We start from the raw sequence: 112,351 nt of genomic DNA on the forward strand, positions 1-112,351 counted from the left end.
TCGGCTGATTGACGATCACGTTTTCGGCATGGGCAATTTCAAGATTGATCGCACGCGCAAGACCGACGGCTTCTTCCAGCCGCGCTTCATTGGAGCGCTGGAACTGGGGTCTCTCGCCTTCTTCACTTGCAGTGCTTGTATTGTGCCGCTCTGGCAAAATTGGAACGATAACCGCCGCTCTTGTGGGTTCTGGTTCAGACACACCAAATCCCTTATTTTCATCGGCAGGCGATACGTTCTTACCCTTGAATTTCGACAAATAAACTTACTCCGGGATACGGAAACGAACTATCCAGCAGATAGGTCTCCGCACTTGCGGTTTCAAACAGAAGACGCCCCGGCTAATCAAATCATGATCCAAATGGCCCAAACCGGGCATGGATCGGAATCGAAAAAACTGGAGCGGTGTGACAGTTTCAAGAGATCACCACGCTCCAGCATAAAACTGGTCAGTTATAAACTGATAAGCGTCAGACTTCCTCACCCTCGAACATCTGTACCGGCTGGCTCGGCATGATGGTCGAAATTGCATGCTTGTAAACAAGCTGCGAATGACCATCGCGACGCAGCAATACGCAGAAATTGTCAAAGGACGTCACGATACCCGTGAGCTTCACGCCATTAATAAGGAAGATGGTCAGTGAAATTTTCTGCTTGCGTACAGAATTGAGGAAAAGGTCTTGAAGATTTTGCGATCGTTCAGCCATTGTTTTTATTCCTTTAATCGATCAGCAGTTTGTTCGTTTAATGTCAGACGAACACGCGCACACACATAAATCAAGCACCCGGATTGCGCAAAGCCTGGCACTGATCGCAATTGCTGTGGAAAGACAACTGCTTCGCTCTTTAGCTTCGGTTAACAGGATGGGAATCTTTGCGCAACCAGCAAATTCAAATGCAGGCAAGCAATTCTTTCTAGGCACCAACGGATGAGCACTGATTTTGCTCGAAAGAAAGTGGCTCACCAAGCAGCGGTCTCACGCGGTCAATCGCCCACATATAGAAGCTTCCCGGTTGCATCGAGACGACTTCCTTATGCTTCTTATGGATATGAAAGCCAATGAAATCAGGATGTTTGGTAGGTTCAATCCCATAAGCCGGATCGTAAATCCGCGTCGCTTCCTTACCGACCCAGTAATAGAAATTCTCCTGCGGAGCTGCATTTCTGAAGATGCCATACTTGCGCGCCAGCCGGGATATGCCGTCATTTCCAAAAATAGTGATTCCAATGGCGGCGGGCGTAACTTCCTTACCGATCACGCGATAATAAAGCGGGCGCAGCTTTCCACGTCGCAATCCAAGCCAACGCGGCAACGGATAGCTGGCAGCCACATAAGCTTCAAATTCGCGGATAATCGGATGGTCATGCGGCAGATAAAGCGCGGACACGCCAACACGGAATCGATTCTCGCGCGCGAGATATGGCTTTGACGGGTCGGGATGAAATTGCTTGAGCAGGTAAACATCCGTATCGAGCCACACACCCTGCTTATGCTTCATCAGCATTATACGGAAAATATCGCTGAACTGAACGATCGTTGTCCGGCTGTGGAAATTCGGATAGCCGGGATCAAGACGCTTAAACACCAGCTCAGGCAGAATGCTGCTGGCATCGTGTAGTTCGACGCCCGCTGGCACGTTCTCGATAGGCGCGTATGAAAACAGCTTCACACGCTGACCGGTCATCACCATCGATGCCAGACAGATGCGATCAACATCGCGCAGCCGCGGCCCATACCAGAAAGTGCAGATATCCATGAATGACACCGAGGAAGAAGAACTGCGGCATCATATAAAGATCAGCTAATAAAATAGATACATCAAATTGCTAGCTAGAAGAACTCGAGGCTTACGCGGAACATTTGCTCCACATGCTTGATAGCATCGGCGGTCGCAAAGATCACAACACGGTCTTTCGGCTTGATGCGAACATTGCCATTGGGCTGGATAACCTGACCGTCGCGATAGATTGCGCCGATTCGCAGGCCTTCCGGCAGATCGAGATCGCGCAGAGGCGCACCGACCAGCGACGACGTCTCAAGCGCTTCCGCCTCAATGATTTCCGCCATGTCCCGATAGACACTATAGACGGCACGGATACGACCACGCCGGACATGCTGCAATATCTTCGATACGGTAACGGCTTTCGGATTGATATAGGCGTCAATCCCCACCATGTGGGTGAAATCCTGATACGCAACCGTATTGATCAAAGCCATATTGGCCTTACAGCCAAGGCGCTTGGCCATGATACTGGAGAGGATATTGACCTGATCCTGATTGGTCAGCGCCACAAAAAGATCGGCGTCCTCGATATCGGCTTCCTGCAAAAGTGCCTGGTCAAGCGCACTGCCATGCAGAACCATGGTCCGGTTGAGCTGGTCGGCAATCGCGAAGGCGCGCTCGTGCTCGCTCTCGATCATCTTGATACGCGTCTGCCACTTACGCTCTTCAATAGCCTTGGCGACATAAAGCCCGATATTACCACCGCCGGCGATGACAATACGATGCGCTTCCGGCTTCTCATGCCCGAACAATGACAGCGTTCTGCGGACCTGCTCACGGGTCGTGACGACATAGGCAAGATCACCGGCATGTAGTTGATCGTTGGAGCGTGGAATAAACAGGCTACCATTGCGCACAACGCCCACGACTGTCGCAGCCAGTCCAGGAAAAAGGTCGGACAGCTGTTTCAGCGGCGTATTGATAACCGGGCATTCTTCCAGACATTCGATGGCGAGACCGATGATCTTATCATCGGCAAATCGCAGCACATCGGTCGCGCCCTGTAAGGCGATGCGCCGCAAAACCACTTCACCGACCTCAAGCTCCGGCGAGATAATCACATCAATGGGCAGGTTTTCGCGCAGGAACAGGTCCTGATATTCGGCCTTGAGATAAGACTGTGCGCGAATGCGCGCAATCTTGGTCGGCACATTGAAAACCGAATGCGCCACCTGACAGGCCACCATGTTGACTTCGTCAGACAGCGTCACCGCAATAATCATATCGGCTTCGTTGGCACCGGCGGCGGCGAGCACATCCGGTTGCGAGCCATGGCCGACGAAGCCACGCACATCCAGTGTGTCGCGGACAATCTCGATATGGCGCGCGGACGTATCAATGACGGAGACGTCATTTTCTTCGGCAGCAAGCCGCTCGGCAATACCATAGCCGACCTGCCCTGCTCCGCATACGATTACACGCATATCATCCCGCCTACTTGAATATTAAACGCCGAGCGACTTCAGCTTGCGATGCAATGCCGAGCGTTCCATGCCGACAAATTCAGCCGTACGCGAGATATTGCCACCAAAGCGATTGATCTGCGCGATGAGATACTCCTTCTCGAAACGCTCGCGCGCCTCACGCAACGGCAATGCCATGATGTGCTGATCGGATTCAGTCGGCGCGCGCGGCAGCGTGTCGCCAATTTCTGCAGGCAGAAGATCAGCGGTTACAGGTGCTTCCGGATCATCGCCACGCGCCAGAATCATCAGGCGTTCAACATTGTTACGCAGCTGGCGAATATTGCCCGGCCAGCTATGCGCCTGCAGAACTGCCATGGCGTCAGATCCGATTTTGCGCGGCTTGATACCGGCCTGCTCGGCAATCTGAGTCATGAAATACTCGACCAGCGATGGAATGTCTTCGCGGCGCGCTGCAAGCGGTGGCACATGCACAGGCACCACAGAAAGGCGATGGAAAAGGTCTTCGCGGAAAGTACCCTCGGCAATCATGCCTTCAAGGTTCTGTGCCGTAGAGGAAATGATGCGGACATCCACCTTCACGCGCTTGGTTCCGCCAACGCGTTCAAACTGCTGATCGACGAGAACGCGTAAAATCTTGTTCTGCGTTTCGCGCGGCATGTCGGCGACTTCATCGAGATAAAGAATGCCGCCATGCGCTTCTTCAAGCGCACCGACCTTGCGTTCACCACCATCCATTTCAGTGCCGAAAAGCTCGATTTCCATACGCTCCGGCGTAATGGTTGCAGCATTCACGGTAACAAACGGGCCATTGGCGCGGCTCGATTGCGCATGAATGGCGCGTGCCGCCAGCTCTTTACCAGCACCCGAAGGGCCAGTGATCATAATGCGGCTATTGGTTGGTGCAACGCGCTCTATGGTCTGGCGCAGCTGGTTGATCGCAAGTGACGCGCCAATCAGTTCCATACTGTTACCGCCGCGCTTGCGCAGATTGGAAACCTCACGCTTCAGCTTCGACGTTTCCAGCGCACGTTCAGCAACCAGAATAAGACGATCCGCCTTGAAAGGCTTTTCGATAAAATCATAAGCACCGCGGCGGATCGCAGACACAGCCGTTTCAATATTGCCGTGACCGGAAATCATCACCACTGGCAGATCGGGATGCTGCTTCTTGATTTCATCGAGCAGCGCAAGACCATCAAGGCGGCTGCCCTGCAACCAGATATCGAGAAACACCAACCGTGGCACGCGATCATCAATCGCCGCAAGCGCACTATCGGCATCAAAGGCTGTGCGGGTTTCATAGCCTTCGTCGCTGAGGATACCTGCAACGAGTTCCCGAATATCCGCTTCGTCATCAACTACAAGAATATCGGCTGCCATATCAGTTCACCTGTCCAATTATCTCGTTTCCGGGATTTCCCTCTTCCGCACCGGATGGACCGGCGGAAACCTCAGGAAAGATCATACGTATCATTGCGCCACGTCCTCCGTGGAAATCTGCTGGCGCATCATGCAATTCCAAATGTCCGCCGTGGTCTTCCACGATCTTGCGGACGATAGCGAGGCCAAGGCCCGTGCCTTTTTCTCGCGTCGTCATATAAGGCTCCAGAAGCTTCTGACGATCATCACCCGGCAGACCTTTGCCGTTATCGATGACATCGACGATCAGGTTCCCGTCCGCCTTCATTGAGCGCACAAGAATATGCCCCTCGCCGCGCTCTTCCTTGGGCACAGCATCAATTGCTTCACTGGCATTCTTGATGACGTTGCCAAATGCCTGACCGAGCAAGCGGCTATCAAACGAACCAATCAGCTTTTCAGAACCATATTCATTGGCGAACTGAATATCCTGACGGCTGACTTCAATGAGGAACGATGCTTCCCGCAGCGCCTCGCGCATATCCATGGCCTTCATTTCAGGCTTGGGCATACGCGCAAAAGCGGAGAATTCATCGACCATACGACCAATATCGCCAACCTGACGAATGATCGTGTCGGTGCATTGATCGAAGACTTCGCGATCCTCGGTAATCACCTTGCCATAACGACGACGAATGCGTTCAGCCGAAAGCTGGATCGGTGTGAGCGGGTTTTTGATCTCATGTGCAATGCGGCGCGCAACATCAGCCCATGCAGACGAACGCTGTGCTTGAACAAGATCGGTAATGTCATCAACGGTGACGACATAAGAGTGATCGTCGGATTCCGCATCCTCAACAGTTACCTGCACGTTGAAGGTACGCGCAACACCGCCACGAGTCATGCTGACCTGCTCGCGATGAACAGTACGACCCGTCGTGCGGGCAACTTCAAAAGCCTGTCCGATTTCAGGAGCAATGCTGCTTAGGCTCTTGCCGATTGCATCCTCTGAGCTGACCCCGAACATATGCTCCGCAGAGCGATTGAGGATCGAAATCGAGCCATCCGTTTCGATGCCGATAACACCGGCTGTAACGCCCGAAAGCACGGCTTCGGAGAAGCGACGGCGTTCATCGATCTGGTCTTTCGCCGACAGAAGTTCGTTACGCTGGCTCTTAAGCTCGGCGACCATGTTGTTGAAGGTGCCCGAAAGCGCACCAACGTCACCATCCGACGAGCGTACCGGCACAGAAATATCGAGATTGCCAGCAGCCACATCATCAGCAGCGCCAATCAGCAGCCTGATCGGGCGCACCAGACGGTCAGCAACGGCAATACCGGTCCAAATAGCCGACAACAGAACAATGAGAGTCAGACCAAAATAGAGAAGCGCAAAAGCGATCTGGGTCGGAATGCGCGTAGCGTCCATCTCCTGATAGCGTTCTGTATTGGCTTTCATCAGACGCATTGCGTCCAATATCTGCTGATCGATAGCCCGAACCGTGTAAAGATACAGATCCGGTATTTCGCGCATCTTGATAACCGCGCCGACAAAGTTCAGGTCGCCCGGGGGAATGATAACCGGCTTACCGTCAGAGGCTGTTTGCAGAGCATCTTCGGTAGGAGGTGGAAGTCGTGTTTCCACACCAGTTTCGCTTTTAACGATAACGGTGCCGTCTTCACGAACCAGAAATGCACCAAGCAGCCCGCGGCCACCGGCTTGCAGCGTCATATAGCGGATGAACCCGCCCCTATCGAGACTGTAAAGCGTGCGTTGAGCATCAAGCTCCTGCAGCATCGAAAAAGAGGTGCTCTGCAAGTTAAGTGCCGTGTCGCGGAGATAGGAATCGGCCAAACTCTGCGACGAACTCACGATATCGCGTGTATTCGTATCAAACCACCGATCAAGTCCGAGATTAAGCGTCACGGAAGCGACAATTGCCACCACGATTGCCGGAACAGCCGCAATCAATGAGAACAGCGCGACAATGCGGACATGCAGACGAGAAGCTGCTTTTCCCGATCTGCGAGCCGATACGATACGGAAAATCTCGCGGCAAATCAGCAGGATAAGAAAAACAATCAGCGCAACATTGACGATAACCAACGCAATCGTCACGTTGCGATCAGGCGTGATTGGCGTGATACCGATGAGGATGGCAAAAGAAATTGACGCTGTAACCAGCGCCAACACAACGGTAATGATACCGGGCAATGCAAGAAGCCTGCGCCCCTCACCGCCTTGCGATGATCGCCCCACCTTATCCATATCCGTCGTCAGATTCGCTGTATTCATGTTAACCATGTTACCCAATAGCGTTGCATCTATGCAACGCATTGTGGCGAAAATGCAACGATTGTTTACAGCTTAAATGAGACTTCGCGAAACTGTGAGCGGTCTTACTGCCCGGTTTTTACTGCTTTGTGCCCCGATAGATGTTCACGCCAAGCTCTCTGATCTTCTTACGCAACGTATTGCGATTAAGTCCAAGAATCTCTGCAGCCTTGATCTGATTACCCCGCGTTGCGGTCAGACAAGCAAGAATCAGCGGATACTCCAGTTCCGCCAGCACGCGATGATAAAGCCCTGGTGGGGGCAAATCAGCACCAAACGATGCGAAGTATCGCTGCATATTCTGCTCAACGACCTGCGATATGGTGATGTTTTCAATGTCGCCCGCAACCGCAATTGGAATATCAGGCTTTGAAAGCTCTGACTTCAGCTCGGTCTCGATGATTTCCGGTGAAATCTCATCCTGCGGATAAAGTGCTGAAAGCCTGCGCACGAGATTTTCGAGTTCGCGCACGTTACCCGGCCACGGATAGCGACGCATCATTTCAATGCCAGCGGGCGTAATGCGTTTCTCTGGCAGGCCTTCTTCGGCAGCGCGCTTGAAGAAATGACGAACCAGATCAGGCACATCTTCGCTGCGCTCACGAAGCGGCGGCAAGCGCAGTGGCACGACATTCAGACGATAATAAAGGTCTTCGCGAAACAGACCCTGTGCGATGAGCTGGCGCAAATCCTTGTTGGTTGCGGCCACGATGCGCACATCGGTCTTGATGGGCGTGCGGCCACCGACCGTCATATATTCGCCCTGCTGCAACACGCGCAGCAAGCGCGTCTGCGCTTCCATCGGCATGTCGCCGATTTCGTCAAGGAACAGCGTACCGCCATTGGCCTGTTCAAAACGTCCGCTTGAACGGTTCTGTGCGCCGGTAAAGGCACCTTTTTCATGGCCAAACAGTTCGGATTCGATCAGATCGCGTGGAATTGCAGCCATATTGATGGCAACAAACGGTCCTTTGCGACGGCGCCCATATTCATGCAACGCGCGCGCGACCAGTTCCTTGCCTGTGCCCGACTCACCTGTGACCATCATGGTCAGGTCGGTTTGCATCATGCGGGCCAAGACGCGATAGATTTCCTGCATGGCGGGCGAACGGCCAACGAGTGGCATATTTTCAGCCTGCTCATCCTGCAACACGGCAGCTGGTTTATGCTTTGGCTCTGAAAGCGCACGACCAACAATATTGATGAGCTCTGTCAGATCGAATGGCTTTGGCAGATATTCATAAGCTCCCGCTTCCGAAGCCCGGATCGCGGTCATGAATGTATTTTGCGCGCTCATCACCACAATCGGCAGATCGGGACGCATTTTCTTGATGCGCGGCAGCAGATCAAACGCATTTTCGTCTGGCATATTGACGTCGGTAATCACCAGATCGCCATCGCCAGCTGCCACCCAACGCCACAGCGAGGTCGCGTTGGATGTAACCCGAACATCGTAGCCAGCACGCGAAAGTGCCTGATTGAGCACTGTGCGAATTGCAGCATCGTCATCCGCAACGAGAATCGTACCTGTCGGACGTCCGGCAATCATGCGTTATCTCCTGTCTTTGCAGACATGCTTGGGCTCTTGGAGCCCGTGTTATCAGCAGAACTTTTCCATGCAGGCATGAGAATGCGGAACGTAGTGCGCAATGGATGACTATCGCACTCGATCACACCGCCATGATCTCCAATGATTTTGGCCACAAGCGCCAGTCCGAGACCTGACCCGTTGGTCTTGGTCGTCACAAACGGATCAAACAGGTGCGGCAGCATATCTTCCGGCACGCCCGGACCATTATCATGGACGCAGAACTCAAGCGGCAGCGCAACACGGTCACTGGCACCCGGCACTTGCAGGCGAATACCCGGACGATAAGCCGTCGAGAGCGTGATCTCGGCACCTTCACGGTCGCCAAGCGCCTCAGCAGCATTTTTCACCAGATTGAGAAAAACCTGCACAAGCTGATCGCGATTGGCATAAACCGGCGGCAGCGACGGGTCATATTCCTCGACAAAGCGGATATGCCGCGCGAAACCGTTTCGCGCCAACGTCTTCACATGATCCAGCACCGAATAGATATTGACCGCCGTGCGCTCGATAGGCCGCTCATCGGAAAACACTTCCATACGATCAACGAGCTTCACGATGCGATCGGTTTCATCGGTAATCAACCGTGCCAATGCGCGGTCTTCATCACCCACCACCTGTTCAAGCAGTTGAGCGGCCCCGCGAATGCCTGAAAGCGGGTTCTTGATCTCATGCGCCAGCATGGAAGCAAGCCCCGTCACCGAACGTGCGGCTCCGCGATGGGTCATCTGACGGTCGATCTTCTCCGCCATGGTCTTTTCTTTAAACAGAATAACCACAGCACCCGGCGTTTCGATGACCGGTGCCACGTAAAGATCGACAATGCGTTCGGCACCGAGTTTCGGCGATGAAATATCGACGCGATACTCGTTCACCGGAACCTGAGCGGTGCGAACCTGATCGACAAGAGCCAGCAATGGGCTTCCGAAAGGCAGAAAAGATTCAAGACGGTTACGCGCCAGAATGGACGAACCTGAGCGGAAAAACTGCTCCGCATCCATATTGGCATAAACAATACGATTGTCGGCGCTGACCATAATGACAGGCTGATTGATTGCATCCAGAATGATTGCTGGAATGCCGTTCGTTTCACCTCTAACGCCCATCACGCGACCTTTCTGTCTGCTTCACGCAGAAAAACGCGGGTCAATGCCGCGATAACCGCTTCCGGATCGATGAGCGTCATGATTTCAGCCTTGTCTGCGGGAGAAAATGCTTCGACTGCATGGCGATCCAGATACCAGCCAAGATGCTTTCTTGAATGGCGAATACCCGTCTTGCTGCCATAATGGTCGAGCATATCTTCGTAATGTCTTATAATATAAGAAAGAATGCCATCTTCCGACCGCGGTGCGAAATCGCTGCCTGCGATCAAGCCTGCAAGCCAGGGCTGACCATAGGACGCACGTCCGACCATCACGGCATCAGCGCCTGAGCGACGCAGCAATTCTTCCGCATCTTCGCGTGACGACACATCGCCATTGGCGATCAATGGAATCTTCACGACATCGCGCACCGCATGAATGGCGTCCCAGTCGGCTGTGCCTTCATAAAACTGGCAACGTGTGCGTCCATGAACCGTCACCATCGCAATACCCGCATCTTCGGCACGCTTTGCAAGCTCCGGTGCGTTGATACTGTTTTCGTCCCAGCCAAGACGCATTTTCAGCGTAACTGGCACTTTCACGGCATTAACGGTTGCTTCAACCAACGTCATGGCATGATCGAGATCTCGCATAAGGGCTGAACCGGAATAGCCGCCCGTCACTTTCTTGGCAGGGCAGCCCATATTGATGTCGATAATATCCGCGCCCTCGCCCTCGGCGATGATGGCTGCTTCGCCCATCCAGTGCGCTTCGCGGCCTGCAAGCTGCACGACATGCGTGCCAAGCCCTTCGCCGGATAAGCGCAACATGCTTTCCTTATGGCGATTGCAGAGTTCAGCACTTGCCACCATTTCCGAAACAACCATGCCCGCACCAGCCTCGGCGGCGCGCTTTCGGAACGGAAGATCGGAAACGCCCGACATGGGCGCGAGAAATACGCGATTTGGCAGTGTCACACCGCGTATATTCAGAGGTTGTTCAAGGGTAGTCACCAAGAAATGCCCATTTGATGTGCATGATGCAATTAGCACACACTTTAATCACTCAATGCATTGAACGCAAGGAAAAGCGCGTAGCTGCGATGATAAATCGATTGCCGTCTGGCAATTATTTGCGCAAGGCATTATTCCGCATGTAACTAGATGAATCTTTTGGCGAAGGCGACCGACATTTCACGGGCAGCAGCAGTCATCGTAGCCGCAGGACGCGGCGAACGGGCGGGACAAAGCACTGAAGGGCCGAAGCAATATCGGCGGATCGGCGGCGAAGCAGTGCTTTCGCGCACGCTGCGTGCTTTTGCGCATTGCGCTGAGATCGATCAGATCATCGTGGTCATCCATGCTGATGATGCGGCGCTTTATGAAAATGCCATCACCGAATATTATGAGAATGTGCGCGTTGTCACCGGTGGTCCGACGCGACAGGAATCCACGCGACTTGGATTGCTGGCGCTCAACAAGAACGCCCCTGACTATGTCCTCATCCATGATGGTGTGCGTCCATTCATTGAGCAGGATTTGCTTGCGCGCATATTCGACAATCTGACACCGCAGGAAGGCGTGCTGCCTGCCCTTGCCGTTTCGGACACGCTGAAGCAATCGGCCAGTGATGGCACTGTTAGAACGACTGTCCCTCGTGCTGGTCTTTTTGCAGCACAGACGCCGCAGGCCTTTCCATTTAACCCGATCCTGGACGCCCACGAAAAAGCTTATCTCAGCGGCCGCTCGGATTTTACCGACGATGCCTCGATTGCGGAAGCTTATGGACTTTCCGTGCGTATCATCGAGGGTTCGGCAGACAATACCAAACTCACATGGGCCAAAGATATTGAAATGGCCGACAAACGCTTGAGGCATGGCATGACTTCATTTCCAGATATCCGCACCGGCAATGGCTATGACGTTCACAGTTTCGAGCCGGGCGACCACGTCACGCTTTGCGGCGTGGCCATTCCGCACGACAGGAAACTGAACGGTCACTCGGATGCCGACGTGGCCCTCCACGCACTGACCGATGCCCTGCTTGCCACACGCGGCGCAGGCGATATTGGCACACATTTCCCGCCTTCCGATCCGCAGTGGAAGGGTGCTGCATCGCATATCTTTGTTGAACATGCGGTCAAGATCGTGCGTGAAGCCGGTGGTCGTATCGCCAACGCAGATGTGACGATCATCGCTGAAGAACCTAAGATTGGTCCGCATCGCCCGGCAATGATGGAAGCCATGGCCAATATGCTCGGCATTTCGCATGACCGTGTTTCCGTCAAAGCGACCACCAACGAGAAAATGGGCTTTGTTGGTCGCGGCGAAGGCATTGCTGCTATCGTTACGGCAACAGTCATCTATCCCGGTGAAGTTCCTGCCTATGAGGTTCCAGAATGACACTTGTTGCGGAAACCCAGGCCATCGACGTACTCAACGCTTGCCGCAAACACGGCATCATGATTGCGACAGCAGAATCCTGCACAGGCGGGCTTATCGCGGCAGCACTCACCGATATTGCAGGTTCATCCGATGTGGTGGATCGCGGCTTTGTAACCTACTCCAATGAAGCCAAGAATGAGATGATCGGTGTCCCGATGGAACTGATCAACCAGGTGGGTGCGGTTTCAAAAGACGTGGCAATAGCTATGGCAGAAGGCGCGCTGAACAATTCACGCGCTGGCATCAGCATTGCCGTTACCGGTATTGCCGGCCCCGGTGGCGGGTCAGCAGAAAAGCCGGTCGGTCTCGTGCACATTGCCAGCGCGCGCAAAGGTTTTGCCACGCTACACAAAGAATGCCGTTTTGGTGAAAAGTCACGCGAAGACATTCGGCATGAAACCGTGCTTTCTGCGCTGGCACTGGTCCTTGAGGCGCTGAACTCTAAAGCCTAAGCCAGACCGTAAATCGCGTCAGCACGCTTCTCAAAGGCTTCTGAGAACTTGCGGAAAGCCAGATCGAACATTGATCCCATCAGCAGCCCAAGCGTGCGACTTTTGAATTCATAATCGATGAAGAATTCGACGTCACATTCATAACCATCGCTAACCGGCTTAAATGTCCAGCGATTGTCGAGATAGCGGAACGGGCCATCGACATATTTCACGTCGATGACGTTTTCGTCCGGCTTCAGAAGCACCTGGCTGGTGAATGTCTCGCGGATCAGCTTATAGCCAACCGTCATGTCGGCGATCAAAAGCGTCTTGCCCTCCCGCTCCTTTCGGGAGCGAATTGAGAGTGCTTCGCACATCGGCAGGAATTGCGGATATTTTTCAACATCCGATACCAGGGCAAACATCTGGTCTGCCCTGTGATGAACGCGTCTGACATTCGTAAATTGCGGCATGCGAACTTAAGCCTGTGCTGCAACCTGCGCTTCGCGAGCAGCCTTGAGCTTTGCGAAATCGTCACCGGCATGGTGCGATGAACGCGTCAGCGGGCTGGACGCAACGAGCGCAAAGCCCTTGGTACGACCAATTGTCTCGAAAGACTTGAATTCGTCTGGCGTTACGAAACGGATCACCGGATGGTGCTTGCGGGTTGGCTGGAGATACTGACCGATGGTCATGAAATCTACCTCAGCAGAACGAAGGTCGTCCATCAGCTGAAGGATTTCGTTCCGCTCTTCGCCAAGACCAACCATGATGCCGGACTTCGTGAAGATTGTCGGGTCGAGTTCCTTCACGCGCTGCAACAGGCGGATCGAATGGAAATAACGAGCCCCCGGACGAACCTTGAGATATTTCGACGGAACCGTTTCCAGATTGTGATTGAACACGTCAGGGCGTGCCTTGACCACGACCTCAAGCGCGCCTTCCTTGCGAAGGAAGTCTGGCGTAAGGATTTCAATCGTCGTCTTCGGGGTCGCCGCGCGGATCGCGCGAATAACTTCGGCAAAATGCTGTGCGCCGCCATCGGCCAGATCGTCACGGTCAACAGAGGTAATAACGACGTGGGTAAGGCCCATCTGCTTGACAGCCTTAGCGACATTTTCCGGCTCATTTGGATCAAGAGCCGTTGGGATACCGGTCGATACGTTACAGAAAGCACAGGCGCGGGTGCAGATTTCGCCCATGATCATGAAGGTCGCGTGCTTCTTTTCCCAGCACTCGCCAATGTTCGGGCAACCTGCTTCTTCGCAAACGGTAACAAGCTTGTTCGAGCGGACGATCTCGCGCGTCTCGTTATAGCCGCGAGAAACCGGGGCCTTGACGCGGATCCAGTCCGGCTTCTTCAGAATTTCGGTGTCTGGACGGTGAGCCTTTTCAGGGTGCCGCTGACGTCTCTGGTTCACTGTATCGAGAACTGTAACCATGCTGTTTCCTGCCTATCTGAAACAAATGCCTGAGAGCTGATCTGTTCCAATAATGGGTAGACCCCTGACTTAACGCTTGCCCTAACAATTTGATACGCTGCAATGCAATGGCATTTGCTGCGGCTTACCGTCTCGCTGCCATACCTAATGCTCTGAAAACCAGCGCCCAGATGAGGCCAAACAGAAAGCCGCCTAATCCGAGAGCGAATGTCAGTATCCAGACGCCGTACCAGCCAGCGATAGCCATTCCGTTGACCGATATGGTGTTTCCGCCGAGCAAGCTCAAGCTTCCTGCCAGAAAGCCTAAAGCAAGACCGCCTGTCGTACACCATTTAATCATGGGCCAAGCGGCACGCCGCCATGGCCCTCCATTATCAATCAGCGGAATGAGTTCACTCCTTTAAGAGCGTTTCCTCGTGAATTGAATTCAAAGTTTGAAAACCGACATTTGCACAACACTTGTTGTGAAGAGGTGCAAATGTCGGAATCAGATCTCTGAATTACATATTCAGCGCGCGGCCATATGCATCCAGTACGCTTTCCTTCATCGTTTCGGAAATCGTTGGATGCGGGAAGACCGAGTGCATCAGTTCTTCTTCAGTGGTTTCAAGGTTCATCGCAACGACGAAGCCCTGAATAAGTTCGGTCACTTCGGCACCAACAAGATGCGCGCCCAGCAGCTGTCCGGTCTTCTTGTCGAAGATCGTCTTGACCAGTCCCTGATCTTCACCAAGTGCAATCGCTTTACCGTTTGCTACAAATGGGAAACGACCGACACGAATGTCGAGGCCTTTTTCCTTTGCCTTGGCTTCAGTCAAACCAACCGATGCAACCTGTGGGTTACAATAGGTGCAGCCTGGGACCATATTGCGGTCAAGCGGATGAACATTTGGCAGACCTGCAATCTTTTCAACGCAGATAACAGCTTCATGCTCAGCCTTGTGAGCCAGCATCGGCGGTCCAGCAACGTCACCAATCGCATAAATGCCGTCAACATTGGTCTTGCAATAAGCGTCGATGGCAATGCAGCCACGATCAGTCTTAACGCCAAGTGCTTCAAGACCGATATTCTCGATATTGCCCTGAACGCCAACAGCCGAAATCATGCGATCAACGGTGAGTGTCTGAACCTTACCATCCTTGGTTTCGATATGAGCGGTCACATTGTTTGCGCCCTTCTCAACTTTGGAAACCTTGGCTTCGGTGATGATCTTGAGACCGCGTTTTTCGAGCTGCTTGCGTGCGAAAGCCGAAATTTCCGCATCTTCAACAGGCATGATCTGCGACATCAGTTCAACGACGGTAACATCAACGCCCATGTCGTTATAGAACGAGGCAAACTCAATGCCGATTGCGCCCGAACCCATGACCAGCATGGTTTTCGGCAGTTCCTGCGGCACCATCGCTTCAAAGTAAGTCCAGATCAGCTTGCCATCTGGCTCAATGCCTGGAAGCGCACGCGGACGCGCACCTGTTGCAACGATGATGTGCTTAGCCTTGTAAGTGCCTTCGCCAAGCGTGTTCTTCGGCTGAGGTGCCTGTGGCAGCATCGGCGCCTTGGAAGTCTTGGAAACGACGATTTCACCCGGCTTGGAAAGCTTTGCTTCGCCCCAGATCACATCGATCTTGTTCTTCTTCATCAGGAAGCCGACGCCACCGTTCATGCGCTCGGCAATGCCGCGCGAACGGGAAACAACAGCCTTGATATCGGCAGTGATTGAACCTTCAAGCTTCAGACCATAATTTTTGGCATGATCAGCGAGGTGCTTCACTTCAGCCGAACGCAGAAGCGCTTTGGTCGGGATACAACCCCAGTTGGAGCAGATGCCAGCGAGATGTTCGCGCTCTACAACAGCCGTCTTGAGCCCGAGCTGTGCTGCGCGGATCGCCGCAACATAGCCTCCAGGACCGGATCCGATAACAATAACGTCGTAAGTGTCGGCCATATTGTTCCTGCCTTTGCTCAGTTCACATTCCGGGTAAGCAATACCCAGTCATGAACTTTGTCCTGCCCGATACGCTTCACAGCTTCGAGCCGTTCCATTTCTTCAAATCCATAACCGCGATAAAGCGAAAGCGCTACGCTATTATGGCTTTCTGTTATCAGGCTGAGACTGGCGTTCCCGCTCAGTTTTGCCTGCTCGATTTCATTTGCAACGAGTGCGCGACCGATGCTCTTGCCACGAAATTTCTGATAAACGGCAACGCTGTCTATAAAACGGCTGCCGATCACCTTGCATTGAAGTGCAATAATTTGAGCCAGAACCTCGTTCTGTGGCTTTAGCTCATGCAAGCTTTCGTCCAGAGTAAAACCGATGGATAATCCAGCTGTAACGCCATCCCACTCGGCGATGGTCGTTCCTTGCCAGCCCTCCATGCCAGCTTCCTGCATCTGACGTAAGCCCGCCTCCATCACGGTCTCAGCGTCGCAATCATGCATAACACTTTGCCACAACCAATGTGCGAAGCCATGAGAAGAGATATCGACCAAAATGGCTATCTCGGCAGCATCATGGCGTTCAGCCGGGCGAAGTTTAAGTAGTCCTGCCATTTTCAAAACCTCAAGCGCCGCATTCTGAGAATGCGGCGCATTTAAAGGCCATCCAATCAGACCAGCATACCCATCGGGTTTTCGATGTGACGCTTGAAGGCCTGTGCAAGTTCAGCGGCCAGAGCACCATCGACGGCACGGTGATCGGTGGAAAGGGTCACGGACATAACCGTCGCAACCTTGATTTCACCGTTCTTGACCACTGCGCGCTGTTCGCCCGCACCGATTGCGAAGATCGTCGCATGTGGTGGGTTGATGATTGCTGCAAAGTCCTTCACGCCGAACATGCCGAGGTTGGACACAGAGGTCGAACCACCCTGATATTCATCAGGCTTGAGCTTGCGATCACGCGCACGCTTGGCAAGATCCTTCATCTCGTTGGAGATGGCGGACAGCGTTTTGGATTCCGACTGACGCACGATTGGCGTAATCAGACCGCCAGGGATCGACACAGCAACGCCGACATCCGCACGCTTGTGCTTAATCATGCCGCCTTCAGTCCAGGAGACATTGGCTTCAGGAATGTCACGCAGCGCAAGAGCAACAGCCTTGATCACCAGATCGTTGACAGAAAGCTTGTAGGCCGGAACCTCACCCTTCTCCGTCTTGGTCAGCGGTGCAGCCGAATTGATCTGCGAACGGAGAGCCAGAAGCGCATCGAGTTCGCAATCGATCGTCAGATAGAAATGCGGAACAGTCTGCTTCGATTCAACCAGGCGGCGTGCAATGGTCTTGCGCATACCGTCGTGAGGAACGATTTCGTATGTACCTTCCTCAAAGAGCTTGAGGATGGCATCATCCGACTGAGGCTTCGGAGCCGATGCAGCTGCCTGCGGTGCAGCGGATGCTGCTTTCGCTCCGCCGGACTTAATTGCAGCTTCAACGTCACGCTGAACGACACGGCCATGAGGGCCAGTGCCTTTTACAGCGGAGACATCAACGCCTGCATCCTTGGCGATGCGACGAGCAAGCGGCGATGCGAAAACGCGGTCGCCCTTGTTCTCGGCACTCTTGGCTGCTGCCGGAGCAGCTGCTGGGGCTTCAGCCTTTGCAGGAGCCGCGGTTGCAACTTCCTTCTTTGGCTCTTCCTTAGCTGCTTCTGCCTTTGGTGCAGGAGCGGAATCGCCGCCTTTAGCTGCTTCTGCAACATCCTCGCCGTCTTCGGCGAGGATTGCGATCAGCGCGTTAACCTTGACGCCTTCGGTTCCAGCAGGAACGACGAGCTTGGCAACAACACCTTCATCGACAGCTTCGACTTCCATCGTCGCCTTGTCGGTTTCGATCTCAGCGATCACATCGCCGGACGTAACCTTGTCGCCTTCTTTGACCAGCCACTTGGAGAGATTGCCCTCTTCCATAGTTGGCGAAAGTGCTGGCATGGTGATTTTAATCGGCATGTCCAGTACCTCCTCAGGCGGTGTAGGTCACGGCTTTCACCGCTTCCACCACTTCTGCAACAGTTGGCAGAGCCAGCTTTTCGAGATTTGCCGCATAGGGCATCGGAACGTCCTTGCCAGCGATCGTCAGGATTGGCGCATCGAGATAGTCGAAAGCCTGCTGCATGACGCGGGTGGCAATTTCAGTACCAACGGAAGACTGTGGGTAGCCTTCTTCAACGGTAACGAGACGACCGGTCTTCTTTACCGATTCAACGACCGTTGGAATATCCATTGGGCGGATGGTGCGCAGATCGATGATTTCGACATCGATGCCCTGTGCAGCCAGCTCTTCAGCAGCCTTGACCGCATAGGTCATGCCGATACCGAACGAAACGATGGTCGCGTCCTTGCCCTGCTTGTGAATGCGGGCCTTGCCGATTGGCAGAACGAAATCGTCAAGCTTCGGCACATCGAAATGATGACCGTAGAGAATTTCGTTTTCAAGGAAGATGACCGGATTTGGATCGCGGATAGCAGCCTTGAGAAGACCCTTCGCATCAGCAGCCGAGTAAGGCATGACGACCTTCAGGCCCGGGATCTGGCTGTACCATGCTGCATAGCACTGGGAGTGCTGGGCGGCAACGCGGGCAGCAGCGCCCGAAGGACCGCGGAACACCATCGGTGCGCCCATCTGGCCACCCGACATATAAAGCGTCTTCGCAGCCGAATTGATGATCTGGTCAATCGCCTGCATGGCGAAGTTGAACGTCATGAATTCGACAATTGGCTTCAAGCCAGCCATTGCTGCACCAACGCCAACGCCGGCAAAACCATGCTCGGTGATCGGGGTATCGACAACGCGGCGTGCGCCGAATTCGTCGAGAAGGCCCTGTGTGATCTTGTAGGCGCCCTGATACTCGGCAACTTCTTCACCCATGATGAAGACGTTCTCGTCGCGGCGCATTTCTTCAGCCATGGCGTCGCGCAGTGCTTCACGCACAGTCATCGAAACCATTTCTGTACCGGCTGGAATGTCCGGATCGGAAGCAACTTCAACTTTTGGAGCAGCGGGCACGCTATCAGCCTTCTTTTCCTCAGTCTTTGGTGCTTCTTTTGCTTCTTCTTTCGGTGCTTCAGCTTTTGCAGCAGGAGCAGAACCGATGTCGGAGGCGCTTTCGCCATCGCCGAGCAGAACAGCAATTGGCGTGTTGACCTTCACGCCTTCGGTTCCTTCTGCGATGAGAATTTTACCGACGGTGCCTTCGTCAACAGCTTCGACTTCCATCGTCGCCTTATCGGTTTCGATTTCGGCGATCACGTCACCGGATGTGACCTTGTCGCCTTCTTTTTTCAGCCACTTGGACAGTTTGCCTTCTTCCATAGTCGGGGAAAGGGCAGGCATGAGAATTTCTACGGGCATGACAATACCTTTCCTGAATTAGAGCAGAATATCCGTGTAGAGCTCGGAAACATCCGGCTCTGGATCGTTTTGAGCGAAATCGGCCGAATCAGCGACGATGTCGCGGACTTCCTTGTCGATTTCCTTCAGCTCTTCTTCAGTGGCCCAGTTATTTTCAATCAGGCGCTGTTTGACCTGTTCAATCGGATCGTGCTCGGAGCGCATCTTCTGCACTTCGTCCTTCGAGCGATACTTCGCAGGATCGGACATCGAGTGACCGCGATAACGATAGGTTTCCATTTCGAGAATCAATGGACCCTTGCCAGCACGCGCCCATTCAGCAGCGGCTTCAGCAGCAGCTGCAACGGCGCGAACGTCCATGCCGTCAACCTTGATGCCCGGAACGTTGAACGAAACGCCGCGCTTGGAGAAATCTGTTTCAGCGGAAGAACGCGAAACCGACGTGCCCATTGCATAGCGGTTGTTTTCGATCACGTAGATCACCGGAAGCTTCCACAGCGATGCCATGTTGAAAGCTTCATAGACCTGACCCTGATTGGCTGCGCCATCACCGAAATAAGTGACGGAGATATTGTCATTGCCGCGATACTTGTTCGCAAAGGCAAGACCAGTGCCAAGAGGAACCTGAGCGCCGACGATACCATGACCGCCGTAAAAGCCCTTTTCCTTCGAGAACATGTGCATGGAGCCGCCCTTGCCCTTGGAGTAACCTCCACGGCGGCCGGTAAGCTCGGCCATAACGCCACGCGCTTCCATGCCGGTTGCCAGCATGTGACCATGGTCACGATAGGAAGTGATGATCTGATCACCTTCCTTGAGCGCACTCTGCATACCAACGACGACAGCTTCCTGACCGATATAAAGGTGACAGAAGCCACCGATAAAGCCCATACCATAAAGCTGTCCGGCCTTTTCTTCGAAACGGCGGATCAACAGCATTTCACGGTAAGCGTTCAGTTCCTGCTCTTTAGTGAAATCAGCTGGCGCTGGAGTCTTGGGAACATTCCCAAAAGACGCCTGCGATTTTCCAGCCGACGCCTTATTAGCCTTCGGTGCCATATCTCGCTCCCTACAGCATGCACCCAAAATCGGAATCGATTTTGAAAGCAACATGCGTCGATTCAAATTATCAGAGCACATTCACGCACACGAAGGACGCGCGGCGCTCTACGATTGTCGTTCTATTGTGACGTTATACGGGCAATTTACAAGATACAATATGCGCGTAGAGCATAGCTGCTATGCCGCCAAGCCCTTAAAAACATATCACAAAAAGACAATTAACCGGGATTTGGTTAATTCGATCGATCCTCCCGAGAAACGATAATTGTCATTTCATCGGGATGAGAGAGATTAAGCGCTCTGCGGGCCTGCTCGTCAAGCATGTCCTTTTCAATCGAACCATCACGTAAAAGCGTGACTCGCTTTTCAAGTGCTGCTCTGTCGGCAGTCACCTTATCGAGCTGCTGCGTCAGCAAGCTCTTCTGTTCTTCAAGCTGGATGCGGGAATAAAGACCGAATTCGCCATGATAGGCGTGAAAGCCGAAATAGCTAAGAAACGCAGCCGTCAGAATAGGCAGCACAAAACGGCCGCGGATAGATTTACGTTTCTGCTTGGTCCACATTTCGACTTCCTTCCCGGACATTCAGAGCGGCTTTGATTCTGAATTAAAGCGCACCCCGAAAAACGGGAACCAGTCTTCGGAACAAGTTGCGCATTAATAAAGATAGTCAGAGTGCCGATCCGTTAGAATCAGATCGCACGCGTTCTGACCACGTCAATCCGATTTCCACCATGAAGCATTATTTTGCTTAACAGAGCTTTACCGCAGAGTGATGACAGGGCAATTCCGGCGTAGAATTTTTACGACATATGACTCTCGCCTGAATCAGAAATGGCGGCCGAAGCCGCCATCTCATCAACGAATCCTGTGCAAATCACACATCAAGAATGGTTGAGAAGCCCCCCATGATCATGCGCTTGCCATCAAATGGCATGGTATCGCCCATGTCCTTCATGCGCGGATCGCTCATCATTTTTTCATTGGCAGCATCGCGCGTGGCTTTGTCCGGATATTCGAACCACGAGAAGACAACCTCTTCGTCGTCCTTGGCCTGTACCGCACGGCGGAAATCGGTAACTTTGCCATCAGGCACATCGTCGCCCCAGGCTTCCACCATCCGCGTCACACCGAATTCCTTGAACAAGGCCGAAGCCTTGGCTGCGTGTTTCTGGTAGGTTTCCTTGTTCGCCTTAGGAACTGCGACGACAAATCCTTCTATGTAAGCCATTTCTCTCTCCCATTTTGGCCCACCCATTTTTGATTAGATGCGTCTGCCCTCGGTCAGCATTCCCTAGAAATAGGACACCGAATGAAACTGGCAACCGCACTTATATTGATATCAATGTAATTTGTTTTGTCAAATCGACTATAACGGCTGCAAAGGCCATAAGAGGAATGGAAGACAGCTATAAGATAAGGCTCTGCCTGATTTAGTTCGAATGGTTTGTGAGAAAGCTCAGCGCTGTGAAAGCACCGAATGCCACAAAGTCGGCTTCTGATCGTAGCCACCGCCCTGCCAACTCTCCAGTGACACAACATTCCAAGCTGCATTGTCGTTCCAGATGCGGGCGATCTCTTCAGCACTCATATAATTATAGTAACGTCCCAATGCGTCATGGCCCTCACCGGGGCCGTCTTTGAAACTGGCCCACAGCCAACCGCCGGGTTTTAATGCACGATGCATATGTTTCACGATATTTGGTAAATCGGCACGCTTTGCATGAAGAAGCGACGCCGAAGCATAAATGCCATCGTAGCGGTCAACTGCATCAAGCTCGTGAAAAAGCAGCTGCCTAACAGGACGCTGCAACAGCGCCGAGGCTTCCTGAGCAAGTTCGGGTGAACCGTCGGTCGGATCGACATCGAAGCCACGCGAAAGCATTGCCTTCGCATCCTGCCCGCTTCCCGTACCAAGTTCGAGAATGCGCCCAGTTGGACGAACTTGCTTGAGAAAGCTATCGAGTTTGCGATTAATGCTGGAACTCGCAGCATAAGTCGCGGCGTTATTGGCGTAAAAACCCAGCGTATCGTTCGACATGACTTTGCTCCCCGTTTGTAATCTTAGAGAACAAGCAAATGTGTCTGCACGAAGACACAAAGAAAAAGGCGAGCCGAAGCCCGCCTTTTAAATTCAAATATCAGTTCGATCTTAGAGGAACTTCAATGCGCTGCGGCCTGCATAGCGAGCCTGCTTGCCAAGTTCTTCTTCGATGCGGATGAGCTGGTTGTACTTTGCAGTACGGTCTGAACGAGCCAGCGAGCCGGTCTTGATCTGACCGCAGTTGGTTGCAACTGCGAGATCGGCAATGGTCGAATCTTCGGTTTCGCCTGAACGGTGCGACATGACCGAGGTGTAACCAGCCTTGTGTGCGGTTTCGACGGCATCCAACGTTTCGCTGAGCGAACCGATCTGGTTGACCTTGACGAGGATCGAGTTGGCAACGCCCATCTTGATACCATCGCGCAGACGAGCCGAGTTCGTTACGAACAGATCGTCGCCAACGAGCTGGCACTTCTTGCCAATCAGGTCGGTCAGATACTTCCAGCCTTCCCAATCGTCTTCAGCCATGCCGTCTTCAATCGAAACGATTGGGTAATCAGCAGCAAGCTTCGCGAGATACTCAGCCTGAGCCTTTGGATCCCGGGTCTTGTTCTCGCCTTCATAGACGTAGTTACCGTCCTTGAAGAACTCAGTCGCAGCGCAATCGAGACCGATAGCAATATCTTCGCCCGGCTTGAAGCCAGCCTTTTCGATCGATTCTACAACGAAATCGAGAGCAGCTTCTGCGCTCAGCAGGTTCGGAGCAAAACCGCCTTCATCACCAACATTGGTGTTGTGGCCAGCATCCTTGAGGCGCTTCTTGAGCGTGTGGAAAACTTCCGCACCATAACGAACAGCTTCGCGCAGCGATGGAGCACCAACTGGCAGGATCATGAATTCCTGGAAGTCGATTGGATTGTCGGCATGTGCGCCACCATTGATGATGTTCATCATTGGAACTGGCAGAACATGGGCGTTAGCACCGCCAACGTAACGATAAAGTGGCAGGCCGGTCGACTGTGCAGCAGCCTTGGCAACAGCAAGCGAAACGCCGAGAATTGCGTTTGCACCGAGATTGCCCTTGTTTGGCGTGCCATCAAGTTCAATCAGAGCCTGGTCAACGAGCAGCTGATTTTCAGCATCGATGCCAGCGATTGCGTCGAAAATCTTGCCATTGACTGCTTCAACAGCCTTTTCAACGCCCTTGCCGAGATAGCGGCTGCCGCCGTCACGAAGCTCAACAGCTTCATGTGCGCCAGTAGAAGCGCCCGATGGCACAGCTGCGCGGCCAAAAGAGCCGTCTTCGAGTACGACGTCGACTTCAACAGTCGGGTTACCGCGGCTGTCGAGAATTTCGCGACCAACGATGTCGATGATTGCAGTCATAGGGGCAAGTCCTTCCCTGTAGATAGCCCCGCTCCTGCCGCGAGGCACATTGAAGAAATCCGATGTGAGACTTCATTACAGAAATAAAAGGCGGAGGAACATCCCCCGCCTGTGAATTTCTAATGAAATTTTAAATCGATTTAGAAATCCTGTCGAAAGCCATGAGCTTTTCGAGAAGTGCAGGCATTTTATCAATCTGAACCATGTTTGGACCGTCAGATGGTGCATTATCCGGGTCTTCATGCGTTTCGATGAATACACCGGCTACACCCACAGCAACCGCAGCGCTTGCAAGCGTTTCAACGAATTCGCGCTGGCCACCGGACGAACCACCCTGCCCGCCAGGCTGCTGCACGGAATGGGTAGCATCGAAAATCACCGGAGAGCCGAAGCCTGCCATGATAGGCAGCGAACGCATGTCGGAAACAAGTGTGTTGTAACCGAACGACGCGCCGCGTTCGGTGGCCAGAACATTCGGATTGCCATTCTCAGTGATCTTGGCCAGCACGTTCTTCATGTCCCAGGGCGCCAAAAACTGGCCCTTCTTCACATTAACCGCACGGCCTGTCTTTGCAGCGGCGACCAAAAGGTCAGTCTGGCGGCAAAGGAACGCTGGAATCTGCAGAACATCGACAACTTCAGCAACAGTTGCGCATTGCTCTTCAGTATGGATGTCAGTGAGAACAGGAAAGCCGAACTCTTTCTTGAGATCGGCAAAAACTTCGAGCGCCTTATCCAGACCAATGCCGCGCTGTGCGCTAAGCGAGGTGCGGTTGGCCTTGTCGAAGCTCGACTTATAGACGAGGCCCATGTCGAGCTTGTTGGTGATCTCCACCAGACGTCCGGCCATGTCGAACGCATGTTCACGGCTTTCCATCTGGCAAGGCCCGGCAATCAAAGCCAGTGGCGCGCTGTTGGAGAACGTAACATTGCCGATTTTCACGGCAGAATTAGCGGTCGTCATGACTGTGAACCTTCAAATACAAACAATGTCCCCTGACCTGCGGCAGGATGGACGAGAACACGACCATCGCTCTTTGTAAAAGCGATTCCGTTACGAGTGAGGAGTTGCTCAACGGCATAAAGCGAAGCAACCGAGAAAACCAGTCCTGATAGCCGCAAGCCACGACCATGCAGTTCCGGCGACCAGCCGAAACAGCTATTAAACTGTGTCGGCGTCATGACCTCTATATTGGAATTTTTAACCGTGATTGCCAGGGAGCCATCTTCACGTCTCCGAGCAGCTGCATGAAATACGCCCTGCAAGAGATCGGAGAAGTCTTCCGGTTGCTCTTCGCACAGCAATATCTCGCGTAAGCCTGATACGCCATTTTCATGTGTGATCAGGTGCGAACGGTCAGTCTTGGGGTATGCCAAACGCTGACAGGTGAAGAAGAATGCGTCCGGCGCGCGCAAGTCCGCTGCAAAAGCCAGCCGGAAGCTGCCTTTCTCACGTTTTCCCTCAGACGAGATGAAGCTGCGCGAAAACTCGACCATGCGACCGCCGGAAATACCGCGCCGCTTGAATTCCGCATGATCGCCACGCGAATCGTCGGTCTTGAAGGCTATGCCGGAAAAACCATCATCACCGTTTCGAAAACGGTAAGATAAGTCACGCTGGATAAAGCTGTTGTTTCGCTGTGCGGCGGCTTCATAAAGCGGCGAACGGTCTACAGCCAACATTTCGAGATAAGTATCGTCTGCAAAGAAACTGCAGACATTAGCGGTGCCGAACGGATGTTGTGCGTCCGGCGCCACTGTAAATCCCAGAAGGGAAAGTCTCCTGCGCGCCTCACTCAGTTGAGAAACTGGAAGCACCAGATGGTCAACTGAACGAGCTTTGCGCGCAAGATCATTTGTCATGCATCAAACCAGTCTGCCCTGTTCCATCGCAGCCGCGATGAAGGAAGAGAATAGTGGGTGTGGTTCAAACGGACGCGACTTCAGTTCCGGATGGTACTGAACGCCGATGAACCAAGGATGGTCAGCATACTCAACCGTTTCCGGCAGAACGCCGTCGGGTGACATGCCCGAGAATACCAAGCCGCTTGCTTCAAGACGGTCCTTATAATCAACGTTCACTTCATAGCGGTGACGATGACGTTCAGAAATCTCGGTCGAACCGTAAATCTCGGCAATACGTGTTCCAGCCTTGAGCGTGGAATCATACGCACCAAGACGCATCGTGCCACCCAGATCACCCGACTTCGTACGCTTTTCGAGCATATTGCCCTTCAGCCACTCGGTCATCAGACCAACAACAGGTTCCTTGGTCGGGCCAAACTCGGTCGAAGAAGCATTTTCGATACCGGCGAGATTACGCGCGGCTTCGAGACATGCCATCTGCATACCGAAGCAGATGCCGAAATAAGGGACCTTATGTTCGCGTGCGAACTTGGCCGCAAGGATCTTGCCTTCCGCACCACGCTCACCAAAGCCGCCTGGCACCAGAATGCCGTGGACTTTTTCGAGATATGGCGACGGGTCTTCGCTTTCAAAGACTTCAGCTTCGATCCAGTCGAGATTGACCTTGACCTTGTTGGCAATGCCACCGTGCTGCAGCGCTTCGATCAGCGACTTATAAGCATCCTTCAGCTCGGTATATTTACCGACAACGGCAATGGTAACTTCGCCTTCAGGGTTGTGCAGAAGATGGGAAATACCTTCCCAGCGTTCCATACGTGGCTTCGGTGCCGGTTCGATACCAAATGCTGCAAGCACTTCGTTGTCGAGACCTTCCTTATGATAGGCAATCGGCACATCATAAATGGTCGAGACGTCGAGCGCCTGAATAACCGCACTTTCACGCACATTACAGAACAGCGACAGCTTGCGGCGTTCGGAAGCCGGAATCTCGCGATCCGCACGAACCAGAAGAATATCCGGAGCAATACCGATCGAACGCAGTTCCTTGACCGAATGCTGTGTCGGCTTGGTCTTGAGTTCACCTGCCGCTGGAATATACGGCATCAATGTCAGATGGATATAGACTGCGCTGTTGCGTGGCAGTTCGTTGCCGAGCTGACGAATAGCTTCGAGGAACGGCATGGCTTCGATATCGCCAACCGTACCGCCGATTTCGCACAGCACGAAATCATAATCGTCATTGCCTTCAAGAATGAAGTTCTTGATTTCATCCGTGACGTGAGGAATGACCTGAACCGTCGCACCGAGATAATCGCCGCGGCGTTCTTTTTCGATGATGTTGCGGTAGATGCGACCGGTGGTGATGTTATCCCGCTGATTTGCAGGACGACCGGTGAACCGCTCGTAATGGCCCAGATCAAGGTCTGTTTCGGCACCATCGTCAGTGACGAACACCTCACCGTGCTGGTAAGGCGACATCGTGCCGGGGTCGACGTTCAGATAAGGGTCGAGTTTACGGATACGCACGCGGTAACCGCGTGCCTGAAGGAGTGCAGCCAATGCTGCTGCGGCAATGCCTTTTCCAAGGGAAGAAACCACGCCGCCTGTGATGAATACATATCGCGCCATGGGCTTATGTCGTTAGACCCTTCTTGCTGATTCCGCCACTAAAAAAAGTGTGACCAGCGTTTTTTCCATCAGAATCACACCCGTTCAGCCTCCCATATGGGATAACCGGATGCTTCCACCAAGTTCAGTCCTGCTCGCAGCATGTAGCGTTATTTGTTACACGCGCACGAAAAAAGGCCGGGAAGATCCCGGCCTTTCGGGTATTTCTACAAAAAATTAGAGAACGACGACTTTTGCGCCCATGCCGACGCGATCATAGAGATCCAGAATGTCGTCATTGGTCATACGGAAGCAACCGTTCGAAGCCGGGCTGCCGATTGTCCATGGCTGAGTGGTACCGTGAATACGGATATACGTATCCTTGTTGCCCTGGAACAGATACATGGCGCGCGAACCAAGTGGATTGCCTGGACCGCCGTCCATACCGTTCTTGTAGCGACCATACTGAGCAGGATTGCGTTCAATCATTTCCTTGGTCGGAATCCAGCGTGGCCATTCGCGCTTTGCGCTGACAGTTGCTGTTCCCTTGAACTCAAGTCCGACTTTACCGACCGCAATGCCGTAACGGCGCGCAGTGGTCGAGCTTTCGACGAGATAAAGGAAATACTTCGCAGGATCGATGACGATCGTGCCAGCTTCGTAACCGGTGAAGGATACGGTCTGCGCCTGATAGCGTGGGTCGATATTGTAGCGGTTGAGGGCAACCTTCTTCGCAGCACCTGCGTTCGAAGCGCTCTTCTTTTTCTTCTTTGCAGGCTTTTCCTTGGCATCGTTTGCCATAGCGACCTGCTGAACACCCGTTGCCGCAGCCGTAAGTTCAGCTTCAGCACCAGCTGCAAAACTTGGGCCCGTAAGTCCAATGCAAAGGCTTGCAATGCCAGCCATCAAAATAAAACGTGAAGACATGATCTGTTCCCGAAAACCCAAGCAGTGCGGAAAACACCTGTCGCAGTATCGCGTTCAGGCTTTCGCTCTCCATACTGCAAAGGGCAGCACTACTCAATTATCCACAATAGCTATCCCTCACGATTCGAGAGGGGCTATTGCCCGTGTGCAACACTTTGCAATCTGATGCTTAACAAAAAGAAAACCGGCCCTTTCGAGCCGGTTTTCAAATTTTCTGCAATTACAAAGCTCTTATTGTGAGCTTGGAACCTGTGGAGCCTGTGGCTGAGTGCTGTCAGGCTGCGCTGGTGCAGTTGCTGGAGCTTCACCCGAAGCAGGTGTTTCAGCTTCATTGGTGCGCGAAGACTCACCACCCAGCTGATTGAGAATGCCACCGCCAGTACCGGTACCAGTTCCACCAGCAGGAGGATTCTGCGTGCTGCCAGCTGCAGGAATACGGTTCAGAATGTCCGTTGGCTTTTCGCCATAACGGGCCATGATGCCGAGAACGAGCGAAGTGGCGAAGAAGCCAATCGCAAGAATAGCTGTCGTGCGGGTCAGCGCGTTAGCCGCGCCGCGTGCCGTCATGAAGCCCGAACCACCGCCGATACCAAGGCCACCGCCTTCGGAACGCTGGATGAGCACAACGCCAACAAGCGCCAGAACGATCAACAAATGAATGACAATGACTATGGTCTGCATAGGTTACGGTCTTTATATCTCTGGACTAATGCATAACCGGGAAAAACCAAGCGATTTCCGCCCCGGATAGCGATGATACAAATAGATAGAGCGGCTCTTTACACGCTATTGCATGATAATCCAAGCCCTGCACCCGATATAGATTAAAGGACGCAGATGCTCATCACAGATTACGATAGGTTTCGCATATGGCGAGGAAGTCTGTTGCTTTCAAGCTGGCTCCGCCAACCAATGCGCCATCGACATCCGGCACGCTCAACAATTCAATGGCATTGGCTGGTTTGACCGAACCACCATAGAGAAGTCTCAGATGCGCGCCGCTGGTGCCAAAACGTTCGGTCAGCTTGTCACGCATGAATGCGTGGGCTGCGCGTACATCCTGAACAGTCGGCGTCAAACCAGTACCGATGGCCCAAACTGGCTCATAAGCAACAATCGTGTTTTCAGCCTTCACACCATCGGGAAGCGAAGCTGCAAGCTGGTCGCCAATCACATCAAGTGTGCGATCTGACTTGCGCTCATCAGCGGTTTCGCCAACGCAGACAATCGCAATAAGACCAGCAGCCCAGGCGGCTTCAGTCTTGCTGCGCACCAGCTCGCTGGCTTCGCGATGATCGGTACGACGTTCCGAGTGGCCGAGGATAACGTGACTTGCACCTGCTTCTTTCAGCATTTCGGCCGAAACATCGCCGGTATGTGCGCCAGACACTTTCTGGTGACAATCCTGACCGCCAAGCGCAACTGTTTCACCTTCAAGCGTTTCAGCAGCGCGCGACAACAATGTCGCCGGAACGCAGATCACGGCATCAAGCTTACGACCCAGATCGGAACTCAGGCCCGCAGAAATCGCGCGCAATTCCGTGAGGGATTCTCCTGTACCATTCATTTTCCAGTTGCCAGCAACCAGAGGACGGATTCCCGGAGTCATTTCATTCTCCTCGCCTTAAAGAACGCCGGACCGCATATTTTTGCGTGAGCGGCGCCAAATTTTGCCACTGACTAAGCGTATTCGTCACGCAATGCAACGTTCTTGGCAATGTTCTTGGTGGTCGACGCTCAATGAGAACTTGCATCATGGCCTAGCTTAAGGTTATCCCCTCACACGGGTTATCTTTATCGATAGCCGGGCTTTGTTTTGTTCTTAAAGGGTTTCCAATGCTCGACAGTATGCGTGATGCCGCCAAATCCTGGGTTGCTAAGCTTCTCCTCGGTCTGCTCGTTCTGAGTTTTGCAGTCTGGGGCATCGCTGATGCATTCCGAGGCGACATGTCTGGCAATGCAGCGCTGAGCGCTGGCAAGTCGGAAGTGAGCGCAACAGATTATCGCTTTGCTTACGAGCAGCAGCTGATGCGTCTGTCGCAGCAGTTCCGTCAGCGACTGACCCGCGAACAGGCACAACAGTTCGGCGTCGACAATCAGGTTCTTGCACAACTCGCAGCTGGCGTTGTTCTGGATGAAGAAGCACGCAACATGCAGCTTGGTCTTTCCAAGGATGGCATTGCGCGTCTGACCGGCGAAGACCCATCGTTCCAGGATGCCAGCGGCAATTTCAGCCGCGCGCAGTTCGATGCAGTTCTGCGCCAGTCAAACATTCGTGCGCAGGACTATCTCGATAACCGCGCGAAAGTTGCTCGTCGCCAGCAGATCGTTGAAGCAGCAACCGACGGCATGAAAATGCCAAACACCATGCTCAAGGCGCTTGCTCTTTATCAGGGTGAAAGCCGCAGCGCGGATTACATCACAATCCCGGCTGAAAAGGCCGATGCTGTTCCAGCGCCTTCCGATGACGCTCTCAAGGCTTACTTTGAAGAGCACAAGGATGAATATAAGGCTCCGGAATACCGCAAGATCACCTATGTGAAGCTTGAGCCGTCGGACATTGCCGATGCTGCTGCTGTCACGCAGGATGAGATCAAGGAATATTACGAAAAGAACCAGAGCCGTTTCAGCACCACTGAAACGCGCACCATCGAACAGCTGAACTTTGCTGATGAAGCAGCTGCTACGGCCGCACAGCAGAAAATCGCAGCAGGCACAAGCTTTGTCGATATCGGCAAAGAACAGGGCAAGAGCGAAGCTGATCTGGTTCTCGGAACCTTCGAAAAGACCGCTCTTCCAGATGCAATTATCGCAGAAGCAGCATTTGGCCTTAATGAAGGCGGCGTAAGTGACGTTGTTAAGGGCGCATTCGGCCCGGTCATTCTCCGCGTTACCAAAGTTAATCCGGCAAACACCAAGTCGCTGTCGGATGTTGAAGGCGAAATTCGCGATACCGTTGCCACCAACATTGCAATCAGCAGCATCAACGGCATTCACGATTCCTATGAACAGCAGCGTTCGGACGGCGCAAGCATGGCCGATGTTGCCAAGGGCCTCAGCCTCAAGACCGTAACCATTGACGCGGTCGATGCCGAAGGCAACGATCCGGCCGGCAAAGCGGTTGAACTGCCAAACTCCGAAGCGCTTCTCGCTGCCGCATTCCAGGCAGAACAGGGCTTCGACAACGACGCGCTCACCATGGGTAACACCGGTTATCTCTGGTACCAGATTGATGGCACCACCCCTGCTCGCGACCGCACCCTTGATGAAGTTAAGGACAAGGTCATTGCAGCATGGAAGGGCGAAGAAGCCGTCAAGCGTTTGAACCAGCGTCTGGAAGAGCTGAAGAAGCGCCTGGATGGCGGTGAGACGCTCGATGCGATTGCTGCTGAAGCTGGTCTAGAAAAGCAGACCAAGCGCGGCATCACCCGCAACACTAACGATGCGGATTTTGGCTCGGCTGCAACCGCTCAGGTATTCCGTGGCGCAAACGACCACACCGGTACAGCGGCTGCAGCATCTGACGATGCACAGATCTTGTTCAAGGTTGTTGAAGTCACCGAACCAACCGCTGCAGGTCCGGAAGCAATTCCTGAACAGCAGCAGACCTATCTGTCAACGACACTCACAGATGATGTTCTTGAGCAGATGGTCGGCGAACTGCAGAAGCAGTATCCGGTGCGGATCAACCAGACCGTAATCAACAATGCATTGGCCTTCTGATCAGCGGCGGACATGGAATAATGGCTGACTTAAAACCCTATATCGCCAAGGCTGCCTCCGGCAATCCGTTGTCGCTCGAGGATTCCAAGGCAGCTTTCGACATCATGATGTCCGGACAGGCTACGCCGTCACAGATCGGCGGTTTTCTGATGGCTCTGCGTGTTCGCGGTGAAACAGTGCCGGAAATAGCCGGTGCTGTATCATCTATGCGCTCACGAATGCTTCCAGTTTCCGCTCCGGCGGGCGCTGTAGATATTGTCGGCACTGGCGGAGATCAGTCCGGCTCCTACAACGTTTCCAGCTGTTCCGCCTTTGTCGTGGCCGGCGCAGGCGTTCCGGTTGCAAAGCATGGTAATCGCGCGCTCTCTTCCAAATCAGGTGCGGCAGATGCGCTGGCAGCTCTTGGTGTGAACATCGAAGCCGATGCAAACACGATTGGCCGCAGCATCAATGAAGCTGGTCTTGGCTTCATGTTTGCGCCGATGCACCATTCTGCGATGCGTCATGTCGGACCATCGCGCGTTGAACTCGGCACCCGAACGATTTTCAATCTGCTTGGTCCGCTTTCAAACCCGGCAAGCGTCAAGCGCCAGCTGGTTGGTGTGTTCTCGGCAGAATGGGTTGAGCCTCTGGCTCAGGTTCTCAAAGAACTGGGCTCCGAAACCGCCTGGGTGGTCTATGGTGATGGTCTCGATGAGATGACCACGGCAGGCACCACAAAGGTTGCAGCACTTGAAAACGGCACTATTCGTACTTTTGAGATTACACCGGAAGACGTTGGCCTTCGTCGCGTCGATATGTCGGAGCTCAAGGGCGGTGAAGCCGAAGTTAACGCAAAGGCGCTGCTTGGTGTTCTTGAAGGTGCACAGAACGCATATCGCGATATTGTGCTCTTGAACTCTGCCGCAGCACTGGTGATTTCCGGCAAGGCGAAAGACCTGAAGGACGGCATTGCCCTCGCAGCGCAGTCAATCGACAGCGGAGCAGCTTTAGCCGTTCTGCAAAAGGTCATTGCTGTGTCAAACGATAACCCGCTCTGACGGAGAGGATCAAACCATGTCCACCGACATTTTGCGGAAAATCGAAGCTTACAAGCGCGAGGAAATCGCTGCTGCCAAGGCTCGTCTTCCACTCGAAGAAGTGAAGGCGCAGGCCAAGGATCAGCCTGCAACACGCGGTTTTCTCAAGGCACTGGAAGCCAAGCGCGCAGCCAACAAGTTCGCGCTCATTGCTGAAATCAAGAAGGCGAGCCCTTCCAAAGGCCTTATCCGCCCTGATTTTGATCCGCCAGCGCTGGCCAAGGCTTATGAAGACGGCGGCGCGGCCTGCCTGTCCGTTCTCACGGATACGCCATCTTTTCAGGGCGCACCGGAATTTCTGACAGCGGCACGCAATGCCTGCTCGCTACCCGCCTTGCGCAAGGATTTCCTTTTCGACGCCTATCAAGTCTATGAAGCGCGCAGCTGGGGTGCAGATTGTATCCTCATCATTCTGGCAAGCGTCGATGATGATCTGGCCAAAGCGCTCGAAGAAACCGCTTTCGAACTCGGTATGGATGCTCTCATTGAAGTCCATGACGAAGAAGAAACCGAACGCGCGCTGAAGCTTTCATCGCGTCTCGTTGGCGTCAACAATCGCAATCTGCGCACGTTTGAAGTCGATCTTGCTGTTTCCGAACGCCTCGCAAAGATGGTGCCTTCGGACCGTCTTCTGGTTGGCGAAAGCGGCATCTTCACCCATGATGATTGCCTCCGTCTTGAAAAGTCGGATATCGGAACATTCCTCATCGGCGAAAGCCTGATGCGCCAGGATGACGTTGCTCAGGCGACCCGCGAACTTCTGACCGGCAAGGTGTAAGCCATGACAGCCAAACTCACCCATATCGACCAGACTGGCGCCGCCCATATGGTCGATGTCGGCGATAAGGCTGAGACTGAACGCCAGGCAACGGCTGAAGGTGCAGTCAAAATGAAGCCAGAAACTCTGGCCCTCATTCTGGAAGGCAATGCCGCAAAAGGCGACGTTATCGGTGCTGCCCGTTTGGCGGGCATTATGGCTGCGAAGAAGACTGCTGATCTCATTCCGCTTTGCCACCCATTGATGCTGACAAAGGTCTCGGTGGACATCGAACCGGATCAATCACTTCCCGGCCTGCGCGTCTCTGCGACTGCAAAGCTGAAAGGCCGCACGGGAGTTGAAATGGAAGCGCTGACTGCCGTATCAGTCACCTGCCTGACCATCTATGACATGGCAAAGGCCGTTGATCGCCACATGGAAATTACCGATATTCGTGTTTCCGCAAAAAGTGGTGGCAAATCAGGCGACTGGAAAGCCTGATTTTCAAACGAACTTGCGGCAAATCAATTCATGGCCGCAGTTAATCTGCTTTAAGCAGCGAAGCATTTCCGGCATGAGCATTTAGCAGCCTGTGTAAGATAATGCGCAGAACAAGCGAAATAACGAGATTATTTTCTACGAGAGGAAGCCAATGTCCCTTCTCCCGGTCGATGAAGCCCTTGCACGTATCCTGAGATCGGCAGAGCCACACGGTTCTGAGCAGGTTCCTTTGACTTCAGCCGGTGGACGCGTCGTTGCTGAACCTGTGAAGGCTCACCTTCTGCAACCTCCCTTTGATTGCTCTGCTATGGATGGCTATGCGCTGATCGCACCTGAAAACATCAGCTATCCGCTTGAACTCACCGTAATTGGCGAATCAGCAGCCGGTAAGCGTTTCGATGGGCAGCTGGGCGAAGGTCAGGCGGTCCGCATTTTCACCGGTGCACCAATACCAGCAGGTGCAGATAGCATCGTTATTCAGGAAGACACGGAGCGCTCCGGCGACAAGCTGACGATCCGGCAAGGCCTCGATAAAGGTCGGCACATTCGTCGCGCGGGCCTCGATTTTGCACCTGCCGATGTTGTTCTTCCAGTTGGAAAAGCACTCGACGCCCCGGCACTTTCCCTTGCTGCGGCCAGTGGCAACGCAGCCATCTCCGTTTTCAAACAGCCCCGCATTGCAATACTGGCGACTGGAGACGAGCTCGTCCCGCCCGGTACAGTTCCCGGCCCGGACCAGATTGTCGCCTCCAACAGCGTCGGCATCGCCGAAATCGTTCGCCGCGCAGGCGGCAGGCCTGAAGATATGGGCATTATTATCGACGATCCCGAAAAGATCGAATCCGCAATTAGTGCCGTTCTCGAAGATGGCATCGATGTTCTTGTGACGATTGGCGGCGCGTCGGTTGGAGATCGCGATTACGTTCACGGGGCTTTACAGAATTGCGGCGTCGATCTCGACTTCTGGAAGATCGCCATGCGCCCGGGTAAACCGCTGATGTATGGCCGCAAGACGGTTTCGGGTAAAACCGTGCATGTCATCGGTCTGCCGGGTAATCCGGTTTCAAGCCTTGTCTGCAGTCTCGTATTTCTGCGTCCATTGGTGGCAAAGCTATCAGGCACTGACTTAACTGCAGATATTCGTCCCGCGAAATTGGGTCAGTCAATGAATGCAAACGATCATCGTAGGGACTTTGTTCGTGCGACGGTAGAAAAGGCAATCGACGGCACATTGATTGTAAAGCCATTTCCAATTCAGGATTCTTCAATGCTTTCTGCACTTGTGCGTTCCAATGCACTATTGATCAGAGAAGAAAATGCGCCAGCTGCAACGCTTGGAGATGCTTGTACAATATTGATGCTGTAACGAACGGCATCAATTCCCGCCCTCATTAATCATTTTAAAACCATTGCAGAACAAGACTGGAACATATAGTGTTCGTTCTGGTTTTGTTTTTATTTGATTCTGGTCTGGAGGGTGTAGCGCATGTTGACCCGTAAGCAGCACGAGCTTCTGCTGTTCATTCATGAACGTCTTAAAGAGACGGGCATCCCTCCGTCTTTTGACGAGATGAAAGAGGCTCTCGATCTAGCCTCGAAATCGGGCATTCATCGCCTCATCACGGCATTGGAAGAACGTGGCTTTATCCGCAGACTTCCTAACAGAGCACGCGCTCTGGAAGTCCTGCGGTTGCCAGATTCGATAGCACCGGGCTTGAACTCGCAGAAGAAGTTCGCTCCGAGCGTCATCGAAGGAAGCCTTGGTAAAGCTCCCCCTCCTCCACCGGCGCGCCCTGCTCCGGTCATGGCGGACAATGATTCCTCAACAATGGTCTCTGTGCCTATGATGGGACGCATCGCTGCCGGTGTGCCGATCTCGGCAATCCAGAATCAGACACACTCACTGAGCCTTCCTCCGGAAATGCTGGGCGCCGGTGAACACTACGCTTTGGAAGTCAAAGGCGATTCGATGATCGACGCCGGTATTTTTGACGGCGACACAGTCATCATTAAACGCGGTGATACAGCCAATCCGGGTGAAATTGTCGTCGCACTGGTGGACGACGAAGAAGCGACATTGAAGCGTTTTCGCCGCAAAGGCGCTTCCATCGCCTTGGAAGCAGCAAACCCGGCTTACGAAACCCGCATCTTCGGACCTGACCGCGTGCGCGTTCAGGGCAAGCTGATCGGTCTGATCCGACGCTATTAAATCTCACACATAACCGCTGCGCTTCCTTGAGGTATGTGGCGGTTAATATTCATAGCATTTCCGGCAAAAGTGCGAAGCGTCTCCGCAGGGAAATCGGTTCGCCGGACTGATTTCTTTTCCTGCTGCGGTGCGTCGGATAATGCGTAAAAACAATCAGTTATAGAGGCTCCAACGATTCATTCCTAACTGGAACGGCTGTAAGTCTGCCAGAAGACCATGAACTAGAGCGACTCTGATTTGTCTGTAAAAGCTGGAGCCGCTTCGAGCTTAGGGTTCTTTTCAGAGCCAGCTTTCTTTTGATATTCGCGATCAGCTAGCCCCCGCGCTGCTCGCGAATAAAGACGATGAAGGTGCCAAGGCCTCGTAGGCGCATCAATGGCAAAGCTCAGATCATCTGCATAGCCGGCTAATTTACGAGGTTTTGCCGGTTCGAATCGGTAGATTTTATCTTCGTTGTCGACTTCGTGGACAGCCGAAACTGTTGCAGCTTCGCCTTTCGAGGACTCCTTCTGTTGCCCCAGCCTGAGTTCAAGCGTTCCCTTTAAGGCAAGCTCTTTTCGATCCACCACGAGCACATCAGGGCGCTCGCAGCTCAGATTTTTGCCTGCTATCGCAAGAACGACGATGTCGCCAATATTGCAGGCGATGTCCTTCATTTCCTCCTGCGCGGTATAAGCGAACATCCGCCCGTCCCGCAAAGGGATCGTACACAGTCCCTCTTCGCAGACAAACGCATCAGTGGCGGATACCAACTTCTGCTTTTTTACAATCTGCGGCGGAATAAACGTTTCGATCAAATAGGCAGTCTGCCAGTTTTGACCTGTGAATTTTGGCGGCCTGCTGCGATTGGCTGCGAAATTGCCATCGGGCAAGCGCACGGCCGCAAATTTTGCATCCTCGCTAACGAGAATATCCGGCAATGGCGTTCGTATAAAAACGACAAGCCCTGCAATGACAAAGGGTAAAGCCAGCCATCGCAACCGGGTCGTGGAAACAACCGCGATAACAAGCGCTACAGTCCAGAGGATAAGCGTGCTTGCTGGCATGACGCCCGGATTGCCGTCAGGAGAAAAGCTAGCGACCAAACTTGCAATATGCCTGACCAATAGGACACCAAATCCCATGATCTGTAGTGGTAGCCAATCAAGCTGCAATGGCATCAATACCAAGCTCAGCACTGCAAAGGGCATCACAAGGATCGAGATAACCGGCAGGGCCAATACGTTTCCGACCAGGCCTAAGGGTGCGGTGTTGTTGAAATGATAGGCGGCGAATATTCCGCTCGCTATACCGGCAACAATCGATGTTGCTCCTGTCGCCACCGCAGGAATGAGCATTTTTGATACGAACCCGCGTGGATTTGAACGTCGATTTTCATTGGCCGTTTGATTACGTGCTTTCCTGTCGCTCCACCATGCAAATGCAGCAATCAATCCCGCAGTCGCCGAAAAAGACATTTGAAAACTCGGACCCAGAATTTCATGCGGAGAAATTGCAATCATCGCGACAGACGCAATCGCAAGATTGCGCATACTGATGGCAGCACGGTCAGCCAGCAATGCGCAGAGCATCACGACAATCATGACGTAACTGCGCTGTGCTGCAACATCCGCACCCGACATGGCGAGATAAAATGTGCAGCTTAGAAGCGAGAGAAAAGCCGCAAACTTTTTGACCGGATATCGGGCGCTAAACCCCGGCATCAGAGCAAACAGAGACCTCAGCGACATCATCACAACGCCAGCGGCCAGCACCATATGCAGGCCGGAAATTGACAGGATATGCGCCAGACCTGCCTTGCGCAGATCCTCATTCGTTTCTTCGCTGATCCCTGCTCGCTCACCCGCTATGAGCGCTGCGGCAACACTGCCATCCTCACCAGAGAGCACTTCCGCAATACGTTCGGAAACATGCACGCGTAATTGAGCAATGAAACTCGCAATTTTTGCCGTCATGTCGGTCGGTCCTGGCACATCGGCAATCTTTGGTGTTCCAAGAAAGAAACCGTTGGCACCGATACCGCCGAAATAGGCATGGAAGGCAAAATCGTAATTCCCCGGCCGCACAGGTCCCGAAGGCACCCTCAGGCGCGCAAAGCCGGTTAGCCCGCTACCAATAGTCGTCTTGGCCGGTATGTCGCGTGCAGTAATGCGGATGCGGTGCGGTGCGTAGCGAAGTTTCGGCCTTTGCGTTTCAAGCAGATCAAGCGTCACACGCCAGCTGCCATTGTCGCGATATTCGAGACCAGCCACTCGGCCGGTAACGCGCGTTGCAACCTCTGAACCCAACAATTGCGTGCTTCGTCGTTCAGTCTCAAATTTCCCCGCTATCATGCCGAGCTGCAGAGCCACGACGAGCGTCAGCAATTGCGATAGCAAGAAGCGTTTGCGCACAAAAAAACGCAATATAAAGACCGTTGTCAGAGTCGAAAGGAGCGGCACCCAGTCAGGCTCGAAAGAAAGCGTAAAATAGACAACTGCTCCCACACCCATCATCACGGGAAACAGAAGGAAGAATATCCCGCGACCCACTTCCCGACTCAGCGCTCTGCTTAAGTTCAACCACGCGGCGTCTAGTAGAACGCGCGCGCGTTCAGAAGGCGCTAGAACTCGATCTGGCAGGGCGGCAGGATAAATTTCTTCGTGTTCATCCGGAGCCCACGGAGCGGGCATCAAAGCGCGAGCCAAACCATCGGGCATGTCTTTGACAAATGCCCGTTCGCTGATCTCCTGTGCTTCCCTTGTGCCCGTCATGCCCCCGCCTGACTGCAAAAGTGCTCCCCGCTAACCTAAAGAAGAATACCGGATCGGTGCGAAAGGGACGTCAAGCCCTTGCGCGCTGTGCTACCTATGCTACATGAACGCCAGCCAAAATCGAGAGGGTTCGCGTCGAGAGCCCCGATTGCCTGTAGAACACAATCAAACGGGCACTATATACTCTAATTCTGCCTCGCCCTCGGCGTCCTGCCGCAGTCCCACGAGGCTCTGACACAGTGGAGCTGTCATGTCGAAACCGGTCGTCACCCGTTTTGCCCCTTCGCCCACGGGTTATCTGCATATTGGCGGAGCTCGCACGGCTCTTTTTAACTGGCTTTACGCAAAGCACACCGGCGGCAAGATGCTGCTGCGCATCGAAGATACCGATCGCGAACGCTCCACCGATGCAGCCACAGCCGCAATTCTGGACGGCCTGAACTGGCTTGGTCTCGATTGGGATGGCGATGCAATTTCTCAGTTTGAGCGCGCTCCACGCCACCGTGAAGTGGCCGAAGAACTGGTTGCAGATGGCAAAGCCTATTATTGCTATGCAACGCCGGAAGAGCTCGAAGAAATGCGCGAAAAGGCACGCGCTGAAGGTCGTCCGCCGCGCTATGATGGCCGCTGGCGTGACCGCGATCCTTCGGAGGCACCTGCAGGCGTAAAGCCCGTTATTAGAATCAAGGCACCACGCGAAGGTGAAACCCTTGTACGCGATGCTGTTCAGGGCGATGTTCGCTTCCCGAACAAAGACCTTGATGATTTCATCATCCTGCGTTCCGACGGCACACCGACCTATATGCACGCGGTTGTCGTGGACGACCACGACATGGGCGTCACCCACATCATTCGTGGCGACGACCATCTGACCAATGCGGCACGCCAGACCGTGATCTACGATGCGATGGGCTGGGAAGTCCCTCAGATGTCGCATATTCCGCTTATTCATGGTGCAGACGGAGCTAAGCTCTCCAAGCGTCATGGTGCGCTGGGCGTCGATGCCTATCGCGCCATGGGTTATCTGCCGGAAGCGCTTCGCAACTATCTCGTCCGTCTTGGCTGGAGCCATGGCGACGACGAAATCATGTCGACCGAACAAATGATCGAGTGGTTTGACGTCACCGACATCAACAAAGGTGCTGCGCGCTTTGACTTCCAGAAGCTCGAAGCCATCAACGGCCTTTACATGCGCGCAAGCGACGACAAGGCTCTGTTTGATGCGCTGATTGCCGTATTGCCGGAAATCGAAGGCGGCAAAGAACTGGAAGCCTCCCTTGATGAAAAGGGTCGCGCTCAGCTTCTCACCGCAATGCCGGGCCTTAAAGATCGCGCAAAGACACTGGTGGAGCTTGCTGATGGTGCGAAGTTTATCTTCGCAAAGCGCCCGCTTGCATTTGATGAGAAGGCCGCATCTCTGCTTAACGACGAAGGTCGCGAAGTTCTGAAAGCTGTCCTTCCGCATTTGGAATCAGTCAGCGATTGGACCGTAGACGCGCTCGATGCGGCTGTTCGGGCCCATGCAGAAACAGTAGGCCTCAAACTTGGCAAGGTAGCACAACCACTGCGCGCTGCCCTTACGGGTCGGGCTACATCTCCGGGTGTATTCGACGTACTGTTTGTGCTCGGCCGTGAAGAGTCACTTGCACGCATAAAAGATCAAATCGTTTGAACTGTTAGCATTCACGCTGACGTGACAAATCGGACTTAATTAGACCAAATTACGCATTGCATCGCAAAATCATTGGGATAGTTTGGCGGGCGAAATCGTTTGGATAATGCGTTGAAAATCCGTTCTTCTACGGGAACGGCTAACACATAAAAATAATGCGGTTTCCCGCGTTGGCGGGAAACACATAGATGTTACAAGAGACAAGTTATAACGACGATTAAAATTCAGCCGCCACACGGGCGGCAAAGTGGACACGAAAGGAAACACGATGTCAGATAAGACAGCTAGCTTTACCCTCGACGGCAAAACGTTCGACCTGCCTGTACGACAAGGCACTGTCGGGCCGGACGTCGTCGACATCGGTCCACTTTACAAGAACGCCCACGCTTTCACTTACGATCCAGGTTTCACTTCGACCGCTTCATGCGAATCCAAGATCACATATATCGATGGTGATGAAGGCGTGCTGCTGTATCGTGGCTATCCGATTGATCAGCTTGCTGAACATGGCGACTTCCTCGAAACCTGCTACCTGCTGCTCTACGGTGAACTGCCTACAGCAACCCAGAAGGCCGATTTCGATTACCGCGTGACCCGTCACACGATGATCCACGAGCAGATGACGAAGTTCTTCACCGGCTTCCGTCGTGACGCGCATCCAATGGCTGTCATCGTCGGCTGCGTCGGCGCAATGTCGGCATTCTATCACGACTCGACCGACATCACCGATCCGCATCAGCGCATGGTTGCGTCGATCCGTCTGATCGCCAAGCTGCCTACGCTCGCTGCAATGGCCTATAAGTACCACATCGGCCAGCCATTCATGTATCCGAAGAACGACCTCGATTTCGCGTCGAACTTCCTGCACATGTGCTTTGGCGTTCCTTGCGAAGATTACAAGGTCAATCCGGTTCTGGCACGCGCCATGGACCGCATCTTCATCCTGCACGCTGACCACGAACAGAACGCTTCGACATCGACCGTTCGTCTCGCTGGTTCGTCAGGCGCAAACCCATTTGCATGTATCGCTGCTGGCGTTGCCTGCCTCTGGGGTCCTGCACATGGCGGCGCAAATGAAGCAGCGCTCAACATGCTGGCTGAAATCGGTTCCGTCGACCGCATTCCGGAATTCATTGCACGCGCCAAGGACAAGAACGATCCGTTCCGTCTGATGGGCTTCGGCCATCGCGTTTACAAGAACTACGATCCGCGCGCCAAGATCATGCAGAAGACCTGCCATGAAGTTCTCGGCGAACTCGGCATCAAGGACGATCCGCTTCTCGACGTTGCTCTGGAACTCGAAAAGATCGCTCTTACCGATGAATATTTCATCGAAAAGAAGCTCTATCCAAACATCGACTTCTACTCCGGCATCACGCTGAAGGCTCTCGGCTTCCCAACCGAAATGTTTACGGTTCTGTTCGCCCTCGCCCGCACCGTCGGTTGGGTCGCTCAGTGGAAGGAAATGATCGAAGATCCACAGCAGAAGATCGGTCGTCCGCGCCAGCTCTATACTGGTGCTCCAGAACGCGATTACGTGCCAGTTGCAAAGCGCAAGTAATCCTATCCCAGAATGCAGAAAACCCCGGCAATTTGCCGGGGTTTTTGTTTGTTCTCAATTTGAGTTCAGCGTTTTCTGCCGTTCTCGGCCAGATCGAGCAAGACCTTTGCTCCGATCTCGCCGGAAGGTCGCTCCGTGGCCATTATTGATATCACTTTATCAAAGCCATCAAGTTGCGCCTGACGCGACGCACTTTTCTGCATAAGCTTATCGACATAACGGGCAAGATTACCCGGCCTTACCGATTCATTGAAAAACTCCGACACAACGGGTTCGTCAGCGATAATGTTCGGAAGAGCCGCACTCCAGATCGTGATCTTGGACAGCAGAAACTGGCGTGCAAACCAATCAGCCTTGTATGACAAAATGGTCGGGATGCGCGACAGTGCAAGCTCCAGCGAAACAGTACCCGACGCAGCCAGTGCTGCATCTGCACGCGCAAAGGCATCCCACTTGGCTTCATCGCCGGTAACGATAAGCGGCTTAACGGCCCAATCCTTAGAAAGCTCACGCACCATTTCCTCAATGCGCGGCAATGTAGGCAGAATGACCTCAAGCTTTTCGACACGCTTTGACAGCTCTTCTACAGCCTTGCCGAAGGGTTCCATAAGCGTTTGGATTTCGCCACGGCGCGATCCGGGAAGCAACAACAGGCAGCGTGAGCCATCAGGCCAGCGTTGCGCTTCAGCGGCGCGCTGCTCAGCCTGTACTTTCACAATCGGCGCGTAGCTGCTGAGACGATGTCCGACATAGGTTGATTGCGGGCCGTTAAGCCGCTTCATGACCTCAACTTCAAACGGTAATACCGTGAGCACATGGTCGACATAGGCACGCATCGCTTTGGCGCGCTGCGGACGCCAGGCCCAGACACTCGGAGCGATATATTTTACGATTGGAATTGAAGGGCTGGCCGCGCGGATTTTTTTCGCAACACGATGCGTGAATTCCGGGCTGTCGATGAGCAGAACACAATCAGGCTTTTCTGTAACGATCCGCTTTGCTGTCTGATTTATACGCAGAATAAGCCCAGGCAGATTCTTGAGAATAGCACCAAGCCCCATCAAGGCTATTTCATGCGGGTCAAAGAAGGTTTTCAATCCACGTTCAGCAAGATGGTCACCACCAACACCAACGATATCGACGAGCCGATCTGTCTGGCCGCGAAGAGCATCAACCAAATCAGCACCGAGGAGATCGCCGGATTCCTCTCCGGCCACGATCGCAATTTTCAATGGCCGGCTGGTTTTGCTCAACGTGCTAAGTCCCTTTGGTTTCGACTGATCGTCTCAATGAAAAGACCTTTTTCATTGGCCGCAGCCATGGTTTCACCAAGACCGAGAATGAAAGTGCGACCAGCTTCAATCGCAATACCGGACAAGCCAGCACGGGCTGCGTTCTCCACTGTCGATACGCCGATTGCCGGCAAATCTGCCCGCTCATCCTGTCTTGGCTTGGCCATTTTGACAAGTACGCCGCCACGCTTGGGAATACGACCTGCCTGACGAAGCGCGTAAACACGCTCGATCATCTGATCGGTGCCTTCTGCACCTTCAAGCGCCACAACACGGCCACCTGCAGCAATTGCACCCTGCCCGACATCCAATTCGCCAAGACGAAGCGCAGCTTCCATAGCGAGCAAAACGTTCCGGCGTTCGCGGGAATCGGGCGTCAGACGCGTGATCGCTCTCGGCGGTGTCGGTGAGAGAAGATCAGGAACAACTTCATGCGCTCCGACCATCTTGAAGCCATAGCGCTCAAGCAGGCGCATGAATGCACGCAGTAACGCATCATCGCCTTGACCGAGCGCGGTCAGAACATAGCGCACAGCCCTTATCGTCGGAAGATTGAGTTTGAGGTCACTCAGATGCGGACGGTTACGAAGGCCACCGGCAAGGACAACTTGAGTGACGCCAGCCGACCGCATGGCACGGATGAGCATACCAAAATCAATCGCTGCGATTTCCTGATGTTCATATTCATAGAGCGAGGCATCAGCCTCACCACGCAGTGGAAGCATAAAAGGCGGATTTCCATCCGCCTTCAGAGCTTCAGCCACTTTTATCGGCAAAAGGCCATTGCCAGCAATAATGGCTGTGCGTTGACGCTTTACCGCGCTATCAATCGTCGTCGCCGTCATCCATCGCTCCACCTACCGATGAGCCAAGCGGCGGCGTGCAATAAGCGCGCTTATTTTCCACCAGAATGAAGGAGATAAGATCAGCCACACCATCAGAATCAGGAATAGCCTTAAGCACATCCTGTGCACGCTCACGCACCGGCTTGGTGCGGTCAAAGAGCATGTGGACTGCATGACGCAGATTATGGATATCCTTGCGCTGCATACCGGAACGCTTCATTCCGATGATGTTCAGACCGCCGAGATAAGCATGGTTGCCGATCGCACTGCCGTAAGGAATGAGATCGTGGGCCAGTGCCGCCATACCGCCAACAAAAGCATGATGGCCAACACGCGTAAACTGGTGAACAGCAGAACCGCCGCCGAGAATGGCGTGATGACCGATTTCGACGTGGCCACCAATCATAACGTTGTTAGCAAATGTGACGTGATCGCCGACATCGCAATCATGCGCGACGTGTGCATAGGCGAGAAACTGGCAGTTATTGCCTACACTCGTGTAACCACGGCTACTGTCAGAACCGCGATGCATGGTGACACCTTCGCGGACAAGGCAGTTATCGCCAACAACTAGCGTCGTCGGGCCACCCTTGTGCTTACCGTTCTGTGGATCGCAACCCAAAACAGCGTGCGGATAAACCTTGGCATTGGCGCCAAGACGAACAGCATCGCTAATAACAACATGGCTCATCAGTTCAGAATTATCGCCGATGACGGCGCCGGACTGAACGTGACAAAAAGGACCGACGGAAACGCCCTGTCCAAGTTCCACACCCGGCTCCACGAGAGCGGTAGGGTGGATAAAAGTTTCCTTCATTGAAGTACTCATGCCTTCTCTTCGGCTACGCCAACCATTGCGGCGACTTCAGCTTCGGCAACCTTTACGCCATCAACTTCAGCCACGCACTCAAATTTAGAGATATTTCCGCGTTGTTTAACCTTCTTCACGTGAAGGTGAAGCTGATCACCAGGAACAACTGGACGGCGGAACTTGGCTTTGTCGATTGTCATGAAATAGACGAGGCTTGGCGCGTCAGAGCCCTGATTGAGAACAGTGATCGCGCCTGCCGTCTGCGCCATGGCCTCAATAATGAGAACACCTGGCATAATCGGCTTGTCGGGAAAATGACCCGTAAAATGCGGCTCATTGATCGTGACGTTCTTGATGCCAGTCGCAGACTCATCACCATTGATATTGATGATGCGATCAATCAGCAAAAATGGATAACGATGCGGGAGCGCACGCAGAACAGCCTGAATATCTGCAACTTCCAGCTTCTGATTAGTTTCACTCATCAGAGGATTGCTCCTTTTTTGGTTTCCCGATGCTCCGGATATTTGCGATATCCCTGAACCATTGTTTAATAGGACGAGCGGGGAAGCCCCCCCAACGCTCGCCATCGGGTATGTCATTCATCACACCGCTTGCTGCGGCAATCTGCACGCGCGAACCAATAACCAGATGATCCGCAAGGCCAACGCGGCCTCCAAGCATCGTCTGGTCACCGATCACGCAACTTCCCGAAATACCGCAATGCGCGGCAACGATACAAAACCGGCCAATACGCACATTGTGTGCGATTTGCACCAGATTATCGATCTTGGTGCCCTCACCGATAACAGTGTCGCTCAAAGCGCCACGGTCGATCGTGGTGTTCGCACCAATCTCAACGTCATCCTGAAGGATGACGCGGCCAAGTTGAGGAACTTTTTCAAGGCCTCTAGGACCGGGAACATAGCCGAATCCGTCCTGTCCTATACGGACACCCGGATGCAGGGATACGCGATTACCGATCATAGCGAACTGAACAGCAACGCCCGGCGCAATATAGCTATCGCGGCCGATCTGACAGCCTTCACCGACCACAGCTGTCGCCGCAATAAGCGTTCCTGTGCCTACGCTCACACCTTTGCCGATGACTGCGCCTGCTTCAATCGTAGCACCCGCCTCAATCGATGCAGTAGGATGCACATAAGCAGCTGGCGAAACGCCCGTTTCACCGAGCCAGCTTTCAGGCCGCACAGAAACAGGAAACAGCATTCGCCCAACGGACGAAAAATCGCGTTGTGGATTTCTGGTTACAAGCGTAGCAACATTGGAAGGCACGCTGTCAGCAACATCTTCAGAACACAAAACACCTGCGGCTTTTATGCCGGCAAGAGCCTGTGCGTTCTTCTTACCATCGACAAATACGAGGGCATCATCACTCGCGTCATTCAATGACGCCAGACGCGCAACAGAACGCGGTGCAAGCTTCGGGTTGCGAAGGCTTGCACCGGTAAAATCAGCAATATCGCCAATCGTGAGGTCACGAGAAGGCTTGAAGAAAATGGGATCTGCCATCAAAGCACTTTCTTGCCCGGGGCATGTCTGCCCCGGGAAAAGGCAAATCTATTAGAACTTGGTCGAAACACCAAAGTTGAAATTCTGAACCTTATCGGTGTCAGCCTTTGCAATCGGGAACGCATAGTCGAAGCGCAGCGGACCGAACGGCGAAGCCCACATCAAGCTCACACCAGCCGAAGCGCGGAGTTTCTTGTCATCGCCCAAGACGCCCGGGGTATCGTTTCCGTACAAGGTTGCAGCGTCTGCGAACAGAGCACCACGGATACCAAGGCTTTCTGGAACGAGCGGCATCGGGAACTGAACTTCAGCAGTACCGCTGAAGTAGGTGGTGCCACCCATCCAGTAACGGTTGCCGTTAGCAGCATCCTGATAAGGACCAATACCGTTGAACTTGAAGCCGCGGATAATGTCGGTGTTGTTCTTGAACAGATCGAAGATACGAACGCCGTCACTACCAAATTCGTGAATGTAACCACCGCCGACACCCAGCATACCGACAATGTCGGCTTCCTGCATAAGCGTGGTGTAGTAGTTACCCTTGAAAGTCGTCTTCAGATACTTCGCGTCGCCACCAAGACCTGCGAATTCCTGCGTGAACTTGGCATAAAGACCTTCATGTGGGTTCTTCATGTCGTCGATCGAGTTATACGTCAGCGAGTAGCTGATCGACGAACGCAGCCATGGGCTATGCTCAGCAGCTTCAATAAGTGCTGGAGCATAATAGTTAGGATCTGGATTGCCATTCTGGTCAGAAACGTACAGGTCGTACTTTTCCTGAACCAGGTTATAGGCCAGACCAGCCGAGAAGTTGTCAGTAATCGGCAGGCCGAAGCGGATCGTACCACCCGTCTGCTGAACGTCATAACGACCACCGTTGTCTACGCGGTACGAACGACGGAATACGTCAAAACCGGCCGACATGCGATAACCGAGGAAGTAAGGCTCAGTGAACGACAGTGCGTAGTTACGCATTTCGTCCTGACCTGCACCAGCACTGATTCGGATAAACTGACCACGGCCAAGGAAGTTACGCTCGGTAATCGCAGCTTCAACCTGCGCACCTGGCGATTCTCCGCCGGTCGTGTAACCACCACCGATCGAGAACTCACCGGTCGACTTTTCGACAACGTCAACCACCAGGATAACCTGATCTGGCTCGGAGCCTGGAGCAGTCGAGATATTGACGGTCTGGAAGAAGTCGAGAGCTTCAAGACGGCGCTTAGCGCGCTGAACCATGACCTGATTGAAGGCGTCGCCTTCGTTCATGTCGAATTCACGACGAATCACGTAGTCGCGCGTCTTGTCGTTGCCGCGGATTTCAATGCGCTGAACGTAAGCGCGTGGACCCTGATCAACGCTATAAACAACCGAGATTGTGTGATTGTCGAAGTCGCGGTCGCCGCGTGGCTCAACCTTGGCGAAAGCGTAACCGCTACCAGCAACGTTTTCGGTAACCGCAAGAACGGAGTCTTCGATTTCCTTGGCGCTGTAAGGCTTACCTTCGCGGGTCTTGACCAAATGACCGAGCGACTGCGTATCAACGCCATCAACGGTGCTTTCGACGCTGACATTACCAAAGGTATAGCGCTGACCTTCATCAACCGTAACGGTGATCTCGTATTCGTTGGTCGATGGATTCAGAACCGCATTCGATGACAGTACGCGGAAATCTGCATAACCGCGATTGTAGTAGAAGCGGCGTAGCGTTTCTTCGTCAGCCTGCAGACGGCCTTCATCGTAAACGTCATTACGGGTCAGCCACGAAAGCGGGTTCGAACGCTTTGTGGAGATCACGTCACGCAGACGACGGGCGCTGTATGCGCTGTTACCAACGAAATTGATGCTGGCGATCTTCGTGCGCGAACCTTCAGTGATTTCATAAACCACGTTCACGCGACCCTGACCGAGATCAACAGTGCGAGCGTTTACAGTCGCATCGCTGCGGCCGATATGAGCATATGCACCCTTGATGGCTTCCTTATCAGCTTCCATCGTTGCCGCATCAAACGGCGAACGGGCTTTAAGCTGAACAGCACGAGCCAGATCAGGATCTTTGACCTTCTTGTTGCCCTGGAAGAGAACATTGTTCACAACCTGGCGCTCGCTCACCTGAACGATCAGCGAACCACCCGACTGGTTGATGCGCACGTCCGAGAACAGCCCCATTGCGAACAAGCGCTTAACAGCAGCATCAATATCATTGCTGTTGAAAGCTTTGCCCGGGCGAATGTCGATGTTGTCACGGATTGTCTGAGCATCGACGCGCGTATTACCGCGAACTTCAATGCGATTGACGACCGCAGCCTCAGCAGCATTGATCGATGCCAGAGAGAGCGCAGCAGTACCCGAAGCTACAAGAGCCACCGACATGGCGAGCGCTGAAGCGGCGCCAAAGAATTTAGAACTTGCCGTCATAGGCTTTCCGAACCTTCGTTTCTTTCTGTCCCCGGGGCGAATTTCCCAGAAATGCACGTATAGATACAACCGTAATAGCCGGTTTTTCTATACAAGCAAGCGTCGCGGTTAAAAACTGTTTACTTAAACAACCGGCGTGGCATCCGCGCCACGCGATTTAACTGTTATGGTAAACAGATCACTACGCTTTTCCAGTCCTCACTCCCAATGTTCATTTCTGATTAACGCCTCCGTACGGCTTCCGCCACACGTTGCGCTCCTTACGGTGGAGAGTCTCGCCAATCAGCAGCGCGACCCGGCTCCCCGTTTGCCAGCCGGACAGTGATCTAGCAGGCAAACAGGTCGTTGAAAAGTACGAACCCCATGAATCCCATCACAACGAGGAACCCAACACGATAAAAAATTTCCTGTGCCCCAACAGACACTGGGCTGCCCTTGATTGCTTCCACAGCATAAAAAACCAAATGTCCGCCATCCAATGGTGGCAATGGAAACAGGTTCAAAAGCCCAATACCAATAGAAAGCATGGCTGTCAGCTGGATAAGCCAGTCGAATCCCTGACTTGCGGCTTTGCCCGCCATATTGGCAATTTTCACTGGACCGCCGAGTTGGCACTTATCTTCACGGCCAACGGCAAAGCGTTGAAAAAACTCACCAGTTCGGCTGATGATGTGACCGGTTTCGACTATCGCCTGCCCTACTGATTCGAGCGGACCATACTCAATGCGTCGAAAATTACCGACCGCCTGCGTAGTTTCCACGCCGATAGCACCCATCTTGACCTTGTTACCCAGCGGATCAGTACGTTCGACAAGGGCAGGTGTCGCTTTCAGATCGACCATCTTGCCGCCGCGTTCAACGGTAAAGTCCAACTCATCACCTGAGCGACCAGAAACTATCCGCTGAACATCGGAGAAAGTTGTGATTTTCTGTCCCTCAACACTGACAAAGCGGTCGCCCGGCTCAAAACCAGCTTCGGCAGCCGGGCTACCCGGCTGAACCCCAGCAACAAGCGGATCAGCGATCTGCCGACCATAAAGCGCAAAGAACACGCTGAAGATGACAACCGTAAGAATGATGTTGAAGGCGGGACCTGCAAAAACAGTCGCGGCACGTTTCCAGACAGGCTGGGTATGAAATGCCCTGCTCTGTTCTTCTGCACTGAGATTGGAGTTATCCACACCCACAGGTGAGCTTGTGGCGCTTTCATCACCCAAAAACTTCACGTAGCCGCCGAGCGGAATCGCAGAAAGCTTCCAACGCGTGCCATGCTTGTCGGTGAAACCGATCAGTTCGGGTCCGAAGCCGATGGAAAAGGCACTCGCACCGATGCCGCACCAGCGTCCAACGAGATAGTGGCCCATTTCATGCACAAAGACGACAACCGTCAGTACAAATAGAAATGGAATTATCGTTCCTACAAGCAGACTTTCGCTGCCGATAAAAAAGGCCAGAGCCTCCTGCAAATCACCACTCCTACGAATTCACACGCATCAGAAACTAAAGAAAATTGCAGACGGAACATCTGGCTCGGCAATAATCGCACCAAAGATGTACAAAAGTGCAGCAGCCGCAACAAGTCCGTCAACCCGATCCAGAACGCCGCCGTGTCCTGGCAGAAGGCGGCCAGAATCCTTTGCACCGAACTGACGCTTCACCCATGATTCTGCGAGATCGCCAATCTGCGAAACAATCGACAGCAGCAATGCCAGCAATGGCACAACCCAGCTTCCGGGAGGTGCAACGAGCGACGCAACCAGAATACCACCCGCAACTGCAGCAGCCGCGCCGCCCAAAGCCCCAGACCATGTCTTGTTTGGTGAAAAACGCGGCGCCAGTTTTGGTCCGCCCAGAGCGCGCCCATTGAAATAGGCTGCGATGTCGGTGGACCATACGACGGCAAAAAGAAAGCAGATAGCTGTGAAACCGAACGGCTCATCGCCTCGAAGCAGCGAAAGCGAAATTGCAGAAAAACCGGCGTAAAAGAGGCCAGCAGCGGGCCAACCACGTCCGGTCTTCCACTGTGTTACGAGAAGAACAATTGAACCTGCAAGCAGCGCCCCGATAGTCAGCAGCGCGCTACGATCAAGCACAAGAAGAATAAAGGTGAGAATAAGCCAAGCCCAGCCAAAGAGGCGGGAAAAGGACGTCTGCTTTGTCGCACTGAGTTCCGTCCACTCATAAAACATCGCCAAACCGATCGCGATGGAAAAGAGCGTGAACCCCAGTCCGCCTACCCAGGTCAGCCAGAGAGCTGCAGCGCCGAGAACGATGGCGGTCAGAATGCGAGTTTGCAGATTTGACATTGATACCTTTCGGCTAACCTAAACTGTTAGAGCGGCCTTTGTGCGCCCCACCGGCCGCACGGCACTCTATGCTGCCTGGCCGCATCAAACCGCTGCACCTTTTGCTGAAGTGCATTCGATTGCAGGTGAACACTCTTCGAGCTTGTCACGCACCTCTACACCACCAAAACGGCGCTCGCGCTGACGGAAGACCTCATAAGCCGCATCAAGATCGGCAGGCTTGAAGTCTGGCCAGTGGCCAGGAACGAACAGAAATTCTGCATAGGCTGCCTGCCAAAGCAGAAAATTAGACAGGCGCATTTCGCCACTGGTACGGATAATCAAATCCGGATCGGGAATACCGGCCGTGTCCAGATTGGCGGAGATCAGCTCCGCAGAAATCGATGATGGGTCAAGACGGCCAGCCGCCACATCACGCGCAAGGCTTTGCACCGCGCGGACGATTTCATCGCGAGAACCATAATTGAAAGCGATAATGAGGTTAAGGCCGCTATTATGGCGGGTCAGAGATTCCGCTTCGCCAAGCAGGCTGCAAATGTCTGCGGCCAGCCCTTCGCGCTCACCAATAATGCGCACGCGCACATTATTACGATGCAGTTCGGCAAGATCGCGGCGGATAAAAAGCTTCAGCAATCCCATGAGATCGCCGACTTCACCGCTTGGGCGCGACCAGTTTTCTGACGAGAATGCAAAGAGGGTAAGATAGCCAAGGCCGCGGTCGCCAGCGCCCCTCACCGTCTCACGCAAAGCTTCGACACCGGCCCTGTGACCGGCGCTGCGCGGCAAACCGCGTGCCTTCGCCCAACGGCCATTGCCATCCATAATAATGGCTATGTGGCGCGGATCGGACATGGCGAAGCTCTCCTCATTGGTAAATCATGCACAGCCAGTGCCTAACGTCATAAATCTGTAGCGCTTTGAAAAACACAATCAGAATTTCATAACTTACCAGACACTGGCAACAACTTGTTTCTAGTAGCCCATGCTTTCAAAGCCGCACTTTTCTAAAAAAAGAATTCGCGCGCTCCAAAATCAGGAAACTAGACCTGCATGATCTCGCCTTCCTTGACCGAAACGATCTTATCCATTTCAGCGATCGTATCATCGGTGAGCTTCTGAACCTTCTCAGAAAGACCACGGCTGTCATCCTGGCTGATATCGCCGTCTTTCTCGAGCTTCTTCAGCGTATCCATACCGTCACGACGAACGTGACGGACTGCAATACGACCCTGTTCCGCATACTGATGCGCAATCTTGACCAGTTCCTTGCGGCGCTGTTCGTTGAGCTCCGGCAAAGGAATACGCAACGTCATACCGTCAGTAATCGGATTAAGGCCTAGACCGGAATCACGAATCGCACGCTCTACAGCGCCAACCATGGTCTTATCCCATACGGAAACTGACAGCATACGCGATTCAGGTACCGTAATATTGGCAACCTGATTGATCGGCATTTCAGATCCGTAAGCCGTAATCGTAATTGGTTCGAGCAAGCTTGCAGAAGCGCGACCCGTACGCAGACCACCAAGGTCATGCTTCAGGGCATTAACTGCGCCTTCCATGCGTCGCTTCAGGTCGTTGATGTCAAAAACATCGCTCATGCATGTTCTCCTTCAGTGCGCGACAAGACAAACGATCAATACGCCGATCAATTATCGGAAACGATCGTGCAGCGTCCTTTGCCTTGTAGAATTTCGGCCAAGCCGCCGTTTTCATGGATGGAATAGACTATTATCGGAATGTTGTTCTCGCGTGCAAGGGCGACCGCCGTTGTATCCATGACGGCAAGCCCGCGATCAAGAACTTCCTTGTGCGTAAGCGCGTCAAATCGCGTTGCGGTTGGGTCTTTCTTCGGATCGGCGGAATAGATGCCGTCAACCTGAGTACCTTTAAGAAGCGCATCGGCGCCCACTTCAGCTGCACGCAGAGCTGCCGCAGAATCTGTCGTGAAGAAAGGATTGCCCGTGCCGCCTGCAAAGATCACAACCTTGCCCTCGTCCATATAAGCAGTTGCCTGTCGCTGCGAGAAACTCTCGCAAATTTCAGGCATTGCTATGGCGGAGAGAACAACCGCATCCACGCCGATCTTGTGAAGCGAAGTACGCAGCGCCAGCGAATTGATCACAGTGGCAAGCATCCCCATATGGTCGCCTGTCACGCGATCGCCGCCCTTGGATGCAACCGCTACGCCACGGAAAATATTTCCGCCACCAATAACGACGCCCACCTCAACACCAAGCTCCCGCGCTTGTTTGATATCATTGGCAATGCGGTCAGCAACCGAAACATCGATGCCAAAGCCCTGACTGCCCATCAATGCCTCGCCCGAGGCTTTCAAAAGAACGCGTTTATAGGCGGACTTAACGGACATGGAGTGTTCTCCGCAGATTGTGATCAACTGTTAGTATTGGGGTTCCGATACACGAAGGGCACCGCGTTGTCACGCGATGCCCTTCATAATCAAAAGCCTTTTCAGATGAAAAGACGAATTAGCCCTTGGCTGCAGCAGCAACTTCAGCAGCGAAGTCGCTTTCTTCCTTCTCGATGCCTTCACCGAGAGCGATACGTGCAAAGCCAGTGATCTTAGCAGGAGCGCCGATCGACTTTTCAGCTTCCTTGAGGGCAGCTTCAACAGTCAGATCAGGATTGATAACGAAAGCCTGCGAAAGAAGAACAACTTCTTCATAGAACTTGCGCATACGGCCTTCGATCATCTTTTCGATGATTGCATCTGGCTTGCCCGATTCACGAGCCTGCTCAATGAAGATCGCCTTTTCGCGTTCTGCAGCAGCTGGATCAACGTCAGCAGCGGTCAGAGCGAGTGGGTTGATAGCAGCAACGTGCATCGCAACCTGACGACCGAATGCGCTTGCAGCTTCTGCATTGCCTTCGGTTTCGATTGCAACGAGAACGCCGAGCTTGCCGAGGCCATCCGAAACACCGTTGTGGATGTAGGTAGCAACTGCACCCTTGGAAACTTCAAGAGCTGCCGAACGACGGAAGCTGATGTTTTCACCAATGGTCGCAACTGCGTCCTTAGCAACCTGCGTAACGGACTTGCCGTCGATGTTCGCTTCAGCAACAGCTTCAGACGAACCATCGGTCGAAAGAGCAGCCTGAGCGATCTTGCGGACGAGATCCTGGAAAGCGTCGTTACGAGCAACGAAGTCGGTTTCGGAGTTGACTTCAACGACAACAGCCTTGTTGCCGGAAGCAGCAACGCCAACCAGACCTTCAGCAGCCGTACGGCCAGCCTTCTTGTCAGCCTTAGCGATACCCTTGGCGCGCAGCCAATCAACAGCGGCTTCTACGTCGCCGTTGGTTTCAGCAAGCGCTGCCTTGCAGTCCATCATGCCTGCGCCGGTCAGTTCGCGGAGTTCTTTAACCTGTGATGCGGAAATGCTCATTGTGTCGCCTTTCACGAAAGCGAAGGCACACCGAATGGGTGTGCCAACTTTTAACCGACGCTCATTGCATCGGAACGAATGAAGTTATCCACCCGTCATGTGACGGATGGATGAAATTCATGAGCGCTGATTATGCGCCTTCAGCTGGAGCTTCGAGAGCTGGCTCGATAGGAGCTTCAGCCTGTGCGCCAACGTCGATGCCGAGAGCGCCCTGCTGACGTGCAATACCGTCGAGAGCAGCGCGAGCAACCAGATCGCAATAGAGCGAAATAGCGCGTGCAGCGTCGTCGTTGCCTGGGATTGGGAAATCGATCTGGTCTGGATCGCAGTTCGAATCGATAACCGCAACAACTGGAATACCAAGACGCTTGGCTTCCTGGATAGCAATTGCTTCCTTGTTGGTGTCAATGATGAACATCAGGTCAGGAACCGAACCCATGTCCTTGATGCCGCCGAGAGCGCGGTCAAGCTTTTCGCGTTCGCGTTCGAGGTTCAGGCGTTCCTTCTTCGAGTAACCCTGAGCGTCGCCAGCGAGAATTTCGTCGAGCTTGCGCAGACGCTGGATCGAGTTCGAGATCGTCTTCCAGTTGGTCATCATGCCGCCGAGCCAGCGTGCATTGACGTAGTACTGAGCCGAACGAGCTGCTGCGTCAGCGATGATGTCCGAAGCCTGGCGCTTCGTACCAACGAACAGAACGCGACCGCCGCGAGCAACGGTGTCCGAAACGATCTTCAGCGCGTTGTGCAGCAGAGGAACGGTCTGGGACAGATCAAGAATGTGGATGTTGTTGCGGTCGCCATAGATGTAAGGAGCCATCTTTGGGTTCCAGCGGTGGGTCTGGTGACCAAAGTGAACACCAGCTTCCAGAAGCTGACGCATGCTGAATTCAGGCAATGCCATCTGTATTTTCCTTTTCCGGTTGAACCTCCACGGACTGAGGCGATTGCTCGCCACCGGAGGCTGAGGCAGGATTTCTCCCTGCAAAAGCCCAATCCCGTGTGTGGAATAGGCGCGCTGTTAAACCAACACGCCAATAAATGCAAGCCTTGCGACCATTATAACGCCAAAGGCTGTGGCAAACGACCTATTTGCAATCCGCTTTGGGTGCTTTGTCATCATAGACATCAAGCTTAACCAGCTTTCCACGCATGGAGAAATCACCGTAATCCATAGTCAAGTCGCGGGTGATACCGTTTTTGTAAAGCTTGAAGTTGATGCGATAGATTGGAAGACCGTCCTGTTTTTCCTTGTCGTCGAAGTAGGAGATCGTCACCGGCCAGACATTGTCCTTCGTAAACTTGCCCATGGCTTTGGTTTCGTCGTTCTTGGCTTCCTGCTCCTTGCCAACGACAACCGTCGTCGAGACAACGCGGTCCGCATCTTCCGACGCATCATAAAGAGAAGTCTGATAAAATTTTTCACCAGCTGCCGCTTTGGCGATCAGCTCTTCCATATGCATCGTCGGAAACTGCGTCGCCCTGAGATCAAGCTTGTTTTCCTTCGGCTTGGTCAGTTCAACAAGAGTCTTGCCATCTGCAACCTTGGCATCGCCACGAACTTCCTTGACAAGTTCCTTGTCAACGAAGGTTTTGTTGACGAAACGGAAATCCTTGCCGTTGCCGCTTTCAAACGTTGTCGTCTGCTGATCGGTCACGCGTTGCGGCTGCTCATCCATATCGATGCGCGTCACAAAACGAAAATTCGTCGTATAGCCTTCGCAAGCCGAGCCATTGAACTCATAGACCATACGCCCCGTCAGGCCACTAATCCCGGATTTCTCATCGGCACGATCCAATGTGAGATCATACACTGCGCGATGCGGAACCAACGTTACCGTCGAAGCAGCATTGGCAATCGTTGCCGAACCACCCCAAACACAAACTGCCGCTCCAGTCGCCGCAAATGTCATTCTCAAAAAACGCATACATGAATCTCCCGATCTATTGAGGAGCATGATAAAAAAACTCGTGGCGGAAGCGAGGCAAAAAACGCACCCTCCCCAAAAGCTTCACCGATTCTATTTAATGTATCGGGTGCGAAAGGCATTAAGTTAGCAAGGATTAATGGAATGACCGACACAATCGACAGCCGTCTTAAAAATCTGGGTATATCTTTACCGGAAGCTGCAGCACCGGCTGCAAACTATGTGCCTTTCGCGCAAACCGGCCCTCTGTTGCTGACTTCGGGCCAGCTTCCACTGGAAAACGGCAAGCTCATTCACACTGGTCAGATCGGCGATGCGCTGACGGTTGCTCACGGCCAGGCCGCAGCACGCGCCTGCGCCGTCAATATTCTCGCACAGGCAAAGGCTGCTCTTGGCGATCTGAACAAGATCAAGCGCATCGTAAAGATCACCGTATTCGTTTCCTCGACAGCTGATTTCGTTGAACAGCATCTGGTTGCCAATGGCGCATCAGATCTTCTCGTCGCTGTCCTTGGCGATGCTGGCAAACACGCCCGCTCAGCTGTCGGCGTTGCAAGCCTGCCGCTGAATGCACCGGTTGAAATCGAAGCAATCATCGAGGTTGCATAATGTCATCTCCTGAATGGCTCAAGAAACAGCCAATTGCGCATCGTGGCCTCCACGATCTCAATAAAGAGCGGTGGGAAAACACACTCGCAGCCTTTGATGCAGCAGCGAAAGCTGGCTTTGCAATTGAATGCGACGTGCATCTGACCAAAGACGGCGGCGTCATCGTGTTTCATGATGATGACCTCAAGCGCCTTACCGGGCGCGAAGGCCGTATCAGCGATCTGACGCTCGCAGAGGCTACTGAGCTTCATATTGGCGGCACCGCTGATCGCGCGCCAACGCTCAAACAGATGCTTGATCTGATTGCTGGCCGCGTGCCTGTCGTGATTGAGCTGAAGGGCATTGAAGGCCGCGACGATGGTCTCGTGGCGGCTGTTGCAAAAGAACTCGCTTCTTATAAGGGCCAAGCTGCAATCATGTCTTTCGACCATCATCTGGTTCGACTGTTTGCAAGCGACGCTCCCGGCATCCCGGGAGGCCTGACCGCAGAAGGCACGCGTACAAAGGATTTCGAAGCACATTTCTCAATGCTCGCGCATCAGATTTCCTTCGTATCCTATAATGTGCATCACCTGCCGAACCCATTCGTCAGCTTCGTTCGTGAAAAGCTCGCCCTTCCGGTTATCAGCTGGACAGTACGCGATGCAGAAATGAAAAAGCATAGCGATCTCAACGTGGATCAGATCACCTTTGAAGGCTTCGATCCGCGCGCAATGGTCGCTTAACAGGACATTTCGCCATGAGTGACGACGAGAAGCAGACTGAGCAAAGCTTCGCTCTTCGCATCGTTGAAAGCGTTGGCGACTTTTCGGAAGACGAATGGAACCATCTTGCCGGAACTTCCCGGCAGGATGGCAATTATAACCCGTTTATTTCCCGCGCATTTCTTCTGGCGCTGGAACAATCAGGCTCCGTGTCACAACAGGCTGGCTGGTTGCCTCACTATCTCCGCCTCGAGGACGATCAGGGGTATCTTATCGGGGCAATTCCCAATTACCTGAAAGGCCATAGTCAGGGCGAATATGTATTCGACCACGGCTGGGCAGATGCTTTTGAACGCGCAGGCGGGCGTTACTACCCCAAGTTTCAGGCATCAGTTCCGTTCACACCCGCAACCGGCCCGCGCCTGCTTCACCATCGGGAGTTTGAATCAGAGGCCATCCAGGTTGCTCTCGCGACGGGGCTGCGGCAACTCACTGATCAGACAGGCGCTTCTTCTGCTCACGTTACATTCGCGCCTCAGACCGAGATTTCATCGCTCGAAGCAGCCGGTTTTCTGCATCGAACCGATCAGCAGTTTCATTTTATAAACAATGGCTTTTCCGATTATGATGATTTTCTAAATGAGCTTGTGTCGAGAAAACGCAAAGCTCTCAAAAAAGAACGCCGAGAGGCGCTTTCAGAAGGCATCGAAATCGACTGGCTGACCGGCAAGGAGTTGACGGAAGCGGTCTGGGATGACTTTTATGAATTCTATGTTGATACAGGCAGCCGCAAGTGGGGCCGCCCCTATCTCAACCGCAAGTTTTTCTCGCTGATTGGCGAAACGATGGCGCAGGATATCCTGCTGGTCATGGCGAAACGTAATGGTCGTTACATTGCCGGTGCGATCAATTTCATCGGCAGCGATACACTTTATGGACGTCACTGGGGCTGCATCGAGGATCACCCATACCTCCATTTTGAGGTTTGCTACCATCAGGCGATAGACTTCGCGATTGATCGCAAATTACGGGTTGTGGAAGCAGGTGCGCAGGGAGAGCACAAGCTTGCGCGTGGCTATGTGCCTGTTACGACCCATTCCGCGCACTATATTGCGCATGAAGGTTTCCGCCGCGCTGTCAGCGATTATCTGGAACGTGAACGGCGAGAAGTTGATCAGATACATGCAGCACTGGAAGAGCACACGCCCTTCAAGCAGGCATGACGATAACAACCGAATAAGAGACTGAACTGGAGAGAACAGCATGTCCGCCACCTATGATGACAACAACATCTTTGCAAAAATCCTGCGCGGCGAAATTCCGTCAACGCGCGTTTATGAAACGGATGATGTTGTGGCATTCATGGATGTCATGCCACAGGGAACCGGCCACACGCTGGTTGTTCCAAAAGCCCCTTCACGCAACCTGCTTGACGCAAAGCCGGAAGCGCTCGCCGAAGCCATCAAAGCCGTGCAGAAGATCGCAAATGCCGTGAAGAAGGCTTTTGACGCGGATGGCGTCACTGTCATTCAGTTTAACGAACCGGCAGCAGGCCAGACAGTTTATCACCTGCACTTCCATGTCATCCCGCGTTTTGAAGGTGTAGAACTGAAGCCTCATACCGGAAAAATGGAAGACGCGGCTGTTCTTGCAGCAAATGCTGAGAAAATCCGCGCAGCACTTTGATAAGAATCGTCTTTATAAGCTCAACAATCCGGCAATCAGCAGCGCTTCTGCCACCACAATACCGACAAGCAAGCGCTTACCCGCGATAAGATAAGCGACGAATCCGGCAGCTGCCGATCCAACACGAAGCCACATCGGGGAGTTTGCGAGCTCCCCGTTCGGATACAGAATAAGCTGTGCGATCACGCCTGCAACGAGTGCCGTCGCAACACAGCGCACAAACACCAGAACCTCCGAATCCTCACGTACCCGGCCACCGACAACCACTCCCATGACGCGGAAGATGTATGTTGGAAGTGCTCCTGCAAGCAGGATGAATACAAACGGCCACCACCAAGCGGAATAGCTGCCCCAATTCATTGCAGAGCCTCCTTGCTCGCCTTGCGCGAGCGGTGAAAGGCGAATGAAATCAGCCCGCCGAAAATACCAGTCAGAAGCAGATCATAGCCTGGTGCAAATTGGTGGAAGATCGGGAAAAGTACGATGCCCGAAACCATCGCAATCTGCCCTGCCCGTTCGCGCGCCGATCTCCAGAGAGACGTTAGAAAATACATCGGCGTGAGCATGAAAAGCGCTGCAAACACTACAGGTGGAAAAGATGCCGACAGCATATAAACCAAGGCGACCACAAGCGCATTCGTGCCGACAAGAACAGTGCCGATGCCTGCAAAATAGCTGGTCCGCATATTGCGCGGCACGTTACGCAGCTCTTCCATTGCCATGACCCAGGCCGTCACCGCCACAAAATGGCATAGGGCCGCAAGTGTCAGCTTGCGTGTCTTTGGGCCTTTCAATTCCGGTAAAAGCGCCACCACCATCGGCATAAGGCGAACAGAAGACAACCCGACAGCCAAGGCCGCTGCTGGGATTGATACCCCGGCGCTGATCGCACCAATGAGCACCACCTTTGCAGGCAGAGCCCAAATGGTCAGTGTCATAAACACCGCCTGCCCAGCTGTTATGCCGCTTTCAATTGCCAGCCCTGAAAAGCCAATAAAAGAACTCATCAGTAAAATGGCAGGCACGCTCACTATTCGGCGCGTACCGCGAAAAAACCAGCCAAGATGGCCAGATTGCTCTGCTGACTGTTGGTCGGAACTGGGGGAAAGACTCGAAGACATGCTTCAAACTAAAGCATTTCCAGCAAAAGTGCGAAGCGGTTTTTCAGCCGCAAATGCAGTCAATAAAAAAGGCCCTTCATGTGAAGGGCCTTTTTAAGTTCTTATTTCTTACGCGGCACTTTAGGAACCGACGATTTCGCCGTCGAAGCCTTGGTGGCAGGTTTTGGCGCGGCCTCATCCTTGCCAGCCAGAACCTTTTCCTTTTCAGCCTTCTTCGGTGCTGCCTTCTTGCGCACGGGCTGCTTCTTTTCAGCCGGAATATCCTTCTTCGGAGTAACCGGCTTGTCCGAAACAGTCTCAAGAGCAAGATCGGTCTTGCCGTCGTCCTTTGTCGTCACATCGACGCGAACTGTACCGCCATGCTTGAGCTTGCCAAACAGCACTTCATTGGCCAATGGCTTCTTGATGTGTTCCTGAATCACACGAGCCAGCGGACGCGCGCCCATGCGCTCGTCATAACCCTTGTCAGCAAGCCAAGCGATAGCAGGCTCGGTCAGTTCGAATGTCACGCCACGTTCTGCAAGTTGTGCCTCGAGCTGCAGCACGAACTTCTGAACGACCTGATGAATGACCGGAACCGGCAGCGGACCGAATGGAACGATTGCGTCGAGACGGTTGCGGAACTCCGGCGTGAACAGCCGGTTGATCGCTTCCATGTCGTCGCCTTCGCGCCGTGTCGAACCGAAACCAATCGCAGCCTTTGCCATATCGGCGGCACCGGCATTGGTGGTCATGATCAGAATCACGTTGCGGAAATCGATCTTCTTGCCGTTGTGATCGGTGAGCGAGCCATGATCCATAACCTGCAACAGAATGTTGTAGAGGTCTGGATGCGCCTTTTCGATTTCGTCGAGCAACAGCACGCAATGCGGATGCTGATCGACACCATCGGTCAGAAGGCCACCCTGATCGAAGCCGACATATCCTGGAGGGGCACCGATCAAACGCGATACGGTGTGACGCTCCATATATTCCGACATGTCGAAACGAAGCAGTTCGACGCCCAGCGAAGAAGCAAGCTGCTTGGCGACTTCCGTCTTACCGACACCTGTTGGGCCGGAGAACAGATAGGAGCCGATTGGCTTGTCTGCTTCCCGCAAACCTGCGCGGGCAAGTTTGATTGCAGAGGAAAGTGCTTCAATCGCCAGATCCTGACCATACACAACGCGCTTCAGTTCCGATTCAAGATGTGCGAGCACCTGCTCGTCATCCTTCGAAACAGATTTCGGCGGTATCCGCGCCATGGTGGCAATGGTTGCTTCGATTTCCTTGACGCCAATGGTCTTCTTGCGCTTGTTTTCCGGCAGAAGCATCTGGCTTGCACCAGTTTCATCGATCACGTCGATGGCTTTGTCGGGCAACTTGCGGTCGGAGATATAGCGTGCGGAAAGCTCCACAGCCGACTTGATAGCATCAACCGTATATTTGACTTTATGGAAGTCTTCAAAATACGGCTTCAGACCTTTCATGATCTCAATCGCATCCGGAATCGATGGCTCATTGACATCAATCTTCTGGAAACGACGCACCAGTGCGCGGTCCTTCTCGAAGAACTGACGATATTCTTTATATGTCGTCGAACCAATGCAACGGATTGCACCCGAAGAAAGCGCTGGCTTTAGCAGGTTCGATGCATCCATCGCACCGCCGGAAGTCGCGCCAGCACCGATGACAGTGTGAATTTCGTCGATGAACAGAACCGCACCCGGATATTCTTCGAGCTCCTTTACGACCTGCTTCAGACGCTCTTCGAAATCACCGCGATAACGTGTACCGGCAAGCAGCGTACCCATGTCGAGCGAGAAGATCGTGGCATCAGCAAGCGCTTCAGGCACATCGCCTTCCACGATTCGCTTTGCCAGACCTTCGGCGATTGCGGTTTTACCAACGCCCGGATCACCCACATAAAGCGGATTGTTCTTGGAGCGACGGCAGAGAACCTGAATGGTGCGGCTGATCTCGCTGTCACGACCGATCAGCGGATCGATACGACCGGACTTGGCTTTCTCGTTCAGATTGACGCAATAGGCAGTAAGCGCATCCTGCTTTTTCTTTGCGCCTTCTTCCGGCTCCACACTCGTACGTTCTTCGCTCGGGCTTTCAGCGCCACGCGGGGTACGCGTTTCGCTGCTCTGCGTGCGTTTTGAAATGCCGTGCGAAATATAATTGACGGCATCATAGCGCGTCATCTGCTGCTCCTGCAGGAAGTAGGCAGCATGGCTTTCGCGCTCTGCAAAGATGGCAACCAGCACATTCGCACCGGTAACCTCTTCGCGGTTGGAAGACTGGACGTGAATCACGGCGCGCTGGATCACGCGCTGGAAAGCTGCCGTCGGCTTGGAATCCTCGTCATAGCCGGTGACGAGATTGTCCAGCTCACGGTCGATATAATCGGTCACGATCCGTTTGAGATGCTCGAGATCGACGTTACAGGCGCGCATCACTGCGCCCGCATCCTGATCGTCGATCAGGGCAAGCAAGAGGTGTTCGAGCGTCGCATATTCGTGATGCCGCTCGTTCGCGATGGTAAGCGCTTGATGCAGCGCCCTTTCAAGGCTGGGAGAAAACGATGGCATATGACCTCACTTTTTCTCCATTACACATTGTAATGGATGCTGGTTTTGGCGGGCAAAATCCATGACCTGGCTAACCTTGGTTTCGGCAACTTCGTAAGTGAATACGCCGCACTCACCGACACCGTGGTTATGAACATGCAACATAATACGAGTTGCGTCGTCCATATTCTTTTGAAAAAACCGCTGCAGGACATGAATGACAAACTCCATAGGAGTGTAGTCATCATTGAGAAGCAGGACACGATAGAGGCTTGGCTTCTTGGTTTTAGGCTGCGTGCGCGTGACCACAACCGTACCGTTATCCGGTCCGTTCCCGCCGTTGGTCTTGCTCTGCATGACTGGATTAAAATGCCTCATTAAACCTAACACCCGAATGCCCAACTATCTGGCCTGCCTGCCCTCATATGTAGGGCGTCATGATCTGATTTTAAGCCCTTCATCGACACTTGCAACCGAGACTTATTGCAAGGTGCTGCATTGGCACAGTTATCTCAGTCACTTTTACGAGTAGGCAACCATCGAAAGATGTTCAAAATCAAAAATAGCTATCAATAAGACGAATGGGCACCCGAAACCGCTGGGCACATTTTTTGAAAATTTATGAATATTGTAGTTACCATAAACGGATTGGTAACGCTGATGACAGTAAGGTTACGGAATTAGACAGCTGTGTGCCCTTTGCGCCGCAGTTCAAAAAAACCGGAATACAGGCAGGTCAACATCGTGCGTACCGCATTCAGCAAAGTAGCATATGCCTTGAAAAGAGCGGCGCAAGCCACACTTCTTCTCGCTGTTGTAACAGGCTGCTCTACGGCCTCAACGACAGTTCCTGCTGTGGCAAATGACAGATATGCCGCTATTGTGATCGATGCGAACACCGGAAAAACGCTGTTTGCATCCAACGCAGACGCTAAACGCTATCCGGCATCGCTGACCAAGATGATGACCATGTACATGCTATTTGAAGGCATGAAGTCAGGTCGTATCAATAAAGATACCCGTATTCCTATCTCTTCTTATGCAGCAGCGCGTCCACCGACAAAGATTGGATTCAAGCCAGGTCAGACCATCCGTGTTGAAGATGCTATTCTCGCCATGGTGACCAAGTCAGCCAACGACGTTGCGACTGCTTCGGGCGAATTCCTTGGCGGCTCAGAAGAGCGTTTCGCACAGATGATGACGGCCAAAGCCCGTCGTCTGGGCATGGCCAACACCACTTTCCGCAACGCGTCGGGCCTCCCGAACATGTCGCAGGTTACGACTGCACGCGACATGGCAATCCTCAGCATTGCGCTTCGTCAGCACTTCCCGCAGGAGTTTTCATACTTCTCGCGTCGTAGCTTCGTGTTCCGTGGTCAGACAATCAATGGTCACAACCGCCTGCTCGGTCGTGTTGAAGGCGTTGACGGTATTAAAACCGGTTACACCAATGCATCGGGCTACAACCTCGCTTCATCGGTCAACTATGACGGTCGTCGTCTCGTTGCCGTTGTCATGGGCGGCAACACCGGCGCCAGCCGCGATGCACACATGACCCAGCTGATCCGCAAGTATCTTCCTGCAGCCACTCGTGGTCGCGTTTCGGAACCACTTGTTGCGATGCGTGGTGAAGTTCCACAGGTTGTCGCATCGGTTGATCTGCCAAAGGCACGTAATGCACCGGTTCCAGTTGCTCGTCAGACAACTGAAGTTGCTGATGTCATCAACAACGAAAGCGGCGAAGGCGATATTGACCAGCCACAGGTTCTGGCTCTCGCCGCGCCGACACAGCGCCCAGCTGCAATGGCAGCGCAGGCAGCTGTGCGCCCAACGCCAAAGGCCGCAGTTCCATCGGCTCCAGCACACGATATCGACCCTGTAACGACAGCATCAGCACCCGCTTCCGGTGGTTGGGCCATTCAGGTTGGCTCGCTGCCAAGCGAAGGCCAGGCACGCGATATGTTGACCAAGGTCTCTTCATCAGTCGGTGCGCCACTTCGTTCCGCATCGCCTTACACTGAAACATTCGTGAAGGGTAACTCCACTTTCTACCGTGCTCGCTTTGTAGGCTTCTCCTCGAAGCAGGCTGCATGGGATGCATGCGCATCGCTCAAGAAGAAGAACTTTGGCTGCTACGCAGTCGCCAATTAATCCGAGCGAGAGGGGAAGCTCTCTCGTAACCGCTTTAAACCCGAAAATAGTATTGCGTAGAGGGTTTCGAGATGTCGAATATGAATGAAACGATCGGACAATATGCTCTGAAGTCCAGCATATGGACTGAACAAGCGCCTCGCCCATCTGGACTTGGTTCACTGTTCTCCGTTCAGGCTCTTAAGCAGGCTGCGATTCGTCTTGCCGATGTGCGTCATGGAAAAGGTTTCCATACGCGTGATCTGGTTGGATTGCTGGTTGGCCACGCCGCTCGCAATCGCCGCATGGTGCAGCCGCGCACCATGATGCGTATGACCCTGCCGGTTACGTCCGATAAAGTGGCAGTACGCATCACGATTGAGAGCTGAAATATCTCACCTACAAAAAAGGCCCGTCATTTCGACGGGCCTTTTTTGTTTGTAAACTAAAGCAATCCCAGCGCTGCAAGTTCCTGCCGAAGCTCTGGCGGCAATGCTGCCCTGCCCGACTTACCAGCGGCTTCATCAAGCGGAACCTCGTTTTCACTGAGATAGCGCCAGCCCTGAAAAGCGCGACGTGGTTGCCACTGAGTCGGATGGATTTTCGGCTCCAGCACCAGATGGCAGCGATTGATGCCCTGCTCATCCGTAAACGGGCGAATATCGAGCAAGCGCTGGCGGCATTGAACATTGCCTTTGATCACCCAGTAAAGCGATCCGCCTTCAAGCAATTCATCAATACGTTTGGGAACCATGCGTGTCGTGTGAAACTGTTCCGGGACAAGCCCGGCAGCGCGCTGCTCCGCAAGCCTGAAATCGATCCAGGCTGCGAGATCTTCGATGCTATCGCAGCCGACGCAAAGTTTGACGAGATTAAGTGCCATGAGGCTGATTTAGCCAAGCTGAATGCAGGCTTCAAGTGATAAGAATGTTATCCTCAGCAGGCAACCACATTGACGGCCAGTCCGCCCTGACTGGTTTCCTTGTAGCGCTCGCTCATATCGTGACCCGTCTGACGCATGGTTTCGATACAGGCATCAAGCGGCACGAAATGCTGACCATCACCCTTCACAGCAAGCGATGCAGCCGTAACAGCCTTTACAGCGCCAAGCGCATTGCGTTCAATACATGGCACCTGCACGAGACCGGCTACCGGATCGCAGGTCATGCCCAGATGATGCTCAAGGGCTATTTCAGCTGCATTCTCAATCTGCTCAGGCGTGCCGCCCATAACAGCCGCAAGACCGGCAGCGGCCATAGCTGATGCAGAACCGACCTCACCCTGACAACCTACTTCTGCGCCTGAGATCGAAGCATTGTGCTTGATCACGCCACCAATTGCCGCGGACGTCAGCAAAAAGTCTCGAATGCCCTTTGCATCGGCGTCGTCGTGGAAATGAAGGTAATATCGCAGAACAGCAGGCACGACACCCGCCGCACCATTGGTCGGTGCGGTTACAACACGCCCACCCGAAGCATTCTCTTCGTTGACGGCCATAGCATAGACGGACAGCCAGTCATTTGCGAGCAGCGGATTGAGCTTGTTGTTGCGCCAATCGTCTTCCAGACGCTCAAATAGCTGACGCGCACGGCGACGGACCTTCAAGCCCCCCGGCATGATACCATCACGGCTCAGGCCACGTTCGATACAACCGCGCATCGCACCCCAGATGCGATCAAGACCTTCGTCGAGATCAAGGCACGACATATGGCACTCTTCATTGGCGCGCTTCATGTCAGCAATGGAAAGCCCACTTGAACGCGCCATAACGAGCATTTCAGCAGCATTATTGAAAGGATAAGGCACATTGGCCTTTTCCTCGCGCTTTCCACCACTGGTCTGCACGCGGCTCAATTCTTCCGCAGTCACAACAAAGCCGCCGCCAATCGAAAAGTACACACGGCGGAGCAGCAATCGGTCACTTTTGTCGTATGCCTCGAAAGCCATGCCATTCGCATGGCCGGGCAAAGGCGTCTTACGATCAAGAACCAAATCGGTCTTGGGATCAAACTGATATGCCGGATGCCCAGCGGGCTGAACCGTCCTGGCACGCGAAACCTTCTCGACTTCGCTATCCATAATATCCGGATCAATCGAATCAGGTGTGAAACCACAAAGGCCCAAAATCACAGCGCGATCCGTGGCGTGGCCGACGCCGGTATAGGCGAGTGAGCCATGCAGGCTCGCCCTCAATCGATAAACCTTGGCATTGGCGGGCTTCGGCCAATTGCCGCTGACCAGTTCATCGAGGAACATATGGGCAGCCGTCATCGGACCCATCGTGTGCGAACTCGAAGGCCCAATACCAATTTTATACAGATCGAATACCGACAGAAACATTCTACACCTATTTCGCCCCGCAAACGGGCAGCGCAATGTCACGCGCCAATGCGCAATAATATTACACCATTAACAGATAGTGTAGGAGAGGAACAACGCCAACAGAATGCCGAAATGCGGCATTAAATTTCCGGTTTACGCAACTCCATAGCACGTCGAACCTCAATTAAGATACGAACGCACGTTCTGTCCATTTTCAATGCAAAGCCGTATCCGAAAAGCCATTCAACTTTTCGGGACCTAATGCATCCGCATCAAGCGGAGAAAAGATAAGCCATGAGAATGATTGTAGCGAGGCCAACGACTGCCCAGAGCGTCACGCCCCAGCAGGATTTTTGAACGGTTTCGTCCATGGAGATTTTTTTACAACCTTGTTGTGCAACTCTTATAAGCAGCGTCCTTCACAACGCTGTTACCGGAGATATAATCCTGACGCAGATGAAACGCAACTGTGAAAAATGGCGGAAATGCGGCGCATTTCATCATCTCGCAACAGCACGATTCAAAAACTGATTTAGTATCAGAACCTTAACAACAGCTATGCTTAACAAAAGCTTTAAAGTCACGGCAGAAATGGGGCATCAGGGTTGAGGTAGCAGCATATCTGTCTTGCCGGTCATCCAATAGGCTGTAAGCCCCATCCATTCACGCGTTGCCACGCTAAAACGCGACAAGGCTTCGTTCGGCGATTCAAGATAGAGTGAAAGGCTCTGCTTTGCTGGTGTCTTATAATCGACAGGCCATGCAACAACGTCAAAGCCTGCTTTGCGGAAGCACCCGATAGACCGCGGCATATGATAGGCCGACGTCACCAGAAGCCATGTTTCACCGGGCTTTGGTTCAGCGAGCGCCTTGGAAAACTCCGCATTTTCTACTGTATTGCGGGACTTGTTCTCAAAAATGAAGCGATCACCTGAAAAGCCCAGATCAGACAACATTGTGCGTGTGCTGTCGGCTTCGGGCTTGGCGTCTTCAAAGAAAGCACCGTCCCCACCGGACACAATGACTTTCGCGTCGAGATAAAGTCGTGCAAGCCGCATCGTCTCAAAAATTCGATCGGCAGCGCTGTTCAATTCAAATCCGGGACGCCCTGCATTGATGTCACCATTCATATAACCGCCCAGAACCACAATGCCATCAACACGTTGCGGGAGCTCGGTCTGTTTTGCAAAGCGATCTTCCAGCGGCGCAAGCAACACGGTGCCAAGCGTTGTATAAGCGCTGATAAACAACACCAATACAGCGGCAATAAGCGTTGTAAGCCCGAGTTTTCTAAAGCCGGTCCAGATCAGCAAAAGTGCGATCAACAGAAATACGAGGATGATTGTCAGCGGCTGAAAAAACAGCCAGAAAAGCTTGGAAACACTGAAAAACAACGCGATCTCCACCGATAAGCTGCACGATATAACCCGAACGGAACGAATCCGGTCCTTTGACATAGTTCAATTCGGTGCATCGCGCTTTCCAAAAATCATTCTGATTTTCGTGCCAGTGCTATAGCCATGCAATCGCATGTGATAGGAATCGGCTCGACTCTTAGTGTCACAGCTCAGGAAATAACATGCAGAGCAATGCTGAAACGACTGTAACGCCCGCAAGCCGTCCGCGCCTGACGCGCATTGATATTGCGCGCGGAGTCGCGCTGATTGCGATGGCGATCTATCATTTCGGCTGGGATCTTGAGTTCTTCGGCTACATGGCACCGGCAACGACAGCACATGGCGGCTGGAAGCTCTTTGCGCGCTGCATCGCATCAAGCTTCCTGTTTCTGGTCGGTTTTAGTCTTGTTCTCGCGCATGGCAGAGCCATCCGCTGGGAAGCAATGGGAAAGCGTCTGTTGCAGATCGGAGCGGCAGCAGCGGCCATTTCCGCTGTGACATACTATATGTCGCCCGATAACTTCATTTTCTTCGGCATTCTGCATCAGATCGCACTGGCAAGCGTGCTGGGTCTACTGTTCTTGCGCCTGCCACCAGTTGTTACACTGATCGTGGCAGCTTTCGTCATAACCGCACCGTTTTATGCGCAGTCAAATATTTTCAACCAGATGTGGCTTGCATGGATCGGACTTTCGACGGTCCCGCCTCGCTCCAACGATTACGTGCCGCTGTTTCCATGGTTTGGCGCTGTGCTGATTGGTATAGCGGCGGCACGTATCTTCAAGCGCTTTAACTGGCTCCCGATCCTATCAGGCGGCATTAAGCCCGCCTTTCTGCAAAAGCCGCTCACCTTTATCGGTCGCCACAGTCTTGCATTCTATCTGATCCATCAGCCTGTGCTGATTGCGCTTGTCTATCTGTTCTCGCAGATCATGCCGCCAGCACAGCCAGCGCCACGCCAAGCCTTTACGCAATCCTGCGTCGCATCCTGCATTCAGAATGGAAGTGAAACGCTATGCACGCAGTTCTGCGGCTGTGTTGTGAGCGAACTCGACAAGGCAAAACTGTTCGACGACGTCTTTAATGGCAAGGCTGATCAGAACAATAACAGCACGGTTCAGCAGATCGCCGAGATGTGCTCACCAGTGCCGGATAATCAGCCTTAAATCAGGTAGAAACACCAAGTTCTGCAAGACGTTCAATGCAGGCTTCTTCAACCTGATCGAGTTCGGAAAGCGTTTCGTCAATGTCGCGACGCTTCTGGCGCAGATCCGCACGCTTTTCCTCAACGCGCTTCATCAAAAGCTTGAGCTGGCCGGTTTCGCCCGGCGGCTCGCGATACATCTGTACGATTTCGTGTATCTCGGCGATTGAAAAACCAAGACGCTTTCCACGCATAATCTGCTTCAGAAGATGCCGATCAGAAGGCCTGAACAAGCGTGTGCGACCACGCCTTACCGGCGAGATCAGCCCCTCATCCTCATAAAAACGCAATGTCCGGGTCGATATCCCGAATTCCCGCGTCAGTTCTGTGATCGTATAATATTCGCGCACCACAATATTCCAATCTTGCAATATGCAGGCGAATGTTGTGCAACCGCATTTACGTAAAAGTCAATATTAAACCGTCACAATCCCGCACATTGGCTAATACAAGCCACTACATTTAACGTATGACCTTGCCATCATAGTGCCACCCATGCGTTATGAAATGACAATAGGATCAATAACTGACGGCGATTCATGCGGCGCTCTATCAAATTTACCCTTATTGGACTGGTTATCGTTGCGCTTGCCGGGGCAACTCCCTTTGCCGTCGAACCAATCGTCCAGAAGATCGGCGAAGGCTCAATCCGTCAGCTGGCAAAAGATGGCAATTTCTGCACAACTGAGAATTGCGAAGAAGGAATAAACTATGCCATTGGCTTCCTCGAAACCAATTACGGCCTCTCACCGCAGAACGTAAAATGGTGCATGGGCGTCGATGTCATCGCTCATTATGAATTGCCATTTGCGAACGGGCTGAAAAAAGCAATAACTGATCGCATGTATCAGCGCTGCGGTGACCCTAGTCAGGATGAACCTGTCGGCAACTACACGGCAGAATAGAAGGCCTTTACTTAATGACGCGACTTTTGCGTATCGCTGCCTGGTCGATTCTGGTTTTAATCCTCGTGGTAACGATCAGCCCAATCCAGTTCCGTCCGATCACCGGCGAGCCTGCTGATCTGGAGCGTTTTGCTGCTTTTTTTCTGGTCGGTTTTCTCTTTGCACTGGCCTACCCCCGCCAATGGCTGGCAGTCCTGTTACTGACTATCGGTTGCGCAGGCATGTTTGAGCTGCTTCAGCGGTTGGCACCCGGACGGCACGGCGAATTTGCCGATTTCCTTTTCAAAGCGGTTGGTGCCCTTGCGGGCGTTTGTATAGGCCGAGGCTTGAGCCTCCTGCCTTTCTTTGAAAGCAAATTGAAGAGGTAAAATCTCTTTCCTCTAATGGAACCAATTGGTTGTCGGTACGTTTTATCCGCATCAATTCCAATGGAGGTTTCAAATGGCCGACAATAAGACTGCTAGCGACGTTCAACAGGCTCTGGAACAGCAGATTTCTGATCTTCGTGGTGAACTGAAGCGCCTGTCGAAATCCTTGGCATCTCGCTCAAGCGATCTGAGGGACTCTGCCGAAGATGCGTTTGATGATGCATCCGGACGTTTTCGCCACGCGGCACAGGTTGTTCGTGAGCGTGGTCAGGCTGTCGCGGAAACAGTCAAGGAAAACCCTGGTACGGCAACGACGCTTTTCGGCACCGCCGGTGTGCTCGGAATATTGATCGGCGTCGCAATTGGCTGCGTGATCTCCTCCGATCGCCGCTGATCAAAAAATTTCCTCCCGACTAACCCGCGCCCTCCCAGCGCGGGTTTTTCTATGGGCTTTACCTGCTTGTCCAAGACTGCTATTCGAAGCCATTGGCAATCTGCCACCGGTCGCAGCCTACCCGGTCAAAACAAGGACAAGCGCTTGATATGCAAGCGTGAAGACTGCACCGTGGCTTTTAAAAAGGCACGCAAATGTCTGAAAAGACAATATATTCCGATCTCAAACAACTCGGATCGAACAGCACGATACCGCAATCTCCGGAAGAGGCCGTTCTTGAAAGGGTCTCAAACCCGCAAGCAGGAACGCCGTACTGCGTTCGCTTCACAGCACCAGAATTCACCTCTTTATGTCCTATGACCGGACAGCCGGATTTCGCTCACCTGATGATCGATTACGTTCCGGGCAAGTGGCTGGTTGAAAGCAAGTCGCTCAAGCTTTTCCTGTTCTCATTCCGCAATCATGGCGCTTTCCATGAGGATTGCACAGTTACAATCGGCAAGCGACTTGTTGAACTGTTGGACCCGGAATGGCTGCGCATTGGCGGCTATTGGTATCCGCGTGGCGGCATCCCGATTGATGTGTTTTATCAGACGGGCGAAACACCAAAAAATGTCTGGATTCCTGAACAGTCTGTACCCAATTATCGCGGTCGCGGTTGATCACAAATCTCTGTAACTATTGCCGCTAGAAGTCACGATGCTTATTATTAAGTCCCGTGATTGGCATCATTTTGAAACCGGAAACACTCCAGATGAACAAAGTTGCCCTACTGATCTCGCTGGCTGTTCTTTCCGGCTGTGGTGCCGGAAAAGCGGCAATGGATGCAGGCAAAGGCTTTGATCGATTCGCTTGCATGTCTCGTAACATGAAGGGCGAGACGCCCTGCCCGCAGCCCGACAATCCAAACCAAAATCCATAACCTGAAAAGAGGCAGTAATGGACATTCAACCCCAAGACGTCCTCGATTTCTGGTTTTCTGCAAAGATGCGCGAAAACTGGTTCAACAAAAGCGATGGCATCGATGCGGAAATTCGCGAAAAATTTCTGGCGGCTTATGAAGATGCTCGCGCTGACAAGCTGGAAGACTGGAAACAGCAGCCGGAAAGTGCACTCGCGCTGACCATCCTGTTCGACCAATTCCCGCGTAATATGTTCCGCGGCTCTCCACGCTCATTTGAAAGCGACGGCCTTGCCCGTGATGTTGCAGCGCAGGCGCTTGATCATGACTTCGACCGCAAACTTTCAGCTGAGCAACGTCAGTTCTTCTACCTTCCATTCATGCATAGCGAGCATCTCAGTGATCAGAAACGCTGTGTCGATCTTTACGAAAAGCTGGGTGATGAGTTCTCTTTGGGCTTTGCCCGCCAGCATCACGATATTATCGAGCGTTTTGGTCGTTTCCCGCACCGTAACAAGGTCCTGGACCGCGAAACAACCAGCGAGGAAGCAGAATTCCTCAAGGAACATGCTGGTTTTTAATCGCTAAAGAAGCTTGTAAGGCAAGATACCACGGCGGTCGTGATCGACCGCCAGTCTGCTTTTCAAAGGCGGGACCGCACGCTGCACACATTCAGCTCGGTCGCAGATACGGCAGGAAACACCAATCGGATCAAATGCTGAGCGTGTCGCAATATCCAGCCCATCCGCATAGACAAAGTCCTGCGCGTGTGTGACTTCACATCCCAAAGCGATAGCATAACGACGCTGTGGTGCGTGAAACCCGCCCTCGCTCTTGGTTAGCTCGGTGGCAACGCAGAGATAGCGCGCACCATCCGGCGTTTCCGCAAGCTGCCGGATAATTCGCCCAGGCGTCTCGAATGCCTGATGAACATTCCACAACGGACATGCCGCGCCATATCGCGCAAATTGCAGCTTGGCCGCACTATGCCGCTTGGTGATGTTTCCGGCACGGTCGATTCGCGCAAAGAACACCGGAACGCCGCGTTGGCCTGAACGCTGCAATGTGCTCAGACGATGCGCAACCTGCTCAAGGCTTGCCCCAAAGCGCGAGGCGAGCAATTCCAGATCATGCCGCAGTTCTTTGGCGGCTGAAAGAAACGTCTGATAGGGCAAGACCAGCGCACCAGCGAAATAATTGCGTAAACCGATTTTGCAAATCTCGACCGCTTCTGCCGAACGGAAATCCGCACGCTTAGCAATTGCAGTCACAAGCTCTTCCATCTCCAGTTCGGCAATCTGAAACGCTATCTGGAAATTGCGAGTCGAAGCTGGCGAATAGGGATTAAGATAAAGGACGCGAGCAATTGGATCGAAGCGGCGCAGAATAGCTTCATCGGGATCAGCGCGTGCAACACGAACCCGATAGCGCTCCTCCATATATTGCGGCAGCGCAACACCGATATCGCGCGCCGGTATCTTCAGCTCATCGGCCAGCTTTTCCGCTGCAATATCAAGATCATGAACATAGTTATCGATAAAATGAAAGAAGTCGCGCACTTCTTCATAAGGTGCTGGCTCGGCGGCTGACGGCGCGCGCCCAAGCTGGTTATCGAGACTTGCAAGCTGCTCACTGTTGCGCCGATAGGCCTGATGACAAGCGATCAGTGCATGAGCCAAACCCGGCGCATTTTGCGTGATGAGTTTCAGCTCCTGCAAATTCGGCTTGTAATTATCGAACACCGGATCAGCCAGCGCTTCGGATACTGCCGATAACAGCCGATCATCATCGCCAAGCGAAATCGCACCGATATCGATCTGATAGTTTTCAGCCAAAGCCAGCAGCACAGCCGCCGAAACAGGACGCTGATTGTTCTCAATCTGGTTCAGATAACTCGTTGAAATACCTAAGCGTTCAGCAAAGCCCGACTGTGTCGTCTTATGCTGTTCACGTATTTCCCGGATCTTCCTGCCGACATAGAGTTTTTTGGGTGCCATTTTTGCAAATTCGCATTTCGCTATTTGCAAATTTATAAATTACACAATCGCACCTTTTCAAGCTTTCAGAATGCGGCATACTGGCTCTAAGCAATTAGACAAATTCATAGCTTTCAAGGTTATAGCGAATGCAGGAACTTCTCGAACAGCTTGAAGCCCGTCGCGCCGAAGCCCGTCTTGGCGGCGGACAAAAGCGTATCGATGCGCAACACGGCAAAGGCAAGCTCACCGCCCGCGAAAGAATCGAAGTGCTTCTCGACGAAGGTTCGTTCGAAGAGTTCGATATGTATGTCACGCATCGCTGTACCGACTTCGGCATGGAAAAGCAGAAAGTAGCAGGCGACGGCGTCGTGACCGGCTGGGGCACGATCAATGGCCGGCAAGTCTATGTCTTCAGTCAGGACTTCACTGTTCTTGGCGGCTCTCTGTCTGAGACGCACGCGCAGAAAATCTGCAAGATCATGGATATGGCCATGCAGAATGGTGCTCCTGTGATCGGCCTAAATGATTCCGGTGGCGCACGCATTCAGGAAGGCGTTGCTTCGCTTGCAGGCTATGCCGATGTTTTCAAACGCAATGCCGATGCGTCGGGTGTTATTCCGCAGATTTCCGTTATCATGGGGCCATGCGCCGGTGGCGCGGTCTATTCGCCCGCCATGACAGACTTCATCTTCATGGTGCGCGACAGCTCTTATATGTTCGTGACCGGCCCTGATGTGGTCAAAACAGTCACCAACGAAATCGTTACGGCGGAAGAACTCGGCGGTGCTTCGACCCATACGAAGAAATCTTCCGTTGCCGATGGCGCATTTGAAAACGACATCGAAGCGCTGGAACAGGTACGCATCCTGTTTGACTTTCTGCCGCTCAACAATCGCGAAAAGCCACCCACTCGCCCTGTCTTCGATGACCCCGCGCGTCTTGAAATGCGGCTGGATACACTGATCCCGGATAGCGCCAACAAGCCTTACGACATGAAGGAACTGATCCTGGCGTTGGCGGATGAAGGCGATTTCTTTGAAATTCAGGAAGCTTTCGCCAAAAACATCATCACCGGCTTTATCCGAATGGATGGCCAGACTATTGGCGTGGTCGCAAACCAGCCCATGGTATTGGCTGGCTGCCTTGATATTGATTCATCACGCAAGGCCGCACGGTTCGTGCGTTTCTGCGATGCTTTCAGCATTCCGATCCTCACGCTGGTCGATGTTCCTGGCTTCCTCCCCGGCACAAGCCAGGAATATGGTGGCGTGATCAAGCACGGCGCGAAGCTTCTCTTCGCCTATTCACAAGCGACCGTCCCAATGGTCACGCTCATTACCCGCAAGGCCTATGGTGGCGCATATGATGTGATGGCATCCAAGCATATCGGAGCCGACATCAATTATGCATGGCCGACTGCCGAAATCGCCGTGATGGGTGCCAAGGGTGCCACCGAAATTCTTTACCGCTCAGAACTGGGCGACACGGAAAAGATCGCCGCCCGCACCAAGGAATACGAAGAGCGTTTTGCCAATCCTTTCGTTGCCGCCGAGCGTGGCTTCATCGACGAAGTGATCATGCCGCATTCTTCCCGCCGCCGTATCGCCCGTGCGTTCTCTGCGCTTCGTAACAAAAGCCAGAACACGCAATGGAAGAAACACGACACCATTCCGCTCTGATAGCCACGGGTACGATACAGATGATCAAGAAAATCCTCATTGCCAATCGCGGCGAAATCGCGTGTCGGGTTATCAAGACGGCAAAGAAAATGGGCATTGCGACCGTCGCGGTCTATTCCGACGCGGACCGCAATGCGCTACATGTCAAGATGGCCGACGAGGCCGTGCATATTGGACCAGCGCCCTCAAACCAGTCTTATATCGTCATCGATAAGATACTGGCAGCGATAAAGGCAACGGGTACTGATGCAGTGCATCCGGGTTACGGCTTTCTGTCGGAAAATCCACGTTTTGCCGAAGCACTGAAAGCTGCCAATGTCACTTTCATCGGCCCACCAGTGAACGCCATCGAGGCCATGGGTGACAAGATCACCTCAAAGAAGCTCGCGTCCGAGGCTGGTGTATCCACCGTTCCCGGCCACATGGGGCTGATTGAGGATGCAGACGAGGCGGTAAAAATCGCAAGCACAGTCGGCTATCCCGTGATGATCAAGGCATCCGCTGGCGGCGGTGGCAAGGGAATGCGCATTGCATGGAACGATGAAGAAGCGCGTGAAGGCTTTCAGCTTTCACGCAATGAAGCCAAAGCATCGTTTGGTGATGATCGCATTTTTATCGAAAAATTCGTCACCCAACCACGCCATATCGAAATTCAGGTGCTCGGCGACCAGCACGGCAATATCATCTATCTGGGCGAGCGCGAATGCTCCATTCAGCGCCGCAATCAGAAGGTGATTGAAGAAGCGCCCTCGCCGTTTCTTGATGAAGCAACCCGCAAGGCTATGGGCGAGCAGGCCGTGGCTCTCGCCAAGGCTGTCGGCTATTATTCCGCTGGCACTGTCGAGTTCATCGTCGATGGCGAGCGCAATTTCTACTTCCTTGAAATGAACACGCGCTTGCAGGTCGAACATCCGGTGACGGAACTCATCACCGGCATCGATCTGGTTGAGGAGATGATCCGCGTGGCATCGGGCGAAAAGCTGCGCATCATCCAAGCCGATGTAAAACTCAACGGCTGGGCCATCGAAAGCCGTCTTTATGCCGAAGACCCGTATCGCAGCTTCCTGCCCTCTATTGGCAGGCTGACCCGCTATCGTCCACCGGTCGAAGGTTGGCGCGATAATGGCTCTGTCATCCGCAACGACACTGGTGTCTTTGAAGGGGGCGAAATCTCGATGTATTATGACCCCATGATTGCAAAACTTTGCAGCTGGGGACCCGACCGGACCAGCGCAGTTGAAGCCATGGGCGACGCATTGGATGCATTTGAAGTGGAAGGCATCGGTCACAACCTGCCATTCCTTTCCGCCGTTATGGAGCATCCGCGTTTTCGTGCTGGCGCGCTTACCACAGCCTTCATCGCTGAGGAATATCCCGACGGCTTTGCGGGCGTTACCGTGTCGGAAGAAGACGCGCATGTGCTGGCCGCGGTTTCAGCACAGATCAACATGGCTATTGAACAGCGCAATGGTCTGATTTCCGACCGTATCTCTTCACAGGTTCAGTCTGTATCAGCCGATTGGGTCGTCACCCTGGGCGGCTTCAATTTGCCTATCAGGATTGCTGAGGGTGAAGGCGGTACGATAATCAACTTCGCTGATGGTAACAGCCTCACCGTCGCCAGTGACTGGCATCCGGGGAAGCAGCTCGGCTCGTTCACGGTTGACGGCGAGTCAATCGCTGTCAAGGTTTTGCGCTCCGGCACGGGCTGGCGTCTGCGCTGGCGCGGAATTGATGTGATCGCCCACGTTCGCAGGCCACGCGTGGCGGAACTGGCAAAGCTGATGCCGGTCAAACTGCCACCCGACACATCGAAGATGCTGCTCTGCCCGATGCCGGGCGTGATCACCTCAGTTCTTGTCAAAGATGGCGATACGGTCGAGGCAGGTCAGCCACTGGCAACGGTTGAAGCCATGAAAATGGAAAATGTACTGCGTGCGGAACGCCGCGCCACCGTCAAACGAATTACCACGGAAGCAGGTGCGAGCCTCGCAGTCGATGAACTGATCATGGAATTTGAATAAGCTTTGAGGAGGCGCGCTTGCGCCTCTCAAGGACACAAAGGCTTTATGGGATGGAGAATAAGCCAATGACGCAGAAAACCCGCGCGGATTGGGAGGCGTTGGCCGAGAAGGAACTGAAGCGTCCCGCCGACAGCCTCGTCTGGCACACGCCCGAAGGCATTGATGTGAAGCCGCTCTATACCACCGACGATCTTGATCAGATAGGCCACCTCGGCACCCTGCCCGGCTTCGAGCCATTCCTGCGCGGCCCGCGTGCAACTATGTATGCGGGCCGTCCGTGGACCATCCGCCAGTATGCGGGCTTTTCGACTGCCGAAGAGTCCAACAACTTTTACCGCAAGGCGCTTGCGGCTGGTCAGCAAGGCGTTTCAGTGGCCTTCGATCTTGCCACCCATCGCGGCTATGATAGCGATCATCCGCGCGTTGAAGGCGATGTCGGCAAAGCAGGCGTGGCGATAGACTCCGTTGAGGATATGAAAATCCTGTTCGACGGCATCCCGCTTGAGAAAATCTCCGTCTCCATGACGATGAACGGCGCGGTGATCCCGATCCTTGCCAACTTCATTGTAGCAGGCGAAGAGCAAGGCGTGTCTCGCGATCTGCTGTCTGGTACTATTCAGAATGATATTCTGAAAGAGTTCATGGTCCGCAACACCTATATCTATCCGCCGGAACCATCGATGCGGATCATTGCGGATATCATCGCCTATACGGCGACAGAAATGCCGAAATTCAATTCAATTTCCATTTCCGGCTATCACATGCAGGAAGCTGGCGCGACACTGGTGCAGGAACTGGCTTTCACGCTGGCTGATGGTCGCGAATATGTGCGTGCAGCTTTGAACAAAGGCCTTAATGTCGATGAGTTCGCAGGGCGCCTGTCGTTCTTCTTCGCCATCGGCATGAACTTCTTTATGGAAATCGCCAAGCTTCGTGCTGCCCGCCTGCTCTGGTCGCGCATCATGAAAGAATTCGACCCGAAGAAACCCGGCTCACTGATGCTGCGCACCCATTGCCAGACATCGGGCGTCTCATTGCAGGAACAGGACCCGTATAACAATATCGTCCGCACAGCTTTTGAGGCCATGTCCGCCGCCCTTGGCGGAACACAATCACTTCACACCAATTCTTTTGACGAAGCCATTGCTTTGCCGACAGAATTTTCCGCCCGTATCGCCCGCAACACACAGCTCATTCTACAAAACGAAACCGGCGTTACCAAAGTCGTGGATCCACTTGCAGGGTCTTATTACATCGAAAGCCTGACGAATGAACTGGCAGAAAAAGCATGGGCTTTGATCGAAGAGGTTGAAGGTCTTGGCGGCATGACCAAAGCCGTTGAAAGCGGCCTCCCCAAGCGTCTGATCGAAGAAGCGGCAACGCGCCGACAGGCAGCCGTTGACAAGGGTGAGGAAGTCATCGTCGGCGTAAACAAGTTTCGTCTGGAACAGGAAGACAATATCGACATTCTTGAAATCGATAACACCGCCGTCCGCAATTCGCAGATAGCGCGCCTCAACCGGATCAAGGAAACCCGTAACAAGACGAAAGTTGAAGCGGCGCTTTCTGAACTTGAAAAGGTCGCGAAAACCGGCGAAGGCAATATCCTTGCTGCGGCTGTTGAAGCATCGCGCGCCCGCGCAACAGTAGGTGAAATATCAGACGCCATGCGTAGCGCCTTCGGTGATCATGCAGCTGTGCCAAAGGTCGTTAGCAAGGTTTATGGCACCGCCTACGAAAATGAGCCGGAATATCTCACCCTTGTAGAGCGTCTCGAAGAGTTCTCCAGACATAGCGGCGACAAACCCCGTCTGATGGTGGCCAAACTCGGTCAAGACGGCCATGATCGTGGTGCGAAAATCATCGCTTCCGCCTTTGGCGATATCGGCTTTGAAGTGCTGGCTGGACCTCTGTTCCAGACGCCAGATGAAGCCGCAGACATGGCAATCAAGTCCAAAGTGCATGTACTTGGAGTGTCTTCGCTCGCAGCTGGGCACAAGACTCTGCTGCCGCAGCTCGTAGATACGCTACGCAAAAAAGGTGCCGAAAATATCATCGTTGTATGTGGTGGTGTCGTACCGCGTCAGGACTATCAATATCTGTTCGACCACGGCGTATCAGCAGTATTCGGCCCCGGCAGCAATGTACTCGATTGCGCACGCGCCGTACTCGACCTCATGGAAGGCAAGCGGCGCAATTTATAATACTATCAATAATATACGGGCTCTATGAGACTCATTTTATGAGCCGTTTCAGAAGCCGGATGAATTGTCCGGCTTCTCATTGTCTAAATCCAATCAGTTCTTCGGTCCCGCGAAACCTGCAATGGCAGAACTTGTCACGGACACTGGGTCACTAGCCGGAAAAGTATCTTCCAACCCCTCGTCCAGCTGTCGTTCAAGCTCGGTACGATCACCGGCCCGACGCGCACTTGGAATGGTGATCTGGCTTGCCGGTTCAATACCACATTCAATGCAGGCAACGCTTAGCGCTTCGCCGAGCTTGAGTGCTGCTTTGCGGATCACCGCATCGCGTGAAAGCTCGGCACCTGTGTCGTTCTCGACCTTGACGGTAATGCGTTCTTCGCTCTCGGTTACAAATTCGACCATATAGGTCGCGAAACCGCCAAGCGAACTGACACGGGTTTCAACGATATCCATGGCTTTTACCTCCGTGTTTCACCTGCAGAAACAACGACAAACGACCACTATAGTTCCCGAAAAGGAACCTGTGTCGTGCTGAAACGTTTTCTGGCAAATTGTGGGAGGAAGCGATGTCTCAGTTTTTCACGCAAGTGAGTGAGAAAGCCGCAGAACTTGCAGGGCACTATGCTGCGTTTATTCTGGCAACACTGTTCATTGTCGTTTGGGGTATCAGCGGGCCATTTTTCGATTTTTCTGACACCTGGCAGCTGGTGATAAACACATCGACCACGATCATCACTTTTCTGATGGTGTTTCTTATCCAAAATTCGCAGGACCGAGAAGCCAGCGCCACCCAGGCAAAGCTCGATGAAATCCTAAACCTCGTTTCCAAAACACGAAGCGAGACGATTGGTGCAGAACATCTCCCACTCGATAAGCTCAAGTTGATCTTAAAGCATCTCGAACAGGAAGGCGAAAAACGCGCAACCGCCGCCGCCGTGCAGGAAGAGAATGAATGAAACGACGCAGCCGCCTTTTCCTGAAACAACTCGTGCCTATATCCAAAGTGTGGACGAATTAATTAAAAACAGAAAGGACGTCTTATGGCCATCACAAGAAAGGAAGAAGCCCGCGCCCTCAATGCTGAAGAGAAGGAACTGGTCGAGAAATCTCATCACCCTCACCTTCAGGACGTACCAGACTCCGAGCTATCACAATTGGCAAAGCTACTGCGCGACCGTCGCAGCAAAGCGCGCGATCAGGCCCACCAGCGGCGTCGCGAAATGCGCGGAAAAACTGCCGCAAGAGGCGCTTCTGCATCCAAGGCTGATGAAGGTTCGCATTTGAAGGTGTCTGTGCTGGCAATGGCAATGCGCCGCATCAATGCAGAAGTCGATCGCCGCCGCAGCATGTCAGCCAGCAACGAACTTATAGCAAATGCGCAAAAAGCATTGGCAACAAAGAAAGCCAATGAAAAACCGGATAAGATATTCAACACGCGTCATGCGCGCCATGGGATGCGCAACATACCGAATGAAAAAACCGATAGCTTGATACGACCTATGGAGCGTGGCCGTCTGAAAAAGGCTGCAAGCGTCGCTCAGGCTAAGCGCGATTCCAGACAGGAAGCCGCCAGCTGATCCAGTTCTTATCCATGCCTCTCTCGATCAAATTTACCGAGAGAGGCAATTAAAACAATATATTGAAGTCTTTTCTTGTAAAATTACCTACAGCATTTCCAATGCCGTTTTCCGGGTTGGCGGCGCGAAAGTCCGATCCAGCAAAGTCAGCTGTTCTTCCGTTAACCTGATATCTGCAGCATTTCGATTTTCGCGAACATGACTGAGCTTCGATGTTTTTGGAATAGCAATGACATTGCCATTTCGCATCGTCCATGCAAGCGCGGTTGCAGCAGGCGATACGCCAATTTCATCCGCAATTTCATGGAGAACGCTGTTGCCCAAAAGCCTCCCCTGTTCGATTGGAGAATAGGCCATCACTGGCACTTCGCGAGCGGCACACCATGGCAACAAATCGAATTCTGGTCCGCGCCGGATAAGATTATACAAAATCTGATTGCTCGCAACCGCCTTGCCGCCAGCAATATTGGTCAGCTCCTGCATGTCATCCGTGTCGAAATTGCTGACACCCCATGCGCCGATTTTGCCGGCCCGCTTTAGCTCTTCAAATGCAGACAAGGTTTCTTCCAATGGATAGCGACCACGCCAATGCAACAGGTAAAGATCGATCTTTTCTGTGCCAAGGCGCTTAAGGCTGCGCTCACAGGATTCAATCGTTCCCTGAGCAGATGCATTATAGGGAAGCACTTTGCTGACGAGAAATACATCATCGCGACGGCCTCCGATCGCCTCGCCGACGACCTCTTCCGCTCCACCGTCTGCGTACATTTCTGCGGTGTCGATCAGGGTCATGCCAAGTTCTATACCGCATTGCAGCGCCTCAACTTCAAGTCGCCGCTGCCGCGCATCCTCACCCATATACCATGTGCCCTGCCCAAGCGCTGGCACATGGGTGCCCGACGCCAGTTTCACTTGCGGAATTTGTCCGGTCATGGTTCGCCTCATGATGCTTTCAGTAAGCGCATAAAATCGCGACTACGAAAAACATAGGCTAGATCAGGCGAACTGCAAGCCAAAGCCTTGCATCAGGCGGCGAATGGCATAATCCGGCTTCTGCGATGTAAACACCGCCAGATCATCGTGATGGTGCAATTCCTCATCAATCTGTCTTGGCTGCAATAGCGATACAGTACGGCGCGCAATGGCTTCTGCCGGATCAAGCCAATCCACCGGCCATGGCGCAAGCCTGCGGAAAACATTTGCGAGGAATGGGTAATGCGTGCAGGCCAACACGACGATATCCGTCCGTTCCCCATCTTTTTCGACAAAACACGGCGCGATCTGCTCAACAACCAGCGCCTCATCGATCTTTTCACCGCGAATATGGGCTTCCGCAACGCCTGCAAGCCTGTCAGCTCCCACCAGTCGCACATGGCATTGCGTGGCGAATGACTGGATAAGGTCGCGTGTATAGGCGCGTTTGACTGTGCCCGGCGTTGCCAGAACGGAAACAAGCCCCGACGACGTACGTTCAGCGGCAGGCTTGATCGCAGGCACCGTACCAACAAATGGCACAGCAGGATAAGCGCGGCGCAAATCATCCAGCACCAGTGTCGAGGCCGTATTGCACGCAATAACCGCGATTTCAGGATCATACTCGGCGATGAACTTGCCAAAGAGATCAACAATTCGCGCGCGCAGTGCTTCCTCTTCCCAATCACCGTAAGGGAAACCGGCATCGTCCGCGATATAGACAAATCGCCGGTCCGGCATCATCACCCGCAACTCGCGCAGAACGGTCAATCCGCCAATACCGCTATCGAAGACCAGAACGGGTCTTTCATCTGTCACCAGCGGTTTGGCAGAAACGTCTGCTGCGGGCGCGTGTTTCATTCAGCCTTGTCCTCTGTTGCAGGTTTGCGGGCCCGACTTTCCGGTGCGCCTGAGCCGCGCGGCTTTTTTGGTGTGAAAACATCGAGCGAAGTGATGACACCACGCAGAAGCTTAAGCTCTGCGGATGCAAAACCCGCGCGCGTCAGCACCGAGCGCAGATTGTTGACCATGATTTCTTTCTTCGCCTCGGGGCGGAAATAACCCCGAATATCAAGCGCTTCTTCCAGATGATTGAAAAGACTCTGCAATTCCAGCTTGGGCGCTGCTTCCATTTCCGGACCACGGAAAACCGTATCAGTATCGCTCTCAAGGCCCGACTTCATCCACTCATAAGACATAAGCAGTACAGCCTGCGCGATGTTGAGCGATGCAAAGGCCGGATTAACCGGGAATGTCACCAGTTCATCTGCGAGGCCAACTTCCTCATTGCTGAGACCAAAACGCTCACGCCCAAACATGATGCCAGTCTTTTCACCAGCGGTAAAACGACGACGCAATTCGCCATTTGCTTCGACAGGGCTGCGCACCTGTTTAAAACCATCGCGCTCGCGTGCTGTGGTGGCATAAACGAAATTGAGGTCAGCAAGCGCTGATGGAAGATCGTCATAAACAACGGCATTGTCGATGATGTGATCGGCCTTGCTTGCGGCTGCGCGTGCCTTTTCACTCGGAAATTCTTCGCGCGGCTCAACCAGACGCAATTCGGCAAGACCAAAATTCGCCATAGCGCGCGCCACCATGCCGATATTCTCCGGCAATTGCGGGTTCACCAGAATGATCGCCGGTCCCTCGGTGATCAAAGGGCGCTGTTTGTCTGTTCCTGCCATGGTAATTTCCGTCACTACTTTATAAACACGGCGCTTCCCTGACATAATTGACGAAAAATCGCAAAGATTCCCCTTACATTCCATATCGAAAATCGCGTGTAGTAGCGGAATAACACCAGTCTTCTTCCCATCCATGTCAGACTGTCGGCACCGACATTGACGTTTACAGGGAGGAAAATCATGTCCGGCAAAAAGATTCTCATGATTTGCGGCGATTTCTGCGAAGATTACGAAACAATGGTTCCGTTTCAGACGCTGCTCGCTGTGGGCCACAAAGTCCATGCCGTCTGCCCCGGGAAAAAGGCAGGCGATGCCATTGCCACCGCTATCCACGACTTTGAAGGCCATCAAACCTACACCGAAAAGCCAGGCCATAATTTCACGCTCAACGCTACTTTCGCGGACGTCAAAGCCGACAGCTATGACGCACTCGTCATTCCCGGTGGTCGTGGCCCTGAGTATCTGCGCCTTGATGAAAAGGTCATCGCCATCGTCAGACACTTCTTTGAAGCTGGCAAACCCGTTGCAGCCGTCTGCCACGGCGCACAGTTGCTCGCGGCTGCACGCGTTCTGGAAGGTCGCACCTGCTCGGCATATCCCGCCTGCCGCCCTGAGGTAGAGCTGGCTGGCGGCACTTATGCTGATATTCCGGTGGATCAGGCAGTCACTGATGGCAATCTGGTAACAGCGCCCGCATGGCCGGCCCATCCGGAATGGTTGTCACAATTCCTCGCCGTTCTCGGCACCAAAATCACACACGCCTGATTGTAAGCTGCCTGCAATGCTAAGCTGGTTGCAGGCAGCTCCAAACTGCGCGACATTGGGACGGGAGATATTTCGGGAGGAACATATGTGCAGATTGTTCATTGGGGCGGATACCGAACTCTGGCAAAGCGTCACGCGCTCACTGCGCATTGATGGCGTCGTAACCAGTGTGCGGCTCGAAAATTTCTTCTGGTGGACGCTGGAAGATATAGCCACGCATGACGATCTGACCGTCAATCGCCTTCTCGGTCGCCTCTATGAGGAATCCCGCACGGAAGGCCACGACCTCGATAATTTCGCATCGTTTCTGCGCGTTTGCTGCGGGCGCTATCTGGTACTACAGGTCAATGGTTTGATACCTACAGAAAAATCGACTGCGATCTCGACGCTGGATGCAGATGCCATTCTGCTGCGTGAGCAGGAAACTTATCGTGATCAGCGCTCAGAATGGCGAAAATCCACCCATCACGCCGCCTGAAAATGTGCCTATAGGCCAAAGAATAAGCCTCTTACGCTTTGCCTTCGCGTTTACCGATGCTATACGAGCGCGACGCATTAAATGAGAGGCATTATCAATGGCAAAAATCAAGGTTGCAAACCCGGTCGTTGAACTCGACGGCGATGAGATGACCCGCATCATCTGGCAGTTCATCAAGGACAAGCTGATCCATCCATACCTCGACATCGATCTGAAATATTACGATCTGTCGGTCGAGCACCGTGATGCTACCAATGACCAGGTTACCATTGATGCTGCAAACGCCATCAAGGAACACGGCGTTGGCGTCAAGTGCGCAACCATCACGCCGGACGAAGCCCGTGTTGAAGAATTCAAGCTCAAGAAGATGTGGAAGTCGCCTAACGGCACCATCCGTAACATCCTCGGCGGCGTTATCTTCCGCGAGCCAATCATCTGCAAGAATGTTCCTCGCCTGGTTCCAGGCTGGACCCAGCCAATCATCGTTGGCCGTCACGCTTTTGGTGACCAGTACCGCGCGACCGATTTCAAGTTCCCTGGCAAGGGCACGCTGTCGATCAAGTTCGTCGGTGAAGACGGCGAAACCATCGAGCACGAAGTCTATCAGGCTCCGGCTGCTGGCGTGGCAATGGCCATGTACAATCTCGACGAATCGATCCGCGAATTTGCACGCGCTTCGCTGAACTACGGCCTGCAGCGCAACTATCCGGTCTATCTCTCGACCAAGAACACCATTCTGAAGGCCTATGACGGCCGCTTCAAGGACATCTTCGAAGAAGTTTATCAGGCTGAATTCGCTGAGAAGTTCAAGGAAGCAAAGATCTGGTACGAACATCGCCTGATCGACGATATGGTTGCTTCGGCCCTCAAGTGGTCGGGCGGTTATGTCTGGGCTTGTAAGAACTACGACGGCGACGTTCAGTCCGACATCGTGGCACAGGGCTTTGGCTCGCTCGGTCTGATGACCTCAGTTCTGATGACGCCAGATGGCAAGACCGTTGAAGCGGAAGCTGCACACGGCACCGTGACCCGTCACTATCGCCAGCATCAGAAGGGCGAAGAAACTTCGACCAACTCGATCGCTTCGATCTTCGCATGGACCCGCGGCCTCGCACATCGTGCAAAGCTCGACAACAATGCTGAGCTGAAGCGCTTTGCCGACACGCTGGAAAAGGTCTGCGTCGATACGGTCGAAAGCGGCTACATGACCAAAGATCTGGCGCTGCTCATCGGTCCAGATCAGCCTTGGCTCTCGACCACTGGCTTCCTCGACAAGATCGACGAAAACCTTCAGAAGGCAATGGCTGCTTAAACGCAAGCAAAGTCACATAAAAACGGCGGGATTTTCCCGCCGTTTTTTGTTTGCACCGCACTATTTATCGCTCGTAAGCGCAAGTGCTCCCCGATAGTCTGTTGATTCAGAAACAGGGAGAACTGATATGTCGACAATTCGGGCGTTAACGCCACAAGACCGGACTGCGTGGGAGCCATTATGGAAAGCCTATCAGGTCTTTTACGAAGTCGACATTCCCGTAGAGACAACTGACATTACATGGGGTCGCTTTCACGATGCGTCTGAGCCCATGCACGCACTGGGCGCGTTTGATGACGATGGACGCCTTGTTGGCATCGTCCATGTGATTTTTCACCGCTCCTGCTGGTTGCCAAAATGGACCTGCTATCTCCAGGATCTCTATGTCGAAAACTCTCAGCGTGGAAAAGGCACAGGTGCCGCACTGATTGAGGCTGTGGCCGATCTTGCTCGTGAAGAAGGTGCTGGCCGCCTCTATTGGCTTACGCATGAAAGCAATGCGAAAGCGCGTCGTCTTTATGACAGCATCGCGCAAGAGTCTGGTTTCATTCAATATCGCAAGGCGCTCTAAAAAAGCCGGTTTCCCGTTTCTTTTTGCTGCAAGAAAGAGCATCCTTGCTCAGAGCTTGCAGGGAGGATCAGCAATGAGCGATTTGAAGCTTTACACCAATCCCATGTCACGCGGACGCATTGCGCGCTGGATGCTCGAAGAGATCGGACAACCCTATGATGTTGAAATACTGGATTACGGCCCACCCATGAAAGGGCCAGACTATTGCGCCATCAATCCGATGGGCAAAGTGCCTGCCCTTCGTCATGGCAACGACATCGTCACGGAAGTAGCAGCCATCTGTGCCTATCTTGCGACCACCTTCCCTGAATCAGGCCTTGTCCCGCATCCGGACGAGCGCGCCGATTTCTATCGCTGGCTTTTCTTCACATCTGGCCCGGTCGAAGCCGCTCTGTCCAACCACGCGCTGGGTTATGAAGTGCCAGCCGACAAGCAGGGTATGGTCGGCTATGGCAATTACGATACGGTTGTTAATACGCTTGAAAATGCAGTGTCACGCCATCCCTACATTACCGGATCACGCTTTAATGCAGCCGATGTCTATGTCGGCTCACATATCGGATGGGGTTTGCGCTTTGGCACCTTGCCAGCGAAGCCTGCCTTTAAGGCTTATTGGGATCGTCTGAAAGATCGCCCTGCGATGAAACGTGCCAATGACCTGGATGATGCCGCCGCAGCCGCAGCGGCTTCAAAACATTAGTTAAAGCATTTCCACCAAAAGGGCGAAGCGGCTTTGCGCGGGATAATGCTATAAAAACAAATAGATAGAGCGGTTTCAATGATTCAGTATTAACTGGAATGGCTCTAAAGCTGAAAAGCTTTGGCAAAGGCCTGGGCGCTATTGGGTGAGAAGGCAATAACACGACCTTCCTCCCGACGCGCCCAACCTTTATCGATGAAGTTTTTCAGAAGCGCTGCACCGAGCGCACCGCCCAAGTGGTTGCGTCTCTCACTCCAGTCTAGACAATGACGGCACAGTGGCCGTTTGCCCTTTTGCAGCGTATCAACATCGATGCCCATGCAAGAGAAGAATGACTTTCCTTCATCAGTAAGCAGTGGCTCGTTGGCATCATTGATCAAACCGAGCTTATACGATGCATCAAGCATTTCCACGCCGCGCTCGCCCGCCAGATGATCATAACAAATCCGCGCCTTACGCAGCGCATGATCTTTCGGGCCAGTGCGAACACGCACGGCGCCAGTTCGCTGTGCAAGCCCCATAAGCCCTTCGAGCACCTGCGCCACATCCGTACCTGATAGCCTGAAATAACGATGCCTGCCCTGCTTCTCAGCCACCAGCAAATTGGCAGCATCAAGCTTGGAAAGATGCCCGCTGGCTGTCTGAAGTGTCACGCCTGCAGCGGCTGCAAGTTCGCTTACCGTCAAAGCACGACCGTCCATCAGCGCAGTCAGCATGTTTGCGCGCGCCGGATCACCCAAAAGTGCTGCAACAGATGCTATGATCGGTCCGTCTTTCATACTTCGATGATAACCGAAGCATGGATGAAGTTCAATGCGCTAAAACGTCTCCAGCAAATCAGCCAATTTCAGGAGATAAGAATGATTACCTGCTTCATCCGCTATCAAATTGACCCGTTCAAAGCCGATGCTTTCGCGGAATATGCACGCAACTGGGGACAGGCAAGCCCGCGTTGTGGCGCGAGGCTGATTGGTTATTTCGGCCCGCATGAGGGCTCCACCACAACCGCTTATGGCGTTTATTCAGTCGAAGACCTTGCTGCTTATGAACAGTTTCGCGCACGTCTGGCCGCCGACCCAATCGGCCGGGCAAACTATGAATTCGCGAAGCGCGAGCAATTCATCCGGTCTGAAGAACGCATATTTCTTAAGCTTCAATCAGCTCCACATGCGGAGTTTATCAAGTCATGATCGCTGTCATCTTTGAAGTCTGGCCAGCAGATGATGAAAGGCGCGAGCAGTATCTCGATATTGCTGCAAGCCTGCGCGCCGATCTGGCAAAAATTGACGGCTTCATATCCATTGAACGCTTTCAAAGCTTGGTTGAGCCAGAAAAGCTGCTGTCTCTCTCCTTCTGGCGTGACGAAGAGGCCGTAAAGCAGTGGCGCAATCTGCCAACACATCGGATCGCACAGACGAAAGGGCGCGGCGGTGTGTTTGAAAACGACCGTCTACGTGTTGCGAATGTCGCTCGCGATTACGGGCTCGATCAACGCGAAGAAGCTCCTGACGATAGCCGCAAGATTCACGCAGCATAAAAAAGGCCGGGAAAATCCCGGCCTTTTCATTCTTATAAGAAATTTATCAGACGATCAGCGCTTTGACCGCTGCGATTGCATCATTTGCCTTGGTGCCATCGGGACCACCGGCCTGAGCCATATCCGGACGACCGCCGCCGCCCGCGCCACCAAGCGCACCAGAAGCAGCTCGAACCAGATCAACTGCACTGAACCGACCAACCAGATCTTCGGTCACAGCAGCAACTGCGCTTGCCTTTTCATCTTCACCAACACCGATGAAGAGGACAACACCAGAGCCAACCTGCTTCTTGCCTTCGTCGGCAAGTGGCTTGAGATCACGCGGCGAAACACCTGTCACAACCTTGCCAAGGAAATTGACACCGTTGACGGTTTCCACAGCGCTGCCACCGTCCGAAGAACCACCGCTCAACGCAAGCTGTCTGCGTGCTTCGGTAAGTTCGCGTTCGAGTTTCTTGCGCTCATCAACCAGAGCATTGACGCGCTCCAGTGCTTCCGATGGCGTGGTTTTCAGCACGCCGGCGATTGCCTTGACGCGCTCGTCCTGTTCTTCGAGGTAAAGGCGAGCCGCCTCACCCGTCAGAGCCTCCATACGACGGACACCGGCGGCAACACCGCTATCAGATAGAATGCGAACGAGACCTATATCACCGGTCTGGCGCACATGCGTACCACCGCAAAGCTCAACCGAGTAAGCCTTACCGGCCTTTTCGCCGTGCTTCGCCGTGCCCATCGAAACAACGCGCACTTCATCGCCGTATTTTTCGCCGAACAGCGCCATCGCACCTTCGGCAATAGCATCATTCACAGCCATCAAGCGCGTGGTGACTTGCGCATTCTGTAGAATGATCTCGTTGGCGAGATTTTCAACAGCTGTCAGTTCCTCAGCCGAAATCGGCTTTGGGTGCGAGAAGTCAAAGCGCAGACGATCAGGCGCGACAAGCGAACCCTTCTGTGCAACGTGAGAACCCAACGTTTCACGCAGAGCTTCATGCAAGAGGTGAGTGGCCGAGTGATTGGAACGGATGCGTGTGCGACGCTCTCCATCAACCTTCAACTCAACCGGTTCACCAACCTTCGCGGAACCCTTGGTAATTTCGCCGGTATGGACGAAGAGACCTTCGCCCTTCTTCTGCGTGTCTTTGATGTTGATAACAAAGCCTTCCCCGGAGATTGTTCCGGTATCGCCCTGCTGACCACCAGATTCGCCGTAGAATGGCGTCTGGTTGACTACGACGGACACGGTTTCGCCTTCGGCAGCCGATGCCACTTCTGCACCATCACGCACGAGGGCAGCAATAACACCTTCCGCACTTTCGGTTTCATAGCCGAGGAACTCGGTCGCGCCGACCTTATCCTTGATGCCGAACCAGATGGTTTCCGTTGCAGCTTCGCCGGAACCGGTCCAGTTGGCGCGAGCTTCCGCCTTCTGGCGTTCCATGGCGACATTGAAGCCATCAGTATCGACCGTCACGCCGCGTTGGCGCAAAGCATCCTGCGTCAGATCAAGCGGGAAACCATAGGTATCGTAAAGTTTGAACGCGGTTTCGCCATCAAGACGATCACCTTCAACCAGATTTTCCGAAGCATCGGAAAGCAGGCCAAGGCCGCGTTCCAACGTTTTGCGGAAACGGGTTTCTTCCAGCTTAAGTGTTTCGGAAATAAGCGCTTCTGCGCGGATGAGTTCCGGGTAAGCCTGGCCCATTTCGCGGATCAGAGCTGGCAGCAGACGCCACATCAATGGCTGGCTCGCGCCAAGCAGCTGCGCATGGCGCATGGCGCGACGCATGATGCGGCGCAGAACATAACCGCGACCTTCATTTGATGGCAGAACACCGTCGGCAATCAGGAAGCTTGATGCACGCAAATGATCGGCAATTACGCGATGGCTGGCGCGGAAATCGCCTTCAGCCTTAACGCCTGTTGCTTCTTCCGAAGCACGGATAAGCGCCTTAAAGAGATCGATATCGTAATTGTCGTGCACGCCCTGAAGTACGGCCGCAACACGCTCAAGGCCCATCCCCGTATCAATCGACGGGCGTGGAAGATCAATGCGCTGATCAGGTGTAACCTGTTCAAACTGCATGAAAACGAGGTTCCAGATTTCAATGAAACGGTCGCCATCTTCGTCTGCCGATCCGGGAGGTCCACCCCAAATATGATCGCCGTGATCGTAGAAAATTTCCGAACAAGGACCGCAAGGCCCAGTATCACCCATAGCCCAGAAGTTGTCATTCGTTGCAATGCGGATGATGCGATCATCCGAAAGACCGGCAATCTTCTTCCAGAAATTCGCAGCATCATCATCCGTGTGATAGACGGTGACGAGCAGCTTGTCCTTGTTGAGGCCAAATTCCTTGGTAATCAGATTCCAGGCATGGCTGATCGCTTCTTCCTTGAAGTAATCACCAAACGAGAAATTGCCGAGCATTTCAAAGAAAGTGTGGTGGCGCGCTGTGTAGCCCACATTATCCAGATCGTTATGCTTGCCGCCAGCGCGTACGCATTTTTGCGAAGTGGTCGCGCGGCTGTAAGGGCGCTGCTCAAGACCAGTAAAAACGTTCTTGAACTGCACCATACCCGCATTGGTGAACATCAGCGTCGGGTCGTTACGAGGAACGAGCGGGCTTGATGAAACGACTTCATGTCCGTTTTTGCGGAAATAGTCGAGGAATGTGGACCTTATCTCGTTGACGCCAGCCATAATTCACCCTTGGACATTTTCTGCCCTGCATGAGATGCGCATGAAATACGCATCAATTATATAATCTCCACCCGCAGGAATGCGGCGATATACGGCACATTTTGCCGCCACGCTTCGACTACCCGATAATGGAAAGCCCGTGAGGTAGAGTTTCGGTTGTCCGCTTTTAGCGGTGCACTGCTTTTCTGTCCAGATAAGCAGTGCGCGCTATAAAAGCAATTTCGCCCGGAAACCTAGAAAACGGCAACTATGCAACAGTGCCGAACCATAGGAGAGCCAATTAACTGGCTTCACCGTAAATGCTGCGCGTAATGTCTGACGTGATACGCCCCAGCTCAAAAGCAAAAGCCCCGCATTTTCATGCGGGGCTTTTGTCAAATTATAGAGCCAGGAAACTTATGCTTCGGCTGCGTCTGGACCGTCATCCGCTTCCGGACCACCATCTTCAAGGAATTGCTCGGCGATCAAGCCGGCGTTCTGACGGAGTGTCGTTTCGATTTCTTTCGCGACTTCCGGATTATCCTTGAGGTACTGCTTGGCATTTTCGCGGCCCTGCCCGAGACGCTGGGAATTATAGGAGAACCATGCTCCGGACTTCTCGACCACACCGGCTTTAACGCCAAGGTCGACCAGCTCACCAGTCTTGGAAACACCTGCACCATACATGATGTCGAACTCGACCTGCTTGAATGGAGGGGCAAGCTTGTTCTTGACCACCTTCACGCGAGTCTGGTTACCAACGACCTCGTCACGTTCCTTGATCGAACCAATACGGCGAATATCAAGACGTACAGAAGCATAGAACTTCAGTGCATTACCGCCGGTCGTTGTTTCAGGCGAACCGAACATAACGCCGATCTTCATACGAATCTGGTTGATGAAGATGACCATGCAGTTTGAACGCGAAATCGAAGCGGTGAGCTTGCGCAGAGCCTGGCTCATCAGACGCGCCTGAAGGCCAGGCAAAGAATCGCCCATTTCGCCTTCAATTTCAGCACGCGGCGTAAGAGCAGCAACCGAGTCGACAACCAGAACATCGATAGCACCGGAGCGCACAAGCGTATCCGTGATTTCAAGTGCTTGTTCGCCAGTATCAGGCTGAGAAATCAGCAGATTTTCAAGATCAACGCCAAGCTTGCGGGCATATACCGGATCAAGTGCGTGTTCCGCATCCACGAATGCGCAAATACCACCCTTCTTCTGTGCTTCTGCAATCGTATGCAGTGCGAGAGTGGTTTTACCCGAACTTTCCGGGCCATAGATTTCAACGATACGTCCCTTGGGCAGACCGCCGACGCCCAATGCGATATCGAGAGAAAGCGAGCCGGTTGGCACAGTCTCAATATCGACGACCTCGTTCTGACCGAGCCGCATGATTGAGCCCTTGCCGAACGCACGTTCAATTTGCGACAGCGCCGCATCAAGTGCCTTAGTCTTGTCCACTGAATTTTCCTCAACGAGTCGCAATGATTTCTGAGACATCTTACACCATCCTCTTGCCTCGCTAGAAGCCCATAGGGCTCATCGCCACTATCTATTTGTATCCGTTTTGTTCCAATTTAGCAACCTTGTCAAGTAATTGATTTAAATAGATATAATTTTTTTGTTCTATTATTGTTCTATAATATTAGAAATGGCAAATGTGAATCACTATCCACGCATTAGTTAAGAAAAACTGAAGTTTTTGATACACGATTCTTCAAAATACAAAACGCAGCCCTTCTTCCGAAGGACTGCGCTGAAAAAGAATCTGACTGATTCTTGATTTATCAGCTTGCGCCACGAAGCGGCGAAATCTGAATTTCAACGCGGCGGTTCTGCGCGCGGCCATCCGGCGTCGCATTGGTCGCAACTGGCTGGCTAGCGCCGTAGCCAATAACTGCGAAGCGACGTGGATCGATACCCTGCGAACCCAAATAGCTTGCAACAGACGATGCGCGGCGCTGCGAGAGACCCTGATTGTAACTCGCACTACCGGTCGAGTCGGTGTGACCGTGAACGTCGACAAGAGTCTGGTTGAACTTACGCAGAACGATCGCGACCGAGTTCAGCGTTGGGTAGAACTGGCTCTTAACCTGATCCTGATCCGTATCGAAGGTAATGGCTGAAGGCATGTTCAGGATAATCTGGTCACCATTACGCGTAACGGAAACACCAGTGCCCTGCAGCTGATTGCGCAGTTCGGATTCCTGACGATCCATGTAATTGCCGATTGCGCCGCCACCCAAAGCACCAATACCGGCGCCGATCAGGACTGCATTGCGCTGAGCGCGGCTGGAGCCACCGACCATGAGGCCGCCAAGCGCACCAACAGCGGCACCGATTGCAGCGCCACCGGCGGTGTTCGATACCTTCTGTTCACCAGTATAAGGATCGGTGGTGCAGCCTGCCAGAAATGTGGCACCTATTAGGGCAATCCCGATTTTCTTCAGCATGTATTGGTAATCCTCAATTGTCGATTCGTCGCGAATGATAGCTTCGATTAAGGCCGGATGGTGTCTTTAAATCCCCATCCGCGACTTTTAGAACGCAATTTGGCTTGTTTACAACAGCTTGCCGACATTTGATCGCCGCGCCTTAGCCAATCCGCCCACATTGACGCAGCTGAGTTGCGTAACGGTTGGCCATGGATTGAGCGCGTCTCGCACCGTTCAACGCTGTCGCATTGCCGCGCCAGACTCCACGGGAATATCCACCATGTCCCGAGTAATACGCAAGATAGAGACTGTAAGCGTCAGCCCGATTGATACCATTTTTCTGATAGCTCTGATTGTGATACCAGCCGATAAAGTGGATCGCGTCGCCGAAGTTGCTGCGAGAGGCGGTCCAGCGACCAGTCTCACGCTTATAGCGATCCCAGGTTCCGTTCAGTGCCTGCGAATAGCCATAGGCGCTCGAAGCACGTTTCCACGGGATAAAGCCAAGCAGCTTGGTACGCGGTGGACGAGCATAAGGGCGGAATCCGGATTCAGTATAAATTGTCGCCATTAGAACATGGACCGGCACACCGAACTCGCGCGAAGCGCGGGTCGCGTCTTTCTGCCAATTATTTATCCAACCGTCGCGTTGATCAAAGACTGCGCAAACATTGCTGACCTGTCGTGGAGCAGTCGCGCAGCCGCCAAGAATAACGAGCGCGACGAGAAGCAAAACGCGCGTCATGGGAAACCTCATTGCAATTACAAAAATTGATAAATTGTAAAAATTAAAGAGGACTTAAACTAAGGCATTGATTTCTTTATGGTTACTACAATGTTTACAGCCTCTTCCGTTGGTTGCTGAACGTTTGAATTCATTGGTAAAACCAATCTCAGCACGGCCACCGAGTACAACCCTTAATTGCTTACACATTGACTGCGGCTCGCAGGATGAAGGCCGAATTGTGACTAAAGTCAAAAACGCTGTTAAAACGTGTCTGATGCAGAGTGTGTTCATGCATAGAACAACGGAGGAGCTTTCATGAATGTGCAAAAGCTGCGTGAAGTTTACGAAGCATATATATCCTGTCTTAATGCTCAGGATTGGCCATCGTTAAAGCTTTATGTGGCTGAAGATGCTCAGCATAATGGTCAGAGATTGGGCGTTGACGGATATCGCGACATGCTCATTCGAGATTATCAACAGATACCGGATCTACAGTTTAAGATAGGCTTGTTGGTTGTTGAGCCACCAGTTGTCGCAAGCAGATTAGATTTTGATTGCACGCCTGTCGGGCAATTTCTCGGCCTTCCCATAAATGGCAGGAATATCCGTTTTTCCGAGAACGTCTTTTATGAGTTTTCAGACAACAAAATCAGCAAGGTCTGGTCTGTTCTCGATAAAGCGAGCATCGAAGCACAACTCTGACGTCACGCAAGAACCATCCGTTCAACGGCGTGTTTGACGTTCGGCCCTTAGGCGTGACCAATAATCAAGCCGCTTGCGAATATCGCGCTCAAAGCCTCTTTCCGGCGGATCATAGAAAATCTGCCGTCCCATGGCTTCCGGGAAGTAATCCTGACCGGAAAATGCGTCAGGCTGGTCATGATCATAAGCATAACCATCACCATAGCCTTCATTCTTCATCAGCTTCGTCGGCGCGTTGAGAATCTGCTTCGGCGGCAACAATGAGCCATTTTCTTTGGCGGCACGCATCGAAGCCTTATAAGCCATGTAAACCGCATTGGATTTGGGTGCTGTCGCGAGATAGACGCAGGCTTGGGCAAGCGCCAGTTCCCCCTCCGGCGAACCCAGATAATCATAGGCATCTTTAGCGGCATTGCAGATAACAAGCGCTTGTGGATCAGCCAGGCCAATATCTTCAACCGCCATGCGGACAAGGCGACGCCCAAGATAGAGCGGATCTTCACCGGCATCGAACATGCGGCTGAGATAATAAAGAGCGGCATCAGGATCAGATCCCCGCACCGATTTATGCAAAGCGGAAATCAGATTGTAGTGGCCGTCTTGTCCCTTGTCATAAACTGGCGCGCGACGCTGAACAACATCCTGAAGCTTTGCAGCGTCAAACACCTCGTCTGGTCTCGCTGCACGCCATACTTCTTCTGCAAGTGTTAGCGCGGCACGACCGTCACCATCGGCCATGCGAACCAGGCTTGCTCGTGCTTCTTCGTCCAGCGGCAGCGGACGTGCTTCCTGTTCTTCTGCACGCGTGAGAAGCGTAGCGATGCTTTCGCCATTATGCGGATGAAAAGTCAGCACCCTCGCCCGCGACAACAAAGCGGCGTTGAGTTCAAACGAAGGGTTTTCTGTCGTAGCGCCAATCAGGATGACCGTGCCGTCCTCCATTACTGGCAGAAAACTATCCTGTTGCGCGCGATTGAAACGATGAATCTCATCCACAAAGAGCAGTGTTTGGCGACCCGACATGCGTCGTGCGCGCGCTGATTCAAAAACCTTTTTGAGGTCAGCAACACCGGAGAAAATCGCTGAGATTTGCTCGAAAGCCAAATCAGTCTCTCCGGCAAGCAGCCTGGCAACTGTTGTCTTGCCAGTGCCCGGAGGGCCCCAGAAGATCATCGAGCCGAGCGAGCCGGATGCGATCATGCGTGTCAGCACACCTTCTGGTCCTGTCAGGTGTTCCTGCCCCGTCACTTCCGAAAGGTGGCGCGGGCGCAAGCGATCAGCGAGTGGCCTGTTACGGTCCGCATTCGGATCAACCGCAGTTGAAAAAAGGTCGCTCATTTCGCTTCGCTCAATGCCAGAAAAACAGATGTCGTCTCAGGCATAGTCCCGCCTGAAACGACATGCAACTTTAAATGCTTGGCGATGAGGTCAGCGAACAAACTGTCGGATCAGCGCGCCATTACGCTCAACTTCCAGTCTCCAGGCCAAACCTCGGCCATCATTAAGCGCTGCAGTCAGATCATTAATCGTGCGGATCGGGTTACCATTGATACCTCTGATAATATCACGTTGACGCAAACCAAGTCGTGCGGCCTGTGAATTAATGACGACATCAGTCACAATAACGCCCCGCGCCCCATCACGCAGACGCATTTTTGAAGCCGTTTGTGGTGTTAGTTCTTCAACCACGGCACCTGCAAAGGGATTGTCACCCTCTATGGTCTGCTTCTGTTGCGGCTTGGCTTCAGGCTCTTTTGCAAGCTTAACAGGCAGTTTGCTATCCTTACCGTTACGCACAATATCCAGCGTCACTGTATTGCCGATGCCAGCTGTCGAAAGACGATAACCGAGCACATCGATATTATCGGCCCTGACACCCTGTACCGAAAGCACCACATCGCCAACTTTCAAGCCAGCTTGTTCGGCAGGACCGCCCTTGGTGACGGCTGTCACCAGCACGCCAAAGGACTTATCCATGCCGAGACCTTCAGCAACGTCAGGCGTGATGTTCTGAAAGGTCGCACCGATAAATGGACGTTCAAAGCTCGTGCTCCCGCTCAATGCGGCATCAACAACGGCGCGTACCATATTGGAAGGAATAGCGAATCCGATACCGACAGATCCACCTGAGCGGGAATAAATTGCGGTATTGATACCAATCAGGCGTCCACGCATGTCGATCAGACCGCCGCCCGAATTTCCGGGATTGATAGCGGCATCAGTCTGAATGAAGAAGTCAAAATCTGAAACGCCAACCTGCGTACGAGATTGGGCGGAAACAATACCGTTGGTAACAGTCTGGCCGACCCCAAACGGATTGCCGATAGCCAGCACAAGATCGCCAACTTCAACACCATCCGAATCACCCAGCGACAGAACCGGGAATTTGTCATTCGCGTCGATCTTCAACACCGCAAGATCGGTCGTTTCATCGCGCAGCAGCACCTTGCTTTCGAACTGGCGGCCATCTGAAAGCGCCACCTTAATTTCGTCGGCGTCCTTAATGACGTGATTGTTTGTGACAACAATACCAGACGCATCAACGATGACGCCCGAACCCAGCGACTGCTCAGTGCGCGACTTGCCACCGCCGCCAAACTGCTTTCCGAAAAACTGCTCAAAAAACGGATCGCCTGCAAATGGTGATGCCTGCTGCTGCACCTGACGCGCGGCGTAGACGTTAACGACTGCAGGCGCTGTTTCCTTCACCAGAGGCGCGAAGGAAAGCTGCATATCGCCACGGCTTAGAGGGATCTGTTTGCCCTGAGCTGGAACGGCTGTTTCCTGCGCGATCGCAGGCAAAGTGACTGTGCTGATCGACGCGATAAGCAGACCCGCAATTCCATAACACCGCCAATTCATTCGCAAACTCCAGTTTTCCTCATCTCGCATCCGATTCCTCGGTGCCAATATCGGCAATATGGAGCTAACAAGGCCAAGTATAAAGGGCTGGAATATGGCAAAGCGCATTACAGCTTCGTAATGAATTACGTCACGCTTCTCCTAGCCTCGCAACAATTCAATAAAAACTATCTGCAAACGAAAAAAGGGCCGCACGAGGCAGCCCTTTTTCAATAAGTGCGAAGCGTAAATTACGCTGCGTCAGCTTCTGCAGCGGCTTCAGCTTCAACGCGTGCGCGGTCAGCTTTGCCCTTGGCATCAACATCGCGTTCAACGAATTCGACAACTGCGAGTGGCGCATTATCGCCAGTGCGGAAGCCTGCCTTCATGATGCGGATGTAGCCGCCGTTGCGGGTTGCATAACGTGCAGCCAGCGTATCGAACAGCTTAGCAACCAGCTTGACGTCGCGGATGGCGGAAATCGCCTGACGACGTGCATGCAGGTCACCACGCTTGCCGAGAGTGACAAGCTTTTCTACGATCGGACGGATTTCCTTAGCCTTAGGAAGCGTGGTCACAATCTGTTCGTGCTCGATGAGCGAAGCCGCCATGTTGGCGAACATTGCCTTGCGATGCGAGGCAGTGCGGTTCAGCTTACGCTGTCCATTACCGTGGCGCATGGCCTTCTCCTTTTAACTCAGTTCTGCCGGAAACGTCCGGTCTTAATATTGGTCTTCGTAGCGCTTAGCGAGATCTTCGATGTTTTCAGGCGGCCAAGCTGGGATTTCCATACCAAGATGGAGACCCATCGACGCCAGAACTTCCTTGATCTCGTTGAGCGACTTGCGGCCGAAATTCGGAGTCCGCAGCATCTCGGCTTCCGTCTTCTGGATCAGATCGCCGATATAGACGATGTTGTCGTTCTTCAGGCAGTTTGCCGAACGTACCGACAGTTCGAGCTCGTCCACCTTCTTGAGCAGAGCCGGATTGAAAGCCAGTTCCGCAACCTGTTCCTGCGGAGCTTCCTTCTGTGGCTCTTCGAAGTTGACGAAGATCGCCAGCTGGTCCTGAAGAATACGAGCTGCATAAGCAACTGCATCTTCACCGCTCACGGAACCATTGGTTTCGATGTTGAGCGTCAGCTTGTCGTAATCAAGAACCTGACCTTCACGGGTGTTCTCAATCTTGTACGATACCTTGCGGATCGGCGAATAAAGGCTATCAACCGGAATAAGGCCGATTGGAGCATCTTCCGCACGATTACGGTCGGCAGGCACATAGCCCTTACCGGTGTTGACGGTGAATTCCATGCGGATTTCAGCGCCTTCATCCAGCGTGCAGATGACGTGATCCGGATTAAGGATCTCGACATCGCCAACAGTCTGAATGTCACCAGCCGTAACAACGCCAGGGCCTTCCTTACGGACAACCATGCGCTTTGGGCCTTCGCCTTCCATACGGATAGCGATTTCCTTGACGTTCAGAACGATATCCGTGGTGTCTTCGCGGACGCCCGGAATGGAAGAGAATTCATGCAGAACGCCATCGATCTGAATGGCGGTTACAGCAGCGCCGCGCAGCGACGACAGAAGCACGCGACGCAGTGCGTTACCGAGCGTCAGACCAAAACCGCGTTCCAGCGGTTCAGCAACGACGGTTGCATGGGTGCGTGAGCCGTTGGTGATAAAATCCACCTTGTTCGGCTTAATCAGTTCCTGCCAGTTCTTCTGGATCATTTTATTTTCCTCTATCAACCGTCGCTACCATCCAATCGTAGCGATCTTGTGAAGAACCGCAGAGGAACCCCGGACACATGGTCCGAGGTTCATGCGGCATATAAAAGAAATTAGACCCGGCGCTTCTTGCGCGGACGGCAACCGTTGTGCGGGATCGGCGTAACATCGCGGATCGACGTGATCACAAAGCCGGCAGCCTGAAGGGCGCGCAGCGCAGATTCACGACCAGAACCCGGTCCGCAAACCTCGACTTCGAGGGAGCGCATGCCATGTTCCTGAGCCTTCTTGGCGCAATCTTCAGCAGCGATCTGTGCGGCAAACGGGGTCGACTTACGCGAACCCTTGAAACCCTGAGCACCTGCAGAAGACCAGGCAATCGCATTGCCCTGTGCATCCGTGATGGTGATCATGGTGTTGTTGAACGTCGAATTAACGTGGGCAACGCCCGACGAGATGTTTTTGCGCTCGCGACGGCGAATACGCTGGGCTTCCTTAGCCATGATAGTCCTCTCAAAACTCGATCTCGACACCGCCGTAGTTCCAGCGGCTCCACCAGCCCTTTGATAAGGACCAGCACCGAACCCACCCGATTATCGGGCAAGCCCGGCAGAACGATTGGTTCTGCCGAAAATTACTTCTTCTTACCTGCGATAGCCTTTGCAGGACCCTTACGGGTACGTGCATTGGTATGCGTGCGCTGACCACGAACTGGCAGCGAACGACGATGACGCAGACCGCGGTAGCAGCCAAGATCCATCAGACGCTTGATGTTCATGGAAACTTCACGACGCAGGTCACCTTCGACGCGGTATTCAGCATCGATAGCTTCACGGATCTGAAGTACTTCAGCATCCGACAGCTGGTTTACGCGACGATCGTCGGCAATGCCGACCTTCGTTACGATTTGACGAGCAAATTTAGGTCCAATCCCGTGGATGTACTGAAGCGCAATGATTACGCGCTTGTTCGTCGGGATGTTGACGCCAGCGATACGTGCCACGTCTGTTCTCCTTGAGTTACATAAAAATCGATCTGGCAGATGCGATCAACCAGACAGCATTGTTTGACCGGTCCCGGCCTCTTACTATTTCCGCCAGAACCGACCATTCAAACCAATTGAAGTGGGGCAGTCTTTGACGGAATCGCCCGAAAAAGTCAACTCTTAACTGTCCGTAAAGCTGCCAAAGCAACTGCACAGACATTAAAAGCAACTCTTGAAAGCGAGAAGCGGACAGAAAAACGCTAAACGTCTTCCTGTCCGCAATTTTTAAACGACTTTTTCAAGCCTCAAGCCGGAACGAGAATTCTCTCAATTTCGGCAGTAACTTCTTCAACCGGAGCCATACCATTGATGACGCGAAGTTCACCGGTTCCAGCGTAATAGCTGGAAAGAGGCGAAGTCTTCTCACGGTATTCAACGAGACGCTTACGGAAGGCTTCCGGGTTATCGTCGGAACGAACCTGACCACCCTTGGCAATCGTTTCAGCCACACGGCTTTCCATCCGCTTGACCAATGCATTCTCGTCAACCTTAAGCTCGATGACCGCATCAAGCTTGAGACCTTTGCCAACCAACATTTCGCCGAGTGCCTGCGCCTGAGGCACAGTACGCGGATAACCGTCCAGAATGAAACCGCTTGCGCAGTCCGGCGCATCAATGCGCTCTGAAACGATCTGGTTGACGATTTCATCAGAAACCAGCTGCCCGGCATCCATCACTGCCTTGGCGCGCTTCCCGATCTCGCTCTGCTGAGCGACTGCTGCACGCAGCATGTCGCCAGTCGAAAGCTGAGGTATTCCATGCTTCTTGGTAAGAAGTCCAGCCTGCGTCCCCTTACCTGCTCCGGGCGGCCCAAGAAGTATCAGTCTCATTTATTACGTTTCCCACCTCTGAGTTTGGACTTCTTGATCAGCCCTTCATACTGATGAGCGACAAGATGTCCCTGAATTTGCGCAACCGTATCGAGCGTTACGCTGACCACGATCAACAGCGAAGTACCGCCAAGATAGAATGGTACACCGGTCGCGGAAATCAGGAATTCCGGCAGAAGACAGACAAGCACAATATAGATGGCGCCGACAACAGTGATGCGTGTCAACACATAGTCTATGTACTCAGCTGTACGTTCACCCGGACGAATGCCCGGAATAAAGCCGGAGTGCTTCTTAAGCTGGTCAGCTGTGTCCTTGGGATTGAACACGATAGCCGTGTAGAAGAAGCAGAAGAATGCCATCAAGCCCGCATAGAACAGCATGTAAAGCGGCTGACCATGACCGAGAGCGTTGAGAATAGTTGTACCCCAGGCCGGCATTTCAGCTGTATTTGCGAAGCCGGCAACGGTGGCAGGCAGAAGCAGCAGCGACGAAGCGAAGATCGGAGGGATAACGCCAGCCGTGTTGAGCTTGAGAGGCAGATGCGAAGTATCGCCCTGGAACATGCGATTGCCAACCTGACGCTTCGGATACTGGATCAGAAGACGACGCTGTGCACGCTCAACAAAAACGATGATAGCGATCAGCGCGATGGCCAGAACGATAACGCCGAGGATCAGACCGGTCGACAGGGCGCCAGTACGACCCAGTTCCAGCGTACCGGAAATAGCATGTGGAAGGTTTGCAACAATGCCGGCGAAGATAATGAGAGAAATACCGTTACCAATGCCGCGAGCAGTGATCTGCTCACCAAGCCACATCAGGAACATGGTACCGCCAACAAGCGTAATCACCGACGAAATCAGGAACATCGGTCCAGGATTGGTGACAATCCCGTTACCCGACTGCAAACCCACTGAAATGGCATAAGCCTGCACGATTGCTAGAAGAACCGTACCATAGCGGGTGTACTGATTGATAATCTTGCGGCCCGACTCGCCTTCTTTCTTCAGCGCTTCAAGCGTCGGAACAACCGACGTCATAAGCTGCACGATGATCGAGGCAGAGATGTACGGCATGATGCCAAGAGCGAAGATAGCCATACGGCCAACCGCACCACCGGCGAACATATTGAAAAGTCCGAGCACACCCTGGCTATGCTGCTGGAAAGCCTGCGCAAGCGCATCAGGATTGATGCCGGGCAGCGGAATATAGGTGCCGAAACGGTACACCAGCAAAGCGCCCAGTGTGAACCAGATGCGCTTCTTGAGTTCTTCAGCTTTCGAGAAAGCCGAAAAATTGAGATTGGAAACTAGCTGTTCAGCAGCCGATGCCATTAAATTTCTCCGGTGAAAAGTCTCCGGTCCCCCACTCCCATCGACGCGCGTTTCTCCAACTCGCATCCCTTCGGACAAGAAGACCCTACCCAGATATGCGCATTGGCATAAATGTGCAAGCGGCGGCACAAGGGCCGCCGCTTTTTATTTTTATGTCGATGCCTTATTCGGCAGCAGCTTCAGGAAGCTTTACGCTACCGCCGGCCTTTTCGATCTTTTCGATCGCAGCCTTGGAAGCACCAGCAACCTCGAAGGCTACCTTTGCCTTCAGTTCGCCGTCCGCAAGAACGCGAACACCGTCCAGAGCGCGACGAATCACGCCAGCAGCCTTAAGCGAATCGATATTCACAACTGTCTTTGCATCCAGCTTGCCAGCGTCGATCGCAGCCTGAACACGGCCGAGCGAAACAACGTTGAAGCTCTTTGCAAAGATGTTGGTGAAGCCGCGCTTAGGCAGACGGCGGTAGATTGGCATCTGGCCGCCTTCAAAGCCGTTGATCGCTACGCCAGAACGGGACTTCTGTCCCTTGACGCCGCGGCCAGCGGTCTTGCCGGTGCCGGAGCCGATACCACGGCCGACGCGCTTACGCGCCTTTACTGAACCTGGCTTATCACGCAGATCGTTGAGTTTCATGTCTCTATCCCCTGCGTTATCAGGCCTCGTCCACAACGCGGACGAGATGCTGAACCTTGGCGATCATACCACGAACCGAAGGAGTATCCTCCAGTGTGCGGCGGCGGTGCATTTTGTTAAGTCCGAGTCCGATCAGCGTTGCACGCTGTTCGGCTGGACGACGGATAGGGCTTCCGATCTGTTCGACCGTAACCGTCTTACCCTTCTTCTCAGCCATCACTCAAATCCCTTGTCTATGGCGTATCCGGTGTTTGTGCACCGGACTGGCACAAACTATCGGCTATTCTTCCGAACCGACCACATCATGGCGGCGAGCCTGAAGGGTCGAGTACTTGATACCGCGCTGTGCAGCGATGTCCTTTGGATGCATCTGATGCTTCAGAGCGTCAAAGGTTGCACGAACCATGTTGTAAGGGTTCGAGGAGCCGAGCGACTTAGCAACAACGTCCTGAACGCCAAGCGTTTCGAACACTGCACGCATTGGACCACCAGCAATGATACCCTTACCGGCAGGAGCTGCACGGAGGAGAACCTTGCCAGCGCCGTGACGGCCCTGCACATCGTGATGCAGAGTACGGCCCGAACGAAGCGGAACGAAAATCATGTCGCGCTTAGCAGCTTCAGTTGCCTTACGGATCGCTTCAGGCACTTCGCGTGCCTTACCATGACCGAAGCCAACGCGGCCCTTCTGGTCGCCAACTACGACGAGCGCAGCGAAACCAAAACGACGGCCACCCTTAACAACCTTGGCGACGCGATTAATGTGAACGAGCTTGTCAACGAATTCGCTGTCGCGCTCCTCACGACCGCGATCTTCGCGGTTACGTTCTTTCTGTGCCATATCCTATTCCTTTATTTTTTTCCGGAAGCACAAAATTATTAGAAGCTAAGTCCGCCTTCGCGGGCAGCTTCGGCGAGAGCCTTCACACGGCCGTGGTAAATGAATGCACCACGGTCGAACACTACTTCACTGACGCCTGCTTTCTTAGCGCGCTCTGCAACCAGCTTGCCAACTGCAGCTGCTGCTGCGGAGTCGGCGCCGGTCTTGAGCTTGCCCTTCAGGTCGCCATCCAGGGTCGAAGCAGCTGCGATGGTAACACCGCGAACGTCGTCAATAACCTGAACGTAGATGTTCTTGGAAGAGCGGTGTACGCTGAGACGTGGACGGCCGTTTGCGACAGCCTTGACCTGACGGCGTACACGAGCAGCGCGACGCTGCAAAGTTTCTTTTGGCGATGCCATGACGCGCTTCCCTTACTTCTTCTTGCCTTCTTTGCGGACGATCTTCTCGCCAGCATACTTGACGCCCTTGCCCTTGTAAGGCTCGGGGCCGCGATATTCGCGGATCTCAGCCGCGACCTGACCGACCTGCTGCTTGTCGATACCAGTGACGACGATTTCCGTCGGCTTAGGAACAGCAACAGTGATGCCAGCAGGCACGTCATAGACCACTTCGTGGCTGAAGCCGAGCGAAAGCTGGACATTCTTGCCCTGCATAGCAGCACGGTAACCAACGCCGCTAATCTCTAGCTTCTTTTCAAAGCCCTTTTCGACGCCTTCGAAGATGTTAACGATCATCGAACGCGACATGCCCCACTTGGAGCGAGCTTCTTTGGACTGGTCACGAGGATCGACGCTTACAGCGCCGTCTTCGAGCTTAACCAGAACTTCATCGTGCACTACGAAAGACAATTCGCCTTTCGCGCCCTTAGCCTTGACGGTCTGACCTTCAACGCTGGCGGTCACGCCCGCCGGGACCGGCACGGGTTTTTTACCGATACGAGACATTTTTATACCTGTCTTTTATCTGTTCACTGTCGGCCGCATCAGAAGATGCGGCAGAGCAGCTCACCACCAACGTTTTGTTCACGAGCTTCATGATCAGCCATCACACCCTTAGGGGTGGACAGGATCGAGATGCCAAGGCCATTCGCAACCTGCGGGATCGACTTAACCGACACGTAAACGCGACGGCCAGGCTTCGAAACGCGGGTCAGTTCACGAATGACTGGAACGCCTTCATAATACTTCAGTTCGATTTCGATCTCGGCTTTGCCGTTCACGAATTCACTCTGCGTGTATCCGCGGATGTAACCTTCAGACTGAAGAACATCCAGTACGCGAGCGCGCAGCTTTGAAGCCGGGGTCGAAACCTTGGTCTTCTTGCGGCCAACTGCGTTGCGGATACGGGTCAGCATATCGCCGATAGGATCTGACACAGACATATGCTACTCCTTACCAGCTCGACTTAACTATGCCTGGAATCTGTCCAAGCGAACCCAACTGGCGAAGCGCAATACGCGACATCTTCAGTTTACGGTAATAACCACGCGGGCGACCCGAAACTTCGCAACGATTGCGAATACGGACCTTAGCAGAATTGCGCGGCAGTTCGGCGAGCTGGATAGTAGCGCGGAAACGCTCATCCAGCGGAAGGCTCTGATCCATTACGATCGCCTTCAGACGTGCACGCTTTTCAGCATGACGCTTAACCAACTTTTCGCGGCGCTTGTTGTTTTCGACTGCGCTAGTCTTGGCCATATTAATATACCTCGCTACGCTTGCCGTTACTGCCGGAACGGGAAGTTGAAGGCGCGCAGAAGAGCGCGGGCTTCATCATCCGTCTTAGCGGTCGTGCAAACGATGATGTCCATGCCCCAGATCTGATCAACTTTATCGTAGTTGATTTCTGGAAACACGATGTGTTCCTTAATACCCATGGCGAAGTTGCCGCGGCCATCAAAGCTCTTCGGATTCAGACCGCGGAAATCTCGAACGCGCGGAAGCGCAATCGTGATCAGACGATCAAGGAATTCGTACATGCGGTCCGCACGAAGAGTTACCTTCGTACCGATTGGCATGTCTTCACGCAACTTGAAGGTCGCGATCGAATTACGGGCGCGAGTAATGACAGCCTTCTGACCGGCAATCAAGCCCAGATCTTCTGCTGCTACAGCTGGCTTCTTCGAATCAGAAGTCGCTTCGCCTACGCCCATATTAAGAACAACTTTGGTGATGCGTGGGATCTGCATCTCGTTGTCATATTTGAATTCTTCAAGAAGAGCCTTGCGGATCGTATCCAGATAAACTTTCTTGAAGCGTGGAAGTGCCTTAGCTTCAGCCATCAGATCACTGCTCCCGAACGCTTTGCGACGCGAACCTTCTTGCCGTCCTCAACGCGGAAACCAACGCGAGTTGGCTTGCCGTCCTTAGGATCAGCAACTGCCAGGTTCGACAAATGAATCGGCGCCTCTTTCGAGATGATGCCGGCTTCCTGAGTCTGTGTCTGGCGCTGATGACGCTTCACAACATTAATGCCACGAACAACGGCTTTGTCGTCCTTAGGCATAACCTGAAGAACTTCGCCTGTACGGCCCTTGTCCTTACCGGACAGCACGACAACGCTGTCGCCTTTGCGAATCTTTTGCATCGTCTTGCTTCCTTACAGAACTTCCGGAGCCAGCGAAATGATCTTCATGTGGCTCTTTGCGCGAAGTTCGCGCGGAACCGGTCCGAAGATACGCGTGCCGATAGGCTCTTTCTTGTTATCGATGAGAACAGCTGCGTTATTATCGAAACGAATAACGCTACCGTCTGCGCGACGGATGTCCTTGGCGGTCCGTACGACCACCGCCTTCATCACGTCACCTTTTTTGACGCGGCCGCGCGGAATAGCTTCCTTGATCGACACCACAATGATGTCGCCAACGGAAGCATAACGCCGCTTCGAGCCGCCCAGCACCTTGATGCACATGACACGACGTGCGCCGGAGTTATCCGCCACGTCGAGGTTTGTTTGCATCTGAATCATGACTGGCCGCCTTCTTTTCCTTCAGCTGGTTAAGGGCTCCTGCCCTACCTAAGCTGCGTGTTTGTAATTTAGCCCGCTGTTACGTTCGAAAGAACGACCCAGCGTTTGTCCTTCGAAATTGGCTTGGATTCTTCAATAGAAACCTGATCACCAATCTTGAACTGGTTGTTTTCGTCGTGCGCCTTATACTTCTTCGACTGGCGAACGGTCTTCTGGAGGAGCGGGTGCGAATAGCGACGCTCAACCTTAACCACAACAGTCTTATCGTTTTTGTCGCTGACGACAACGCCCTGCAGAACGCGTTTAGGCATTATACTTGTTCCTTATGCCTTGCTTTCGGCCGCCTTCTGGCGGGCGATGGTCTTAATACGCGCAATGTCACGGCGAACCTGCTTCACGCGCGCGGTTTTTTCGAGCTGGCCGGTTGCCTTCTGAAAGCGCAGATTAAACTGCTCTTTCTTCAGGGCGCCCAACTCATCGTTCATCTGATCGAGGCTTTTGGCCCGAACGTCTGCGGCTTTCATGACTGCCTCTCTTACTCTGCGATGCGCTGAATGAAGCGCGTCTTGACCGACAACTTTGCAGCGCCGAGTCTCAGGGCTTCGCGTGCCACATCTTCGGGTACGCCGTCAAGCTCAAACATTATACGACCTGGTGCTACGCGGCATGCCCAGTAGTCAACTGAACCCTTACCTTTACCCATACGGACTTCGGTAGGCTTCGATGTTACTGGCAGATCCGGGAAGATACGGATCCATACACGACCGGCACGCTTCATGTGACGGGTGATCGCGCGGCGAGCCGCTTCGATCTGTCGTGCTGTGACGCGGTCAGGCTCAACGGCCTTCAAACCGAATGCACCGAAATTAAGGTCCGTACCGCCCTTCGAGTTGCCGTGGATACGGCCCTTGAACTGCTTACGGAACTTGGTGCGCTTAGGCTGCATCATTGTTCTCTACTCCAAATTTCTCGCCCGCGGCCCGCTTTTTAAGCGTTTTCGCGGCGGCGGTTCTGCTGGGAACCCTGATTGTCACCCTCAACCGCACGACGTTCAGAAGCCATTGGGTCGTGCTCAAGGATTTCGCCCTTGAATACCCAAACCTTCACGCCGCAGATGCCGTAAGCGGTCTGCGCTTCTGCTGTACCGTAGTCGATATCAGCACGCAGCGTGTGAAGAGGAACGCGGCCTTCGCGGTACCATTCCATACGTGCGATTTCAGCGCCACCCAGACGGCCGGAGCAGTTGATACGAATACCTTCCGCACCCAGACGCATTGCTGACTGAACAGCACGCTTCATGGCGCGACGGAATGCCACACGGCGTTCGAGCTGCTGAGCGATCGACTGAGCGATCAGCGTAGCATCGACTTCCGGCTTGCGAACTTCAACAATGTTGAGCGACGCATCGGAATTCGTCATCTCGGAAAGCTTCTTGCGAAGCTTTTCGATGTCTGCACCCTTCTTGCCGATGATGATACCCGGACGAGCCGAGTGAATCGTCACGCGGCACTTCTTGTGCGGACGCTCGATTACGATCTTGGAGATCGCAGCCTGCTTAAGTTCGCTCTTAAGATATTCGCGAATCTTCACGTCTTCATGCAGAAGCTTGCCGTACTCACCGGTATTCGCGTACCAACGCGAATCCCAGGTGCGGTTGATGCCGAGACGAAGACCGATTGGATTAATCTTCTGGCCCATTATGCGGCCTCCCCTTTTTCCGCAACTTCGCGGACAACAATGGTGAGATGCGAAAACGGCTTTTCGATGCGGCTTGCCTTACCACGTCCACGAACGTGGAAACGCTTCATGACAATGGATTTGCCGACATAAGCTTCAGCAACGATCAGCGCGTCAACATCGAGATCATGATTGTTCTCTGCGTTGGCGATAGCCGATTCGAGCGTCTTTTTCACTGTTTCCGCGATCCGCTTGCGCGAGAACGTCAGATCAGCAAGTGCCGCATTTACTTTTTTACCGCGGATCAATGCCGCGACAAGATTAAGCTTCTGCGGGCTGACGCGAAGCGTACGGGCGACGGCTTTCGCCTCGTTATCCTTAAGCTGGCGGGGAGCCTTGGCCTTGCCCATCGTTACTTCCTCTTTGCCTTCTTGTCCGCGCCGTGACCGTAATAGGTACGTGTCGGCGCGAATTCACCGAACTTGTGTCCAACCATTTCTTCGGAGATCGATACCGGCACATGCTTGTTGCCGTTATAAACACCGAAGGTCAGGCCAACGAACTGCGGCAAGATAGTGGAGCGACGGCTCCACATCTTGATGACTTCACTACGACCGCCCTCGCGTACCTTCTCAGCTTTCTTGAGAAGATAGCCATCGACGAACGGACCTTTCCAAACTGAACGAGCCACTTCAGACTACCTCTCTTACTTCTTGCGCTGATGACGCGAGCGCATGATGAACTTATCGGTCGCCTTATTCGAACGGGTCTTCTTACCCTTCGTAGGCTTGCCCCAAGGCGTGACCGGATGACGACCACCGGAAGTGCGGCCTTCACCACCACCATGCGGGTGGTCAACTGGGTTCATTGCAACACCGCGAACGTGAGGACGCTTACCGCGCCAGACCGAACGACCGGCCTTACCGTCATTGATGTTGCTATGCTCTGGGTTGGAAACTGCGCCAACCGTTGCGAAACATGCACCTGGAACCAGACGCTGTTCACCAGAATTGAGACGCAGGATAGCCATACCCTGGTCACGTCCGACGAGCTGTGCATATGCGCCAGCCGAACGAGCAATCTGGCCGCCCTTGCCTGGCTTCATTTCCACGTTGTGGATAATGGTACCAACAGGCATCGACGAAAGCGGCATTGCATTGCCTGGCTTAACGTCGACG

General features: G+C 53.3%; 121 protein-coding genes and 2 pseudogenes (2 of these 123 running past the window's edge). 37 read left to right on the forward strand and 86 right to left on the reverse strand.

Translation table 11 applies throughout. The annotated features are described in order from the left end of the window. The 10 genes and pseudogenes from hflX to dusB all read right to left on the reverse strand — a co-directional run. On the reverse strand, positions 1-259 hold the 5' portion of the coding sequence (gene hflX / locus CEV34_RS00650; RefSeq protein ID WP_007875112.1) for a GTPase HflX. It extends 1,160 nt beyond the left edge of the window; 259 of the gene's 1,419 nt are visible here — the first part of the coding sequence; its start codon is at positions 257-259; its stop codon lies beyond the left edge, outside the window. Positions 260-470: 211 nt separating this feature from the next. Further along, entirely contained in the window at positions 471-707 is a 237-nt protein-coding gene (hfq, locus tag CEV34_RS00655; RefSeq protein ID WP_007875113.1) for an RNA chaperone Hfq, read from the reverse strand. A gap of 5 nt (positions 708-712) precedes the next feature. Next, a pseudogene (locus CEV34_RS27615) lies at positions 713-941 on the reverse strand (hypothetical protein). Continuing rightward, positions 916-1,758: a glycosyltransferase gene (locus CEV34_RS00665; protein ID WP_007875114.1), complete on the reverse strand. Its 843-nt coding sequence runs from the start codon at positions 1,756-1,758 to the stop codon at positions 916-918. The pseudogene CEV34_RS27615 and the gene CEV34_RS00665 overlap by 26 nt, the downstream one beginning before the upstream one ends. Positions 1,759-1,832: 74 nt before the next feature. Then, on the reverse strand, positions 1,833-3,209 hold the full coding sequence (trkA, locus tag CEV34_RS00670) for a Trk system potassium transporter TrkA (protein WP_007875115.1): 1,377 nt from the start codon (positions 3,207-3,209) through the stop codon (positions 1,833-1,835). Between the two features lie 21 nt (positions 3,210-3,230). Then, a complete protein-coding gene (gene ntrX, locus CEV34_RS00675) occupies positions 3,231-4,592 on the reverse strand; it encodes a nitrogen assimilation response regulator NtrX (protein WP_007875116.1) in 1,362 nt (453 codons plus the stop codon). A 1-nt stretch (position 4,593) separates the two neighbouring features. Next, a complete protein-coding gene (locus tag CEV34_RS00680) occupies positions 4,594-6,909 on the reverse strand; it encodes a sensor histidine kinase NtrY-like (protein WP_007875117.1) in 2,316 nt (771 codons plus the stop codon). Positions 6,910-6,985: 76 nt separating this feature from the next. Next, positions 6,986-8,455 (reverse strand): nitrogen regulation protein NR(I), encoded by a 1,470-nt coding sequence (gene ntrC / locus CEV34_RS00685; RefSeq protein WP_007875118.1) that lies wholly within the window; start codon positions 8,453-8,455, stop codon positions 6,986-6,988. Next, the gene (locus tag CEV34_RS00690; protein ID WP_007875120.1) at positions 8,452-9,600 is read right to left on the reverse strand and encodes a two-component system sensor histidine kinase NtrB; all 1,149 of its coding nucleotides are present in this window, start codon (positions 9,598-9,600) and stop codon (positions 8,452-8,454) included. The genes ntrC and CEV34_RS00690 overlap by 4 nt, the downstream gene beginning before the upstream one ends. Next, complete coding sequence (gene dusB, locus CEV34_RS00695; protein WP_171380118.1) at positions 9,600-10,592, reverse strand: tRNA dihydrouridine synthase DusB; 993 nt, start codon at positions 10,590-10,592, stop codon at positions 9,600-9,602. The genes CEV34_RS00690 and dusB overlap by 1 nt, the downstream gene beginning before the upstream one ends. Positions 10,593-10,742: 150 nt before the next feature. Between dusB and CEV34_RS00700 the strand changes: the two genes are divergently transcribed. Together CEV34_RS00700 and CEV34_RS00705 are read left to right on the forward strand one after the other, a co-directional pair. Next, a complete protein-coding gene (locus CEV34_RS00700; protein WP_007875130.1) occupies positions 10,743-11,981 on the forward strand; it encodes a bifunctional 2-C-methyl-D-erythritol 4-phosphate cytidylyltransferase/2-C-methyl-D-erythritol 2,4-cyclodiphosphate synthase in 1,239 nt (412 codons plus the stop codon). Next, positions 11,978-12,475 (forward strand): CinA family protein, encoded by a 498-nt coding sequence (locus CEV34_RS00705; protein WP_007875131.1) that lies wholly within the window; start codon positions 11,978-11,980, stop codon positions 12,473-12,475. Before CEV34_RS00700 ends, CEV34_RS00705 begins: the two co-directional genes overlap by 4 nt. On the opposite strand, the gene CEV34_RS00710 is transcribed toward CEV34_RS00705, so the two are convergent. The 18 genes from CEV34_RS00710 to tpiA form a co-directional block, all read right to left on the reverse strand. After that, positions 12,472-12,927: a type II toxin-antitoxin system RatA family toxin gene (locus CEV34_RS00710; protein ID WP_007875135.1), complete on the reverse strand. Its 456-nt coding sequence runs from the start codon at positions 12,925-12,927 to the stop codon at positions 12,472-12,474. The two genes, CEV34_RS00705 and CEV34_RS00710, sit on opposite strands and share 4 nt — an antisense overlap. A 6-nt stretch (positions 12,928-12,933) precedes the next feature. Beyond that, the gene (gene lipA, locus CEV34_RS00715) at positions 12,934-13,896 is read right to left on the reverse strand and encodes a lipoyl synthase (protein ID WP_007875136.1); all 963 of its coding nucleotides are present in this window, start codon (positions 13,894-13,896) and stop codon (positions 12,934-12,936) included. A gap of 124 nt (positions 13,897-14,020) precedes the next feature. Beyond that, the gene (locus CEV34_RS00720; protein WP_039859805.1) at positions 14,021-14,236 is read right to left on the reverse strand and encodes a hypothetical protein; all 216 of its coding nucleotides are present in this window, start codon (positions 14,234-14,236) and stop codon (positions 14,021-14,023) included. Positions 14,237-14,396: 160 nt separating this feature from the next. Beyond that, positions 14,397-15,842 carry a dihydrolipoyl dehydrogenase gene (gene lpdA / locus CEV34_RS00725; RefSeq protein ID WP_007875138.1) on the reverse strand — a complete coding sequence of 482 codons (1,446 nt, stop codon included), beginning with the start codon at positions 15,840-15,842 and terminating at the stop codon, positions 14,397-14,399. 17 nt (positions 15,843-15,859) lie between these two features. After that, positions 15,860-16,447, reverse strand: a complete 588-nt coding sequence (locus tag CEV34_RS00730) for a GNAT family N-acetyltransferase (protein ID WP_007875139.1) — start codon at positions 16,445-16,447, stop codon at positions 15,860-15,862. A gap of 56 nt (positions 16,448-16,503) precedes the next feature. Beyond that, positions 16,504-17,844 carry a pyruvate dehydrogenase complex dihydrolipoamide acetyltransferase gene (locus tag CEV34_RS00735; protein ID WP_007875140.1) on the reverse strand — a complete coding sequence of 447 codons (1,341 nt, stop codon included), beginning with the start codon at positions 17,842-17,844 and terminating at the stop codon, positions 16,504-16,506. 13 nt (positions 17,845-17,857) lie between these two features. Next, positions 17,858-19,246 (reverse strand): pyruvate dehydrogenase complex E1 component subunit beta, encoded by a 1,389-nt coding sequence (locus CEV34_RS00740; protein WP_007875141.1) that lies wholly within the window; start codon positions 19,244-19,246, stop codon positions 17,858-17,860. An 18-nt stretch (positions 19,247-19,264) separates the two neighbouring features. After that, positions 19,265-20,305 carry a pyruvate dehydrogenase (acetyl-transferring) E1 component subunit alpha gene (pdhA, locus tag CEV34_RS00745; RefSeq protein ID WP_007875142.1) on the reverse strand — a complete coding sequence of 347 codons (1,041 nt, stop codon included), beginning with the start codon at positions 20,303-20,305 and terminating at the stop codon, positions 19,265-19,267. A 236-nt stretch (positions 20,306-20,541) separates the two neighbouring features. Beyond that, a complete protein-coding gene (locus tag CEV34_RS00750) occupies positions 20,542-20,871 on the reverse strand; it encodes an FtsB family cell division protein (RefSeq protein WP_007875144.1) in 330 nt (109 codons plus the stop codon). A gap of 313 nt (positions 20,872-21,184) precedes the next feature. Continuing rightward, complete coding sequence (locus tag CEV34_RS00755; protein WP_007875146.1) at positions 21,185-21,538, reverse strand: DUF1428 domain-containing protein; 354 nt, start codon at positions 21,536-21,538, stop codon at positions 21,185-21,187. A 228-nt stretch (positions 21,539-21,766) separates the two neighbouring features. Beyond that, positions 21,767-22,348 (reverse strand): class I SAM-dependent methyltransferase, encoded by a 582-nt coding sequence (locus tag CEV34_RS00760; protein WP_007875147.1) that lies wholly within the window; start codon positions 22,346-22,348, stop codon positions 21,767-21,769. A gap of 111 nt (positions 22,349-22,459) precedes the next feature. Next, complete coding sequence (gene eno, locus CEV34_RS00765) at positions 22,460-23,737, reverse strand: phosphopyruvate hydratase (protein ID WP_007875148.1); 1,278 nt, start codon at positions 23,735-23,737, stop codon at positions 22,460-22,462. Between the two features lie 130 nt (positions 23,738-23,867). Next, complete coding sequence (gene kdsA, locus CEV34_RS00770) at positions 23,868-24,701, reverse strand: 3-deoxy-8-phosphooctulonate synthase (RefSeq protein WP_007875149.1); 834 nt, start codon at positions 24,699-24,701, stop codon at positions 23,868-23,870. Beyond that, positions 24,698-25,600, reverse strand: coding sequence for a VOC family protein (locus tag CEV34_RS00775; RefSeq protein ID WP_007875150.1), 903 nt, complete (start codon positions 25,598-25,600; stop codon positions 24,698-24,700). Before CEV34_RS00775 ends, kdsA begins: the two co-directional genes overlap by 4 nt. Before the next feature lie 3 nt (positions 25,601-25,603). Then, complete coding sequence (locus CEV34_RS00780) at positions 25,604-27,232, reverse strand: CTP synthase (protein WP_007875151.1); 1,629 nt, start codon at positions 27,230-27,232, stop codon at positions 25,604-25,606. A 216-nt stretch (positions 27,233-27,448) separates the two neighbouring features. Further along, positions 27,449-28,138 carry a L,D-transpeptidase gene (locus CEV34_RS00785; RefSeq protein ID WP_007875152.1) on the reverse strand — a complete coding sequence of 230 codons (690 nt, stop codon included), beginning with the start codon at positions 28,136-28,138 and terminating at the stop codon, positions 27,449-27,451. Positions 28,139-28,369: 231 nt separating this feature from the next. Beyond that, positions 28,370-28,819, reverse strand: coding sequence for a preprotein translocase subunit SecG (gene secG / locus CEV34_RS00790; protein ID WP_007875153.1), 450 nt, complete (start codon positions 28,817-28,819; stop codon positions 28,370-28,372). 163 nt (positions 28,820-28,982) lie between these two features. Then, positions 28,983-29,747: a triose-phosphate isomerase gene (gene tpiA, locus CEV34_RS00795; protein WP_094543129.1), complete on the reverse strand. Its 765-nt coding sequence runs from the start codon at positions 29,745-29,747 to the stop codon at positions 28,983-28,985. A gap of 227 nt (positions 29,748-29,974) precedes the next feature. On the opposite strand from tpiA, the gene CEV34_RS00800 reads away from it, so the two are divergent. The 6 genes from CEV34_RS00800 to lexA all read left to right on the forward strand — a co-directional run bounded on the left by CEV34_RS00800 (position 29,975) and on the right by lexA (position 36,407). Then, positions 29,975-31,861, forward strand: coding sequence for a peptidyl-prolyl cis-trans isomerase (locus CEV34_RS00800; RefSeq protein ID WP_007875157.1), 1,887 nt, complete (start codon positions 29,975-29,977; stop codon positions 31,859-31,861). A gap of 20 nt (positions 31,862-31,881) precedes the next feature. Next, the gene (gene trpD / locus CEV34_RS00805; protein ID WP_007875158.1) at positions 31,882-32,901 is read left to right on the forward strand and encodes an anthranilate phosphoribosyltransferase; all 1,020 of its coding nucleotides are present in this window, start codon (positions 31,882-31,884) and stop codon (positions 32,899-32,901) included. 16 nt (positions 32,902-32,917) lie between these two features. Then, the gene (gene trpC / locus CEV34_RS00810) at positions 32,918-33,718 is read left to right on the forward strand and encodes an indole-3-glycerol phosphate synthase TrpC (RefSeq protein WP_007875159.1); all 801 of its coding nucleotides are present in this window, start codon (positions 32,918-32,920) and stop codon (positions 33,716-33,718) included. Between the two features lie 3 nt (positions 33,719-33,721). Beyond that, positions 33,722-34,198, forward strand: coding sequence for a cyclic pyranopterin monophosphate synthase MoaC (moaC, locus tag CEV34_RS00815; protein ID WP_007875160.1), 477 nt, complete (start codon positions 33,722-33,724; stop codon positions 34,196-34,198). Positions 34,199-34,349: 151 nt separating this feature from the next. Then, positions 34,350-35,564, forward strand: a complete 1,215-nt coding sequence (locus CEV34_RS00820; RefSeq protein ID WP_007875162.1) for a molybdopterin molybdotransferase MoeA — start codon at positions 34,350-34,352, stop codon at positions 35,562-35,564. 120 nt (positions 35,565-35,684) lie between these two features. Beyond that, positions 35,685-36,407, forward strand: coding sequence for a transcriptional repressor LexA (lexA, locus tag CEV34_RS00825; protein WP_007875164.1), 723 nt, complete (start codon positions 35,685-35,687; stop codon positions 36,405-36,407). Positions 36,408-36,628: 221 nt separating this feature from the next. Here the strand turns inward: lexA and CEV34_RS00830 are convergent, their stop codons facing one another. After that, positions 36,629-39,160, reverse strand: a complete 2,532-nt coding sequence (locus CEV34_RS00830) for a ComEC/Rec2 family competence protein (RefSeq protein ID WP_094543131.1) — start codon at positions 39,158-39,160, stop codon at positions 36,629-36,631. Between the two features lie 250 nt (positions 39,161-39,410). Here CEV34_RS00830 and gltX point away from each other — a divergent pair, with 250 nt between their 5' ends. Continuing rightward, positions 39,411-40,832 carry a glutamate--tRNA ligase gene (gltX, locus tag CEV34_RS00835; RefSeq protein WP_007875168.1) on the forward strand — a complete coding sequence of 474 codons (1,422 nt, stop codon included), beginning with the start codon at positions 39,411-39,413 and terminating at the stop codon, positions 40,830-40,832. 268 nt (positions 40,833-41,100) lie between these two features. Further along, positions 41,101-42,393 carry a citrate synthase gene (gene gltA / locus CEV34_RS00840; RefSeq protein WP_007875170.1) on the forward strand — a complete coding sequence of 431 codons (1,293 nt, stop codon included), beginning with the start codon at positions 41,101-41,103 and terminating at the stop codon, positions 42,391-42,393. A gap of 65 nt (positions 42,394-42,458) precedes the next feature. Here gltA and lpxB read toward each other — a convergent pair whose 3' ends face one another. The 14 genes and pseudogenes from lpxB to eipB all read right to left on the reverse strand — a co-directional run bounded on the left by lpxB (position 42,459) and on the right by eipB (position 56,930). Further along, entirely contained in the window at positions 42,459-43,646 is a 1,188-nt protein-coding gene (gene lpxB, locus CEV34_RS00845; protein WP_007875171.1) for a lipid-A-disaccharide synthase, read from the reverse strand. Then, positions 43,643-44,530, reverse strand: coding sequence for an LpxI family protein (locus tag CEV34_RS00850; protein WP_007875185.1), 888 nt, complete (start codon positions 44,528-44,530; stop codon positions 43,643-43,645). Before CEV34_RS00850 ends, lpxB begins: the two co-directional genes overlap by 4 nt. Next, positions 44,511-45,347: an acyl-ACP--UDP-N-acetylglucosamine O-acyltransferase gene (gene lpxA / locus CEV34_RS00855; protein ID WP_007875193.1), complete on the reverse strand. Its 837-nt coding sequence runs from the start codon at positions 45,345-45,347 to the stop codon at positions 44,511-44,513. The genes CEV34_RS00850 and lpxA overlap by 20 nt, the downstream gene beginning before the upstream one ends. An 8-nt stretch (positions 45,348-45,355) precedes the next feature. Next, positions 45,356-45,826 carry a 3-hydroxyacyl-ACP dehydratase FabZ gene (fabZ, locus tag CEV34_RS00860; RefSeq protein ID WP_007875195.1) on the reverse strand — a complete coding sequence of 157 codons (471 nt, stop codon included), beginning with the start codon at positions 45,824-45,826 and terminating at the stop codon, positions 45,356-45,358. Then, positions 45,819-46,874, reverse strand: coding sequence for a UDP-3-O-(3-hydroxymyristoyl)glucosamine N-acyltransferase (lpxD, locus tag CEV34_RS00865; RefSeq protein WP_007875197.1), 1,056 nt, complete (start codon positions 46,872-46,874; stop codon positions 45,819-45,821). Before lpxD ends, fabZ begins: the two co-directional genes overlap by 8 nt. 51 nt (positions 46,875-46,925) lie before the next feature. Continuing rightward, positions 46,926-49,292 (reverse strand): outer membrane protein assembly factor BamA, encoded by a 2,367-nt coding sequence (gene bamA / locus CEV34_RS00870; protein WP_094543133.1) that lies wholly within the window; start codon positions 49,290-49,292, stop codon positions 46,926-46,928. 326 nt (positions 49,293-49,618) lie between these two features. Continuing rightward, on the reverse strand, positions 49,619-50,758 hold the full coding sequence (gene rseP, locus CEV34_RS00875) for an RIP metalloprotease RseP (protein ID WP_007875202.1): 1,140 nt from the start codon (positions 50,756-50,758) through the stop codon (positions 49,619-49,621). A 27-nt stretch (positions 50,759-50,785) separates the two neighbouring features. Continuing rightward, entirely contained in the window at positions 50,786-51,598 is an 813-nt protein-coding gene (locus CEV34_RS00880) for a phosphatidate cytidylyltransferase (RefSeq protein WP_007875204.1), read from the reverse strand. An 84-nt stretch (positions 51,599-51,682) separates the two neighbouring features. Next, a pseudogene (locus CEV34_RS00885) lies at positions 51,683-52,465 on the reverse strand (isoprenyl transferase); the annotation flags it as partial. Positions 52,466-52,638: 173 nt separating this feature from the next. Beyond that, on the reverse strand, positions 52,639-53,199 hold the full coding sequence (frr, locus tag CEV34_RS00890) for a ribosome recycling factor (RefSeq protein WP_007875208.1): 561 nt from the start codon (positions 53,197-53,199) through the stop codon (positions 52,639-52,641). A 47-nt stretch (positions 53,200-53,246) separates the two neighbouring features. After that, positions 53,247-53,969, reverse strand: coding sequence for a UMP kinase (gene pyrH, locus CEV34_RS00895; RefSeq protein WP_007875209.1), 723 nt, complete (start codon positions 53,967-53,969; stop codon positions 53,247-53,249). Positions 53,970-54,087: 118 nt separating this feature from the next. Continuing rightward, positions 54,088-55,005, reverse strand: coding sequence for a translation elongation factor Ts (gene tsf / locus CEV34_RS00900; RefSeq protein WP_007875211.1), 918 nt, complete (start codon positions 55,003-55,005; stop codon positions 54,088-54,090). A 130-nt stretch (positions 55,006-55,135) separates the two neighbouring features. Continuing rightward, the gene (gene rpsB / locus CEV34_RS00905) at positions 55,136-55,906 is read right to left on the reverse strand and encodes a 30S ribosomal protein S2 (RefSeq protein WP_007875213.1); all 771 of its coding nucleotides are present in this window, start codon (positions 55,904-55,906) and stop codon (positions 55,136-55,138) included. 184 nt (positions 55,907-56,090) lie between these two features. Further along, positions 56,091-56,930: a cell envelope integrity protein EipB gene (eipB, locus tag CEV34_RS00910; RefSeq protein WP_007875215.1), complete on the reverse strand. Its 840-nt coding sequence runs from the start codon at positions 56,928-56,930 to the stop codon at positions 56,091-56,093. Positions 56,931-57,074: 144 nt separating this feature from the next. On the opposite strand from eipB, the gene CEV34_RS00915 reads away from it, so the two are divergent. Genes CEV34_RS00915 through CEV34_RS00930 form a run of 4 tightly spaced genes read left to right on the forward strand, consistent with a single transcriptional unit; the run spans position 57,075 to position 59,929 of the window. Further along, the gene (locus CEV34_RS00915; protein ID WP_007875216.1) at positions 57,075-57,539 is read left to right on the forward strand and encodes a RidA family protein; all 465 of its coding nucleotides are present in this window, start codon (positions 57,075-57,077) and stop codon (positions 57,537-57,539) included. Further along, entirely contained in the window at positions 57,539-58,264 is a 726-nt protein-coding gene (locus CEV34_RS00920) for a glycerophosphodiester phosphodiesterase (protein WP_007875218.1), read from the forward strand. The genes CEV34_RS00915 and CEV34_RS00920 overlap by 1 nt, the downstream gene beginning before the upstream one ends. Positions 58,265-58,278: 14 nt before the next feature. Beyond that, on the forward strand, positions 58,279-59,466 hold the full coding sequence (locus CEV34_RS00925; protein WP_007875220.1) for a GNAT family N-acetyltransferase: 1,188 nt from the start codon (positions 58,279-58,281) through the stop codon (positions 59,464-59,466). 40 nt (positions 59,467-59,506) lie between these two features. Beyond that, a complete protein-coding gene (locus CEV34_RS00930) occupies positions 59,507-59,929 on the forward strand; it encodes an HIT family protein (protein ID WP_007875222.1) in 423 nt (140 codons plus the stop codon). Positions 59,930-59,941: 12 nt separating this feature from the next. On the opposite strand, the gene CEV34_RS00935 is transcribed toward CEV34_RS00930, so the two are convergent. Both CEV34_RS00935 and CEV34_RS00940 read right to left on the reverse strand, forming a co-directional pair. After that, a complete protein-coding gene (locus CEV34_RS00935) occupies positions 59,942-60,289 on the reverse strand; it encodes an AzlD domain-containing protein (RefSeq protein WP_007875225.1) in 348 nt (115 codons plus the stop codon). After that, positions 60,286-60,936, reverse strand: a complete 651-nt coding sequence (locus tag CEV34_RS00940) for an AzlC family ABC transporter permease (protein ID WP_105519163.1) — start codon at positions 60,934-60,936, stop codon at positions 60,286-60,288. Before CEV34_RS00940 ends, CEV34_RS00935 begins: the two co-directional genes overlap by 4 nt. On the opposite strand from CEV34_RS00940, the gene CEV34_RS26910 reads away from it, so the two are divergent. After that, a complete protein-coding gene (locus CEV34_RS26910; RefSeq protein WP_171380041.1) occupies positions 60,854-61,147 on the forward strand; it encodes a hypothetical protein in 294 nt (97 codons plus the stop codon). The two genes, CEV34_RS00940 and CEV34_RS26910, sit on opposite strands and share 83 nt — an antisense overlap. Positions 61,148-61,151: 4 nt before the next feature. Here CEV34_RS26910 and clpA read toward each other — a convergent pair whose 3' ends face one another. Further along, positions 61,152-63,626 carry an ATP-dependent Clp protease ATP-binding subunit ClpA gene (gene clpA, locus CEV34_RS00945; RefSeq protein ID WP_079211962.1) on the reverse strand — a complete coding sequence of 825 codons (2,475 nt, stop codon included), beginning with the start codon at positions 63,624-63,626 and terminating at the stop codon, positions 61,152-61,154. 6 nt (positions 63,627-63,632) lie between these two features. Further along, positions 63,633-63,983 (reverse strand): ATP-dependent Clp protease adapter ClpS, encoded by a 351-nt coding sequence (gene clpS / locus CEV34_RS00950; protein WP_171380119.1) that lies wholly within the window; start codon positions 63,981-63,983, stop codon positions 63,633-63,635. Positions 63,984-64,349: 366 nt separating this feature from the next. Between clpS and CEV34_RS00955 the strand changes: the two genes are divergently transcribed. Both CEV34_RS00955 and CEV34_RS00960 read left to right on the forward strand, forming a co-directional pair. Then, a complete protein-coding gene (locus CEV34_RS00955; protein ID WP_007875235.1) occupies positions 64,350-65,756 on the forward strand; it encodes a D-alanyl-D-alanine carboxypeptidase in 1,407 nt (468 codons plus the stop codon). 71 nt (positions 65,757-65,827) lie between these two features. Next, a complete protein-coding gene (locus CEV34_RS00960) occupies positions 65,828-66,124 on the forward strand; it encodes a hypothetical protein (protein WP_007875237.1) in 297 nt (98 codons plus the stop codon). Between the two features lie 56 nt (positions 66,125-66,180). On the opposite strand, the gene CEV34_RS00965 is transcribed toward CEV34_RS00960, so the two are convergent. The 3 genes from CEV34_RS00965 to CEV34_RS00975 all read right to left on the reverse strand — a co-directional run bounded on the left by CEV34_RS00965 (position 66,181) and on the right by CEV34_RS00975 (position 69,451). Then, positions 66,181-66,618 (reverse strand): DUF1489 family protein, encoded by a 438-nt coding sequence (locus CEV34_RS00965; protein ID WP_007875242.1) that lies wholly within the window; start codon positions 66,616-66,618, stop codon positions 66,181-66,183. Between the two features lie 53 nt (positions 66,619-66,671). Then, positions 66,672-68,075 carry an L-serine ammonia-lyase gene (locus CEV34_RS00970; protein WP_007875244.1) on the reverse strand — a complete coding sequence of 468 codons (1,404 nt, stop codon included), beginning with the start codon at positions 68,073-68,075 and terminating at the stop codon, positions 66,672-66,674. Between the two features lie 581 nt (positions 68,076-68,656). Continuing rightward, positions 68,657-69,451, reverse strand: a complete 795-nt coding sequence (locus CEV34_RS00975; RefSeq protein ID WP_039859818.1) for a YdcF family protein — start codon at positions 69,449-69,451, stop codon at positions 68,657-68,659. Between the two features lie 185 nt (positions 69,452-69,636). Between CEV34_RS00975 and CEV34_RS00980 the strand changes: the two genes are divergently transcribed. Further along, a complete protein-coding gene (locus CEV34_RS00980) occupies positions 69,637-70,620 on the forward strand; it encodes a heparan-alpha-glucosaminide N-acetyltransferase (RefSeq protein ID WP_007875251.1) in 984 nt (327 codons plus the stop codon). Position 70,621: 1 nt separating this feature from the next. On the opposite strand, the gene CEV34_RS00985 is transcribed toward CEV34_RS00980, so the two are convergent. Beyond that, the gene (locus CEV34_RS00985; RefSeq protein ID WP_007875253.1) at positions 70,622-71,008 is read right to left on the reverse strand and encodes a MerR family transcriptional regulator; all 387 of its coding nucleotides are present in this window, start codon (positions 71,006-71,008) and stop codon (positions 70,622-70,624) included. Positions 71,009-71,197: 189 nt separating this feature from the next. On the opposite strand from CEV34_RS00985, the gene CEV34_RS00990 reads away from it, so the two are divergent. The 6 genes from CEV34_RS00990 (at position 71,198) to CEV34_RS01010 (ending at position 73,807) form a co-directional block, all read left to right on the forward strand. Beyond that, positions 71,198-71,563, forward strand: a complete 366-nt coding sequence (locus CEV34_RS00990; protein WP_007875254.1) for a hypothetical protein — start codon at positions 71,198-71,200, stop codon at positions 71,561-71,563. 14 nt (positions 71,564-71,577) lie between these two features. Continuing rightward, complete coding sequence (locus tag CEV34_RS00995; RefSeq protein WP_007875255.1) at positions 71,578-71,931, forward strand: VanZ family protein; 354 nt, start codon at positions 71,578-71,580, stop codon at positions 71,929-71,931. A gap of 73 nt (positions 71,932-72,004) precedes the next feature. Beyond that, the gene (locus CEV34_RS01000; protein WP_007875256.1) at positions 72,005-72,325 is read left to right on the forward strand and encodes an ElaB/YgaM/YqjD family protein; all 321 of its coding nucleotides are present in this window, start codon (positions 72,005-72,007) and stop codon (positions 72,323-72,325) included. A 194-nt stretch (positions 72,326-72,519) separates the two neighbouring features. After that, positions 72,520-72,987, forward strand: coding sequence for a preQ(1) synthase (queF, locus tag CEV34_RS01005; protein ID WP_007875257.1), 468 nt, complete (start codon positions 72,520-72,522; stop codon positions 72,985-72,987). Between the two features lie 92 nt (positions 72,988-73,079). Then, on the forward strand, positions 73,080-73,247 hold the full coding sequence (locus CEV34_RS26915; protein ID WP_007875258.1) for a hypothetical protein: 168 nt from the start codon (positions 73,080-73,082) through the stop codon (positions 73,245-73,247). Positions 73,248-73,264: 17 nt separating this feature from the next. Further along, on the forward strand, positions 73,265-73,807 hold the full coding sequence (locus CEV34_RS01010) for a DUF924 family protein (protein WP_007875259.1): 543 nt from the start codon (positions 73,265-73,267) through the stop codon (positions 73,805-73,807). 3 nt (positions 73,808-73,810) lie between these two features. Here the strand turns inward: CEV34_RS01010 and CEV34_RS01015 are convergent, their stop codons facing one another. Further along, a complete protein-coding gene (locus tag CEV34_RS01015) occupies positions 73,811-75,223 on the reverse strand; it encodes a helix-turn-helix domain-containing protein (RefSeq protein ID WP_007875260.1) in 1,413 nt (470 codons plus the stop codon). Between the two features lie 128 nt (positions 75,224-75,351). On the opposite strand from CEV34_RS01015, the gene CEV34_RS01020 reads away from it, so the two are divergent. From CEV34_RS01020 to scpA, 3 genes are all read left to right on the forward strand, one after another. Beyond that, positions 75,352-76,884: an acyl-CoA carboxylase subunit beta gene (locus CEV34_RS01020; RefSeq protein ID WP_007875261.1), complete on the forward strand. Its 1,533-nt coding sequence runs from the start codon at positions 75,352-75,354 to the stop codon at positions 76,882-76,884. A 20-nt stretch (positions 76,885-76,904) separates the two neighbouring features. Further along, entirely contained in the window at positions 76,905-78,908 is a 2,004-nt protein-coding gene (locus CEV34_RS01025; RefSeq protein WP_094543135.1) for an acetyl-CoA carboxylase biotin carboxylase subunit, read from the forward strand. 65 nt (positions 78,909-78,973) lie between these two features. Next, positions 78,974-81,112, forward strand: coding sequence for a methylmalonyl-CoA mutase (gene scpA / locus CEV34_RS01030; RefSeq protein ID WP_007875270.1), 2,139 nt, complete (start codon positions 78,974-78,976; stop codon positions 81,110-81,112). A gap of 93 nt (positions 81,113-81,205) precedes the next feature. Here scpA and CEV34_RS01035 read toward each other — a convergent pair whose 3' ends face one another. After that, positions 81,206-81,568 carry a hypothetical protein gene (locus CEV34_RS01035; RefSeq protein WP_007875272.1) on the reverse strand — a complete coding sequence of 121 codons (363 nt, stop codon included), beginning with the start codon at positions 81,566-81,568 and terminating at the stop codon, positions 81,206-81,208. A 113-nt stretch (positions 81,569-81,681) separates the two neighbouring features. On the opposite strand from CEV34_RS01035, the gene CEV34_RS01040 reads away from it, so the two are divergent. After that, entirely contained in the window at positions 81,682-82,071 is a 390-nt protein-coding gene (locus CEV34_RS01040; RefSeq protein WP_007875274.1) for a low affinity iron permease family protein, read from the forward strand. Positions 82,072-82,155: 84 nt separating this feature from the next. Beyond that, positions 82,156-82,692, forward strand: coding sequence for a hypothetical protein (locus CEV34_RS01045; protein WP_007875275.1), 537 nt, complete (start codon positions 82,156-82,158; stop codon positions 82,690-82,692). Between the two features lie 87 nt (positions 82,693-82,779). Here the strand turns inward: CEV34_RS01045 and CEV34_RS01050 are convergent, their stop codons facing one another. The 3 genes from CEV34_RS01050 to CEV34_RS01060 form a co-directional block, all read right to left on the reverse strand. Continuing rightward, positions 82,780-83,625 carry an aldo/keto reductase gene (locus tag CEV34_RS01050; protein ID WP_007875276.1) on the reverse strand — a complete coding sequence of 282 codons (846 nt, stop codon included), beginning with the start codon at positions 83,623-83,625 and terminating at the stop codon, positions 82,780-82,782. A 63-nt stretch (positions 83,626-83,688) separates the two neighbouring features. After that, entirely contained in the window at positions 83,689-84,525 is an 837-nt protein-coding gene (gene murI, locus CEV34_RS01055; protein WP_007875277.1) for a glutamate racemase, read from the reverse strand. Beyond that, a complete protein-coding gene (locus CEV34_RS01060; protein ID WP_007875278.1) occupies positions 84,522-85,352 on the reverse strand; it encodes an RNA methyltransferase in 831 nt (276 codons plus the stop codon). The genes murI and CEV34_RS01060 overlap by 4 nt, the downstream gene beginning before the upstream one ends. A 180-nt stretch (positions 85,353-85,532) precedes the next feature. On the opposite strand from CEV34_RS01060, the gene CEV34_RS01065 reads away from it, so the two are divergent. From CEV34_RS01065 to CEV34_RS01085, 5 genes are all read left to right on the forward strand, one after another. Beyond that, a complete protein-coding gene (locus tag CEV34_RS01065) occupies positions 85,533-86,117 on the forward strand; it encodes a DJ-1/PfpI family protein (protein ID WP_007875279.1) in 585 nt (194 codons plus the stop codon). Positions 86,118-86,202: 85 nt separating this feature from the next. Next, entirely contained in the window at positions 86,203-86,595 is a 393-nt protein-coding gene (locus CEV34_RS01070; protein ID WP_007875281.1) for a ribbon-helix-helix domain-containing protein, read from the forward strand. Between the two features lie 97 nt (positions 86,596-86,692). Next, the gene (locus tag CEV34_RS01075) at positions 86,693-87,907 is read left to right on the forward strand and encodes an NADP-dependent isocitrate dehydrogenase (RefSeq protein WP_007875282.1); all 1,215 of its coding nucleotides are present in this window, start codon (positions 86,693-86,695) and stop codon (positions 87,905-87,907) included. 127 nt (positions 87,908-88,034) lie between these two features. Continuing rightward, a complete protein-coding gene (locus CEV34_RS01080; protein ID WP_007875283.1) occupies positions 88,035-88,478 on the forward strand; it encodes a GNAT family N-acetyltransferase in 444 nt (147 codons plus the stop codon). A gap of 73 nt (positions 88,479-88,551) precedes the next feature. Beyond that, a complete protein-coding gene (locus CEV34_RS01085) occupies positions 88,552-89,178 on the forward strand; it encodes a glutathione S-transferase family protein (RefSeq protein WP_007875284.1) in 627 nt (208 codons plus the stop codon). 104 nt (positions 89,179-89,282) lie between these two features. On the opposite strand, the gene CEV34_RS01090 is transcribed toward CEV34_RS01085, so the two are convergent. After that, positions 89,283-89,957: an ArsR/SmtB family transcription factor gene (locus CEV34_RS01090; protein WP_007875285.1), complete on the reverse strand. Its 675-nt coding sequence runs from the start codon at positions 89,955-89,957 to the stop codon at positions 89,283-89,285. Between the two features lie 81 nt (positions 89,958-90,038). Here CEV34_RS01090 and CEV34_RS01095 point away from each other — a divergent pair, with 81 nt between their 5' ends. Together CEV34_RS01095 and CEV34_RS01100 are read left to right on the forward strand one after the other, a co-directional pair. Continuing rightward, positions 90,039-90,368: an NIPSNAP family protein gene (locus tag CEV34_RS01095; protein ID WP_007875286.1), complete on the forward strand. Its 330-nt coding sequence runs from the start codon at positions 90,039-90,041 to the stop codon at positions 90,366-90,368. After that, positions 90,365-90,715, forward strand: coding sequence for an antibiotic biosynthesis monooxygenase family protein (locus CEV34_RS01100; RefSeq protein WP_094543137.1), 351 nt, complete (start codon positions 90,365-90,367; stop codon positions 90,713-90,715). Before CEV34_RS01095 ends, CEV34_RS01100 begins: the two co-directional genes overlap by 4 nt. 46 nt (positions 90,716-90,761) lie before the next feature. On the opposite strand, the gene alaS is transcribed toward CEV34_RS01100, so the two are convergent. The 4 genes from alaS to CEV34_RS01120 all read right to left on the reverse strand — a co-directional run bounded on the left by alaS (position 90,762) and on the right by CEV34_RS01120 (position 96,581). Then, on the reverse strand, positions 90,762-93,419 hold the full coding sequence (alaS, locus tag CEV34_RS01105; protein ID WP_007875288.1) for an alanine--tRNA ligase: 2,658 nt from the start codon (positions 93,417-93,419) through the stop codon (positions 90,762-90,764). A 396-nt stretch (positions 93,420-93,815) separates the two neighbouring features. After that, on the reverse strand, positions 93,816-94,901 hold the full coding sequence (gene recA, locus CEV34_RS01110) for a recombinase RecA (protein WP_064320714.1): 1,086 nt from the start codon (positions 94,899-94,901) through the stop codon (positions 93,816-93,818). Between the two features lie 287 nt (positions 94,902-95,188). Beyond that, complete coding sequence (locus tag CEV34_RS01115) at positions 95,189-95,854, reverse strand: OmpA family protein (protein WP_007875295.1); 666 nt, start codon at positions 95,852-95,854, stop codon at positions 95,189-95,191. 142 nt (positions 95,855-95,996) lie between these two features. Beyond that, positions 95,997-96,581 carry a transglycosylase SLT domain-containing protein gene (locus CEV34_RS01120; protein ID WP_007875296.1) on the reverse strand — a complete coding sequence of 195 codons (585 nt, stop codon included), beginning with the start codon at positions 96,579-96,581 and terminating at the stop codon, positions 95,997-95,999. A 297-nt stretch (positions 96,582-96,878) separates the two neighbouring features. Between CEV34_RS01120 and CEV34_RS01125 the strand changes: the two genes are divergently transcribed. After that, positions 96,879-97,265 (forward strand): ester cyclase, encoded by a 387-nt coding sequence (locus tag CEV34_RS01125; RefSeq protein ID WP_007875297.1) that lies wholly within the window; start codon positions 96,879-96,881, stop codon positions 97,263-97,265. A 21-nt stretch (positions 97,266-97,286) separates the two neighbouring features. Here CEV34_RS01125 and CEV34_RS01130 read toward each other — a convergent pair whose 3' ends face one another. The 25 genes from CEV34_RS01130 to rplB form a co-directional block, all read right to left on the reverse strand. Further along, positions 97,287-98,603, reverse strand: coding sequence for a replication-associated recombination protein A (locus CEV34_RS01130; protein WP_007875298.1), 1,317 nt, complete (start codon positions 98,601-98,603; stop codon positions 97,287-97,289). 90 nt (positions 98,604-98,693) lie between these two features. Further along, complete coding sequence (locus CEV34_RS01135; RefSeq protein WP_007875300.1) at positions 98,694-100,127, reverse strand: DegQ family serine endoprotease; 1,434 nt, start codon at positions 100,125-100,127, stop codon at positions 98,694-98,696. Positions 100,128-100,357: 230 nt separating this feature from the next. Next, a complete protein-coding gene (rplQ, locus tag CEV34_RS01140; RefSeq protein WP_007875302.1) occupies positions 100,358-100,786 on the reverse strand; it encodes a 50S ribosomal protein L17 in 429 nt (142 codons plus the stop codon). 42 nt (positions 100,787-100,828) lie between these two features. Further along, entirely contained in the window at positions 100,829-101,842 is a 1,014-nt protein-coding gene (locus tag CEV34_RS01145) for a DNA-directed RNA polymerase subunit alpha (RefSeq protein ID WP_007875304.1), read from the reverse strand. Positions 101,843-101,952: 110 nt separating this feature from the next. Beyond that, complete coding sequence (gene rpsK, locus CEV34_RS01150; RefSeq protein WP_024897028.1) at positions 101,953-102,342, reverse strand: 30S ribosomal protein S11; 390 nt, start codon at positions 102,340-102,342, stop codon at positions 101,953-101,955. A gap of 131 nt (positions 102,343-102,473) precedes the next feature. Further along, the gene (gene rpsM, locus CEV34_RS01155) at positions 102,474-102,842 is read right to left on the reverse strand and encodes a 30S ribosomal protein S13 (protein WP_064320719.1); all 369 of its coding nucleotides are present in this window, start codon (positions 102,840-102,842) and stop codon (positions 102,474-102,476) included. A gap of 287 nt (positions 102,843-103,129) precedes the next feature. After that, the gene (locus CEV34_RS01160) at positions 103,130-103,714 is read right to left on the reverse strand and encodes an adenylate kinase (RefSeq protein ID WP_007875309.1); all 585 of its coding nucleotides are present in this window, start codon (positions 103,712-103,714) and stop codon (positions 103,130-103,132) included. Then, complete coding sequence (gene secY, locus CEV34_RS01165) at positions 103,711-105,051, reverse strand: preprotein translocase subunit SecY (protein WP_007875310.1); 1,341 nt, start codon at positions 105,049-105,051, stop codon at positions 103,711-103,713. Before secY ends, CEV34_RS01160 begins: the two co-directional genes overlap by 4 nt. Positions 105,052-105,214: 163 nt before the next feature. Beyond that, positions 105,215-105,685, reverse strand: a complete 471-nt coding sequence (gene rplO, locus CEV34_RS01170) for a 50S ribosomal protein L15 (protein WP_094543138.1) — start codon at positions 105,683-105,685, stop codon at positions 105,215-105,217. Between the two features lie 19 nt (positions 105,686-105,704). Then, positions 105,705-105,902, reverse strand: coding sequence for a 50S ribosomal protein L30 (gene rpmD / locus CEV34_RS01175; RefSeq protein ID WP_007875314.1), 198 nt, complete (start codon positions 105,900-105,902; stop codon positions 105,705-105,707). 63 nt (positions 105,903-105,965) lie between these two features. Continuing rightward, on the reverse strand, positions 105,966-106,526 hold the full coding sequence (gene rpsE / locus CEV34_RS01180; protein ID WP_007875318.1) for a 30S ribosomal protein S5: 561 nt from the start codon (positions 106,524-106,526) through the stop codon (positions 105,966-105,968). 38 nt (positions 106,527-106,564) lie between these two features. Further along, entirely contained in the window at positions 106,565-106,927 is a 363-nt protein-coding gene (gene rplR / locus CEV34_RS01185) for a 50S ribosomal protein L18 (RefSeq protein WP_064320721.1), read from the reverse strand. Between the two features lie 12 nt (positions 106,928-106,939). Next, positions 106,940-107,473 (reverse strand): 50S ribosomal protein L6, encoded by a 534-nt coding sequence (rplF, locus tag CEV34_RS01190; protein ID WP_007875324.1) that lies wholly within the window; start codon positions 107,471-107,473, stop codon positions 106,940-106,942. A 38-nt stretch (positions 107,474-107,511) separates the two neighbouring features. Continuing rightward, positions 107,512-107,910 carry a 30S ribosomal protein S8 gene (gene rpsH / locus CEV34_RS01195; protein WP_007875325.1) on the reverse strand — a complete coding sequence of 133 codons (399 nt, stop codon included), beginning with the start codon at positions 107,908-107,910 and terminating at the stop codon, positions 107,512-107,514. Positions 107,911-107,920: 10 nt separating this feature from the next. Next, positions 107,921-108,226 (reverse strand): 30S ribosomal protein S14, encoded by a 306-nt coding sequence (rpsN, locus tag CEV34_RS01200; RefSeq protein WP_007875326.1) that lies wholly within the window; start codon positions 108,224-108,226, stop codon positions 107,921-107,923. Between the two features lie 26 nt (positions 108,227-108,252). Continuing rightward, on the reverse strand, positions 108,253-108,810 hold the full coding sequence (gene rplE / locus CEV34_RS01205; protein ID WP_007875327.1) for a 50S ribosomal protein L5: 558 nt from the start codon (positions 108,808-108,810) through the stop codon (positions 108,253-108,255). Next, positions 108,810-109,115, reverse strand: coding sequence for a 50S ribosomal protein L24 (rplX, locus tag CEV34_RS01210; RefSeq protein ID WP_007875328.1), 306 nt, complete (start codon positions 109,113-109,115; stop codon positions 108,810-108,812). Before rplX ends, rplE begins: the two co-directional genes overlap by 1 nt. A 12-nt stretch (positions 109,116-109,127) precedes the next feature. Beyond that, on the reverse strand, positions 109,128-109,496 hold the full coding sequence (gene rplN / locus CEV34_RS01215) for a 50S ribosomal protein L14 (RefSeq protein WP_007875329.1): 369 nt from the start codon (positions 109,494-109,496) through the stop codon (positions 109,128-109,130). 68 nt (positions 109,497-109,564) lie between these two features. Then, positions 109,565-109,807 carry a 30S ribosomal protein S17 gene (gene rpsQ / locus CEV34_RS01220; protein ID WP_007875330.1) on the reverse strand — a complete coding sequence of 81 codons (243 nt, stop codon included), beginning with the start codon at positions 109,805-109,807 and terminating at the stop codon, positions 109,565-109,567. A gap of 12 nt (positions 109,808-109,819) precedes the next feature. Further along, a complete protein-coding gene (gene rpmC, locus CEV34_RS01225) occupies positions 109,820-110,020 on the reverse strand; it encodes a 50S ribosomal protein L29 (protein ID WP_007875331.1) in 201 nt (66 codons plus the stop codon). A gap of 11 nt (positions 110,021-110,031) precedes the next feature. After that, positions 110,032-110,445 (reverse strand): 50S ribosomal protein L16, encoded by a 414-nt coding sequence (gene rplP, locus CEV34_RS01230; RefSeq protein WP_007875332.1) that lies wholly within the window; start codon positions 110,443-110,445, stop codon positions 110,032-110,034. A gap of 38 nt (positions 110,446-110,483) precedes the next feature. Beyond that, a complete protein-coding gene (rpsC, locus tag CEV34_RS01235; protein WP_007875334.1) occupies positions 110,484-111,194 on the reverse strand; it encodes a 30S ribosomal protein S3 in 711 nt (236 codons plus the stop codon). Next, positions 111,194-111,583 carry a 50S ribosomal protein L22 gene (rplV, locus tag CEV34_RS01240; protein WP_007875336.1) on the reverse strand — a complete coding sequence of 130 codons (390 nt, stop codon included), beginning with the start codon at positions 111,581-111,583 and terminating at the stop codon, positions 111,194-111,196. Before rplV ends, rpsC begins: the two co-directional genes overlap by 1 nt. A 2-nt stretch (positions 111,584-111,585) precedes the next feature. Beyond that, positions 111,586-111,864 (reverse strand): 30S ribosomal protein S19, encoded by a 279-nt coding sequence (gene rpsS, locus CEV34_RS01245; protein WP_007875339.1) that lies wholly within the window; start codon positions 111,862-111,864, stop codon positions 111,586-111,588. Between the two features lie 15 nt (positions 111,865-111,879). Beyond that, positions 111,880-112,351 carry the 3' portion of a 50S ribosomal protein L2 gene (gene rplB / locus CEV34_RS01250; protein WP_007875341.1) on the reverse strand. 362 nt of this gene lie beyond the right edge of the window, so the window shows 472 of its 834 coding nt (coding positions 363-834); its start codon lies beyond the right edge, outside the window; it ends in the stop codon at positions 111,880-111,882.

The organism is Brucella pseudogrignonensis (assembly GCF_002252525.1).
In the GTDB taxonomy this organism is placed as follows: domain Bacteria; phylum Pseudomonadota; class Alphaproteobacteria; order Rhizobiales; family Rhizobiaceae; genus Brucella; species Brucella pseudogrignonensis.

Bases quoted from the DNA above. Each gene is read 5' to 3' on its own strand.
- CEV34_RS00780 (WP_007875151.1), bottom strand. From the start codon at position 27,232: ATGGCGCGATATGTATTCATCACAGGCGGCGTGGTTTCTTCCCTTGGA.
- rpsB (WP_007875213.1), bottom strand. From the start codon at position 55,906: ATGGCATTGCCTGAATTCAGCATGCGTCAGCTTCTGGAAGCTGGTGTT.
- fabZ (WP_007875195.1), bottom strand. From the start codon at position 45,826: ATGAGTGAAACTAATCAGAAGCTGGAAGTTGCAGATATTCAGGCTGTT.
- gltA (WP_007875170.1), top strand. From the start codon at position 41,101: ATGTCAGATAAGACAGCTAGCTTTACCCTCGACGGCAAAACGTTCGAC.
- CEV34_RS00970 (WP_007875244.1), bottom strand. From the start codon at position 68,075: ATGTTTCTGTCGGTATTCGATCTGTATAAAATTGGTATTGGGCCTTCG.
- murI (WP_007875277.1), bottom strand. From the start codon at position 84,525: ATGAAACACGCGCCCGCAGCAGACGTTTCTGCCAAACCGCTGGTGACA.
- CEV34_RS01130 (WP_007875298.1), bottom strand. From the start codon at position 98,603: ATGAGCGACCTTTTTTCAACTGCGGTTGATCCGAATGCGGACCGTAAC.
- rplE (WP_007875327.1), bottom strand. From the start codon at position 108,810: ATGGCTGAAGCTAAGGCACTTCCACGCTTCAAGAAAGTTTATCTGGAT.
- CEV34_RS00915 (WP_007875216.1), top strand. From the start codon at position 57,075: ATGACCGACACAATCGACAGCCGTCTTAAAAATCTGGGTATATCTTTA.
- scpA (WP_007875270.1), top strand. From the start codon at position 78,974: ATGACGCAGAAAACCCGCGCGGATTGGGAGGCGTTGGCCGAGAAGGAA.
- clpS (WP_171380119.1), bottom strand. From the start codon at position 63,983: ATGAGGCATTTTAATCCAGTCATGCAGAGCAAGACCAACGGCGGGAAC.
- CEV34_RS01000 (WP_007875256.1), top strand. From the start codon at position 72,005: ATGGCCGACAATAAGACTGCTAGCGACGTTCAACAGGCTCTGGAACAG.
- CEV34_RS01095 (WP_007875286.1), top strand. From the start codon at position 90,039: ATGATTACCTGCTTCATCCGCTATCAAATTGACCCGTTCAAAGCCGAT.
- CEV34_RS01120 (WP_007875296.1), bottom strand. From the start codon at position 96,581: ATGACGCGCGTTTTGCTTCTCGTCGCGCTCGTTATTCTTGGCGGCTGC.
- CEV34_RS01090 (WP_007875285.1), bottom strand. From the start codon at position 89,957: ATGAAAGACGGACCGATCATAGCATCTGTTGCAGCACTTTTGGGTGAT.
- CEV34_RS01040 (WP_007875274.1), top strand. From the start codon at position 81,682: ATGTCTCAGTTTTTCACGCAAGTGAGTGAGAAAGCCGCAGAACTTGCA.
- secY (WP_007875310.1), bottom strand. From the start codon at position 105,051: ATGGCATCGGCTGCTGAACAGCTAGTTTCCAATCTCAATTTTTCGGCT.
- CEV34_RS00930 (WP_007875222.1), top strand. From the start codon at position 59,507: ATGTCCGCCACCTATGATGACAACAACATCTTTGCAAAAATCCTGCGC.
- trpD (WP_007875158.1), top strand. From the start codon at position 31,882: ATGGCTGACTTAAAACCCTATATCGCCAAGGCTGCCTCCGGCAATCCG.
- CEV34_RS00830 (WP_094543131.1), bottom strand. From the start codon at position 39,160: ATGACGGGCACAAGGGAAGCACAGGAGATCAGCGAACGGGCATTTGTC.
- CEV34_RS01035 (WP_007875272.1), bottom strand. From the start codon at position 81,568: ATGGATATCGTTGAAACCCGTGTCAGTTCGCTTGGCGGTTTCGCGACC.
- secG (WP_007875153.1), bottom strand. From the start codon at position 28,819: ATGCAGACCATAGTCATTGTCATTCATTTGTTGATCGTTCTGGCGCTT.
- rpsN (WP_007875326.1), bottom strand. From the start codon at position 108,226: ATGGCCAAGACTAGCGCAGTCGAAAACAACAAGCGCCGCGAAAAGTTG.
- CEV34_RS01060 (WP_007875278.1), bottom strand. From the start codon at position 85,352: ATGGCAGGAACAGACAAACAGCGCCCTTTGATCACCGAGGGACCGGCG.
- eipB (WP_007875215.1), bottom strand. From the start codon at position 56,930: ATGCGTTTTTTGAGAATGACATTTGCGGCGACTGGAGCGGCAGTTTGT.
- CEV34_RS01075 (WP_007875282.1), top strand. From the start codon at position 86,693: ATGGCAAAAATCAAGGTTGCAAACCCGGTCGTTGAACTCGACGGCGAT.
- rpmC (WP_007875331.1), bottom strand. From the start codon at position 110,020: ATGAAAGCCGCAGACGTTCGGGCCAAAAGCCTCGATCAGATGAACGAT.
- kdsA (WP_007875149.1), bottom strand. From the start codon at position 24,701: ATGACGACCGCTAATTCTGCCGTGAAAATCGGCAATGTTACGTTCTCC.
- CEV34_RS00700 (WP_007875130.1), top strand. From the start codon at position 10,743: ATGAATCTTTTGGCGAAGGCGACCGACATTTCACGGGCAGCAGCAGTC.
- rpsQ (WP_007875330.1), bottom strand. From the start codon at position 109,807: ATGCCTAAACGCGTTCTGCAGGGCGTTGTCGTCAGCGACAAAAACGAT.
- CEV34_RS01045 (WP_007875275.1), top strand. From the start codon at position 82,156: ATGGCCATCACAAGAAAGGAAGAAGCCCGCGCCCTCAATGCTGAAGAG.
- CEV34_RS00680 (WP_007875117.1), bottom strand. From the start codon at position 6,909: ATGCGTTGCATAGATGCAACGCTATTGGGTAACATGGTTAACATGAAT.
- CEV34_RS00750 (WP_007875144.1), bottom strand. From the start codon at position 20,871: ATGTGGACCAAGCAGAAACGTAAATCTATCCGCGGCCGTTTTGTGCTG.
- rplV (WP_007875336.1), bottom strand. From the start codon at position 111,583: ATGGGCAAGGCCAAGGCTCCCCGCCAGCTTAAGGATAACGAGGCGAAA.
- CEV34_RS00755 (WP_007875146.1), bottom strand. From the start codon at position 21,538: ATGGCTTACATAGAAGGATTTGTCGTCGCAGTTCCTAAGGCGAACAAG.
- CEV34_RS01160 (WP_007875309.1), bottom strand. From the start codon at position 103,714: ATGAGACTGATACTTCTTGGGCCGCCCGGAGCAGGTAAGGGGACGCAG.
- CEV34_RS01010 (WP_007875259.1), top strand. From the start codon at position 73,265: ATGGACATTCAACCCCAAGACGTCCTCGATTTCTGGTTTTCTGCAAAG.
- CEV34_RS00960 (WP_007875237.1), top strand. From the start codon at position 65,828: ATGTCGAATATGAATGAAACGATCGGACAATATGCTCTGAAGTCCAGC.
- rplF (WP_007875324.1), bottom strand. From the start codon at position 107,473: ATGTCTCGTATCGGTAAAAAACCCGTGCCGGTCCCGGCGGGCGTGACC.
- gltX (WP_007875168.1), top strand. From the start codon at position 39,411: ATGTCGAAACCGGTCGTCACCCGTTTTGCCCCTTCGCCCACGGGTTAT.
- CEV34_RS00800 (WP_007875157.1), top strand. From the start codon at position 29,975: ATGCTCGACAGTATGCGTGATGCCGCCAAATCCTGGGTTGCTAAGCTT.
- CEV34_RS00775 (WP_007875150.1), bottom strand. From the start codon at position 25,600: ATGACAAATGATCTTGCGCGCAAAGCTCGTTCAGTTGACCATCTGGTG.
- CEV34_RS00710 (WP_007875135.1), bottom strand. From the start codon at position 12,927: ATGCCGCAATTTACGAATGTCAGACGCGTTCATCACAGGGCAGACCAG.
- CEV34_RS01125 (WP_007875297.1), top strand. From the start codon at position 96,879: ATGAATGTGCAAAAGCTGCGTGAAGTTTACGAAGCATATATATCCTGT.
- rplX (WP_007875328.1), bottom strand. From the start codon at position 109,115: ATGCAAAAGATTCGCAAAGGCGACAGCGTTGTCGTGCTGTCCGGTAAG.
- CEV34_RS01100 (WP_094543137.1), top strand. From the start codon at position 90,365: ATGATCGCTGTCATCTTTGAAGTCTGGCCAGCAGATGATGAAAGGCGC.
- CEV34_RS26915 (WP_007875258.1), top strand. From the start codon at position 73,080: ATGAACAAAGTTGCCCTACTGATCTCGCTGGCTGTTCTTTCCGGCTGT.
- CEV34_RS01070 (WP_007875281.1), top strand. From the start codon at position 86,203: ATGTGCAGATTGTTCATTGGGGCGGATACCGAACTCTGGCAAAGCGTC.
- frr (WP_007875208.1), bottom strand. From the start codon at position 53,199: ATGAGCGATGTTTTTGACATCAACGACCTGAAGCGACGCATGGAAGGC.
- alaS (WP_007875288.1), bottom strand. From the start codon at position 93,419: ATGGCTGGCGTCAACGAGATAAGGTCCACATTCCTCGACTATTTCCGC.
- tpiA (WP_094543129.1), bottom strand. From the start codon at position 29,747: ATGACTCCGGGAATCCGTCCTCTGGTTGCTGGCAACTGGAAAATGAAT.
- ntrX (WP_007875116.1), bottom strand. From the start codon at position 4,592: ATGGCAGCCGATATTCTTGTAGTTGATGACGAAGCGGATATTCGGGAA.
- rpmD (WP_007875314.1), bottom strand. From the start codon at position 105,902: ATGGCTGAGAAGAAGGGTAAGACGGTTACGGTCGAACAGATCGGAAGC.
- CEV34_RS00785 (WP_007875152.1), bottom strand. From the start codon at position 28,138: ATGTCTTCACGTTTTATTTTGATGGCTGGCATTGCAAGCCTTTGCATT.
- rpsE (WP_007875318.1), bottom strand. From the start codon at position 106,526: ATGGCACAGAAAGAACGTAACCGCGAAGATCGCGGTCGTGAGGAGCGC.
- CEV34_RS00820 (WP_007875162.1), top strand. From the start codon at position 34,350: ATGTCCCTTCTCCCGGTCGATGAAGCCCTTGCACGTATCCTGAGATCG.
- rplQ (WP_007875302.1), bottom strand. From the start codon at position 100,786: ATGCGCCACGGTAATGGACAGCGTAAGCTGAACCGCACTGCCTCGCAT.
- lipA (WP_007875136.1), bottom strand. From the start codon at position 13,896: ATGGTTACAGTTCTCGATACAGTGAACCAGAGACGTCAGCGGCACCCT.
- queF (WP_007875257.1), top strand. From the start codon at position 72,520: ATGTCTGAAAAGACAATATATTCCGATCTCAAACAACTCGGATCGAAC.
- CEV34_RS26910 (WP_171380041.1), top strand. From the start codon at position 60,854: ATGGTCAGTGTCATAAACACCGCCTGCCCAGCTGTTATGCCGCTTTCA.
- CEV34_RS00935 (WP_007875225.1), bottom strand. From the start codon at position 60,289: ATGAATTGGGGCAGCTATTCCGCTTGGTGGTGGCCGTTTGTATTCATC.
- CEV34_RS01085 (WP_007875284.1), top strand. From the start codon at position 88,552: ATGAGCGATTTGAAGCTTTACACCAATCCCATGTCACGCGGACGCATT.
- rpsK (WP_024897028.1), bottom strand. From the start codon at position 102,342: ATGGCTAAGGAAGCCCAGCGTATTCGCCGTCGCGAGCGCAAAAACATC.
- CEV34_RS01145 (WP_007875304.1), bottom strand. From the start codon at position 101,842: ATGATCCAGAAGAACTGGCAGGAACTGATTAAGCCGAACAAGGTGGAT.
- eno (WP_007875148.1), bottom strand. From the start codon at position 23,737: ATGACTGCAATCATCGACATCGTTGGTCGCGAAATTCTCGACAGCCGC.
- rplN (WP_007875329.1), bottom strand. From the start codon at position 109,496: ATGATTCAGATGCAAACAAACCTCGACGTGGCGGATAACTCCGGCGCA.
- recA (WP_064320714.1), bottom strand. From the start codon at position 94,901: ATGTCTCAGAAATCATTGCGACTCGTTGAGGAAAATTCAGTGGACAAG.
- CEV34_RS00980 (WP_007875251.1), top strand. From the start codon at position 69,637: ATGCAGAGCAATGCTGAAACGACTGTAACGCCCGCAAGCCGTCCGCGC.
- CEV34_RS00730 (WP_007875139.1), bottom strand. From the start codon at position 16,447: ATGGCAGGACTACTTAAACTTCGCCCGGCTGAACGCCATGATGCTGCC.
- CEV34_RS00925 (WP_007875220.1), top strand. From the start codon at position 58,279: ATGAGTGACGACGAGAAGCAGACTGAGCAAAGCTTCGCTCTTCGCATC.
- CEV34_RS00920 (WP_007875218.1), top strand. From the start codon at position 57,539: ATGTCATCTCCTGAATGGCTCAAGAAACAGCCAATTGCGCATCGTGGC.
- CEV34_RS01135 (WP_007875300.1), bottom strand. From the start codon at position 100,127: ATGAATTGGCGGTGTTATGGAATTGCGGGTCTGCTTATCGCGTCGATC.
- CEV34_RS00880 (WP_007875204.1), bottom strand. From the start codon at position 51,598: ATGTCAAATCTGCAAACTCGCATTCTGACCGCCATCGTTCTCGGCGCT.
- CEV34_RS00850 (WP_007875185.1), bottom strand. From the start codon at position 44,530: ATGACGGCGACGACGATTGATAGCGCGGTAAAGCGTCAACGCACAGCC.
- clpA (WP_079211962.1), bottom strand. From the start codon at position 63,626: ATGCCATCGTTTTCTCCCAGCCTTGAAAGGGCGCTGCATCAAGCGCTT.
- trkA (WP_007875115.1), bottom strand. From the start codon at position 3,209: ATGCGTGTAATCGTATGCGGAGCAGGGCAGGTCGGCTATGGTATTGCC.
- CEV34_RS00735 (WP_007875140.1), bottom strand. From the start codon at position 17,844: ATGCCGATTAAAATCACCATGCCAGCACTTTCGCCAACTATGGAAGAG.
- CEV34_RS01065 (WP_007875279.1), top strand. From the start codon at position 85,533: ATGTCCGGCAAAAAGATTCTCATGATTTGCGGCGATTTCTGCGAAGAT.
- lpxD (WP_007875197.1), bottom strand. From the start codon at position 46,874: ATGGCAGATCCCATTTTCTTCAAGCCTTCTCGTGACCTCACGATTGGC.
- CEV34_RS00705 (WP_007875131.1), top strand. From the start codon at position 11,978: ATGACACTTGTTGCGGAAACCCAGGCCATCGACGTACTCAACGCTTGC.
- lpxA (WP_007875193.1), bottom strand. From the start codon at position 45,347: ATGAAGGAAACTTTTATCCACCCTACCGCTCTCGTGGAGCCGGGTGTG.
- CEV34_RS01020 (WP_007875261.1), top strand. From the start codon at position 75,352: ATGCAGGAACTTCTCGAACAGCTTGAAGCCCGTCGCGCCGAAGCCCGT.
- rpsH (WP_007875325.1), bottom strand. From the start codon at position 107,910: ATGTCTGTGTCAGATCCTATCGGCGATATGCTGACCCGTATCCGCAAC.
- rplO (WP_094543138.1), bottom strand. From the start codon at position 105,685: ATGAAACTCAACGATCTGCGTGATAAGCCAGGTTCAGTAAAGGCGCGT.
- lpdA (WP_007875138.1), bottom strand. From the start codon at position 15,842: ATGGCCGACACTTACGACGTTATTGTTATCGGATCCGGTCCTGGAGGC.
- pyrH (WP_007875209.1), bottom strand. From the start codon at position 53,969: ATGTCCGTTAAGTCCGCCTATAAACGCGTTCTTTTGAAAGCCTCGGGC.
- CEV34_RS01080 (WP_007875283.1), top strand. From the start codon at position 88,035: ATGTCGACAATTCGGGCGTTAACGCCACAAGACCGGACTGCGTGGGAG.
- hfq (WP_007875113.1), bottom strand. From the start codon at position 707: ATGGCTGAACGATCGCAAAATCTTCAAGACCTTTTCCTCAATTCTGTA.
- pdhA (WP_007875142.1), bottom strand. From the start codon at position 20,305: ATGGCACCGAAGGCTAATAAGGCGTCGGCTGGAAAATCGCAGGCGTCT.
- CEV34_RS01115 (WP_007875295.1), bottom strand. From the start codon at position 95,854: ATGCTGAAGAAAATCGGGATTGCCCTAATAGGTGCCACATTTCTGGCA.
- CEV34_RS01025 (WP_094543135.1), top strand. From the start codon at position 76,905: ATGATCAAGAAAATCCTCATTGCCAATCGCGGCGAAATCGCGTGTCGG.
- CEV34_RS01015 (WP_007875260.1), bottom strand. From the start codon at position 75,223: ATGGCACCCAAAAAACTCTATGTCGGCAGGAAGATCCGGGAAATACGT.
- ntrC (WP_007875118.1), bottom strand. From the start codon at position 8,455: ATGATTGCCGGACGTCCGACAGGTACGATTCTCGTTGCGGATGACGAT.
- CEV34_RS00690 (WP_007875120.1), bottom strand. From the start codon at position 9,600: ATGGGCGTTAGAGGTGAAACGAACGGCATTCCAGCAATCATTCTGGAT.
- CEV34_RS00740 (WP_007875141.1), bottom strand. From the start codon at position 19,246: ATGCCCGTAGAAATTCTCATGCCTGCCCTTTCCCCGACTATGGAAGAA.
- lexA (WP_007875164.1), top strand. From the start codon at position 35,685: ATGTTGACCCGTAAGCAGCACGAGCTTCTGCTGTTCATTCATGAACGT.
- trpC (WP_007875159.1), top strand. From the start codon at position 32,918: ATGTCCACCGACATTTTGCGGAAAATCGAAGCTTACAAGCGCGAGGAA.
- CEV34_RS00760 (WP_007875147.1), bottom strand. From the start codon at position 22,348: ATGTCGAACGATACGCTGGGTTTTTACGCCAATAACGCCGCGACTTAT.
- CEV34_RS00940 (WP_105519163.1), bottom strand. From the start codon at position 60,936: ATGAGTTCTTTTATTGGCTTTTCAGGGCTGGCAATTGAAAGCGGCATA.
- rplR (WP_064320721.1), bottom strand. From the start codon at position 106,927: ATGGCATCGCCAAAAGAAACTTTGCAGCGTCGCGCTGCTCGTGTACGC.
- bamA (WP_094543133.1), bottom strand. From the start codon at position 49,292: ATGACGGCAAGTTCTAAATTCTTTGGCGCCGCTTCAGCGCTCGCCATG.
- CEV34_RS00995 (WP_007875255.1), top strand. From the start codon at position 71,578: ATGACGCGACTTTTGCGTATCGCTGCCTGGTCGATTCTGGTTTTAATC.
- tsf (WP_007875211.1), bottom strand. From the start codon at position 55,005: ATGAGCATTTCCGCATCACAGGTTAAAGAACTCCGCGAACTGACCGGC.
- CEV34_RS01050 (WP_007875276.1), bottom strand. From the start codon at position 83,625: ATGACCGGACAAATTCCGCAAGTGAAACTGGCGTCGGGCACCCATGTG.
- CEV34_RS00965 (WP_007875242.1), bottom strand. From the start codon at position 66,618: ATGGCACTTAATCTCGTCAAACTTTGCGTCGGCTGCGATAGCATCGAA.
- rpsC (WP_007875334.1), bottom strand. From the start codon at position 111,194: ATGGGCCAGAAGATTAATCCAATCGGTCTTCGTCTCGGCATCAACCGC.
- CEV34_RS00720 (WP_039859805.1), bottom strand. From the start codon at position 14,236: ATGATTAAATGGTGTACGACAGGCGGTCTTGCTTTAGGCTTTCTGGCA.
- CEV34_RS00990 (WP_007875254.1), top strand. From the start codon at position 71,198: ATGCGGCGCTCTATCAAATTTACCCTTATTGGACTGGTTATCGTTGCG.
- moaC (WP_007875160.1), top strand. From the start codon at position 33,722: ATGACAGCCAAACTCACCCATATCGACCAGACTGGCGCCGCCCATATG.
- CEV34_RS00665 (WP_007875114.1), bottom strand. From the start codon at position 1,758: ATGGATATCTGCACTTTCTGGTATGGGCCGCGGCTGCGCGATGTTGAT.
- rplP (WP_007875332.1), bottom strand. From the start codon at position 110,445: ATGATGCAGCCTAAGCGCACCAAGTTCCGTAAGCAGTTCAAGGGCCGT.